The sequence below is a fragment of the Flavobacterium panici genome (assembly GCF_024499525.1).
GTDB lineage: Bacteria > Bacteroidota > Bacteroidia > Flavobacteriales > Flavobacteriaceae > Flavobacterium > Flavobacterium panici.
In genome coordinates this window covers 4,383,030-4,498,372 of record NZ_CP100437.1, presented here as the reverse complement: position 1 = coordinate 4,498,372, position 115,343 = coordinate 4,383,030, and the positions used below count along the sequence as shown (strand labels likewise).

At 32.2% G+C, this 115,343-nt stretch carries 117 protein-coding genes and 1 tRNA gene (1 of these 118 only partly in view); 40 read left to right on the top strand and 78 right to left on the bottom strand.

The window, feature by feature from the left end; translation table 11 throughout:
• The 14 genes from NLJ00_RS19025 to NLJ00_RS18960 all read right to left on the bottom strand — a co-directional run.
• Positions 1 to 366: the 5' portion of an MCP four helix bundle domain-containing protein gene (locus NLJ00_RS19025; protein ID WP_256634988.1), read on the bottom strand. It extends 264 nt beyond the left edge of the window; only the first 366 of its 630 coding nucleotides appear in the window; it begins with the start codon at positions 364 to 366; the stop codon falls past the left edge of the window.
• Positions 367 to 578: 212 nt separating this feature from the next.
• A complete protein-coding gene (locus NLJ00_RS19020) occupies positions 579 to 1,010 on the bottom strand; it encodes a hypothetical protein (RefSeq protein WP_256634987.1) in 432 nt (143 codons plus the stop codon).
• Positions 1,007 to 1,795, bottom strand: a complete 789-nt coding sequence (locus tag NLJ00_RS19015; RefSeq protein ID WP_256634986.1) for a hypothetical protein — start codon at positions 1,793 to 1,795, stop codon at positions 1,007 to 1,009. Before NLJ00_RS19015 ends, NLJ00_RS19020 begins: the two co-directional genes overlap by 4 nt.
• Before the next feature lie 19 nt (positions 1,796 to 1,814).
• Positions 1,815 to 2,261 carry a hypothetical protein gene (locus NLJ00_RS19010; protein WP_180861899.1) on the bottom strand — a complete coding sequence of 149 codons (447 nt, stop codon included), beginning with the start codon at positions 2,259 to 2,261 and terminating at the stop codon, positions 1,815 to 1,817.
• Positions 2,262 to 2,265: 4 nt separating this feature from the next.
• Positions 2,266 to 3,996: a sodium:solute symporter gene (locus NLJ00_RS19005; RefSeq protein ID WP_256634985.1), complete on the bottom strand. Its 1,731-nt coding sequence runs from the start codon at positions 3,994 to 3,996 to the stop codon at positions 2,266 to 2,268.
• Positions 3,997 to 4,117: 121 nt separating this feature from the next.
• Positions 4,118 to 6,652: a PIG-L family deacetylase gene (locus NLJ00_RS19000; protein WP_256634984.1), complete on the bottom strand. Its 2,535-nt coding sequence runs from the start codon at positions 6,650 to 6,652 to the stop codon at positions 4,118 to 4,120.
• Between the two features lie 162 nt (positions 6,653 to 6,814).
• Positions 6,815 to 7,336 carry a hypothetical protein gene (locus NLJ00_RS18995; protein WP_256634983.1) on the bottom strand — a complete coding sequence of 174 codons (522 nt, stop codon included), beginning with the start codon at positions 7,334 to 7,336 and terminating at the stop codon, positions 6,815 to 6,817.
• Positions 7,337 to 7,531: 195 nt separating this feature from the next.
• Positions 7,532 to 9,361: a BamA/TamA family outer membrane protein gene (locus tag NLJ00_RS18990; RefSeq protein WP_256634982.1), complete on the bottom strand. Its 1,830-nt coding sequence runs from the start codon at positions 9,359 to 9,361 to the stop codon at positions 7,532 to 7,534.
• A gap of 86 nt (positions 9,362 to 9,447) precedes the next feature.
• Positions 9,448 to 10,548, bottom strand: coding sequence for an AI-2E family transporter (locus NLJ00_RS18985; RefSeq protein WP_053474164.1), 1,101 nt, complete (start codon positions 10,546 to 10,548; stop codon positions 9,448 to 9,450).
• 111 nt (positions 10,549 to 10,659) lie between these two features.
• Positions 10,660 to 11,190, bottom strand: a complete 531-nt coding sequence (locus NLJ00_RS18980; protein ID WP_053474163.1) for a mechanosensitive ion channel domain-containing protein — start codon at positions 11,188 to 11,190, stop codon at positions 10,660 to 10,662.
• 10 nt (positions 11,191 to 11,200) lie between these two features.
• The gene (locus NLJ00_RS18975; RefSeq protein WP_256634981.1) at positions 11,201 to 11,785 is read right to left on the bottom strand and encodes a Maf-like protein; all 585 of its coding nucleotides are present in this window, start codon (positions 11,783 to 11,785) and stop codon (positions 11,201 to 11,203) included.
• Positions 11,778 to 12,713, bottom strand: a complete 936-nt coding sequence (locus NLJ00_RS18970) for a geranylgeranylglycerol-phosphate geranylgeranyltransferase (RefSeq protein WP_256634980.1) — start codon at positions 12,711 to 12,713, stop codon at positions 11,778 to 11,780. Before NLJ00_RS18970 ends, NLJ00_RS18975 begins: the two co-directional genes overlap by 8 nt.
• A 170-nt stretch (positions 12,714 to 12,883) precedes the next feature.
• Positions 12,884 to 13,411, bottom strand: a complete 528-nt coding sequence (locus NLJ00_RS18965) for a KdsC family phosphatase (RefSeq protein WP_180861885.1) — start codon at positions 13,409 to 13,411, stop codon at positions 12,884 to 12,886.
• Entirely contained in the window at positions 13,395 to 14,156 is a 762-nt protein-coding gene (locus tag NLJ00_RS18960; RefSeq protein WP_053474159.1) for a Rossmann-like and DUF2520 domain-containing protein, read from the bottom strand. Before NLJ00_RS18960 ends, NLJ00_RS18965 begins: the two co-directional genes overlap by 17 nt.
• A 270-nt stretch (positions 14,157 to 14,426) precedes the next feature.
• Here NLJ00_RS18960 and ccsA point away from each other — a divergent pair, with 270 nt between their 5' ends.
• The gene (gene ccsA, locus NLJ00_RS18955; RefSeq protein ID WP_256634979.1) at positions 14,427 to 17,633 is read left to right on the top strand and encodes a cytochrome c biogenesis protein CcsA; all 3,207 of its coding nucleotides are present in this window, start codon (positions 14,427 to 14,429) and stop codon (positions 17,631 to 17,633) included.
• A gap of 643 nt (positions 17,634 to 18,276) precedes the next feature.
• Here the strand turns inward: ccsA and NLJ00_RS18950 are convergent.
• The 4 genes from NLJ00_RS18950 to NLJ00_RS18935 all read right to left on the bottom strand — a co-directional run bounded on the left by NLJ00_RS18950 (position 18,277) and on the right by NLJ00_RS18935 (position 20,404).
• Positions 18,277 to 18,603, bottom strand: coding sequence for a DUF3667 domain-containing protein (locus NLJ00_RS18950; RefSeq protein ID WP_256634978.1), 327 nt, complete (start codon positions 18,601 to 18,603; stop codon positions 18,277 to 18,279).
• 21 nt (positions 18,604 to 18,624) lie between these two features.
• Positions 18,625 to 18,996, bottom strand: coding sequence for a DoxX family protein (locus NLJ00_RS18945; protein WP_256634977.1), 372 nt, complete (start codon positions 18,994 to 18,996; stop codon positions 18,625 to 18,627).
• A gap of 89 nt (positions 18,997 to 19,085) precedes the next feature.
• A complete protein-coding gene (locus NLJ00_RS18940) occupies positions 19,086 to 19,874 on the bottom strand; it encodes an anti-sigma factor (protein ID WP_256634976.1) in 789 nt (262 codons plus the stop codon).
• Positions 19,874 to 20,404, bottom strand: a complete 531-nt coding sequence (locus NLJ00_RS18935; RefSeq protein ID WP_053473258.1) for an RNA polymerase sigma factor — start codon at positions 20,402 to 20,404, stop codon at positions 19,874 to 19,876. Before NLJ00_RS18935 ends, NLJ00_RS18940 begins: the two co-directional genes overlap by 1 nt.
• 738 nt (positions 20,405 to 21,142) lie before the next feature.
• Here NLJ00_RS18935 and NLJ00_RS18930 point away from each other — a divergent pair.
• On the top strand, positions 21,143 to 21,730 hold the full coding sequence (locus tag NLJ00_RS18930; protein ID WP_256634975.1) for a glutathione peroxidase: 588 nt from the start codon (positions 21,143 to 21,145) through the stop codon (positions 21,728 to 21,730).
• Positions 21,731 to 22,094: 364 nt separating this feature from the next.
• Here NLJ00_RS18930 and NLJ00_RS18925 read toward each other — a convergent pair whose 3' ends face one another.
• Both NLJ00_RS18925 and NLJ00_RS18920 read right to left on the bottom strand, forming a co-directional pair.
• Positions 22,095 to 22,592, bottom strand: a complete 498-nt coding sequence (locus NLJ00_RS18925) for a GNAT family N-acetyltransferase (RefSeq protein ID WP_180861865.1) — start codon at positions 22,590 to 22,592, stop codon at positions 22,095 to 22,097.
• 74 nt (positions 22,593 to 22,666) lie between these two features.
• Positions 22,667 to 23,842, bottom strand: a complete 1,176-nt coding sequence (locus NLJ00_RS18920) for a thioredoxin family protein (RefSeq protein WP_256634974.1) — start codon at positions 23,840 to 23,842, stop codon at positions 22,667 to 22,669.
• A 175-nt stretch (positions 23,843 to 24,017) separates the two neighbouring features.
• Between NLJ00_RS18920 and menD the strand changes: the two genes are divergently transcribed.
• From menD to NLJ00_RS18880, 8 genes are all read left to right on the top strand, one after another.
• The gene (gene menD / locus NLJ00_RS18915) at positions 24,018 to 25,682 is read left to right on the top strand and encodes a 2-succinyl-5-enolpyruvyl-6-hydroxy-3-cyclohexene-1-carboxylic-acid synthase (RefSeq protein WP_256634973.1); all 1,665 of its coding nucleotides are present in this window, start codon (positions 24,018 to 24,020) and stop codon (positions 25,680 to 25,682) included.
• A 92-nt stretch (positions 25,683 to 25,774) separates the two neighbouring features.
• Entirely contained in the window at positions 25,775 to 26,116 is a 342-nt protein-coding gene (locus NLJ00_RS18910) for a DUF2853 family protein (RefSeq protein ID WP_256634972.1), read from the top strand.
• A 136-nt stretch (positions 26,117 to 26,252) separates the two neighbouring features.
• A complete protein-coding gene (locus NLJ00_RS18905; protein ID WP_256634971.1) occupies positions 26,253 to 27,110 on the top strand; it encodes a CvfB family protein in 858 nt (285 codons plus the stop codon).
• An 824-nt stretch (positions 27,111 to 27,934) separates the two neighbouring features.
• Positions 27,935 to 28,768, top strand: a complete 834-nt coding sequence (locus NLJ00_RS18900) for a 1,4-dihydroxy-2-naphthoyl-CoA synthase (protein WP_053473251.1) — start codon at positions 27,935 to 27,937, stop codon at positions 28,766 to 28,768.
• Positions 28,769 to 28,934: 166 nt separating this feature from the next.
• Positions 28,935 to 29,897, top strand: a complete 963-nt coding sequence (gene menA, locus NLJ00_RS18895) for a 1,4-dihydroxy-2-naphthoate octaprenyltransferase (RefSeq protein ID WP_053473250.1) — start codon at positions 28,935 to 28,937, stop codon at positions 29,895 to 29,897.
• A 28-nt stretch (positions 29,898 to 29,925) separates the two neighbouring features.
• The gene (locus NLJ00_RS18890; protein ID WP_053473249.1) at positions 29,926 to 30,603 is read left to right on the top strand and encodes a metal-dependent hydrolase; all 678 of its coding nucleotides are present in this window, start codon (positions 29,926 to 29,928) and stop codon (positions 30,601 to 30,603) included.
• 278 nt (positions 30,604 to 30,881) lie between these two features.
• On the top strand, positions 30,882 to 32,084 hold the full coding sequence (locus tag NLJ00_RS18885) for a tetratricopeptide repeat protein (RefSeq protein WP_256634970.1): 1,203 nt from the start codon (positions 30,882 to 30,884) through the stop codon (positions 32,082 to 32,084).
• Positions 32,085 to 32,168: 84 nt separating this feature from the next.
• On the top strand, positions 32,169 to 33,233 hold the full coding sequence (locus tag NLJ00_RS18880; RefSeq protein WP_256634969.1) for an o-succinylbenzoate synthase: 1,065 nt from the start codon (positions 32,169 to 32,171) through the stop codon (positions 33,231 to 33,233).
• A gap of 61 nt (positions 33,234 to 33,294) precedes the next feature.
• Here the strand turns inward: NLJ00_RS18880 and NLJ00_RS18875 are convergent, their stop codons facing one another.
• Positions 33,295 to 33,849: a hypothetical protein gene (locus NLJ00_RS18875; protein WP_256634968.1), complete on the bottom strand. Its 555-nt coding sequence runs from the start codon at positions 33,847 to 33,849 to the stop codon at positions 33,295 to 33,297.
• Between the two features lie 18 nt (positions 33,850 to 33,867).
• Positions 33,868 to 34,860, bottom strand: coding sequence for an OmpA family protein (locus NLJ00_RS18870; RefSeq protein WP_256634967.1), 993 nt, complete (start codon positions 34,858 to 34,860; stop codon positions 33,868 to 33,870).
• Positions 34,861 to 34,975: 115 nt separating this feature from the next.
• Between NLJ00_RS18870 and NLJ00_RS18865 the strand changes: the two genes are divergently transcribed.
• Both NLJ00_RS18865 and NLJ00_RS18860 read left to right on the top strand, forming a co-directional pair.
• Positions 34,976 to 35,452 (top strand): CYTH domain-containing protein, encoded by a 477-nt coding sequence (locus NLJ00_RS18865; RefSeq protein WP_256634966.1) that lies wholly within the window; start codon positions 34,976 to 34,978, stop codon positions 35,450 to 35,452.
• Positions 35,453 to 35,455: 3 nt separating this feature from the next.
• Positions 35,456 to 36,424, top strand: a complete 969-nt coding sequence (locus NLJ00_RS18860) for a YpdA family putative bacillithiol disulfide reductase (protein ID WP_256634965.1) — start codon at positions 35,456 to 35,458, stop codon at positions 36,422 to 36,424.
• Positions 36,425 to 36,540: 116 nt separating this feature from the next.
• On the opposite strand, the gene NLJ00_RS18855 is transcribed toward NLJ00_RS18860, so the two are convergent.
• Together NLJ00_RS18855 and msrA are read right to left on the bottom strand one after the other, a co-directional pair.
• Positions 36,541 to 38,115 (bottom strand): protein adenylyltransferase SelO, encoded by a 1,575-nt coding sequence (locus NLJ00_RS18855; protein WP_256634964.1) that lies wholly within the window; start codon positions 38,113 to 38,115, stop codon positions 36,541 to 36,543.
• A gap of 136 nt (positions 38,116 to 38,251) precedes the next feature.
• Complete coding sequence (gene msrA / locus NLJ00_RS18850) at positions 38,252 to 38,785, bottom strand: peptide-methionine (S)-S-oxide reductase MsrA (protein WP_256634963.1); 534 nt, start codon at positions 38,783 to 38,785, stop codon at positions 38,252 to 38,254.
• A 185-nt stretch (positions 38,786 to 38,970) separates the two neighbouring features.
• Here msrA and NLJ00_RS18845 point away from each other — a divergent pair, with 185 nt between their 5' ends.
• A complete protein-coding gene (locus NLJ00_RS18845; protein ID WP_256634962.1) occupies positions 38,971 to 40,458 on the top strand; it encodes an aminotransferase class V-fold PLP-dependent enzyme in 1,488 nt (495 codons plus the stop codon).
• Positions 40,459 to 40,797: 339 nt separating this feature from the next.
• On the opposite strand, the gene NLJ00_RS18840 is transcribed toward NLJ00_RS18845, so the two are convergent.
• The 5 genes from NLJ00_RS18840 to NLJ00_RS18820 are packed head-to-tail and all read right to left on the bottom strand — an operon-like array spanning position 40,798 to position 43,693.
• Positions 40,798 to 41,268, bottom strand: coding sequence for a nuclear transport factor 2 family protein (locus NLJ00_RS18840; protein WP_256634961.1), 471 nt, complete (start codon positions 41,266 to 41,268; stop codon positions 40,798 to 40,800).
• Positions 41,269 to 41,320: 52 nt separating this feature from the next.
• A complete protein-coding gene (locus NLJ00_RS18835) occupies positions 41,321 to 41,845 on the bottom strand; it encodes a hypothetical protein (RefSeq protein WP_256634960.1) in 525 nt (174 codons plus the stop codon).
• 11 nt (positions 41,846 to 41,856) lie between these two features.
• Complete coding sequence (locus tag NLJ00_RS18830; RefSeq protein WP_053473263.1) at positions 41,857 to 42,333, bottom strand: hypothetical protein; 477 nt, start codon at positions 42,331 to 42,333, stop codon at positions 41,857 to 41,859.
• 6 nt (positions 42,334 to 42,339) lie between these two features.
• Positions 42,340 to 43,017: a peptidoglycan DD-metalloendopeptidase family protein gene (locus NLJ00_RS18825; RefSeq protein WP_256634959.1), complete on the bottom strand. Its 678-nt coding sequence runs from the start codon at positions 43,015 to 43,017 to the stop codon at positions 42,340 to 42,342.
• A 10-nt stretch (positions 43,018 to 43,027) separates the two neighbouring features.
• On the bottom strand, positions 43,028 to 43,693 hold the full coding sequence (locus tag NLJ00_RS18820; protein WP_053473237.1) for a spermidine synthase: 666 nt from the start codon (positions 43,691 to 43,693) through the stop codon (positions 43,028 to 43,030).
• A gap of 66 nt (positions 43,694 to 43,759) precedes the next feature.
• On the opposite strand from NLJ00_RS18820, the gene NLJ00_RS18815 reads away from it, so the two are divergent.
• On the top strand, positions 43,760 to 44,311 hold the full coding sequence (locus NLJ00_RS18815; protein ID WP_256634958.1) for a 1-acyl-sn-glycerol-3-phosphate acyltransferase: 552 nt from the start codon (positions 43,760 to 43,762) through the stop codon (positions 44,309 to 44,311).
• An 83-nt stretch (positions 44,312 to 44,394) separates the two neighbouring features.
• On the opposite strand, the gene NLJ00_RS18810 is transcribed toward NLJ00_RS18815, so the two are convergent.
• A complete protein-coding gene (locus NLJ00_RS18810; protein WP_053473235.1) occupies positions 44,395 to 44,853 on the bottom strand; it encodes a helix-turn-helix domain-containing protein in 459 nt (152 codons plus the stop codon).
• Positions 44,854 to 45,165: 312 nt separating this feature from the next.
• Between NLJ00_RS18810 and NLJ00_RS18805 the strand changes: the two genes are divergently transcribed.
• The 4 genes from NLJ00_RS18805 to NLJ00_RS18790 all read left to right on the top strand — a co-directional run bounded on the left by NLJ00_RS18805 (position 45,166) and on the right by NLJ00_RS18790 (position 50,102).
• The gene (locus tag NLJ00_RS18805; protein ID WP_256634957.1) at positions 45,166 to 46,320 is read left to right on the top strand and encodes a M14 family metallopeptidase; all 1,155 of its coding nucleotides are present in this window, start codon (positions 45,166 to 45,168) and stop codon (positions 46,318 to 46,320) included.
• Between the two features lie 77 nt (positions 46,321 to 46,397).
• Complete coding sequence (locus NLJ00_RS18800; protein ID WP_008468989.1) at positions 46,398 to 46,877, top strand: Lrp/AsnC family transcriptional regulator; 480 nt, start codon at positions 46,398 to 46,400, stop codon at positions 46,875 to 46,877.
• A 93-nt stretch (positions 46,878 to 46,970) separates the two neighbouring features.
• A complete protein-coding gene (locus NLJ00_RS18795) occupies positions 46,971 to 49,556 on the top strand; it encodes a phosphoenolpyruvate carboxylase (RefSeq protein ID WP_180861840.1) in 2,586 nt (861 codons plus the stop codon).
• Positions 49,557 to 49,586: 30 nt separating this feature from the next.
• Positions 49,587 to 50,102 (top strand): DinB family protein, encoded by a 516-nt coding sequence (locus NLJ00_RS18790; protein ID WP_256634956.1) that lies wholly within the window; start codon positions 49,587 to 49,589, stop codon positions 50,100 to 50,102.
• A gap of 231 nt (positions 50,103 to 50,333) precedes the next feature.
• Here NLJ00_RS18790 and recQ read toward each other — a convergent pair whose 3' ends face one another.
• From recQ to NLJ00_RS18760, 6 genes are all read right to left on the bottom strand, one after another.
• Positions 50,334 to 52,454, bottom strand: coding sequence for a DNA helicase RecQ (recQ, locus tag NLJ00_RS18785; protein WP_256634955.1), 2,121 nt, complete (start codon positions 52,452 to 52,454; stop codon positions 50,334 to 50,336).
• A gap of 135 nt (positions 52,455 to 52,589) precedes the next feature.
• Positions 52,590 to 53,000 carry a DNA primase gene (locus tag NLJ00_RS18780; protein WP_256634954.1) on the bottom strand — a complete coding sequence of 137 codons (411 nt, stop codon included), beginning with the start codon at positions 52,998 to 53,000 and terminating at the stop codon, positions 52,590 to 52,592.
• 9 nt (positions 53,001 to 53,009) lie between these two features.
• On the bottom strand, positions 53,010 to 53,978 hold the full coding sequence (locus NLJ00_RS18775; protein WP_053473229.1) for a deoxyhypusine synthase family protein: 969 nt from the start codon (positions 53,976 to 53,978) through the stop codon (positions 53,010 to 53,012).
• Between the two features lie 109 nt (positions 53,979 to 54,087).
• Positions 54,088 to 55,491, bottom strand: coding sequence for a type III PLP-dependent enzyme domain-containing protein (locus tag NLJ00_RS18770; protein WP_053473228.1), 1,404 nt, complete (start codon positions 55,489 to 55,491; stop codon positions 54,088 to 54,090).
• A 299-nt stretch (positions 55,492 to 55,790) separates the two neighbouring features.
• A complete protein-coding gene (gene aroB / locus NLJ00_RS18765; protein WP_053473262.1) occupies positions 55,791 to 56,858 on the bottom strand; it encodes a 3-dehydroquinate synthase in 1,068 nt (355 codons plus the stop codon).
• Positions 56,859 to 56,976: 118 nt separating this feature from the next.
• The gene (locus NLJ00_RS18760) at positions 56,977 to 59,685 is read right to left on the bottom strand and encodes an O-antigen ligase family protein (RefSeq protein ID WP_256634953.1); all 2,709 of its coding nucleotides are present in this window, start codon (positions 59,683 to 59,685) and stop codon (positions 56,977 to 56,979) included.
• A 159-nt stretch (positions 59,686 to 59,844) separates the two neighbouring features.
• Between NLJ00_RS18760 and NLJ00_RS18755 the strand changes: the two genes are divergently transcribed.
• Positions 59,845 to 61,014 (top strand): proline dehydrogenase family protein, encoded by a 1,170-nt coding sequence (locus tag NLJ00_RS18755; RefSeq protein WP_053473225.1) that lies wholly within the window; start codon positions 59,845 to 59,847, stop codon positions 61,012 to 61,014.
• A 457-nt stretch (positions 61,015 to 61,471) separates the two neighbouring features.
• On the opposite strand, the gene NLJ00_RS18750 is transcribed toward NLJ00_RS18755, so the two are convergent.
• On the bottom strand, positions 61,472 to 63,256 hold the full coding sequence (locus tag NLJ00_RS18750) for an ABC transporter ATP-binding protein (protein WP_256634952.1): 1,785 nt from the start codon (positions 63,254 to 63,256) through the stop codon (positions 61,472 to 61,474).
• A 267-nt stretch (positions 63,257 to 63,523) separates the two neighbouring features.
• Between NLJ00_RS18750 and NLJ00_RS18745 the strand changes: the two genes are divergently transcribed.
• From NLJ00_RS18745 to NLJ00_RS18730, 4 genes are all read left to right on the top strand, one after another.
• Positions 63,524 to 63,601, top strand: a tRNA-Val gene (locus NLJ00_RS18745).
• Between the two features lie 240 nt (positions 63,602 to 63,841).
• Complete coding sequence (locus tag NLJ00_RS18740; RefSeq protein ID WP_408611581.1) at positions 63,842 to 64,684, top strand: helix-turn-helix domain-containing protein; 843 nt, start codon at positions 63,842 to 63,844, stop codon at positions 64,682 to 64,684.
• Between the two features lie 58 nt (positions 64,685 to 64,742).
• A complete protein-coding gene (locus NLJ00_RS18735; RefSeq protein WP_256634950.1) occupies positions 64,743 to 65,273 on the top strand; it encodes a DinB family protein in 531 nt (176 codons plus the stop codon).
• Between the two features lie 200 nt (positions 65,274 to 65,473).
• A complete protein-coding gene (locus NLJ00_RS18730; protein ID WP_256634949.1) occupies positions 65,474 to 65,869 on the top strand; it encodes a VOC family protein in 396 nt (131 codons plus the stop codon).
• A gap of 61 nt (positions 65,870 to 65,930) precedes the next feature.
• Here the strand turns inward: NLJ00_RS18730 and NLJ00_RS18725 are convergent, their stop codons facing one another.
• The 10 genes from NLJ00_RS18725 to NLJ00_RS18680 all read right to left on the bottom strand — a co-directional run bounded on the left by NLJ00_RS18725 (position 65,931) and on the right by NLJ00_RS18680 (position 74,847).
• Positions 65,931 to 66,290 (bottom strand): nuclear transport factor 2 family protein, encoded by a 360-nt coding sequence (locus tag NLJ00_RS18725; protein WP_256634948.1) that lies wholly within the window; start codon positions 66,288 to 66,290, stop codon positions 65,931 to 65,933.
• Between the two features lie 57 nt (positions 66,291 to 66,347).
• The gene (locus NLJ00_RS18720; RefSeq protein WP_256634947.1) at positions 66,348 to 67,277 is read right to left on the bottom strand and encodes a hypothetical protein; all 930 of its coding nucleotides are present in this window, start codon (positions 67,275 to 67,277) and stop codon (positions 66,348 to 66,350) included.
• A gap of 87 nt (positions 67,278 to 67,364) precedes the next feature.
• Positions 67,365 to 67,907 carry a helix-turn-helix domain-containing protein gene (locus tag NLJ00_RS18715; RefSeq protein ID WP_256634946.1) on the bottom strand — a complete coding sequence of 181 codons (543 nt, stop codon included), beginning with the start codon at positions 67,905 to 67,907 and terminating at the stop codon, positions 67,365 to 67,367.
• Positions 67,908 to 67,927: 20 nt separating this feature from the next.
• Positions 67,928 to 68,710: an alpha-ketoglutarate-dependent dioxygenase AlkB gene (locus tag NLJ00_RS18710; RefSeq protein WP_256634945.1), complete on the bottom strand. Its 783-nt coding sequence runs from the start codon at positions 68,708 to 68,710 to the stop codon at positions 67,928 to 67,930.
• 9 nt (positions 68,711 to 68,719) lie between these two features.
• Positions 68,720 to 69,949 carry a hypothetical protein gene (locus tag NLJ00_RS18705; RefSeq protein ID WP_256634944.1) on the bottom strand — a complete coding sequence of 410 codons (1,230 nt, stop codon included), beginning with the start codon at positions 69,947 to 69,949 and terminating at the stop codon, positions 68,720 to 68,722.
• A gap of 48 nt (positions 69,950 to 69,997) precedes the next feature.
• On the bottom strand, positions 69,998 to 70,411 hold the full coding sequence (locus NLJ00_RS18700; protein WP_053473215.1) for a VOC family protein: 414 nt from the start codon (positions 70,409 to 70,411) through the stop codon (positions 69,998 to 70,000).
• 74 nt (positions 70,412 to 70,485) lie between these two features.
• On the bottom strand, positions 70,486 to 71,604 hold the full coding sequence (locus NLJ00_RS18695) for an FAD-dependent oxidoreductase (protein WP_256634943.1): 1,119 nt from the start codon (positions 71,602 to 71,604) through the stop codon (positions 70,486 to 70,488).
• A gap of 61 nt (positions 71,605 to 71,665) precedes the next feature.
• Positions 71,666 to 72,430, bottom strand: coding sequence for a helix-turn-helix domain-containing protein (locus NLJ00_RS18690; RefSeq protein WP_256634942.1), 765 nt, complete (start codon positions 72,428 to 72,430; stop codon positions 71,666 to 71,668).
• Between the two features lie 38 nt (positions 72,431 to 72,468).
• The gene (locus tag NLJ00_RS18685) at positions 72,469 to 73,656 is read right to left on the bottom strand and encodes a hypothetical protein (RefSeq protein ID WP_256634941.1); all 1,188 of its coding nucleotides are present in this window, start codon (positions 73,654 to 73,656) and stop codon (positions 72,469 to 72,471) included.
• 228 nt (positions 73,657 to 73,884) lie between these two features.
• Positions 73,885 to 74,847 (bottom strand): helix-turn-helix transcriptional regulator, encoded by a 963-nt coding sequence (locus NLJ00_RS18680; protein ID WP_256634940.1) that lies wholly within the window; start codon positions 74,845 to 74,847, stop codon positions 73,885 to 73,887.
• A 95-nt stretch (positions 74,848 to 74,942) separates the two neighbouring features.
• Between NLJ00_RS18680 and NLJ00_RS18675 the strand changes: the two genes are divergently transcribed.
• On the top strand, positions 74,943 to 76,106 hold the full coding sequence (locus NLJ00_RS18675) for an FAD-dependent oxidoreductase (protein WP_256634939.1): 1,164 nt from the start codon (positions 74,943 to 74,945) through the stop codon (positions 76,104 to 76,106).
• Between the two features lie 199 nt (positions 76,107 to 76,305).
• On the opposite strand, the gene NLJ00_RS18670 is transcribed toward NLJ00_RS18675, so the two are convergent.
• The 3 genes from NLJ00_RS18670 to NLJ00_RS18660 are packed head-to-tail and all read right to left on the bottom strand — an operon-like array spanning position 76,306 to position 77,484.
• On the bottom strand, positions 76,306 to 76,680 hold the full coding sequence (locus NLJ00_RS18670) for a DoxX family protein (protein WP_256634938.1): 375 nt from the start codon (positions 76,678 to 76,680) through the stop codon (positions 76,306 to 76,308).
• Between the two features lie 6 nt (positions 76,681 to 76,686).
• Positions 76,687 to 77,154, bottom strand: a complete 468-nt coding sequence (locus NLJ00_RS18665; RefSeq protein WP_256634937.1) for an SRPBCC domain-containing protein — start codon at positions 77,152 to 77,154, stop codon at positions 76,687 to 76,689.
• 3 nt (positions 77,155 to 77,157) lie between these two features.
• Entirely contained in the window at positions 77,158 to 77,484 is a 327-nt protein-coding gene (locus NLJ00_RS18660) for an ArsR/SmtB family transcription factor (RefSeq protein ID WP_180861798.1), read from the bottom strand.
• Positions 77,485 to 77,625: 141 nt separating this feature from the next.
• On the opposite strand from NLJ00_RS18660, the gene NLJ00_RS18655 reads away from it, so the two are divergent.
• The gene (locus NLJ00_RS18655; protein ID WP_053473206.1) at positions 77,626 to 77,979 is read left to right on the top strand and encodes a DUF2200 domain-containing protein; all 354 of its coding nucleotides are present in this window, start codon (positions 77,626 to 77,628) and stop codon (positions 77,977 to 77,979) included.
• A 92-nt stretch (positions 77,980 to 78,071) separates the two neighbouring features.
• On the opposite strand, the gene NLJ00_RS18650 is transcribed toward NLJ00_RS18655, so the two are convergent.
• Positions 78,072 to 80,420, bottom strand: a complete 2,349-nt coding sequence (locus tag NLJ00_RS18650; RefSeq protein WP_256634936.1) for an outer membrane beta-barrel family protein — start codon at positions 80,418 to 80,420, stop codon at positions 78,072 to 78,074.
• A 338-nt stretch (positions 80,421 to 80,758) separates the two neighbouring features.
• On the opposite strand from NLJ00_RS18650, the gene NLJ00_RS18645 reads away from it, so the two are divergent.
• Both NLJ00_RS18645 and NLJ00_RS18640 read left to right on the top strand, forming a co-directional pair.
• Positions 80,759 to 81,847 carry a sensor histidine kinase gene (locus tag NLJ00_RS18645; protein ID WP_256634935.1) on the top strand — a complete coding sequence of 363 codons (1,089 nt, stop codon included), beginning with the start codon at positions 80,759 to 80,761 and terminating at the stop codon, positions 81,845 to 81,847.
• Between the two features lies 1 nt (position 81,848).
• On the top strand, positions 81,849 to 82,553 hold the full coding sequence (locus tag NLJ00_RS18640; RefSeq protein ID WP_256634934.1) for a LytR/AlgR family response regulator transcription factor: 705 nt from the start codon (positions 81,849 to 81,851) through the stop codon (positions 82,551 to 82,553).
• Between the two features lie 74 nt (positions 82,554 to 82,627).
• Here the strand turns inward: NLJ00_RS18640 and NLJ00_RS18635 are convergent, their stop codons facing one another.
• The 8 genes from NLJ00_RS18635 to NLJ00_RS18600 form a co-directional block, all read right to left on the bottom strand.
• Positions 82,628 to 82,993 carry a hypothetical protein gene (locus NLJ00_RS18635; RefSeq protein ID WP_180861789.1) on the bottom strand — a complete coding sequence of 122 codons (366 nt, stop codon included), beginning with the start codon at positions 82,991 to 82,993 and terminating at the stop codon, positions 82,628 to 82,630.
• A gap of 140 nt (positions 82,994 to 83,133) precedes the next feature.
• Positions 83,134 to 84,066, bottom strand: coding sequence for a transglutaminase-like domain-containing protein (locus tag NLJ00_RS18630; protein ID WP_053473201.1), 933 nt, complete (start codon positions 84,064 to 84,066; stop codon positions 83,134 to 83,136).
• 17 nt (positions 84,067 to 84,083) lie between these two features.
• On the bottom strand, positions 84,084 to 84,935 hold the full coding sequence (locus NLJ00_RS18625; RefSeq protein WP_256634933.1) for a substrate-binding domain-containing protein: 852 nt from the start codon (positions 84,933 to 84,935) through the stop codon (positions 84,084 to 84,086).
• Positions 84,936 to 84,987: 52 nt separating this feature from the next.
• Positions 84,988 to 85,461, bottom strand: a complete 474-nt coding sequence (locus NLJ00_RS18620; RefSeq protein ID WP_256634932.1) for a DUF4265 domain-containing protein — start codon at positions 85,459 to 85,461, stop codon at positions 84,988 to 84,990.
• Positions 85,461 to 85,853, bottom strand: coding sequence for a VOC family protein (locus NLJ00_RS18615; protein WP_256634931.1), 393 nt, complete (start codon positions 85,851 to 85,853; stop codon positions 85,461 to 85,463). The genes NLJ00_RS18620 and NLJ00_RS18615 overlap by 1 nt, the downstream gene beginning before the upstream one ends.
• 244 nt (positions 85,854 to 86,097) lie before the next feature.
• On the bottom strand, positions 86,098 to 86,967 hold the full coding sequence (locus tag NLJ00_RS18610; RefSeq protein ID WP_256634930.1) for a nucleoside phosphorylase: 870 nt from the start codon (positions 86,965 to 86,967) through the stop codon (positions 86,098 to 86,100).
• A gap of 230 nt (positions 86,968 to 87,197) precedes the next feature.
• Positions 87,198 to 87,530: a translation initiation factor gene (locus NLJ00_RS18605; protein WP_180861779.1), complete on the bottom strand. Its 333-nt coding sequence runs from the start codon at positions 87,528 to 87,530 to the stop codon at positions 87,198 to 87,200.
• A 111-nt stretch (positions 87,531 to 87,641) separates the two neighbouring features.
• A complete protein-coding gene (locus NLJ00_RS18600) occupies positions 87,642 to 88,592 on the bottom strand; it encodes an isopenicillin N synthase family dioxygenase (RefSeq protein ID WP_256634929.1) in 951 nt (316 codons plus the stop codon).
• A gap of 370 nt (positions 88,593 to 88,962) precedes the next feature.
• Here NLJ00_RS18600 and NLJ00_RS18595 point away from each other — a divergent pair, with 370 nt between their 5' ends.
• Positions 88,963 to 90,939, top strand: a complete 1,977-nt coding sequence (locus NLJ00_RS18595; protein ID WP_256634928.1) for an alpha-ketoacid dehydrogenase subunit alpha/beta — start codon at positions 88,963 to 88,965, stop codon at positions 90,937 to 90,939.
• Between the two features lie 97 nt (positions 90,940 to 91,036).
• Here NLJ00_RS18595 and NLJ00_RS18590 read toward each other — a convergent pair whose 3' ends face one another.
• The 4 genes from NLJ00_RS18590 to NLJ00_RS18575 all read right to left on the bottom strand — a co-directional run bounded on the left by NLJ00_RS18590 (position 91,037) and on the right by NLJ00_RS18575 (position 93,609).
• On the bottom strand, positions 91,037 to 92,008 hold the full coding sequence (locus NLJ00_RS18590; RefSeq protein WP_256634927.1) for a quinone oxidoreductase family protein: 972 nt from the start codon (positions 92,006 to 92,008) through the stop codon (positions 91,037 to 91,039).
• A 179-nt stretch (positions 92,009 to 92,187) separates the two neighbouring features.
• Complete coding sequence (locus NLJ00_RS18585) at positions 92,188 to 92,763, bottom strand: Crp/Fnr family transcriptional regulator (RefSeq protein WP_256634926.1); 576 nt, start codon at positions 92,761 to 92,763, stop codon at positions 92,188 to 92,190.
• A gap of 10 nt (positions 92,764 to 92,773) precedes the next feature.
• A complete protein-coding gene (locus NLJ00_RS18580) occupies positions 92,774 to 93,196 on the bottom strand; it encodes a hypothetical protein (RefSeq protein WP_256634925.1) in 423 nt (140 codons plus the stop codon).
• A 5-nt stretch (positions 93,197 to 93,201) separates the two neighbouring features.
• Positions 93,202 to 93,609: a glyoxalase gene (locus tag NLJ00_RS18575; protein ID WP_180861771.1), complete on the bottom strand. Its 408-nt coding sequence runs from the start codon at positions 93,607 to 93,609 to the stop codon at positions 93,202 to 93,204.
• 87 nt (positions 93,610 to 93,696) lie between these two features.
• On the opposite strand from NLJ00_RS18575, the gene NLJ00_RS18570 reads away from it, so the two are divergent.
• Both NLJ00_RS18570 and NLJ00_RS18565 read left to right on the top strand, forming a co-directional pair.
• Entirely contained in the window at positions 93,697 to 93,873 is a 177-nt protein-coding gene (locus tag NLJ00_RS18570; protein ID WP_180861770.1) for a hypothetical protein, read from the top strand.
• A 136-nt stretch (positions 93,874 to 94,009) separates the two neighbouring features.
• Positions 94,010 to 94,438, top strand: coding sequence for a hypothetical protein (locus NLJ00_RS18565; protein ID WP_256634924.1), 429 nt, complete (start codon positions 94,010 to 94,012; stop codon positions 94,436 to 94,438).
• A gap of 66 nt (positions 94,439 to 94,504) precedes the next feature.
• Here NLJ00_RS18565 and NLJ00_RS18560 read toward each other — a convergent pair whose 3' ends face one another.
• Both NLJ00_RS18560 and NLJ00_RS18555 read right to left on the bottom strand, forming a co-directional pair.
• The gene (locus NLJ00_RS18560; protein ID WP_256634923.1) at positions 94,505 to 95,764 is read right to left on the bottom strand and encodes a mechanosensitive ion channel family protein; all 1,260 of its coding nucleotides are present in this window, start codon (positions 95,762 to 95,764) and stop codon (positions 94,505 to 94,507) included.
• A complete protein-coding gene (locus NLJ00_RS18555; RefSeq protein ID WP_053473186.1) occupies positions 95,757 to 96,050 on the bottom strand; it encodes a DUF3817 domain-containing protein in 294 nt (97 codons plus the stop codon). The genes NLJ00_RS18560 and NLJ00_RS18555 overlap by 8 nt, the downstream gene beginning before the upstream one ends.
• A 103-nt stretch (positions 96,051 to 96,153) precedes the next feature.
• Between NLJ00_RS18555 and NLJ00_RS18550 the strand changes: the two genes are divergently transcribed.
• The 5 genes from NLJ00_RS18550 to NLJ00_RS18530 all read left to right on the top strand — a co-directional run bounded on the left by NLJ00_RS18550 (position 96,154) and on the right by NLJ00_RS18530 (position 101,835).
• Entirely contained in the window at positions 96,154 to 96,687 is a 534-nt protein-coding gene (locus tag NLJ00_RS18550) for a DUF6155 family protein (RefSeq protein ID WP_256634922.1), read from the top strand.
• 108 nt (positions 96,688 to 96,795) lie between these two features.
• Positions 96,796 to 98,334, top strand: a complete 1,539-nt coding sequence (locus NLJ00_RS18545) for a DEAD/DEAH box helicase (RefSeq protein WP_053473184.1) — start codon at positions 96,796 to 96,798, stop codon at positions 98,332 to 98,334.
• Positions 98,335 to 98,504: 170 nt separating this feature from the next.
• The gene (locus NLJ00_RS18540; RefSeq protein ID WP_256634921.1) at positions 98,505 to 99,839 is read left to right on the top strand and encodes a DEAD/DEAH box helicase; all 1,335 of its coding nucleotides are present in this window, start codon (positions 98,505 to 98,507) and stop codon (positions 99,837 to 99,839) included.
• Positions 99,840 to 99,917: 78 nt separating this feature from the next.
• Positions 99,918 to 100,442, top strand: a complete 525-nt coding sequence (locus tag NLJ00_RS18535) for a GNAT family N-acetyltransferase (protein ID WP_256634920.1) — start codon at positions 99,918 to 99,920, stop codon at positions 100,440 to 100,442.
• A 124-nt stretch (positions 100,443 to 100,566) separates the two neighbouring features.
• The gene (locus tag NLJ00_RS18530; RefSeq protein WP_053473182.1) at positions 100,567 to 101,835 is read left to right on the top strand and encodes an NAD(P)/FAD-dependent oxidoreductase; all 1,269 of its coding nucleotides are present in this window, start codon (positions 100,567 to 100,569) and stop codon (positions 101,833 to 101,835) included.
• A 330-nt stretch (positions 101,836 to 102,165) separates the two neighbouring features.
• Here the strand turns inward: NLJ00_RS18530 and NLJ00_RS18525 are convergent, their stop codons facing one another.
• On the bottom strand, positions 102,166 to 103,395 hold the full coding sequence (locus tag NLJ00_RS18525) for a multidrug effflux MFS transporter (RefSeq protein ID WP_256634919.1): 1,230 nt from the start codon (positions 103,393 to 103,395) through the stop codon (positions 102,166 to 102,168).
• Positions 103,396 to 103,535: 140 nt separating this feature from the next.
• On the opposite strand from NLJ00_RS18525, the gene NLJ00_RS18520 reads away from it, so the two are divergent.
• The 3 genes from NLJ00_RS18520 to NLJ00_RS18510 all read left to right on the top strand — a co-directional run bounded on the left by NLJ00_RS18520 (position 103,536) and on the right by NLJ00_RS18510 (position 104,862).
• A complete protein-coding gene (locus NLJ00_RS18520; RefSeq protein WP_180861757.1) occupies positions 103,536 to 103,955 on the top strand; it encodes a hypothetical protein in 420 nt (139 codons plus the stop codon).
• Between the two features lie 88 nt (positions 103,956 to 104,043).
• A complete protein-coding gene (locus tag NLJ00_RS18515; RefSeq protein WP_256634918.1) occupies positions 104,044 to 104,427 on the top strand; it encodes a hypothetical protein in 384 nt (127 codons plus the stop codon).
• A gap of 201 nt (positions 104,428 to 104,628) precedes the next feature.
• Positions 104,629 to 104,862 carry a hypothetical protein gene (locus NLJ00_RS18510; protein ID WP_256634917.1) on the top strand — a complete coding sequence of 78 codons (234 nt, stop codon included), beginning with the start codon at positions 104,629 to 104,631 and terminating at the stop codon, positions 104,860 to 104,862.
• 69 nt (positions 104,863 to 104,931) lie between these two features.
• Here NLJ00_RS18510 and NLJ00_RS18505 read toward each other — a convergent pair whose 3' ends face one another.
• From NLJ00_RS18505 to NLJ00_RS18450, 12 genes are all read right to left on the bottom strand, one after another.
• The gene (locus tag NLJ00_RS18505) at positions 104,932 to 105,339 is read right to left on the bottom strand and encodes a helix-turn-helix transcriptional regulator (RefSeq protein ID WP_256634916.1); all 408 of its coding nucleotides are present in this window, start codon (positions 105,337 to 105,339) and stop codon (positions 104,932 to 104,934) included.
• 1,088 nt (positions 105,340 to 106,427) lie between these two features.
• Complete coding sequence (locus NLJ00_RS18500) at positions 106,428 to 107,024, bottom strand: hypothetical protein (protein ID WP_256634915.1); 597 nt, start codon at positions 107,022 to 107,024, stop codon at positions 106,428 to 106,430.
• Positions 107,025 to 107,041: 17 nt separating this feature from the next.
• Positions 107,042 to 107,614, bottom strand: coding sequence for a hypothetical protein (locus NLJ00_RS18495; RefSeq protein ID WP_256634914.1), 573 nt, complete (start codon positions 107,612 to 107,614; stop codon positions 107,042 to 107,044).
• Between the two features lie 123 nt (positions 107,615 to 107,737).
• A complete protein-coding gene (locus tag NLJ00_RS18490) occupies positions 107,738 to 108,301 on the bottom strand; it encodes a hypothetical protein (protein ID WP_256634913.1) in 564 nt (187 codons plus the stop codon).
• Entirely contained in the window at positions 108,273 to 108,446 is a 174-nt protein-coding gene (locus NLJ00_RS18485; RefSeq protein ID WP_256634912.1) for a hypothetical protein, read from the bottom strand. Before NLJ00_RS18485 ends, NLJ00_RS18490 begins: the two co-directional genes overlap by 29 nt.
• A 25-nt stretch (positions 108,447 to 108,471) precedes the next feature.
• Positions 108,472 to 108,684 carry a hypothetical protein gene (locus NLJ00_RS18480; protein WP_256634911.1) on the bottom strand — a complete coding sequence of 71 codons (213 nt, stop codon included), beginning with the start codon at positions 108,682 to 108,684 and terminating at the stop codon, positions 108,472 to 108,474.
• A 115-nt stretch (positions 108,685 to 108,799) separates the two neighbouring features.
• Positions 108,800 to 109,342 (bottom strand): hypothetical protein, encoded by a 543-nt coding sequence (locus tag NLJ00_RS18475; protein WP_256634910.1) that lies wholly within the window; start codon positions 109,340 to 109,342, stop codon positions 108,800 to 108,802.
• A gap of 2 nt (positions 109,343 to 109,344) precedes the next feature.
• Positions 109,345 to 110,067: a hypothetical protein gene (locus NLJ00_RS18470; protein WP_256634909.1), complete on the bottom strand. Its 723-nt coding sequence runs from the start codon at positions 110,065 to 110,067 to the stop codon at positions 109,345 to 109,347.
• 119 nt (positions 110,068 to 110,186) lie between these two features.
• Complete coding sequence (locus NLJ00_RS18465) at positions 110,187 to 110,354, bottom strand: hypothetical protein (protein ID WP_256634908.1); 168 nt, start codon at positions 110,352 to 110,354, stop codon at positions 110,187 to 110,189.
• A 49-nt stretch (positions 110,355 to 110,403) separates the two neighbouring features.
• Complete coding sequence (locus tag NLJ00_RS18460; RefSeq protein WP_256634907.1) at positions 110,404 to 110,604, bottom strand: hypothetical protein; 201 nt, start codon at positions 110,602 to 110,604, stop codon at positions 110,404 to 110,406.
• A gap of 274 nt (positions 110,605 to 110,878) precedes the next feature.
• Entirely contained in the window at positions 110,879 to 111,223 is a 345-nt protein-coding gene (locus NLJ00_RS18455; protein WP_256634906.1) for a hypothetical protein, read from the bottom strand.
• A complete protein-coding gene (locus NLJ00_RS18450; protein WP_256634905.1) occupies positions 111,220 to 112,398 on the bottom strand; it encodes a protein rep in 1,179 nt (392 codons plus the stop codon). The genes NLJ00_RS18455 and NLJ00_RS18450 overlap by 4 nt, the downstream gene beginning before the upstream one ends.
• A 370-nt stretch (positions 112,399 to 112,768) precedes the next feature.
• Between NLJ00_RS18450 and NLJ00_RS18445 the strand changes: the two genes are divergently transcribed.
• Positions 112,769 to 114,682, top strand: coding sequence for a DUF294 nucleotidyltransferase-like domain-containing protein (locus NLJ00_RS18445; protein ID WP_053473176.1), 1,914 nt, complete (start codon positions 112,769 to 112,771; stop codon positions 114,680 to 114,682).
• Between the two features lie 3 nt (positions 114,683 to 114,685).
• Positions 114,686 to 115,282 carry a 3'-5' exonuclease gene (locus NLJ00_RS18440; protein ID WP_180860062.1) on the top strand — a complete coding sequence of 199 codons (597 nt, stop codon included), beginning with the start codon at positions 114,686 to 114,688 and terminating at the stop codon, positions 115,280 to 115,282.
• Positions 115,283 to 115,343: the final 61 nt, after the last annotated feature.

The window sequence follows — 115,343 nt, the reverse complement described above, 5'->3', positions numbered from 1 at the left end:
GTTGATTTCTTTACAAGAACCCAGAAAAGCATCAAAATGTCTTTTCTCGTTATTGGTTAAAACCGTTTTAGCGTACAAATCATCAATATTGTGAATGATGTCTAAAGTATGAATGATTTCATTTTTTTTAATATTATCGCTTAAATCGAGTTTTTCAGCCTCGGATTTTATAAAATGAAGTTGTTTCGAATATTGAAAAATATAATGCGCCACAACTAATCTATCTTTATAAATAGCATTTATATTGTCGTTTACATTTTTAGAATTTCGAAGTGTATTGAAATTTCCCAATAAAATTATCAGCATAACAATCAGCAAGATAAAAGCTGCTTTGGTTTTATTGCTGTATTTTTTATGGTCTTTCATAACGCTCTATTTAAGAAGTGGGTTACTCAAAGATAGAGATTTGTTTAGAATTTTTTCATTGTTTTTCTTTACGCAAAGTTTGTCATTCCGAGGAACGAGGAATCGCACTCGTAACTCGACAAAGATTGGGTCTTTTCTTTGCGTAATTTCTAGTGCGATTCCTCGTTCCTCGGAATGACAAGATTGTGCTTTTTTTTGATTTAAAAGAAAATTTATTTCAATCTAAATTTTTTACCTTCTTTATAACCAATGGGAAAAGTTGGACCTTTTACTCCAAATGGCCCTGAACCATTTTCATTATAATAATATTCTTCTTTATTATCAGTATATCTTCCGGCACATAAAAGATTGAAAGTAGTGCTTTTTCTGCTTGATTTAAGAACATTTATATCAATCCAAACAGGTATTTTATTTTTTCGATAAAGTAGTTCTACAACTTCTTTATCTGTCAAATTCAATCTTATAATTCCTTCATCTTCTGGATAAATATCAAATTGATCCATATTTCCGATGACATTTGGCGGGGTAAAAATTATATTATACTTGAAATCAGTAGTCAATTTATCTTTGACATAATTTTCGGCAAATTTCAGAGCTACAAAACTTGCACCGTTTAAATGAAATAAAAACTCCTCTTTTGTCATTTTATGTCTAGAATTTTCAAACTAACACTCTCATTTAATAATAGTTTAATTTGTTCTTGTATTTCAGGATATTGATTTGTTTTCTCTAAATCTACTATGATAGGTTTTATTTCAGTTGAATAAAGTTCTTTAGTCATATTAGCACATTTAGACGCTCCAAATCGTAAATATTGAAAAACTTTACTTAATCGGTTTTCATTATTAGATTTTAATGCTTCTTTAATGGCAGAAATTCGATTCCACTTTTTATGATTTTCTTTCCACCATTTCTCTGCGTTATTTGAAAGTATTTTTCGATATTCTATTTTCTTTTGGTCTGAAGTTTTCTCCTTCCAATCTACTTCATAATTTCCTTTCTGAATATATTCATTATAATTTCCCTTCATTAATTTCAGTAAAGTTTCATCATTAATTTCAGAATTCTTATAACCAAAATCTTGAAATGTAACCTCTTCGAGAAGCCAGCCAGATCTAACAGAAATCCAATCGAGATCATATGGAATAAAATATCCATGACCATAAAAAACGGTAGTTCCTGGGTAGATTAAATCGGCAGTATCCGTTAATTTTACAAAACTTGTGTCTTTTAAAAGCTTAATTAATTCAGGAATAATAGTTTGCTGATATTTTTTAAGTTCTTCCTTAGCTGGATTTATACTTCCGTAAAATGATTTTTTCTGAAATTCGATAAGCAAACTATCAATTTTTTTTGCTTGTGTATTTTGTGAATATGAGTTTAGGAATATAGCTCCAAAAAGTATTGTTAGATAAAATTTAAGTTTCATTTTTAAATAACGAGTTTAATTAAATAAAATCATAATCTATCCACATAATCCAACCATTTCCTAATCCCCAAACTTCTATCATTGTAGTTTTAGAATGATAACCTATTTTCGATCTATCGAAATTACAGTTGTTTTTTACTAAATACAATGTAGCATTTTTTGTCCAATTAAGTATAAATTCAACTTCTATATCTTTTTTACAATTGGCTTTATATATAGTAAAAGATTCAATACCGAGTTTTTCAAGATCATTTTTAATCTCAGGGTCAATTTTGTTTTCAGGTATACGACGACCAGTTCTTTTGGTTAATTCTTTATCAGCATAAATTTTTTCAGCTACTGTTTCAAATGCAATTTTATTGCTGTAAAATTTATCAATATAGCCCTCTGTGTCTGATTTTGAAACTTCGCAACTAAATAATGCCAAGCTGATTAAAACTGTTAATATTTTAGCAGTTATTTTCATTAACTTATTCTTCTAAAATCAAATCACTATTATCCTTTTTATCTCCTTTAAAAAACAAAAACTGTAAAATCAATGCTAAACCTATAGTCAAAATAGCACCAATAAAATTCAGCCATAAATAACCCAATTTTTCTTGTTTGTAAACCATAAAGTAATAAATGATTATAATTACAAACTGACTTATACAGGCACTAATAAACATAGATTTTGCCTGAACACGTTTTATATAAAAACCAACAAGGAAAATTCCCAAAACGGTTCCGTAAAAGATCGAACCAATAATATTTACAAGCTGAATCAAGTTTTCAAACAAAGTTCCTACGCAGGCAAAAAGGATTGCAATAACTCCCCAAAACAGTGTAAAAAATTTAGTTGCATTAAGATAATGTTTCTCTGATTTTTCGGTTTTGATATTTCTTTTATAAATATCAATCGCCGTTGTCGAAGCTAAAGCATTCAATCCTGAAGCTGTCGATGACATCGCTGCAGAAAGAATAACCGCAAGTAATAAACCAATTAAACCTTTTGGTAAATAATGCAGGATAAAATGGAAAAAAACATAATCTTTATCGTTGGTTTCGCTGTTGCTGTCGGCTCTTGAAATGATTTCTTTGGCACGGTCGCGCAAATCTTTTTCCTTATTCGATAAATTGACTAATTCTTTACGAAGAATCGGATTGTCATAATCCTGATTCAACTGATCGATATATAGTAAGTTAATTACTTTTTTATCTTCAGATAATTTGTCCAGCTTTTTTTCAAGAACATGATATTCTTCTTTATACGCTGATTTTTCAATTACAATTTTGTTATTCGGATTGAAATTTAAAGGAACGGGATTGAATTGGAAAAACACAAAAACCATAACTCCGGTTAACAGAATAAAAAATTGCATCGGCACTTTTAAAAGTCCGTTCATGATTAATCCCATTTGGCTTTCTTTTACCGATTTTCCTGATAAATATCTACCAACCTGAGATTGATCTGTACCAAAATAGGCGAGTGCTAAAAAGAATCCGCCCGTAATTCCACTCCAAATTGTATATTTTTCTTCCGGATCAAAAGAAAAATCTACAATATTCATTTTATCATTTGCTCCGGCAATATGCAGCGCGCTTGTAAAAGTCATATCATTTGGTAAGTAATGCAAAATCAGGAAAAATGTGATAAACATTCCCGACATAATCACAAACATTTGCTGTTTCTGCGTTACGTTTACGGCTTTTGTACCTCCGGAAAAAGTATAAATAATAACCAGAACTCCAATTATAATATTCATACCAGTTAAGTTCCAGCCTAAAAGTGCCGATAAAATTATGGCCGGAGCATAAATCGTTAATCCGGTTCCTAATCCTCTTTGAATTAAAAATAAAATAGCGGCAAGAGAACGGGTCTGAACATCAAATCGTTTTTCAAGGAATTCGTAAGCGGTAAAAACTTTATTTTTATGATAAAGCGGAATAAACGTCAAACAAATAACCACCATTGCAATTGGCAGTCCAAAATAGAACTGCACAAAACCCATTCCGTCATGATAAGCCTGTCCGGGAGTAGATAAAAATGTAATTGCGCTGGCCTGAGTTGCCATTACTGAAAGTCCAACGGTATACCAGGGCGTTTCGTTGTTTCCTAAAATAAAATCTTCAACGTTTTTACTTCCTTTGGTTTTCCAGGAACCGTAACCAACAATGAATAAAAGTGTTACAATAAGTACGATCCAGTCAAATAGCTGCATAGGTTATGAATAAAATTGCATGATTAAGAAAAAAATCACAATGTAAATGAGGTTAGCAACTAAAACATAGGTGTAACTTTTTTTCCATTTTTTTGTTTTTTTTGCTTCCATATTTTTGAAATTATTGCTTTAAATCCTGTTTAGGAGCTTCAAGAGGTTGTTTTAGCGAAATGATATTCGATAATAATCTGTAAGCGCCCGCAACTCCTTCCGGCAGTTCTCTAAAAAAGCTTAGACCAGTGTAAATGTAATATCCTTTTCCATACGGAGCGACTAATAAAGCACCATTTTTAGCAGACTCTCCTTTGTCGTGTGATGAAATAATAGGAGTGAAGGCAGGATCATATTCATCTGGATAATATAAACCTTGTTCTTGTGTCCAGCCTTCAAAATCTTTTGAAGTAATTTTATTTGGCGTATTTAAAACTGGGTGATTTGGTGCTAGGAAAGTGACTTTAGCGTTTTCCTCGGTCACACGGTCGTTTGATAATTTTAACGGATATGGTGCAATTTTATCGGTCACTAATTTGCTGCCGTATGTATTGTATTGCACAATCATGTTTTTACCGCTTTTTACAAAATTAAATAAGATATTTTGTTTGTTTGCCAAAGCGTTTACGGTATTGTAAGCACGAATTCCTGTAATAACAGTGCTGAAAGAATCTAATTTTTCTGGAGTAATTTCTTCTGGCTTTAAGATAGAAACTTTGTATCCCATTTGGGTTAAACTTTCCGGAACTTCGTCGCCGGCACCCATAATATAAGCGATAGCATCACCAGAAGTTTTCAAATCTATTCTAATACATTTTGATTCAGCTGGTTTTAAAACCATTTGTTTTGTAATATGATTGAAATCGATAATAGTCTGGTCTCTGTCAAAACGTTTGTTATCAACAACTGCAATACTTTTTGCTACAACTTCTTCAGGATTTACGGGCGGTGTAACTTCAAAATAAAAAATTTGTTCTGTTCCTTTTTTATCTAAAGCAAATGCAATTTGTTTTGGGGAAACATTCCAGCTTTTTGGTAAATCCAACTGCAGGTTTCCTTTTACATCATCTTTTCCGGCACGAACTTTTACCGGAATCATTTTGCTTTTTGTATCTCTAAAAATCAAAACTTTTTCTAAGATTGAAGTCGTAACTTCTGGAACAATATCCAGGAAATTGTACATTTCGCCTTTTACGCCGTCATTGTATTTGTAAACAACGGTGCGCTCAAACGGAATTTCTACATTATTGATTTTGATATTAAAAATCACTTTTACTTCTCTAATAATATCGGGAATACCAATATTTTGCTGATTTGAAACGGTGTACATTCCAACTGTTGCTTTTTCTTTTAACCAATACGGTTGTGTGTATTCAATATTATAAGGAAGCTGTAACTGCAGACTGATTTTTTGATCGTTATTGTCTTTTAAAATGCTGTTTTGAGCCGTTGTTTTATTGTCTGGCAATGTTGTAACGCTTGTTAATTGCATTTCAACAGAACATCTGTTAATAGCTTCTAAGCTCAAACGAATGCTGCTTCCCGGAGTTGCTTCTTGTTCACTAGAAACTGCTTCAAGATATAAACCGGAACATGAAGCAATGATATTTTTTATGGCCGTTGATTTTAGATTTTTCCAATGTGTATCGTCTAAAGCCTGAATCATAGTGTAAGCTTTCACTAAATCCGGAATACTTGCTGATGGATTACTGAAATTGTATTTGTCAATAATTGAAGTAATTAAATCTCCAACAGGTTTTCCGTTTTTAACACGGTTCCAGCTTGTGTCAATTCCGTCAAATAAATTGTCGCGGTCTTTTGGAGTTTCTCCATTAATAAGTTCAAGATATTCTGTTTCTAAACCACGAACTCCCGTGCTTCCAAAACCTTGTGACTGGTGACGGCTTCGGCTTAAAGCAGCGATTTCCTGATTTGATTTTCCAATTCCGGTATAATATACACCTGTTTCTAACTTGGTAAATTTAGATTTATTAGCGGCATCAAATTTTTCCTGACTTCCGTAAAACCACCAAGACGGATTAAAAAACTGACGTTTTACCTGCCAGGGCGAAACAAATTTCAACTGCTCAGGATAAATTTTTGGATCGTTTGTTAGTTTAAAACTCTCCACACTTAACATGGCAGATGATGTATGATGTCCGTGTGTAGTTCCCGGCGAACGGTGATCAAATCTATTGATAATGATATCCGGCTGAAAATTTCTTATTGTCCACACCACATCGGCTAGGACTTTATCTTTATCCCAAATTTCTAAGGTTTCGTTTGGATTTTTAGAAAAACCAAAATCATTTGCTCTTGAAAAAAATTGTTCTCCGCCGTCTATTTTTCGGGCTTCAATTAATTCCTGAGTTCTAATTACACCAAGTAATTCACGCAATTGCGGACCAATTAAGTTTTGACCGCCGTCACCGCGTGTTAAGGATAAATAACCGGTTCTCGCATTTACTTCATTTGCTAAATACGAAATCATTCGGGTATTTTCGTCATCGGGATGTGCGGCAACGTACAATACAGAACCTAAAAAGTTTAGTTTTTTGATTTGATTGTAAATTTCGACTGCGTTTGGTTTTTGCGGCTGTTGTGCAAATAAGGTTTGAAAACTTATAAAAAATAAAAGAAGTATTTGAACTTGTATTTTTCGCATGGTGTAGTGAAATGGTTTTGAAATGTGTCCCAAAAATACTAATTAAATCTTGGAACAAAATTTAAATGAAATGTTAATGGTAATTTTTGGATATTATTTAGCTGATTTTTAAAATAGAAAAAGAGCGTATTAAAACTTAATACGCTCTTAAATATTTAGATATTATCTTCTTCCGTGGCCATGACCGTGATCGTGATCATCATCGTGTCTATCATGCCCGTGGTGTTTGTCATGCTTGTCGTGTTTATCATAATGTCTGTGATCTCTGTGCTCATAACGACGCTCGTTGTAACCATAAACCGGTCTTGGTCTGTAAGGTCTTTGCGGTGCACCGTGATATCCTTTATAATATTTTACTCTGTGACGATCGAAGTATGTATAAGGAGTTCTTCCGTGATAATCTGTTAAAACAACTTTATAGCCTCCGTATAAATCATAATTTCTGTATTGTCTTGGTAAATAAGTTGCTCTAACCCATCTTCCTCCTCCAAAATAGATAAATTGTGATGCACGTACATCATAATAAGCTTCAATATCTGGAAGATAATAATATTCCATTTCAGCATATCCGGCTGGTCCCCAAGCTGGAGGTGTTCCTATATTAACGTTAACTGATACCTGAGCTTGTGTGGCATTTGCAACCAAAAGAAATAATCCGGCGATTGCTATTTTAATTGTTTTCATTTTTTCTAAAGTTTAATGTTAATCTTTGTTTAAAGATTTTCATATACCGTGCCAAAAATAAAAATACAATTGTATTTCATCGGAGAAAATATGCTTTTTAACGATTAAACTGAAGTTAAATATTCTGTAAAATATTGATTTCTAAAGTGTTTTGCAGAATGAAAAATTTCTAAAAAAAATCTAAATATTTTTTCATTATCGATAATCAACAATTCTTGGTTTGGCAAGTTCAAAACTCTGCAAACCATAATCGGTTGTTTCAAATGTATTGGTTTTGAAAACACTATCACCCTGATAAGGAATACTTGGATAATATGACAGTGACAGCTGGAAATTACTAAAAACCAAATAGTCATTGCTTATTAATAAGCCTAATGTAATTTTTGAATACGGTTTGCTGTCGAACATGGCATTTTTTGGACTTCCTAAAAATGCTATCGTATAATTAAAAAACGGATTTAAACGAAATCCCCAAAGCGCATAAGGAGAATACGTTTGTGTCTGCAGGGATAAAAGGGTTTTACTAGTTCCATATAAAGCGGCGTTGAATCCCGCGAGACCATTTCGTTCGTTTATATTAAGTTCATCGCCAATAATTCCCTCCCGATTTGCACCAATTACAACTCTTGGGTTTACGAATTGTCGCAGTTTCCAGGTTCCCAGATTAAAGAGTTTTGTAAAATAATTCGATTCAAATAAATAAGCCGTCTGATACGTTTTGGATTGATGAAAATAGGTTCCGGCTTCAAAATTCATACTTAAAAAACCTAATCGGTAATAATTTCCAAAAGAAAACTGCGCTCCGGCATAAGGTCTCCAAATTTGATTTTTATACTGATATCCAAAGGTAATTCCGTAAATACGCCCAATTGGAACGTCTTCGGTCTGACCATTTCTAAAAATATAATTGTCTTTAATAAATTTTCGTCTGTTTAATCCAATACCCATCAAAAGCAGTTTTTCATCTGAATAAAAATTAGTTGGATCATATAAGGAATCTGGAGATTCGCTGTAATTCACATTTAAAAAACGTGCCGATGTAATTAAATTGGTAATGGCTTCATTATCATCTTCATAAACTTTTGTGGCTTTACCCACCCAAAAATCCTGAAAATTATTCTTGAAACTCTGAAATGCATAACTCATATCAGGAGCCTGCAGCGAATCTTTTCTAAAGTTCTGTCCAACAAAAACACCGCCTGCCCATTTGGTTAAAGGCGAATAGAAATCCCTTTCAATATCAATACTTTTAGTATAATTATTGTCTAAATCCATGTTGTAATGGAGCGTAGTTCCTATATAGGTATTTTTTATATTGGGAACCGTATACGTAATATCATTACCATTTGCGCCATCGTCAAACCGATTGGTGAAACGATATTCGAGCTGCTGTCCTGTACCAAAAAAATCTTTTTCTTTGAAACCTACACCAACTCTGCTGCTTGATATTGAAAACCGCGGAATGGTACTCCAGGAATCTAAAACCCGAATCGTAACATCAACAGAATCAGATGCCGGACTGGCTAATTCATTAGAAATCCTAACTGCCGTAACATATCTCTGTGAACGAATTAAACGTTCTGTTTCTTGTATTTTATAAGAATCATAAGGAGTATTTCTTTTAAACAAAAGAAGATTGTAAATTGCTATTTTCTTTGTTTTTAAGTGCAGTTTATTTCCGGTTCGTTCTCCCCAGTTTTTTGGCTGCACGGTAGTATCTGTAATAGAATGCCCAAAAGGATCAAGCGTTACAATATTTATTTTTCGAATGATTTTTCCGTTGAAACTTTGAGTGTCACTAGGCTCAATAACTTCTCTTTTTTTAGCTTTTTTTGATCGAAACAGAAGTTTATGTAAGGTTTGGGTGAACTTATTTTTCTTCGAATAGTTTTTTATTTTAGTATAAATCTCTGTACTGTCCTTTTTAGGAGGGTTGTCTTTCTTAGTTTTATCTGTCTGCGCACAAATACTTTGAAAACAAAAGCATAAGAAAATAAAAATAACTATTTTTTTACTTGATAACATTCAGATGGATTTAAACTTATTTTAAAGGCTATTATTCTATGAATTTAAGATAAATAACACGATTTTTTTTAAAATCAACAGATTATTTACTCTTGTACTTTTGCTTTGCGAATTCTCCAGGCAAATTTTCTCGGAATATGATTTCCCATTAAATAACCCCAGGGTTCCAGCGATTCTATTCGGTCAAATATAATTTTCAAAATGGCTAAAAGCGGAATTGCCAGAAACATACCCGAAATTCCGGCCGCCGCACCGCCCACAATAATTCCCATAATGGAAACAAAAGCGTTTATTTCTACTTTTGAATTGATAATTAAAGGCACAAGAAGATTATTGTCAATTAACTGAACAATTACATTGACTATTAAAATCCCAACAATTACTGATGTTTCTCCTGAACCTGTCAATGAAGCCAAAACGGTAATAACTCCTGCAACTAAAATTCCGATGTAAGGAACCAGATTTAAAATTCCCGTTATCAGTCCTAATAAAATGAAATATTTAATACCAATAATCCAAAGTCCTAAACTGGTCAAGACAGAAACTATAATCATTTCCAATATCAAACTCACGATATAATTGTTTATCGAAACTTTGATTTGTGATAGAATATCTTTTAAAGCAGCATGATTTTCTTTGTTTATTAATTTGGCCAAAAACAGTTTGAAATGTTCTTTATATATCAAAAACAAAAACGTATAAATTACAATAATAGTGCTGTCTAGCAGAAGATCGCTTATAGATATTATGGCTGAGCCTAAAGTAGCATTTCCGTTTTTTACAGAGTCTTTTGTAACGGTGTCCAAATATTTTTTCTGTTCGCCAATACTTATCTGGAAATTTTCTCTGATAAACTTATGAATTTCAATTATAAAGGAGTTTGCATTTTTCTTAATTGTATCAAAATCACTTGCCATATTAGTAACCTGATAAGAGATAAAAATAAGAATCCCGCCAATGAATGCCAGAAAAATTAAAACACAAATTATAGCCGCAAGATGTCTTGGGAACTTAAATTTTGTATTTAAAAAGGTAAAAATGGGCAATAGTAAAACCGCAAATAAAAAGGCTAACAAAACGGGCGTAAGAATATCTTTGGTAATGCAAAAAATATAAGCAAATGAAATTAAACTTACTAAGATACACGCAAGTTTTGCATAAAACGGCAACTTTATGGGATGGATCATTTTTGATGAAATTTTTAGATAATGTATAATTGGTTAAGCAAATATTATAATTTCTTTAAATTATAGCGTTTTAGCTTTTTAGTTATACGTTATAAAATTCCCATTCAAAAATTAATCAAAAAATTCTTTCTCTTCGTAGTGTGCCGGCATGATTGAAATTCCCTTTTGCAAAAGCAGATTGTTAGGGAAAATAATCTTTTCGCCTTCTTTTGTTCTCAGGCTGATATGAAAGGTATTAATGTCTTCAATTTCAGCTTCAATTGGGAAATCCTTATCGTGAATTTTTATGGTGTCGCCAATTCTGAAAGGAAAGGAGAAGAACAAAATCATTCCCGAAGTAATGTTGCTCAAAATCGACCATTGTGCAAACATTGCAACGCCAATAACGGTTGCAATCGAGGAAACGGTTAAAAAAATATCCTCAGTATTAACGCCCCAAATCACAATTAAACTAAGCGTTACCAAAATATTCATAAAAATATGAGTGTATTTGATAACCAGATTGGTACGATGTTCTAATAAATGACTTGTAGAAGCAAAACGTCGAATTAATTTGGCAACAATCATTCTTAAAGCGATTAAAGCAATAATAAGAATAAAGGTGGCAAATAATTCCTGAGTATATTCTTTAAAAGAAAACATAAATAAATTTTTACACTAAAGTACTCAAATATTCGTAAACTTTAGCCGTTGGAAGCCCCATAACATTGGTATAAGAACCTTCGACTTTTGTAACTGCCATAAAACCAAACCATTCCTGAATACCGTAAGCTCCGGCTTTATCATAAGGTTTATAATTTTCGATATAATACAAAATCGCTTCATCAGATAAATCTTTGAAAGTAACTTTTGTAATATCGTGCAAAAGAGTAGAAGCAGTATTAGTTTGAAAACAAACAGAAGTAATTACTTCATGCGTTGTACCCGACATTGATTTGATCATTTCAAAAGCATCTTCAGCACTTTTTGGTTTCCCTAAAGCTTTATTTTCATGCCAAACAATAGTGTCGCTTGTTACTAATATTTCGTTTTCTTTTAATTCATCTTTAAATGCGTCCGCTTTCAGTTGTGCGAGAAAATCGGTTATTTCAACTGCTTTTAATTCTGGCGGATAAATTTCTTCGACATCTTTTAAGCGAATTTCAAAATCAAGATCTAAATCCTTAAAAAACTGTTGTCTGCGCGGCGATCCTGAAGCCAGAATGATTTTATATTTTTTAAGCTTTTCTTTAAGCATGGTTTTGAAGGTATTGATGATTTAAGCTGATAATAAGGATTGATAAAATTCCGAAGAATAAAATTAATTTCAAAACAGTACTTAAATGGTGAAAATCCTTTTTGGTTTTGGCACTAAATATTTTTACTATAAAATATAATAAAGGTGCCAGAACAAAAACGAATGTATAAAACGTAACTATCAAAAGATTGTTATCAAAGAAATATTTTTTAATGTAAAGCAGACATAAAATAAATGGAATTATAGCAAATCCCAATGCAATTTTTGCAGCACGGTTTTTTCCAATGGCAATTGGTAAAGTATTCATTCCTTGATTGTAATCGCCATCCATGTCTTCAATATCTTTAACTATCTCGCGTACAAAATTGATCATAAAAGCAAAAAGCGCATAATCTGTCAAAATAGAAAAGAAACTCGCCATTTGTGCCTTATTTTCTAAAGTCGTAGCTGGAAAAAGATCAAAAACACCAATAATTAAAACGCTTATAGCAAGTAAAGCCGCTACTACAAAATTCCCTAAAATCATAATTGATTTTAAAGTTGTAGCATAAAAATAAAGCAGTGAAGCAATCAGAATAAAAAGTGAGGCAAATGTTGGTCTTAAAATAATATTGGCCAAAATAAAACCAATTGCGACACCGGTAACATTAAGTCCGATGTAAATATTAAAAGCCGCCGTTTCAGAAATTCCTTTGCCAATTACAACATTCTGAGGTTTATTAATTGTATCTGTTGCAACATCATAAATATTATTAATTACATAACCTGCTGCAGCGAGTAAAACGGTGCTTAAAACTAAAAGTCCGTATTGCCAGTCTGCTAAAGCCAGCGGAATATCCTGCTGTTTTAAAAAAGCATAACGAAATAAAACCTGCATAAAAGCAAGCATAAGTAGATTTTTATATCGAATTAGTTTTAGGTATTTCATTTTTTTTAGAGTTTCTAAGGTTCTGAGATGCTATCCCGATAGCTATCGGGACTAAGTTTTTTTTTAAGGTTCAAAGGGGTAAAGAGACAGAGGTGCAAAGGTTTTTCTTTTGAAATTTTAAAGATTTAGAAAATAATCTAAAATCTAAAATCACAAATCTAAAATTACCTCTAGTCGTGCTGTCCATTAAAATGTTCCATCCATTTTCCCTGTACTTTCATTACTTGCTCTATAACGTCGCGTGCAGCACCTTTTCCGCCTTTTACGTGTGAAATGTAACGACAGATATTTTTGATTTCAGGGACTGCGTCTTGCGGGCAAGCTGGTAAACTTACTAATTTCATTACGTGATAATCCGGAATATCGTCGCCCATATATAAAACCTGTTCTGGTTTAATATTGTAAGTTTTAGTATATTCTTCGAACGTTTTCACTTTGTCAGGAGTTCCTAAATGAATATCTGTGATTCCTAAATTTTTAAGTCTTACGCGAACGCCTTCGTTGCTTCCGCCAGAAATAATGCAGACATGGTAACCGCTTTCTACAGCCGCTTTCATAGCGTAACCGTCACGAATATTCATCGTACGAAGAATTTCTCCTTCTGTGGTTACAAAAACCGAACTGTCTGTAAGTACGCCATCAACATCAAAAATAAATGTTGTAATGTCGTTCATCATTTCTTTATAACTTTTTGCCATTATGCTGTATAGATTGTGTTAGTATTTTATAAATGTTTTTTTGATTTTCGTTGGTAATAAAATTCAGGTGCGCATCGGTTGTGACAGAATCGTGGCGCTTTGCCGGACCGGTTTGAGCGTCAATTGGATCTAGGGTTTTTATTTTTTCGGCAGTTTCCTGAATCAAAGGTTTTAAAACTTCAAAAGGAACTTGATGTTCTTCGCAAATTTCCTGCCCAATTTGATATAAATGATTCGTAAAGTTATTGACAAAAACGGCTGCAACGTGCAAAGCTTTTCGCTGTTCTGAACTTATGGAAAAAACCGCATTTGAAATGCTTTTCGCCGTTTCTTCTAAAATTTTATAATCATCCTGATTCTCCGTTTCCAAACAAATCGGAATTACTGAAAAATCAACATCTTTAGTTTTAGAAAATGTTTGTAATGGATAAAAAACCCCTTTTCTGTTTTTTGAATCTAAAACATCGATAGAAGTTGTGCCGGAAGTATGAACAACTAATTGGTTTTCAAATGGCAATTGACTTGAAACTTCAGCAATAGCATTATCGGAAACTGAAATGATATATAAATCTGATTCTTTTAAATCTGTAAATTCGGTTACGATTTTATCTGAATCGAGAAGATGACTCAAAGCTTCTTTTTTTCTCGAAAAAGCCTGCACAATTTCAACAAGCGAACTTGCAGAAAAAGCTTTTATTAAATGCTGTGCGACGTTTCCGGAACCAATAATCGTTATTCGAATCATAATCGCAAAATTAACATTATTTTTTCTAAAGAAAATATGGTGGAAGAAAGTTTGCCCACAGATTACACAGATTAAACTGATTTGTACGGATTTATGTTTTATTTATTGGCAAAAAATAAAAGAAATCTAAAAAATAATCCGTTTAATTTGTGTAATCTGTTGCCCAAAACACAATCCTATTATTTGGTTTTTATTAACAAATAACATTTACCTCAAATCAACATTTTTAAGTATTTTTGTGCCACTTTTATACAATGTAATTCCTTAAAAATGGATAAAAAAATATTCTCTTTTTTGTTTTCTACACGATTAATGGCCGTTCTTTTTTTGACATTCGCAATTGCAATGGGTGTTGGAACTTTTATCGAAAGTAAATACAATACCGATACAGCCAGAATTTTAATATACAATACCTGGTGGTTTGAAGCCATAATGTTCATTTTCATGATTAATTTCTTCGGAAACATTAAACGTTATCAATTATTGAAAAAAGAAAAATGGGCTACTTTTTTACTGCACATTGCCTTTGTTTTTATCATTTTAGGAGCTTTTATTACACGTTATATCAGTTATGAAGGAATGATGCCAATTCGCGAAGGCGCATCAGAAAATCAGATATATTCAGATAAAACATTCATCACCATTTTTGTTGATGGTGAATATAAAGGAGAAATGAAACGCAGGGTTTTCGAAAAAAGCCTTTTACTTTCTCCCGTTACTAATAATGATTTCTCTGTTTCAGGAAAATTTGATGAGACTCCGTTTGAAGTTTCATATTCAAAATATATAATGGGAGCGAAGGAAGTGGTTAAACCAGATCCTAACGGAACTTTATATCTTAAATTAGTTGAAGCGGGTGCAGGCGGACGTGAAGAACATTTCCTGAAAGAAGGTGAAGTTCAAAATATTCACAATGTTTTATTTGCTTTAAATAAACCAACACAAGGTGCTATTAATATTAATACAACTGGCGAAAAATATACAATTCAGACTCCTTTTGAAGGTGAATTTATGCGAATGGCAGACCAGTTAAAAGGAAAAGTTACTAAAGACAACGTTCAGCCTTTAATGATGCGTTCTTTATATAGCATTGGAGATATTAGAATTGTTTTCCCGGATCCTGCAATGAAAGGAAAAGTGGATTATGAATCTAGTAATGATTTCAAAGCAAAATCTCATACAGATGCTTTAGTTGTAAAAGTTAAAGCTGAAGGACAGGAAAAAGAAGTAATGGTAATGGGCTCTAAAGGAAGTATTGGAGAACCAAAAACGGTAAAAATTGGTAAAATCGAATACTCTATATTCTACGGAAGTAAAGCCTATGTTTTACCTTTTAGAGTAAAATTGAATGACTTTATCGCAACGAAATATCCGGGAACAGAAAAAAGTTATTCTGCTTTTGAAAGTAAAGTTACCGTTCAGGATTCTACAGAAACTTTTGATGCCGATATTTATATGAACCACGTTTTAGACCATAAAGGATATCGTTTCTTTCAATCTTCATTTGATCCGGATGAAAAAGGAACTGTTTTATCTGTAAACCACGATTTTTGGGGAACTTCTATCACGTATTTAGGATATTTTATGTTATTCTTTGGCTTAATGGCAATTATGTTCACCAAACATTCTCGTTTTGCAGACTTAAAACGTAAACTGGAAAATGTGAAAAAGAAAAAAGAAAAACTAATTACGATTTTAGTTTTAATGATTAGTTTGAGTGGTTTCGCACAAAATCCTCACGTACATTCGCATGAACATGACCACAATCATACTGCAGATCCAAACGATCATGCTAATCACGTTACAGCTCCGCCAAGTCAAAAACAATTAGATTCGTTATTGACGATTTATAAAGCTCCTGAGGCGCATGCGGCAAAATTTGGACGTTTGATTATTCAGGATGCTGGCGGACGTATGAAACCTATTAATACGTTTTCATCTGAATTACTTAGAAAAGTAAGCCACAGCGATAAGTATAACGGAATGAATTCTGATCAGGTATTTTTGTCTATGACGCAATACGCTCAGGTTTGGATTCAGATTCCGCTTATTTATATTAAATCAGGAAACGACAGTATTCGTAAAATTATTGGTATTGACAAAGAAGCAAAATTTGCTCCGTTTGTAAAATTCTTCGATGAAAACGGAAATTATAAATTGTCACCTTATTTAGATGCTGCTTATAAAGCAGGAAATCCGAATCAGTTTGAGAAAGATTATATTGAAACAGATAAAAAAGTAAACTTGATGGAATCTGCTTTAAGCGGCAGTATTTTGAGAATTTTTCCTGTTCCAAATGATCCAAACCATAAATGGGTTTCTTATTTAGAGCGCAATAACAAAGGTTTTAAAGGAATGGATTCTACTTATGTAAATCAAATTCTTCCGTTATATTTTAGTGCCTTAAATAATGGTTCTATTTCTAAAAACTGGGATACGGCCGATCAATTGGTCGAAAGTATAAATGGTTTTCAAAAGAAATTTGGCGCAAAAGTTCGTCCAAGCGAACAAAAAATTGATGCCGAAATTGCTTATAATAAATATGATGTTCTTCAAAAACTACCGTATTGGTATATCACAGCAGCACTATTTATGTTTGTTTTTGTGATTGTCAATATTTTCTTTGAGAAAAAATGGCTTCGTATAACCGTAAATGCTTTTCATATTATAGTTGGATTGTTATTTGCGCTTCACACATTAGCATTAATAGCACGCTGGTATATTTCTGGTCATGCTCCATGGAGTAATGCGTACGAAGCAATTGTATATGTGGCTTGGTCAACAATGTTCTTTGGTTTGGCTTTTGACAGAAAATCAAAATTAACAGTAGCTTCATCTGCTTTCGTTACAGCTATGATTTTAATGGCGGCATACATGAACTGGATTGATCCGGAAATTGCAAACTTACAGCCCGTTCTTAATTCATATTGGTTAATGATTCACGTTGCAGTTATTGTAGCAAGTTATGGTCCAACTGCATTAGGAATGATTTTAGGTTTTGTGGCTTTACTATTGATTTTGTTTACAACTGAGAAAAACAAAGCTAAAATGGAGTTGAACATTAAAGAGATAACTTATATCAACGAAATGGCAGTAACTATTGGTTTGATCATGCTGACTATTGGTAACTTTTTAGGCGGTCAATGGGCAAACGAAAGCTGGGGTCGTTACTGGGGATGGGATCCAAAAGAAACCTGGGCTTTAATTTCGATTATGATTTATGCTTTTGTAATTCACGCTCGTTTTGTTCCTGCTTTACGCGGAAAATGGTTTTTTAATTTAATGACTATGTTTGCCTTTATTTCGATTTTATTTACATATTATGGCGTAAACTTCCATTTAGTTGGTTTACACTCTTATGCAAGCGGAGAAGCGCATTCATTAAACTGGGTTTATTATTCAATAGCAACAATTGCAGTAATTGGTGCTGTGACTTATCCGAAATATCGAAAATATTATAAAAGCAAAAAAAAGTAGTTTTTTGATATAATAAAAGAGGCTGTCCCAACTTTTGAGGCAGCCTCTTTTTTTGGATCAAAACTTTGTTTTATCATTCCATAGGAATGTTTCGTAGGTAGAAAAAAAATAAAGATCAGTAATATATTTACGTTCCTACGGAACGTAAACCCTTTGTAACAATATAATTTTTCTACCAATGAAATGTTCCTACAGAACAAGGAAACATATAAAATAAAAAAGGGACTGCCTCAACTTTTGAGATAGCCCCTTTTTTTGGACCAAAACTTTGTTTTATCATTCCATAGGAATGTTTGGTAGGTAGGAAAAAATAAAGATCAGCAATATTTACGTTCCGTAGGAACGTTTGATGGGACAGATTATTAAAAAAAATATCAAATCAAACGTTCCTACGAAACGTAAACCCTTTGTAACAATATAATTTTTCTACCAATGAAATGTTCTTACAGAACAAGGAAAAATATAAAATAAAAAAGAGGCTGTCTCAAAAGTTGAGGCAGCCTCTTTTTTTGGATCAAAACTTTGTTTTATCATTCCATAGGAATGTTTCATAGATAGAAAAAAGTAAAGATAAGCCACATTTTACGTTCCGTAGGAACGTTTGATAGGGCAGATTATTAAAAAAAATATCAAATCAAACTATTCACTTAACATCACTGGTATACGGATATAAATTGATATGAAAATAATGATACATAAAACCGTAAAGCGTTGCCAACACAACAACAAGCGAAAGCGGTTTAAAATGCCTGACACGTTTTCCTTCAATAAATTCCCGAATAGAATGTCCCGGTCTGGAAAATAACTGTTTTAAGGAATATAAAATTCCCTTGTCAAAATGCAATAATCCGTGTTGAATATCGTGCCATAAAAAATGTGCATTTATTTTATGAGTTTCGGCACTTTGCCCGCAATTATTGCAGTAATGACCTGTATAAACCTGATGACAGTTTTTGCAAGTTATTTCCATATTGATACATTATTTAGAATTTTACTTAAACCCGTTTGGATACATTATCGCCAATAAAACGCAAATCAATAAAAAGTTATATTCAACACCATTTCTTCCGCCGCCTACAACAAACCAGCCTTCCTGAAAATGAACCAGAACAATTCCCATAATCAAAATAAAAATCGTTACAAATCCTGCTGGTTTTACATATTTATTAAACAGTAAAAGTAAAGCCGCAACTATATGAGATAGTTTAATAGACCAGGCCAGAAAAACACCAAAAGGAGCAAAGCCAATCTGATTTAAGTATAAATTTCCAAAATCGTTAATTCCATTATTAAAAATTCCGAAAACCGAATGCGTCAGCAGAATCATTGCAGTGGCAATTCTTAAAAGTAAAGTTCCGTTCATGGTTTAGGATAGTTTTGTTTTTGGTTAAATAAAAAAGCGCATATTAAAAGTAATTAATATGCGCTTTAAATTTATAAGTATTTTAGGCTTTAAACTTTTCCTAAAGTATATAGTTGTTCCATTGTAGGCGTTGGGCTTCCGCCAGCTGGCTCTAAAGTAATTCCAAATGCTTCTGCCGAATCTGTCTGGCTTACAGCAAAGATTTTTTGTGAATTTCCTTCAAAATTATCCAGTAAACCAATACTTGTTGGCGTTAATACCGGACTTAGCTTTAAAGACCAAACTTGATAAACCATTCCTTTTGGAGGCGTTGGTAAACCTGCAGCATCAATATAAGTTGTTTTTGTCTGCTGGTTCCAGTAGACTTTTGCAAAAGATGTTGGAGAAACTGCCTGACCGCCAAGTGTTACGCCGGTATTTTTAATATCTCTTACAATAGTTAAGTTTTTCTCGGTTTGTTTATTCTGTTGATCTAAGAATGCATAATTTCTTTCGATTTTATTTTTCTCATTTCCAACTTTAGAGATTGTTTCTTTTGATTTAGTTAATTCTAAAGTTTGGTATCCAAAACCTAACAATAATAAAACTGCCGCTGCCCAGCCCACATATTGTGTCCAGTTTGATGCAGGTTTTATTTCGACAACTTTACCATGTTTAAGTTCTAAACGAGCTTTAATTTTTTCGAAATTCTCAACAGAGTGGAAAGGAGCGAAGCTTGATGATAGGGCCACAATAGCTCTTTCAATCGCAATTATTTCGTCGTCTACTTCCTTGTTGTTTTTTGCCAGTTCGGCAATTTCCAGATTTTCCTTTTCGGTTAATAAACCGTAAACATAAAGTTCTAGAGTTCCTGATTCAATATATTCTTGTGCTTCCATTATATTTTTAAATAATTTCTTAAATCGTTAATACAGTTTCTGTTTTGAGTTTTGATAGTTCCCAGTGGCAGTGCCAATTCTTCTGAAGCTTCTTGCTGGGTATATCCTTTGAAAAATAATAAATCAATAATCTCTATACATTTTGGTTTCAGTTTCTTTACGAACTCCTGAATTCCAATTGTATCAATTCTATTAATTAATTTATTACTGTCATCTAACAGATTTACGAAATTATCCGAGGAAAGGTTTTTTTGGCTGTTATTAAAATTTTTGGATCTCAGCTTGTCAATCGACGTATTCCTAGCTATATTAAGGATCCAGGTGTAAAATCGGCCTTTACTTTCGTTATAAGAATCGATGTTTTTCCAGATTTTTACAAAAACTTCCTGCAAAACGTCTTCGGCTTCTTCACGATTTTTGATTAAAACATTAATGACTGAAAATAAACTTTTTGAGTACATATCGTACAAGTGGGTAAAAGCTCTTTCGTCTTTTTTGTAAATTAAAACTAATAATTCTTCTTGACTCATAGATTTGGATTTAAAGCTTAAATATAATTTTATCGAAATTTTCTTATAACGTGAGATAAAGATAATTTATTTTTTTGTGAAAAAAATATTTTTTTTTGTAGTTAAAACCTTAGATAAATAAAGGCTTCAGATAAAATTTAGAAAAAAAGTGCAATTTTTTTTACTTTTTTTAAATCCAAAAATAAACCCTTTTCGTATATAACATTATAGATGGAAAAATGAAAAAGGGAAAGATTAAGCAATTACTAAAATTGTTTTTTTTTAAAGTTAAAAATTATGCGCGGGATAGAAAAATTTAAAATATTAATTGTGGGTTTAACAACCGTTTTATCGCTGATAAATTTTACCAATAAAGATTTTAAAAATGAAATCGTTCAAAATGAACTAAATAAAAATATTGAATAGTTGATGTCCTCGGACTTCCAACTGAAAATCAAAAACACTAATAGTAATCACGCATGCTAAACGAACTGAAATTTCCACTATAAACGCCATAGATAATTGAATTAGTGCGATTAAGATTAAAGATTTTCATTATAACCGGGGCATCAACTATAGTTTTAAAATATAAAAGAGACAAATAATTAATTCATGGTTTGATTTGTTTGTATGGGGGGAAGCCCGGCGTCTGATTAACGCCGGGCTTCATTTTTTATTTAACTTATTATTAATAAAAATAAAAGCGGCAAAAATATTCAGCAATACAGATTTTAATTAATTTTATGAAAAAATTATACAATGAAAAAAATACTATTTATAGCATGCAGTGCCTTACTTTTATTAAGTGCACCAACTCAGGCTCAAACAAGCACAAACAAATTATCTAAATCAGATAAAGCTATGGCAAAAGAAAATATTTATCAGTTTAAAGTGGAAGATTTATCAGGTAATACTTTTGATTTTGCTTCTTTAAAAGGCAAAAAAGTCCTAATCGTAAACACAGCTTCAAAATGCGGATTAACTCCTCAATACAAAGACCTTGAAGCGGTTTACAAACAATACAAAGACAAAGGTTTTGTAATTGTAGGTTTCCCGGCAAACAATTTTGCATCTCAGGAACCTGGAACAAACAAAGAAATCGAAACTTTCTGTCAGCAAAATTACGGTGTAACTTTCCCAATGATGGATAAAGTTTCTGTAAAAGGCGACGATATGTGTGAGGTTTATAAATTTCTGACTCAAAAATCTAAAAACGGTTTACAGGATTCTGAAGTAGAGTGGAATTTCCAAAAATACTTAATCAACGAAAAAGGAGAATTGGTAAAAGTAATTAAACCAAAAACTTTAGTTACAGATCCAGAAGTTATCAATTGGATCAAGAGTTAATTTAGAGTTTTTAGATAAAAAAATCCCCAAATTTGAATTCATTTCAAATTTGGGGATTTTTTTTTAGGTTCAAAGTGACAAAGATGCAAAGAGACAAAGGTTTTCCTCAAAGTCTTGTCATTTCGACGAACGAGAAATCGCACTAGTATTTCCTCAAAGAAAATCGCCAATCTTTGTCGAGTTTCTTGTGCGATTTCTCGTTCCTCGAAATGACAAAAAAGCGAAAAGAAAAAAATCCGTGACAATCCGCGCCTTCGCGATAGCGAACCCGTAAAATCCGCGTACTATTTACGCCAATATCCGTATTCGATTTTTCTTCCAAGTTTTCAGAATCGAAAAAAAATCCGTAAAATCCGCGTGCAATCTACGCCAATATAAGCTGCATAAAAACCAAATCCAGCCAATGATCAAACTTATATCCAACTTCACGAATCGTCCCGATTGCTACAAATCCAAATTTTTCATGAAAAGCAATACTTCCCGCATTATCCGCATCGATAGCACCAATCATAACGTGATAACCTTGTTCTTTAGCCAAACGAATTAATTCAGTTAATAATTTAGAGCCAATTCCTTTTCCAATAACATTATCAACCACATAAACAGAATGCTCAACAGTATATTGATAGCCAATTTTTTCACGAAACTGACCATAACTCCCAAAACCAACAACTTCGCCATCTAAATCTGCTACAACAATAGGAAGGTTTTTAGCTTTTTTATCTTCAAACCATTTTGTTTGTACTTCAAGAGTTTGAATATCATAACTATAATTTGCCGTGGTATGCAGGATAGAATGATTTACAATATCAAGAATTTTCCCTAAATCGTTTGTGGTTGCAGGTCTAAGAATAAGGCTCATGGTTTTAATCTTTTAAAATTTCACTTCACAAACATTAGTGTTAATTCGTGAAATTCGTGTTTATTATTTTAAGTTTATTTAGAATTTAGTTCAGCCAGTAAAGTATCAATATCTTTGGTGTTCCAGCCCATTTCTTTACCAATAGCTTTGGCATCTTTAGCATATTTTAATGCCTGTTTTTTGTCTTTTATTTTATTATAAAGTCGGGCAATGAGTAAATTTCCATCGTAAGAATCCGTTAATTCTAAAGAATGCTTTACCCAAGAAATTGATTTTTTCAAACTTTCGGCATCACTAATATGTTTTAAATAAGTTTGCCCGATATCTTTTAAGAAACTAGCATCATTCCAGACTAATTCTTCAGTATCTTCCAGAGTGACTTTTTTGTAGAAATCCCATTTTTCAGTACGTTCTGCCAGCGTTAAATCAAATTTAAAAACAAGAGAATCCGTTTTTTGCAATCGAATTGATTTTGCAATTTCTCTTTGTTTATAATAATTTATAGTATCCAAATTATCCACAAGCGGACGAAGTAATTCGTTTACAATACTTTCTACTTTTCGGTCAACACGATTTTGCGATGCTACAGCAGCAAATTCTTTTTGATGTTTTAAAACATATTGAAATTCTCTCGAATTAATATCAGTAACACCATTGGCAATTACACGCCAATTGGTTTCACTTACCAATTGAGAATCTGATTGTGTCTGCAGATATATATGAGTAGGAATCGATAATTCTGTTCTGTCTTTTCCTTTTTTTAATGTATTCAAATAAGTAAAGAATTTTGTTGAATTACTAGGATCAGCCAGAAAATCTTTTTCTAAATATGGAAGCTGTAATTTAGGATTTAAAGCATAATTGGCTTCCGCCAGAAAATCTTCTTTTTTCATTTCGCCTTTTAAAGCATACAAAAGAGTTTCATTTGCATCTAAAAATAAAAATGCCGGAAGTGAAGTCGTTTTAAACTTATTTTTAAGCGCTATTCCTTCTTCTTTTTCAATGTTTTTCCAAACGCAGATGTAATTTTTATTTAAAAAATCCATTACATTTTGATCGCTGAAAACTTCTTTTTTCATTTGGTTACAATGCGGACACCAATCTGCATATAACATTACAAAAACAGGTTTCCCTTGTGTTTTAGCATTTTCAAGGGCCGTTTTGTACGTTATTCCGTCAACAGCAAATTGATTTTGAGAGGTTACAGTTTGCAGTGAAACGAAAAGAAAAAGTAAATATAAATAACGCATAAAGGGTTAATTTTAATAAAGAAATTCTGTTTTACAAATATATTCCCTTTTTACAAAATCAGTCTTAATATCTTCCTAATATATAAGTTAAATAAAGCGCGAAGTTTGTAACTTTGTAATCGCAAAAGAAAATTTTAAGCAATATATTTTCTTTAAAAATTATACACCATTTAGAATGATTTACCCCAAAATAGCGCTTGCACAAAGCATTATCGAGATTTGTTCAGCAAAAGGAATTCATAATATTATAATTTCTCCAGGTTCACGAAATGCACCTTTGACGATTGGTTTCGCACAAAATCCAAATTTTAAATGTTACAGTATTGCCGATGAGCGCTGTGCCGCATTCTTTGCTTTAGGAATTGCAATGCAGACAAAAAAGCCTACGGCTGTTGTTTGTACGTCAGGATCGGCACTATTGAATTATTATCCGGCTGTAGCCGAGGCATTTTACAGTCAGATTCCTTTAATTGTAATTTCTGCAGATCGTCCGCAGAGTAAAATTGATATTGGCGACGGGCAAACCATTCGTCAGGAAAATGTCTACTTAAATCATTCTGTTTTTAATGCCAATTTAACCGAAGATGCTTCGGTAGAAAACGACTTAAAAATAAATAAAGCCATAGAAACAGCCATTCTTCAAAAAGGTCCGGTTCATATCAATGCACCATTTGAAGAACCATTATATGAAACGGTTTCAGAACTTTCTGTAGAGCCAAAAATCACAACTCCGGAAGAAGAAATTCCAACCAAAATTATTGATAACAGCGAAGAAATTGTTTCCATTTGGAATTCGGCAAAAAGAAAACTAATTCTTATTGGCGGAATAAATGATGTTAATTCTGTAGATAAGGAAATTCTGAAAAACTTTGCAAACGATCCATCGATTGTTGTCCTTACAGAAACGACTTCAAACATACATCATCCGAGTTTTATTAATAGTATAGATACTTTAATTACACCATTTGATGATTCTGATTTTAAAGAATTGGAAGCCCAGGTTTTAATCACTTTTGGAGGTATGATTGTATCCAAACGTATTAAAGCTTTTTTACGAAAGTATAAACCTGCACATCACTGGCATATAGATACTTTACGTGCTTATGATACATTCAATGCTTTAAGTAAACATTTTGTAATGGAACCAAATGATTTTTTCAAAGATCTGCTTCCAAAAACAGAATTTAAAGCGAGTAATTACTTTTCGAAAATCGATAAAATTTACAGTTTAAGAAATAAAAGAAAAGAAGAATATCTAAAGAAAATTCCTTTTTCAGATTTTAAAGTTTTTGAAAAAGTAATTGAATCGCTTCCTAAAAATATTCAGTTGCAAATTAGTAACAGTTCGGCAATTCGTTATGCACAGTTAATTGAAATAGATCCTTCAATTGAAGTATTTTGCAACAGAGGAACAAGCGGAATCGACGGAAGCACTTCAACTGCAGTGGGATCTGCCGTTGGGAGCGGAAAACAAACTGTTTTTATTACAGGCGATATCAGCTTTCTATACGACAGCAACGCTTTATGGAATTCTTATATTCCTAAAAACTTCAAAATCATTATAATCAATAATGGAGGAGGAGGAATTTTCAGGATTTTACCCGGACATGAAGAAAAACCTGTTTTTAATACCTATTTTGAAACTTCACATCATTTAACCGCAGAACATTTGGCAAAAATGTACGGTTGTAATTATTATAAAGCCAGTAATTTAGCTGATCTGCATGAGAATTTAGATAAACTTTATAATGAAAATGAAGCACCAGGAATATTAGAAGTTTTTACCCCAACTGCTGAAAATGATGTAATTTTAAAACAATACTTTAAAGAGCTTGTTTAATTTTTGTAAGTTAAATTGTGTTAAATATTTGTTTTAACTCATAATAATATTTAGATTTGGCTGCATAATTAGTAACCAATATTAAATTTATTATGAGTAAAAGAGAAGAATTAATTCAGAAGTATGCAGCAGATTTAAAAGAGAAATGCGGAGTAACTCCAAATATGGATTTGCTGACAAAAGTAACCATTGGATGCGGGCCTGCAATTTATAATGCTGATGCGTCTACAGTAGCTGGAAATCAAGATTCAGAGATACACACCGTTAAAAATAATTTTCTGATAAAAAAATTAGGTTTAGCAGATACTCCGGCTTTAGATGAAGCTATTCATGCAGTTTTAGAAAAATACGGTAAATCAAACAAACATAAATACAGAGCTGTGGTCTACTATCTATTGACAGTTCACTTTAAAAAAGAAAGTGTTTATAAATAACAAATAAAAGCGTCAAAATTGGCGCTTTTTTCTTTTTATATACCTTAATCCAAAACATTTTTCATTTACGATTTCAAACTTCGTACATTTGCACCTTAGAAGCTTTGATGCTTTTCAACTTAGAATCTTAAGAAAAATGCTTGAAATAGGAAAATACAATACACTAACTATATTACGTGATACAAAAGTTGGTCTTTTTTTAGGAAATCCTGAAAAAGATCCAGACGGAATTCACGATGTTTTATTACCAAATAAATATGTTCCAAATGAATTTGAAATAGGCGAAGAACTTGTCGTTTTTGTTTATTTAGATCATGAACAACGCCCTGTAGCCACTACACTTGAACCTTATATTTTATTGAATGAGTTTGCACTTTTAAGAGTAAACTACATCAATAATGTTGGTGCTTTTATGGATTGGGGAATGGAAAAAGATATTCTGGTTCCGTTTAAAGAGCAGGCGCGTCCAATGGAAAAGGGAAAACGCTACCTAGTTTACCTTTATAAAGATGAGAAAACCAATCGTTTAGTAGCTTCAAGTAAGTTGAACCAATTTTTAAATAACGATCAGCTTACAGTTGAAAAAGGAGAAGAAGTCGATTTGATCGTTTCTCACATTACAGAATTGGGAATAAATGTGATTATCAACGAACAACATAAAGGACTTTTATACAAAGATGAAGTTTATGACGATTCAATAAGAACCGGAGACAGAATGCGTGGTTATATTAAAACCATTCGTCCTGATAATAAAATTGATGTTGCCTTGCAAATTCAGGGTTACCAAAGTATTGAACCAAATGCAGAGAAGATTTTAGATGAATTAAGAGCCAACCGCGGTTTTTTACGTTTAAATGATAATTCGCATCCGGAAGACATAAAAACGGTTTTAAAAATGAGTAAAAAAACTTTTAAAAAGGCTGTAGGAGCTTTATATAAAGAGAAACTCATTGAAATTAAAGAAGATGGAATTTATCTGGTAAAGGATAATTAAATTCCAATATTTTAAATTCCAAATTCCAATGTTATACGCATACATTGGAATTTGGGATTTTTTATTTTTTGGAATTTCAACCATTGGAATTTGGAATTTTTATTTTTTGGAATTTACTTAACCCCTTATAACAAGAAAGGCTGCTCATTACAAGCAGCCTTTCCCTTTTTATTCTAGTTTTAAAAAAAATTGTAATTAAAAAAAAACAGAAATAAAATAATTCGAATTCATCTTGAAAGTAAGCACTTTACGAATTTTAGAAACTTCTTTCTTGATGGTATGTCTTTAAACAATTATTGCGTTTATCTTAAAAGCAAAAAATTAATTTCACGGCTAATCCATTTGGTTTAATAAAATAACTTATAGAAAGTTTTAGTTAGCATTTTTTTCTCTTTTCGTAATCAATTTGATACTAATTACAAAACAATTCTAGCGTTTAACCTTAGGTGTTACTATCTCCTTTTTGAAGTTTTGACAAACGAGTAAATCATTTGCTCATTCCTAACAGGTTTACTATTTAAAACCATAAAAAAATGAGCGACAAATTTTTTAAATTTTCTCAAAAAAATCATTTTTTAGGTTAATAAATCAGTGAAAGAAAATCAATCTTATGTCAACAAAATGTTTGTATCTTGTTGATTTCTAGGGTGTAAAATTACTCATTATTTTTTAATACTAATGTTAAAAAGTGTTATTTTTTGTACACAGAGTCCAATTGTTAACATTGAATGAAAAAATAGCTGTTACTTAAACAAAATTGAATAGGGAAAAATGTAAAAAATGGTTTATTTTTACACTATAATTTTTAAATAAAACAAACAGAAATGGATTGGATTACAGCCAGAGAATTTGAAGATATAACCTATAAAAAATGTAATGGAGTTGCCAGAATTGCTTTTAACAGGCCAAATGTTAGAAATGCCTTCAGACCTAAAACAACTTCAGAATTATACCAGGCTTTTTATGACGCGCAAGAAGACACTTCAATTGGAGTAGTTTTGCTTTCTGCAGAAGGGCCATCGACAAAAGACGGCGTTTACTCGTTTTGCAGCGGAGGCGATCAAAATGCGCGTGGACATCAGGGATATGTTGGAGAAGACGGTCAGCATCGTTTAAATATTCTTGAAGTACAGCGTTTAATTCGTTTTATGCCAAAAGTAGTTATTGCAGTTGTTCCGGGCTGGGCTGTTGGTGGTGGACACAGTTTACACGTAGTTTGCGATATGACTCTGGCAAGTAAAGAACACGCGATTTTTAAGCAGACAGATGCTGATGTTACCAGCTTTGACGGTGGTTACGGATCTGCTTATTTAGCTAAAATGGTCGGGCAGAAAAAAGCGCGTGAAATTTTCTTTTTAGGAAGAAATTATTCAGCTCAGGAAGCTTTTGAAATGGGAATGGTAAATGCCGTAATTCCCCATGATGAATTAGAAGCTACTGCATACGAATGGGCACAGGAAATCCTTCAAAAATCTCCAACTTCTATCAAAATGCTAAAATTCGCCATGAACTTAACCGACGACGGAATGGTTGGACAACAGGTTTTTGCAGGTGAAGCAACACGTTTAGCTTACATGACCGAAGAAGCAAAAGAAGGAAGAAATGCCTTTTTAGAAAAAAGAAAACCAAACTTTGGCGAAAATAAATGGTTACCATAAATAATTTTAGATTTTAGATTGCAGATTTTAGATTTTTTGAATCTGAAAATGGCATCTAAACTCTAGATTAAAAAACAATATTATTTAGATTACAGATTTTAGATTTTTTAAATTATAAAGAATCCAACAATCTAAAATCTAAACTCTAAAAATCTAAAATAAAAATATGAAACACTGGATTGAAGCCGCTAGACTGCGCACATTGCCTTTATCAGTTTCCGGAATTATAGTTGGAAGTATTTACGCACTTTCAAACCCAACAGAAACGATTAATACGCCAACAGAAGTTTTTAGTTGGAAAATTTTTGGTTTCGCACTTTTAACAACACTTGGTCTTCAGGTACTTTCTAATTTTGCAAATGATTACGGAGACGGAGTAAAAGGTACAGACAATGCAGATCGTGTAGGTCCGCAGCGCGCCATTCAAAGCGGTGCAATTACGCCGCAAGCCATGAAAAAAGCCATAATAATTACTTCTTTGCTGACTTTATTATCAGCAATTATTTTAATTTATTTTGCTTTTGGTCAGGACAATTTTGGGTATTCTATCTTTTTCTTATTATTAGGAATCGCAGCAATTGTTTCGGCAATTCGTTATACAGTTGGAAATTCAGCTTACGGATACAGAGGATTTGGCGATTTATTTGTTTTCATTTTCTTCGGATTAGTAAGCACATTAGGCGTTAACTTTTTGTATTCAAAAGAAGTAGATCCGCTTTTAATACTTCCGGCAGTTGCAATAGGATTATTGAGCGTTGGGGTTTTAAACCTTAACAATATGCGCGACGAAGAATCAGACAGAAAATCGGGTAAAAACACAATTGTAGTGCAAATTGGCGGTGCAAAAGCTAAAATTTATCACTTTTCAATAATCATTACAGCTATGCTTTTGGTTGTGATTTTTGCAATTTTAAGCGATTATAATTTCGACCAATATTTGTTTTTACTGGCTTACATTCCTTTAACTAAACATTTAATTACTGTTTATAAAAATCAAAACCCTAAGCTTTTAGATCCGGAATTAAAAAAAGTAGCATTAAGCACATTTTTACTTTCTATATTATTGACAATTTGTATGATTTCATTGATTTCAGACATTATTGTTAACCTTTTCCTTGGAGGAAGATAATTCAAGTTCAACTTTAAACTTTAAAAAAATGAAAATTACATTTTACGGACACGCATCTTTAGGGATCGAAGTAGGAGGAAAACACATTCTTGTTGACCCATTTATTTCTGGAAATCCACAGGCTGCAGCCATCGACATAAATACATTAAAAGCCGATTATATCTTATTAACTCACGCACACAGTGATCACGTTTTAGATGTAGATACAATTGCTAAAAATACCAATGCAGTAATTGTTTCAAATGCTGAAATTACAAGTTACTACGCAAAAAAAGGTTTTAATGCACACCCAATGAATCACGGCGGAAGCTGGAAATTTGATTTTGGAAGAGTAAAATATGTAAACGCAATTCACTCAAGTTCTTTCCCTGATGGAACTTACGGAGGAAATCCGGGCGGATTTGTAATCGAAGGCGAACACAAAAATATTTACATTGCCGGAGATACAGCACTTACATTTGATATGAAATTGATTCCGCTGCGTACAAAATTAGATTTAGCCATTCTTCCAATCGGAAACAATTTTACAATGGATGTTGAAGATGCCATAATCGCATCTGACTTTGTAGAATGCGATAAAATTCTAGGGTATCACTTTGATACTTTTGGTTATATCGAAATCAACCACGAAGAATCAATCCGCAAATTCTTTGATAAAGGAAAAGATTTGATGCTTTTAAATATCGGAGAATCTATAGAATTATAATGTCATCCTGAGCGTAGTCGAAATAAGGAGCTAATCCCGCTATCCGCTATATCTTTTGTGATCTCGTGAAAAAACGAGACCACAAAAGGATATCGCTCCTATCGGGGCTAGGACATTCGGTTTCAAAAAAATATTTTGGCATAATATATGTCAAATAATAAAGCATTGAATCACTTTAATCTGTGCAATCTGTGGCAAATAAAAAATTAGTGAAAATTTGTGCAATTGCTTCGCCTATTCGCTATTGCTCGGGTCGTGGCAAAAGATTTAAACCAAATATGAATTTTGAAAGAATATTTTTAATCCTTTTAATAACTTCTACCTACAGCGCTTTTGCTCAAAAAGACGGCTATTGGGACAAAGAACGTGCAACAACAAAAGAAATACTGGTTTCTGCAGGTGACAGAATTGTAATAAAAACAGAAGATTTACCAGTAGGAACGACTGAAATTGTATACAGAATTACACTTCTGGATAAAAATCAGCAAATGGCCAATAGTTTGGTTTCGCTGTTAAAAGCAATTCCAGATCCATACGGAATAGGACAAGGTTCTGCCGGAGCTGTTTTTTTAATGTCTAAAATTTCAGGAGATGATCAATGCACGTATTCCTTATTTACCTCAAATGAAAATGCTAAAAAATACGTTAGCGACGGAAAAATAGATTCAGCTTGTTTTTCTCAGTCAGAACCCGTTAGTAAAGACGCAAAAAGAATTTCACTAGACAAAAATTCCTGTTTAAAAGAAAATACAAAAACAATTTGGTTTGGTTTTGAAAGCAAAAATTGGTTTTTGACCCAGAAAATAGTTTTAGAAGTTGTGCCTTGGGTTGATATAAAATTAAACCGCGGCTGGAATCAGGACAATAAAAATGAGATTATTAGTTTGTGCAAAACATCAACAATGGCACAGAAAATGGCCAATTCTGATGATTTTTGTGTTTGTATTCTGGATAAAATCATGAAAGAATATCGTTATGCTGAATTTCAAAAATTACTTGCTGTAGAAAAAACAAAAGTTTACAAAGACTTTGGAAATGCCTGCTATAAAGATGCTGACATTTCTAAAAACGTTTATAACGATTTAAGAAATCAGATTGCGACTTTAATAAAACAACAAAAGTACAACGAAGCCATCCAAAAATTAAATATAATCATCAACGACGGAAAAGCTACGGCATTAGATTACAGTTCAATTGGTTATTGCTATATCCTGACAAAACAATATGCAAAAGCATTAAAGTTTTTGCAGGAAGGCGAAAAATTAGATGATACAGAGTTATTGGTGAAACTAAACTTAGCACACGTTTATTTAGTAAGCAATAATTATGGTGACGCAAAAGCAATCTATAAAAAATATCAAGATCAAAACGTTACAGACAGCCTAAGCTGGAAAGACAAAACAAAATCTGATTTTGCCCTTTTTGAAAAAGCAGGTTTACCCTCAAAAGACTTCGAAAAAATTCTAAAATTATTTAACTAAGTTACTAAGTTGCTGAGATACTAAGATTCTAAGTTTTTTAGTTTCTCAGCATCTTAGAGTCCTAGAATCTTAGCATCTAAAAAAATGAAAGCGACTTACCACAAATATATGCTCGAGTTTAAACGTCCGTCTGGGACGTCTCGCGGTGTTATGACCGAAAAAGAAACCTGGTTTATCGTTCTTGAAGAAAACGGTAAAAAAGGAATAGGTGAGTGCGGTATACTTCGTGGCTTGAGTGCTGACGATCGCGATGATTATGAAGAAAAACTAAAATGGACTTGCGAGAATATTCATTTAGGAGAAAAAGCACTTTGGGAATCTTTACTGGAATTTCCTTCGATTCAATTCGGAATTGAAATGGCTTTTTTATCACTAAAAAGCGAAAATCCATATTTGTTATTTCCTTCTGATTTTACCAACAATACAGAGTCAATTGAGATAAACGGTTTGGTTTGGATGGGCGAACCGGCTTTCATGAAACAGCAGATTGAAGAAAAATTAGCCGATGGATTCAGCTGTATCAAACTTAAAATTGGAGCAATAGATTTTCAAAAGGAATTAGAATTATTAGAATTTATCCGCAGTCATTTTTTAGCAGAAGAAATAGAAATTAGAGTTGATGCAAATGGCGCTTTTGCATTGAATGAAGCTTTAGATAAACTCAATCAATTAAATAAATTTCAATTACATAGTATCGAACAGCCTATTAAAAAAGGAAACATTCAGGCTATGGCAGATTTATGTGAAATAACTCCTTTTCCAATTGCTTTAGATGAAGAATTAATTGGCATATTTTCATTCGAAGAAAAAGAAAAATTACTGCAGGAAATCAAACCTCAATACATCATTTTAAAACCTAGTTTTATCGGCGGTTTTAGAGGAACACAGGAATGGATAACATTAGCAGATAAATACAATATTGGCTGGTGGATAACCTCTGCATTAGAAAGCAATATCGGATTAAATGCAATCGCACAATGGACATTTCTTCAAAATTCAAAAATGCCGCAAGGATTAGGCACCGGAGCACTTTACACCAATAATTTTGATTCTCCACTAGAAGTCACAAAAGGAAAATTATGGTACAATACAACTACAAACTGGGATTCGGTAATTTTAGAAAAAGTACAAAGTAACAAAGATTCATAGGGTTAAAAAGCACGATATAAAACCTCTGAACCTTTGCCACTCTGCACCTTTGAACCTATTTTTACTCTTTCCCGCCAAGTAAATTTTCCTGCCATTCTTTTAATTCCTGCCATTTACCCTGATAAGCAAATAAAGCCTGTTTCGCCCATGTACTAGGGTTATGAATTGAGTAGTTTTCTCCTCCGGAATCCAGAATGGACTGTAATCTTTCTGTTGATGTTTCCGAAAGATCTTTCCATGTTTTAATTCCGGAGTCGTTAAGTAAAGCTTCTATTTTTGGGCCAATTCCTTCAACAATTTTTAAATCGTCCTGTTTTATTTTTTTGCCTAATACATTTGTGGCCAGTGCACTATCAAACAAAGCTGATGGAACTTCTGCGGGAAATGGTTTAGATACAGATGCAGAAACTTTAGCATGAGCAGCCGCCAGATCTGCTTCCAGAGAAGCTATTTTTGTATTTAAATTTTTCGTATTTGCTTTACAGGCATCAAGATCTGCTTGTAATGATGCGGCTAAAGAATCATCTTCTTTTGAGTTCAATTTTCCTAGTAAGCAACCTAAAATTCCACAGATTATACCCACTAAAATCGGTATTAAGATACATGGTAAATTCATAATAAAGTATATTTTTGATTATTTGATGGTAACTACGGTTCTTCTATTGCTTGCTTTTCCTTCGGTTGTAGCATTATCCCCAATTGGTTCATCCGGGCCTTTTGATTCAGTAGCAATTCTGGAAGCTTCAATTCCGTTTTTGATTAAATAATTTTTAGAAAAATCGGCTCTTTTTTGTGCCAGATCTATATTTAAATCTCTATTGCCTACATTATCACTATGCCCCACAACTAAAACAGAAGTATTTTTTACATTTTTTAAATATTTAATAATATCAGTCACTTTTTGCTGTTCTTCTTCATTTAAATTAAAACTTGATTTATTGGTATTAAAATGAAAAATCAACGGATTTGTATTAATTTTTTCTTTCAGCGCAGCCCAATCATCAGTGGCTGTAGAAGCTGTATTAATCGTTTCAAACTCGTATTCAACAGGGCCAATGAGTGTATCAGCATTTGTTTTCCAGCTATTGATAATTTCTCCTTTTGTGTCTAACTGAGAAGAAGCCAAACCTTTTGAAACAAAATAATTTTTGACATCATTTGCTCGGGCTAATCCAAGATTTTCAAATTTTGTTGTATTCGTTTCGTCAGAAGTAGCATAACCCGTAATGGTAACTTTTTGTTTCGGATTTGAGACTAAAAAAGTTTTAAGTTTTTCAATTCCAATTGAAATCGAATCGCTTATGGGTTGAATTGCAGCAGGATTATTTTTTAAAAATTTAAAATTATAATTCGTTCTAAATTCAAATCCGGAACCATTTATGATAAAAGGAACAAAATTATCATTCTTAATTGCCGTAGCAGGAACTTTTTCGACAGCAGAATTTGGCTGCGCCGTATCGCAATTGCAGCAAAACTTTATATACAAAATTGTACCTAAAATTATGACCAGAGCGATCCCTAATAGATAAAGTGCTTTTTTAGACATGATTTGATGAATTAAGGTTCTATCAAAATTAACGAAAATTGATATAGCTAATATGTTAATAATCAATGAAATTGGTTTCATTTTAGACCAAAAAAAACTGGAATTTGAAACGAATTTTATAAATGGATTTTTAAAAATGAAATTCCACGACTGAATTAAAATGAGTAAATTGCAGTAAAATAAATTAAGACTCAAAATGCTCGAAATAGAAAGAAAGTTTCTTGTAAAATCAGACGATTTTAAAGAACAGGCATTTGCAAAAAATCAAATTGCACAAGGTTATTTAAGTTCAATTGCCGAGAGAACGGTTCGTGTTAGAATTAAAGGAGATAAAGCTTTTTTAACTATAAAAGGAATTGGCCACCAAGGAGGAATGTCTCGTTTTGAATGGGAAAATCAAATTCCGCTTGATGAAGCTGCAGAACTATTGAAATTATGCGAAAAAGGCAAAATTGAGAAAACGCGTTATGAAATTAAATTCGGAAATCATGTTTATGAAGTGGATGAATTTTATGGAGAAAATGAAGGATTAACAATGGCAGAAATTGAACTGCAGTCTGAAGACGAAAGTTTCGAAAAACCGGATTGGCTGGGAGAAGAAGTAACAAATAATGAAAGATATTATAATGCTTATTTGAGCAAAAATCCTTTTAAAAACTGGGGAAAAGAATAATTTATGGCAGACCAATATGATTTAATTATTGTGGGAGGCGGACCAATTGGATTGGCTTGCGCAATAGAAGCTCAAAAGAAAAACTTACGTTATTTAATTATAGAAAAAGGTGCGATTGTAAATAGTATTTTCAATTATCCGTTGTACATGACTTTTTTCTCTACTGCCGAAAGACTTGAAATTGGTGATATTCCGTTTAACTGTTTAGCACCAAAACCGGGTCGTCAGGAAGCTTTAGAATATTATCGAAATATCCACCGTTATTTTAATTTCAATATTAATTTATTTGAAAAAGTAAATAAAATTAAAAAAACTGGAAGTTCTATTTTTGAAATTTCTACAAACAAAAGTTCATACAAATCGAAAAACGTTGTTATTGCTACCGGTTTTTATGATATTCCGATTCACATGAATATTAAAGGCGAAGAATTACCAAAAGTTCGTCATTATTATAAAGAAGCACATGAATATGCTTTTAGAAATATTATAGTTGTTGGCGCAAACAATTCGTCTGTTGATGCGGCTTTAGAATGCTGGCGAAAAGGGGCAAATGTAACAATGGTAATTCGTAAAAATGAAATTAATAATAGAGTAAAATATTGGGTTAAACCCGATATCGAAAACCGAATTGCAGAAGGAAGTATCAAAGCCTATTTTGAATCGAATATTACGGAAATCCGTAATAATGAAGTCGAAATTGAAACTCCAAACGGAAAAGTGACAATCGAAAATGATTTTGTTTTGGCTTTAACAGGTTATAAACCAGATTTAAATTTTCTGGAAAATATAGGAATTGAGCTTTCAAACGATGAGTTGAAAATTCCAACGTATAATCCGGAAACGATGGAAACCAATGTTGAAGGTTTATTTCTGGCAGGCGTTGTCTGCGGAGGAATGCAGACGCATAAATGGTTTATTGAAAACTCAAGAATCCATGCTAATATGATTGTGGATTATATTGTTTCTAAGTGAATTATTGCCACAGATTACACAGATTAAAAAGGATTTCTTCTCTAATACTCATTTTTTTAATTACAAAGATTAAAAAATCATTCTAATCTGTGTAATCTGTGGCAAAAAAAAACTTTTTAAGAACTACAAGAAAGCATAGAACATCCCACTTTAGATCTCGCCCAATCTGGTCGTTTTGCGAACCATTTTTCGTATTCCGGCTGTTCATCGTATGGCTTTTGCAATAATGTATACAGCTCGTTTATCAACGAATAATCTTCTTTATCAGCAGCATCAATCGCTAATTGTGCCATATAATTTCGAAGTACATATTTCGGATTAATTAAATTCATTTTTTGAGAACGTTCTTCATCCGATAATTCTTCAGCATTCAATCTATCCAAATAAACTGCAAACCATTTTTTCCAGGCATCTAAAATATCTCCCGAAACTTCTTCAATTTTATAAAACGAATATTGAATTTTTTCAATCGCTTTTTCAACAGAATCTGATTTTTTAACGGAACTTAAATTTCTAAAAAAGATCGTCATATCGGTTTCTGTCAATTGTAAAGTCGCTTCCAGATTATCGGTTAAATCATTATCAATTTGAGCAGAAGTTGAAATAAACAATCCTAATTTATTTAGAAACATTTCTTTATAATCTAAAATAAAATCATTCATAAATGATTCTAAGATTTTTTCTAATTCTTCAGTTTCATTAATCAAAGGATAAATCGCATTCGCCAATTGATATAAATTCCAATGTGCAACTTGCGGTTGATTCCCGAATCTATATCTCTTGTTTTGACTGTCTGTAGTATTTGGAGTCCAATTAGGGTCGTAATTTTCAAGCCAGCCGTAAGGCCCGTAATCAATTGTGATTCCATGAATTGACATATTATCTGTATTCATTACGCCGTGAACAAAACCAACTCGCTGCCAATGCAAAATCATTTCGCGTGTTGTATCGGCTACTTTTTTAAAGAACTGCAAATATTGTTCTTTTGGTTCGCCTTTAATTTCAGGGAAATAATGTTTGATATTATATTCTACAAATTGCTTTAAGTTTTTAAGTTCGTTTCTGGCAGCCAGCATTTCAAAACTTCCAAAACGAATAAACGAAGGGGCAACACGACAAACAATCGCGCCTTTTTCGTAAGCAGGATTTCCATTGTATAAAACGTCACGCAAAACCTGATCTCCGGAAAGAATCAACGAAAGAGATCGGGTAGTGGGAACATCTAAATGGTACATGGCTTCGGCACATAAATATTCTCTTATTGAAGAACGTAAAACTGCCAAACCATCAGCAGTTCTGGAGTATGGCGTTTTTCCAGCTCCTTTTAATTGAAGCGTAAAAAACTGATTGTTGTTTTCAACCTCCGTTAAATTGATGGCTCGGCCGTCGCCTAATTGTCCAGCCCAATTTCCGAATTGATGTCCGGCGTAACACATTGCATAAGGCTTTGTTTCAGGAAGAATTTCTTTTCCTGAAAAAACATTCAAAAATTCTTCTGATTGAATTTCGTCTTTTGAAATCCCAACCAATTCAGCAACTTCTTCAGAAGCATGAATTAATTTTGGATTTGAAGGTTTTGTTGGATTTACATACGAAAAAGCAGTATTCCTAACTTGACGAATTTCATTTGTTAAGTCTATATCTGCGGGCAATTCAGCAGTAAATCGATTATTTATTTTTAAATTTTTCATTTGAGTTTTTTATAATTGGCCCACAGATTTTACAGATTGAACAGGTAAAACGGATTTTTTTAAATCTGTGTCCATCTTTATTTAGCATCAAAAAAAGAGAAATCATTTTAATCCGTATAATCTGTGGCCTATTTTTTTAGCCAATTAATTTATCAGCATACATTTTTTTAAGTTTTTGAACTTTTGGATCGATTACAAGCTGGCAATATCTTGCTTCCTGATTGTTGTTGTAATAATCCTGATGATAATCTTCGGCTTCATAAAACACTTCAAAAGGTTTTAACTGCGTTACGATAGGATCAGCATAAACGGGCTGCACTTCTTCAAAAACCTTTTCTGCAATTTCTTTTTGTGATTCATCATGATACAAAACTATCGAACGATATTGTGTTCCGTTGTCCCCGCCCTGACGATTTAAAGTTGTAGGATCGTGGCTTGTCATGAAAACAGTTAGTAAATCATGATATGAAATAATGTCAGAATCAAAAGTAACCTGAATAACTTCTGCGTGACCAGTTCGTCCTGTACATACTTCGCGGTATGCCGGATCCTTTATAAAACCATCTGAAAAGCCAGATTTTATTGTCTTAACTCCTTTTAAACGCTGAATTACAGCTTCTACACACCAAAAACATCCACCACCAAAAGTGGCTGTTGATAAATTTTCCATAAATGTAAAAATAGCTTAAAGTTTACATGCCCTATTAACCTGATAGAATATTGTGATAATTTATCTAAAAAACAGCTATTAAACTAAAGATATTAAAAGTTTTCTTAAAGTTTGAAGTTTAGAATTGATAAATTCTCAATTTTAGAAAAAAGCAATATATTTGCAGTTAAACACAGGCACAACAAATGAATACCAAAAATAGTACCATCAGTCTAGAAACTTATTTTCAGGATTTTAGACAGCATATTGTTGGCATAGATCAGGAATTTATGTCACCTTTTGGCAAAAAAAATATTGTTTATACCGATTGGACTGCCAGCGGAAGGCTGTACAGACCAATTGAGGAGAAACTTTTGAATCAATTTGGACCGTTTGTTGCCAATACACATACTGAAACTACCGTGTCTGGTACTGCCATGACAAAGGCATATCACCACGCAAGACATATTATTAAGCGTCATACTAATGCAAGTGAAGATGATGTTTTAATTACAGATGGAACCGGAATGACAGGTGTTATCAATAAATTCCAGCGTATTTTAGGTTTGAAAATTCCTGAAAACCTTAAAAATTTCACTACAGTTCCAGCTGAAAAAAAACCTATTGTTTTTATCTCTCATATGGAGCATCACTCTAATCAAACTTCTTGGTTAGAAACAATTGCAGACGTTGAGATTATTCCATCTTGTGAAAAAGGGTTGTTTTGTCTGGATAATTTAGAATTGTTATTACAGAAATACAGCGAAAGAACGATAAAAATTGCATCAATTACTTCTTGCTCAAATGTTACAGGTATAAAAACACCTTTTCATGACGCAGCAAAATTAATGCACCAATATAATGGAGTTTGTTTTGTAGATTTCGCCTGTTCTGGCCCTTATGTAGAAATCGATATGCATCCTGCAGATCCTGAATCTTATCTGGATGCGATTTTCTTTTCTCCCCACAAATTTCTTGGCGGCCCTGGAACTTCGGGGGTTTTGATTTTCAATAAGAAATTATACAATAATATGATTCCGGATTGTCCGGGTGGAGGAACAGTTAGCTGGACAAATCCTTGGGGCGAACATAAATATATAGATAATATTGAGGATCGCGAAGATGGCGGAACTCCGGGATTTCTTCAGGTTATTAAAACCGCTTTGGCAATTGAGCTGAAGGAAGAAATGGGAATTGAGAACATTTTGCAACGTGAACAAGAAATTGTTGATTTTGTTTTTAGCCAGTTAGATCCTGTTGAAAATATTAAAATTTTAGCGGGTCAGCATAAAAGCCGTTTGGGTGTAATATCGTTTTTTATTGAAGATCTGCATTTTAATTTGGGCGTAAAATTATTGAATGACAAATTCGGGGTTCAAACTCGCGGCGGATGCAGCTGTGCCGGAACTTACGGTCATTATTTATTGCACGTTGATCAGGAAACTTCTAATAAACTGGTTAATGAAATTACAATTGGTGATTTAATTAAAAAACCGGGATGGATTAGAATGTCGATTCACCCAACTACGACAGATGAAGAAATTGCTTTTGTTTGTAATAGTATTATAGACTTGGCTAAAAACCATAAAACCTGGGCTTTAGATTATTCTTATAATAAAGACACTAATGAATTTGTTCATAAAAACGCTACTTCATTTGAAGATGAATTGGTGAAGAGTTGGTTTAAATCGTAGTATTTTTTTTTTAACGCAAAGTTCGCTAAGGAATTTTCGCAAAGTGCGCGAAGGTTTTTCTTTGTAAAAGTTTTTTAAGGTCTCAAAGTTTCGTTTGAGAATATCAATTATAAAAATAAGCCCGAAAGTTTTAAAAACTCTCGGGCTTATTTACTTTACTTTATGCGTATATTTTAAAAACCAGCTTTGCGAACTTAAAAAAACTTGTTTTTATACTAAAAATCTTTGTGCACTTTGCGAAAATTCCTTAGCGAACTTTGCGTTAAAATTAAATCAGCAACTTCGCGCACTTTGCGAAAAAAACTTAGCGAACTTTGCGTTAAAAAAAGCTTTTCTAGATTACTTAGATTCCTGGAATTTCTTAAGGGAAAGTAAAGCTTGTTCCTGAATTTTTTTATGGAAAAATCCTGTCCAGCCTAATAAATATCCAGTTGGACCAAAGGCTTGTTTTGACCATTTCCAAACATCAAAATTATCGGTGTGTTTGATGATTAAGCCATCTTGAAAAACAAATTCGGCAGAAATTCTATTAATTACATTCCGATTTGTTTTGCTGAAATTATAAGTTGCAACCCATTTTGCAGAGCCCGTAAATTCATCGGCTTTTACATCAAAGAATTCGATTTTGAGACTTCCTTTACTTCTTATAATCAGCATTTCCCACATTTTCGAAACTTGTTCTTCTTTTAACAAACCAAAGGCCGGATCAATAAAATGTATTTTTGGATGATAACATTCAACCATTGTTTTAAAATCAGAATTGGCAAAAGCAGTATAGAACTTTGTAATTAAAGCTTCGTTGGGAGTCATAAATTTGAAAATTAGGTTATAAATATAAGATTTATTATATAAAATATTGTATTTACAAAACACTAATTTCTTTTGCGGTGTCGTAACTCTTTTTAGATTTATCGTAAACCGTTGAAAAATAATTCTTTTTGTTGTGCGCCGTAAAATATCCGGTTTCGTTTCCAAAAGTATTGGAACCTCCGTTTATGATAAATCGAACAGCGTAAATATCATTTTTTTTAAGTTTGGCAAATTCAGCAGGAGTAAAGTAGTAATACGAAGTTGTTTTTCCTTCAGACGATTCTTTTACATTTTTGTCTGTGCAGGCAATAACATCGGCATTAGCCAAATCTACGTAAAGACCTCCGGCAATTCTCGCTTTATCATTTGAAGTTGCAATTGTGATTTTTAAAATGCCGCCTTTATCTGTTTTTGCAATCTGAATGTTGGCTTCGCCCGTAAAAGCATATTTTTCGCAGATAAAAGTATATTCCTGCGTTGCCGGAAAAGGCTGAGATCCTTTTACACTCATGGTTTGCTGCGCATTTGCAAAGATTGAAATAAGCAGTAATAAAAGAAGAGGCAATTTTAATTTCATATATAGTTACTTTATTGTTCAGCTGCTTTTGCGTCAAACTTTTCATCCCAATCCATTGATTTAATGGCAGATATTAAGTTCTCTTCATTTACAAAAATGCGAAGTTCTTTATTGGCTACTTTTTTACTGTATAAAGCGTGATAACGGTAAATTACTTCATTTTTGGTTTTGTAAACGCCATCTAATTTTAAATCAATAAAACTTCCATAATATTGTCTAAATCTGGTACAGGTTTTAGTCAATCGTTCTTCGGTCGTATTTTCTCTAACAGACTGAGTAACTTCGGTTTCATTAAAAGGTTTAAACTTTGATGTATTACAGGTTTCTAAAACTCTTTTGCCTAATTCATACGCTTTTCTCTGCTGCTCTGAACTAATATCGGCGTTAGAAACTTTTTTAATTTTTAAATCTTCTGTATCTCTACTTACAGTTTTCGATTTACATCCAATTAATAACAACAAACATATAATCAATCCCGCTTTCTTCATAATCATTTAAGTTATTTTTAATAATAAGTTTGGGTCGGGGCAATTTTCTATATAAAAATTTAAATCATTTGTATTGCACACACCGGGATAATCGCCCCATTTGTCTTCTAAGTTTTTTATAATCTGAAAGTGAACATGCGGTGCGTAATCTCCGTTAACAGTTGAATTTCCTAAAGCTGCAATTTGTTCACCTTTCTTAAAAATTGCCCCAACGGTAAGGTTTTCTATACTTTCTAACGATAAATGTCCGTATAAAGTATAAAATTTCTCGTTTTCTACTTCATGTTCTAATATTATGGTTGGCCCGTAATCTCCTAAACCTTCGTTATTTTGAAAACTATGAACCTTTCCGTCAAGCGGAGCTAAAACTGGAGTATCAACTTTTGCCCATAAATCAAGGCCAATGTGAATATTTCTTTCCGGAACAGAATCATTTTTAAAAATGGTGCTCCTTTTATATAAGTTACGGCCTTCGATATAACCGCCATAGGCAACTTCTGCATTATTATCTGCCAGATAACCAAAAATAAAACGTTCAAATTCTGTAGACGTTTCAGGTTTGCTTTCGACTAAATCAGTATTGGTTATGGATAAATCTAAAGGAAGGTATTTTGAAAAATCAATTGAGGCATCGATTACTTTAGTAGGTGGTAAGGCTTTTAATATAGATACAAGGGATTTCATAAAATTAAATTTAGGCTACTTTTTCGATTATTATTAATTCATTATGAACTTCAATGCGGGGCAGCATTTTTGAAGTAAATAATTGTGCGTTTATCTCTGTAATGTATTTTCTGTTTCGAACATTATGCGCTTCATCGAGAATCATGGTGTTGAATAAAATGAAGCCCTGATCTTTGAGAAGAAAACAAACTCGTTCGCTAAAAAACTTTTCGAACAAAAAGTTTGGCATATTAGTATCTTCAAAAATATCAATAATTATTAAATCGTAGCGATCTTTTGTTTTTAAAACAAACTCAAAAGCGTCGTCAATGATAATTTCAAGCTGTTTTATCTCGTTTAAGTTAAAATACTGATTGGCAATTTGAATCATTTCAGGATCGATTTCAACTCCGGTAATTTTACCTTTATAATTAATTTCGTCAACTAGGGTTTTGATTACGCTTCCGCCGGCAACACCCAGAACCAAAATATGCTCCATTTGTAACACCTTGTCATAACCAATATTACGAAGACCGTACCTTAATATACGTTGTAAACTTCCGTAAGAATAATTTGTGTTTTCAGAATCTAAAACCAATTCTCCATTTGCCCAGGTAACTTCGATCACTTTACTTCGTGCCGATTTTTTTTTGAAGATTTTAATGGGATATAGATAACTGAACAATTTTTGAATCATTTTGTAATGCTTTTACTCAAAAATACCATTTTAAATCTTTTATTTTGCAAGAAATATTAAATTTTAATGAAGAAAAGACTATACAAATTCATCTTTTTTAAGCTAATGGGCTGGAAGATAGTAGGAATAGAAAATGCTGAAGTGAAAAAATGTATTTTAATGGTTATGCCGCATACCAGTAATCATGATTTTTATATTGGTCTTTTTACCCGCGGTATTTCCGGCTTGCAGATGAACTGGGTTGGAAAGAAAGAATTATTCAAATTTCCGTTAGGTTACTATTTTAGAAATGTTGGTGGTGAACCGCTTGACCGCACCGGAGGATTAAATAAAGTAGATTCTATTGCTGCTATTTTTGATCGTAAAGAAGTTTTTCGCTTGGCTGTCGCGCCAGAAGGAACACGAAAAGGTGTAACCGAAATTAAAACCGGATTTTATTATATAGCGCTTAAAGCGAATGTGCCAATAGTTCCCGTTGCTTTTGATTGGGGAAAGAAAGAAGTGAATCTAGGAAAGCCATTTTATCCAACAGGAAATTATGAAGCCGATTGGGAAATTTTAAAACAGCACTATAAAGGTGTTTTAGGAAAAATTCCTGAAAACGGAATTCAGATCTAATTTTTTGATATTTTTCCAGATTCGTGAGAATCCCTTAAATGAAAATTATTTTAAAAAATTTTGAAATACGCGAAATTTTCGAGCTATGGTACATATGCCTTAAAAGTTCCGTTTTTATAGAAAATTACAATTTTCTCAATTTCGTCTTCTTCAAAACTCAAATTTGATTTTTTGGTTTCGATCAAACTTTTAATCGGGGATTTATTTTCTTCTTTATTTAATGGAGTAAATAAATCTTCTCCAGAATAATTTTCATTTGATGAAGAAGGGGAGTCTGAATTTATATTTTGAAAATTTGGAACTGTTTCATTTTCTGATTTAGGAAAATTTCCTTTTCCAACTAGAATCCAATATAAGTCTACTTCCGGAAAAACATCCAAAATTTTCATGACAAAATCTAGACTTGGTTTGTTTCTGCCAGAGAGAAGGTGAGACATACTGGAACGTTGCACGCCAATTTTATCTGCAAATGAAGAAGCATTTAGTCCGTAATAATCCAATATAATTTCCAGCCTTTTTACAAAATCATCGATGTTTACCATTGTAAATTCTAATTTAAATCATACGTGTTTACAAATGTAACTAAAAAGATTTGATAATATAATTTTACAGTTGTAAATCGTTCAAATCAAGGATTTATGATGCAATTTTAACTTCATATGATACTGCATAACTCATTGAAATATAATATATTGATATTTTGTACTTAAAGTAATAACAATTGTTAACTGGATTTTGTTTAAATCCTTAAAACTCATTAATAAATCTGTTTACATTTCTAAATTCTCTTTATTTTTTCTTGTTTACAATTGTAAAAATAAAGATGTTTACTTTTGTAAACTAATCAAAACACAATGAATTTAGAAGAATTATTTAACCAATACAAAGAGCATTCTATTGAAGGAAGATACCTGACTTTGGATCATATTCAGCCTTTATTAGATAAATTAAATACTGATAATCAAGTTAAGGTTATTGGAAAATCTGTTTTAGGAGAACCTATATATAGTTACGAAATTGGAACCGGAAAAACACGTATCTATTTATGGTCTCAAATGCATGGAAATGAAAGCACAACAACTAAAGCGCTTTTTGACTTTATTAATGTATTAAACAGCAAATCTGATTTTGCCGAAAAAATGCTTTCAACATTTACATTTTATGCTATTCCAATATTAAATCCTGACGGTGCAAGACTTTATACACGTGAAAATGCGAATAAAATTGACTTAAATCGCGATTCTCAAAACCTTACACAGCCAGAAAGTAATGTTTTAAGAGAAGTTTTTGAGAGTTTTAAGCCTCATTACTGCTTTAATCTGCATGATCAGCGTACTATTTTTGGCGCTGGCGATACTGGTAAGCCTGCAACTGTCTCTTTTTTAGCTCCGTCTTATAATGAAGAAAGAGAAGTGAATGAAAACAGACAAAAAGCCATCAATTTAATTGCCGGAATTAACGATGAATTGCAAAAATATATTCCCGGACAAGTTGGAAGATTTGACGATTCATTCAATATAAACTGTATAGGAGATACTTTTCAGTTTTTAGGAGTTCCTACCATATTGTTTGAAGCAGGTCATTTTCCTAACGATTATGAAAGGGAAATTACAAGAAAATACATATTTTTCTCACTAATTTCGGGCTTTAAACTCATAAGCGAAAACGATTTAGTTGTCAATAGAAATTCTGATTATTTGAATATTTCACAAAATAAAGTCGTTTTTTATGATTTTATGTATAAAAATATCAAAATAAATTATGATGGTATCGAAATTATTACGAATTTTGTCGCACAATACAAAGAAGAATTGATTGAAAATAAGATTCATTTTAATGCTTATATAGTAGAAGCAGGCGAATTGGAAAATTATTTTGGTCATTATGAATACGACGGAAATGAAGCTGTTTATTCTGATGATTATCTTAATATTCCGAAAATGAACCAAAAAGCAGATTTTTATTTAAATAAAAATACTAAATTTGTTAACGGGTTGATAAAAAGTTAATTTTTATGTGAATTTGTTGTTTTTTATATATATTTTTATACTTTGTAATAGCAATTAGTAATATTAATTAAAGAATTATGAGTAAATTTCGTTTAGATGAAGTAGATCACCAGATTTTAGATATGTTAATAGACAATACGAGAGTTCCGTTTACTGACATTGCAAAAAAACTATTGATTTCTGCTGGTACAGTACACGTTAGAGTAAAAAAGATGGAGGATGCCGGTATCATCATGGGGTCTTCATTAGCCTTAGATTACGATAAATTAGGTTATTCATTTATTGCTTATGTTGGGGTATTCCTTAATAATACATCACAAACTAAATTTGTATTAGAGCGTATCAATCAAATTCCATTCGTAACAGTTGCTTCTGTAACGACAGGAAAATTCAACATCTTTTGTAAAATCAGAGCAAAAGATACAAAACATGCAAAAGAAGTTATCTTCATGATTGACGATATCGATGGTGTTTACAGAACTGAAACTATGATTTCATTAGAGGAAAGTATTAACGATAAGAAGCGTTTGATGCATACTATTTTCAAAAATATGTAAGAATCCCTCTTGAATGCTATATTAAAATATAACCTCAAGTTTATTCTTGGGGTTTTTTTATGACCAATTAACCAACCAACTATAAAAGAATTTATGTACACGTTGCCAAAAATAGAGCGTTTTAACAAAGACGTTCTCTCTAAATACCATATTTACAATAGTGTTTTCATAACATTACCATTTGACTCTATTGATAATACAGGTGTTTTACTGCCGTTATTTACAGAAACCTGCGAAACGGGATTTAAAAAACAGGAAACCCCAAAAGAAATTTTTGATTTCTTTTCAAATAAGTTCCTGAATAATGCTTCAGAAACGGAAAAAATCGACTTAATGTTTCGATTTATCCAATATATAGAACGTCAGATTGTATTGTTTGACGCTATTGAAGATGCTGCTTTTCCTGAAGTTAACAATATGGAAGGTCGTGGATCTTTGCGTGATATCAAAGAAAAATCAGATGCAAAAGAAAAAGACGATGAATTAGTTAATTTTTTAGAAAATTTCAATGTTCGTACGGTTTTAACAGCGCATCCAACTCAGTTTTATCCTGGCCCTGTTTTAGGAATTATAAACGATTTGACCGAAGCAATTCGTCAAAACGATTTATTGCAGATCAAACAATTATTAGCACAGCTGGGAAAAACACCTTTTATTCAGCATGAAAAACCAAACCCTTACGATGAAGCCGTTAGTTTGATTTGGTATCTTGAAAATGTATTCTATGCTACAGCGGGAGAAATTGTACATTATTTACAGAAAAATATTAATGACGGAAATCAAATTCAGAACCAATTAATAAAATTAGGATTCTGGCCGGGAGGTGACCGTGACGGAAATCCATTCGTTACAACAGAGATTACACTGAAAGTTGCAGATCGTTTACGAACTTCAATTTTGAAGTGTTATTATGTTGAAATGAGAAATTTAAAAAGAAAGCTAACTTTCTCAGGCGTAGATACTTTAGTGTCTGATCTTGAACATAAACTTTATCGTTCAGTATTTTATTCTAAAGGTGAAATTTTTATCACTTTAGATGAATTATTGACACAGCTGAATACAATTCGTACTATCATTATTGAAAAACATCAATCTTTATATTTAGACGAATTAGAAGCTCTTTTGGTAAAAATCAATTTATTCGGATTCCATTTTGCAACTTTAGATATTCGTCAGAATAGTAAAATTCACAATGCTGTATTCAAAGATGTTGTGAATTATTACTTAAACTCAGGTTCAGATACTTTTCCGAAAAATTATTATGAATTGACAGAAGATCAAAAAATCGATGTTTTATCAAAGATAAAAGGAAACTTAAATCCTGCTGATTTTGAAAACGAAATTACAAGGTCGACTTTAGAATCTGTTCAGGCAATAAAAACCATTCAGGAAAATAATGGTGAAGAAGGAGCCAATCGTTATATTATTAGTAATAACGAAAGTGCCCTAAACGTAATGGAAACTTTTGCGATGATTCGTTTGAATAATTGGGAAAATCCAACTGTTGACATTATTCCGCTTTTTGAGTCTGTAGATGATTTGCAAAATGCGCATCAAATTATGGAGCAATTGTATACCAATCCTGAATATTCTAAGCATTTAAAATCAAGAGGAAACGAACAGACCATTATGCTTGGTTTCTCTGATGGTACAAAAGACGGTGGTTATTTAATGGCTAACTGGAGTATTTATCAGGCTAAAATTTCGCTGACTGAAATTTCAAGAAAATACGGAATTAAAGCTATTTTCTTTGACGGACGCGGCGGACCTCCTGCGCGTGGTGGTGGTAAAACACACAAATTTTACGCTTCTTTAGGACCAAAAATTGAAAATAAAGAAATTCAGATTACGGTACAAGGGCAAACGATTAGTTCTAATTTTGGAACTTTAGATTCTTGCCGTTTTAATATTGAAAACCTATTAAGTGCCGGTGTAACTAATCAGGTTTTTGGTAAAGAAAAAAATGAGTTAACTCCAGAAGAAACTCAAATCCTGACGCAATTAGCTAATTTGGGTTATGATAAATATTTAAGTTTTAAAAATCACCCGAAATTTATTCCTTATTTGGAAAAAATGAGTACGTTGAAATATTATTCTAAAACTAACATTGGAAGCCGCCCTTCAAAAAGAAGCAAATCTGAATCATTAGATTTTGCAGATTTAAGAGCGATTCCGTTTGTTGGTTCCTGGAGTCAGTTAAAACAAAACGTACCAGGATTTTTTGGAGTTGGAACAGCTTTGAAACATTTTGAAGAATCAGGACAATGGGATAAAGTAAGTGATTTGTACCACAATTCATTATTCTTTAAAACATTGTTGGAGAACAGTATGATGTCATTGGCAAAATCATTTTTACCGTTAACAGCATACATGAGAAAAGATCCTGAATTTGGTGAATTCTGGCAGATTATCTATGACGAATTCTCTGAAACAAAACGTCTTTTATTGAAAATTGCAGGTCATAAAACCTTAATGGAAAATTATCCTGATGGTATAGCATCAATTCAAATAAGAGAGCGTATTGTATTGCCTTTGTTGACAATACAACAATACGCATTGTTGAAAATTAATGAATTGAACAAAGAAAATTCTGCAAATGAAGAGCTAATCAAAGTATACGAAAAAATCGTAACAAGATCTCTTTTCGGAAACACAAATGCAAGTAGAAATTCAGCTTAATCGTAATTTGTAAACTTTAAAATTATAAAAATGATTGCAAGTCAGTTACTAGAAAATGAATATTCAGGTCATTTTGGTACTTATATCAGAGAAGCCGGCGATGGAAAATTAATCGAAGAATTAGAAATTTCTCTTCATGATTTTATCCGATTTGTTCAAAATATTCCAATGGATAAATTTGATTATCGCTACGCAGAAGGGAAGTGGACAATTAAGGATATCATTCAGCATATTATAGATACTGAACGTATTTTTGCTTATCGTGCTTTGAGATTTTCAAGAAATGACAAAACGCCTTTGCCTAGTTTTGAAGAAGATGATTATGCAAATAATACAGAATCAAATAAAAGAAGTATTCAGGATTTATTAACTGAACTTTCTGCTTTAAGACATTCAACTTTATTATTTTACAAAAGTTTATCTGAAGATCAGCTTAAAAGACTTGGAACGGCTTCTGGTAATCAAATTTCTGTTCGAGCTTTGGGTTTTGTTATAATTGGACATCAAAAACATCATCAAAAAGTTTTTGAAGAAAGATATTTGTAAAAGCATAAAATTATAAATACTAAAAAAATCCTGTGAATTTACTTCACAGGATTTTTTGTTTTTGTCATTTCGAGAAACGAGAAATCGCACTAGAAACTCGACAAAGATTACGATTCACCATAAGGAAATACTTGTGCGATTTCTCCTTTCGTCGAAATGACAAAAAAATCGCATTAATCCACGCCTTCGCGATAGCGAATCCGTAAAATCCGCGTGCCATCTACGCGAATATTATTTACCAATTAAATGCTTTCTCTCTAAAAACGCCAATCCAAATCGAATTTTATCATAAGACATTTTCTCTTCAAAGTATTCGTAGTAAGGTCGTAAAGCGCTAGGATTTTCTAATTCTAATTGAGCTTTTTTAATTTCAATGATTTCTTTATCAGAAACAAACTGACTTAAATCAAAATCGTTTCCGTCAACATATAATTTAGCTAAATGAGAAACAATTGTGGTTTCTCCCAGATTTCTTTGTCCGGCGATTTCTTCAATAGAAAGTCCATTTAGAAACAACTCTAAAGTTTTAGCATACGTGCTTTCCTTTTTGTCTTTCTTAACGACAGATTTATTTCTTTGAAACTCAATAATCGCCTTAATGAATTCTGCCCCGTATTTTTCAAGTTTTGCTTTTCCAACACCTTCTACAGCAAGGAAATCCTCATCGCTCATTGGTCTTAAAATTTCCATGTGTCTTAGCGAAGCATCGCTGAAAATAACATAGGCCGGAACTTCTTCTTCCTGAGCAATTTCGTAACGTAATTTTCGAAGTGTTTCAAAAAGAGAATTTTTAGCAGCAGTTTTTGCTTTCTCTTGTTTTACTTCATTTTTATCAATTACTTTCTTAACAACCGTTGTCAGTTTTACTTTTTCACCCTCAAACAAAACTTTTTTTGCAAAAGGGGTTAATAAAATTTTATTATGCTGATGAAAAGCAATTTCACAATATCCTAGATTAATCAGCTGAATTAAATATTGATTCCAATCGTACCAGGAAATATCGGCTCCAATTCCGTACGTTTTTAGCGTTTGATAATTTTTTTCGTAGATATATGCGTTTTTTGAGCCTCTTAAAAAATCAACAATCACAGGTAAAGGTTCAGATTCCTGTAATCTGGTAATAGCCGAAAGTGCTTTTTGCGCGAGAATCGTTCCATCAAAAAATGTTGGCGGATTTTTGCAAATATCGCAATTACCGCAATTTTCTGTAACGAGTTCTCCAAAATAAGAAAGAAGAATTTTTCGCCTGCAGCTTACTGCGTCTGCATATTGCTTCATTCGTTCTAATTTGGCAAGCTGAACATCAGAATTTAATCCTTCAGAAGCAAATTTTTGAAGCTGAATCACATCTGCATAACTTTCAAATAAAACTGTTTCAGCTGGTAATCCATCGCGGCCTGCACGCCCAATTTCCTGATAATAGCCTTCAATATTTTTAGGCAAATTATAATGAATTACCCAGCGAACATTTGATTTGTCGATTCCCATTCCAAATGCAATTGTAGCACATACAACCTGACAATCATCATTTATAAACTGATCCTGAGTTTTTGCTCGTGTTGTATTATCTAAACCTGCGTGATAGGCTTTTGCAGCAATTCCGTTTTTAGATAATTTCTCTGCAAGTTCTTCTGTAGTTTTTCTGCTTAAGCAATAAATAATTCCTGATTCGTTAGGTTTATTTTCAACAAAATCAATAATTTGTTTTACACGATCTAAAGCTGGTCGCACTTCAAGGCTTAAATTTGCGCGATCAAAAGAAGCAACAAAAGTTTTTGGGTTTTTTAAATTTAGCTGTTTGGTTATATCTGCACGTGTTGCTTTATCGGCTGTTGCAGTCAAAGCTAAAACAGGAGTAGAAGGGAAGCGGTTTTTTAAATATCCTAAATTGGTATATGCCGGCCTAAAATCATGCCCCCAAGATGAAATACAATGCGCTTCGTCAATTGCAATTAAACTGATTGTTAATTTGTTAAAAACATTATCTAAGTAAGATAAACTCTCCGGAGCAATATAAACGAGTTTAAAATTATTTGATTTTAAATTATCGATATAAAACTGCTGTTCTTCAGATGATTGACTGCTGTTGATGTAACATGCGGCAATTCCGTTTGTTTTTAAACTATCAACCTGATCTTTCATCAAGGCAATTAAAGGCGAAATAACAATAGTTATTCCGGGTAATATAAGTGCTGGCAGCTGAAAACAGATAGATTTTCCACCGCCAGTAGGCATAATTGCTAAAGTATCCTGTCCGGATAAAATAGTTTTTATTATCGTTTCCTGATTTGGCCTGAATTTTTCAAATCCGAAATTTTCTTTCAGTTTGGCGTGTAGTAATTCTGATTTCATATTGGCGAATAATTTATATTTTAAATATATTTCTTAAAATATAAATATAGTAATTTTCTTATAATTTGTTTGTATGGATAAATAAAAAAGGAACTCAAAATAGAGTTCCTTTGTCTTTATTTTAAAAGTAAATGATTAATCTTCGTCGTCCTCATCTTCGTCATCATCAGCAATATCGTCTGGATCTCTGTCTTCATCGTCATCATCACCACCGTCAACGTCTGGTTTATCAAGATTGTCATCATCGTCATCATCATCTGCAGCATCATCATCAAGATCAAGACCTTTAACTGGCTCGATTGTATCAACATCAAGATCGATATCGTCATCTTCATCATAATTTTCGATTCTGTCAGCAAGTTTAGTACTGATTTTTACTAAATAAATAGTGTCTTCAGTACGAACTTCAACAGCTTCTACTAATTCGTTTTTAGCGTTTCTAAAACGGATAACATCCGAATCATCATAACCATCAGGAAATTTTTCAACCAAAAGGTTTAAAATTTCGTTTGTCAGTTTGGCGTAGTCTACTATAACTCTTTTCATAAAAATATCCTATAAATCTAATAAATATGCAAAAATTAATGGTGCAACAATTGTAGCATCCGACTCTATAATAAATTTAGGGGTTTTGATATCTAATTTACCCCATGTGATTTTTTCATTTGGAACTGCCCCTGAATAAGAACCGTAACTTGTTGTTGAATCAGAGATTTGGCAGAAATAGCTCCAGAAGGGAACATCATGCATTTCCATATCCTGGTATAACATTGGCACAACGCAAATAGGGAAATCTCCAGCGATACCACCACCAATTTGGAAGAATCCAATACCATTTTGGCTGTTTTTTGAATACCAGTCAGCAAGGAAAGTCATGTATTCGATACCAGATTTCATTGTAGATGCTTTCAAATCACCTTTAATTACATATGATGCAAAAATATTACCCATTGTACTATCTTCCCATCCCGGAACAATAATAGGTAAATTTTTCTCAGCAGCAGCATACATCCAGCTGTCTTTTAAGTCAATTTCATAATATTCTTCTAAAACGCCTGATAATAACATTTTGTACATGAATTCATGTGGAAAATAACGTTCACCTTTATCATCAGCATCTTTCCAGATTTTATAGATGTGTTTTTGCAAACGTCTAAAAGCCTCATGTTCAGGAATACAAGTATCTGTAACACGGTTTAATCCTCTTTCCAGTAAAGCCCATTCGTCTTCTGGTGTCAAATCACGGTAATTAGGAACTCTTTCGTAGTGAGAGTGAGCTACTAAATTCATGATATCTTCTTCTAGATTGGCTCCAGTACATGAAATAATTTGTACTTTATCTTGTCTAATTATTTCCGCAAAAATTTTACCAATTTCTGCTGTACTCATTGCACCAGCCATACTCACCAACATTTTAGATCCATTTGCTAATTGTTGTTCGTATTCTTTGGCTGCATCTACCAGTGAAGCAGAATTAAAGTGTAAATAATGTTTTTCAATAAACTGACTGATTGGTCCTTTCATTTTGTTTTTTGTTTTTTTGTTTTTTTTGAATTAAAAGTTTTTAACCTTTTGGATATATGCAAATTAATAATTTTCTAATTATTAACCTTAATTAATTTACAGTTTTTTTTTACAATTTTTTCTTGTAACCTAATATTTTTAATACGTCGTCTGAAGTCTGTTGTTCAGAGAAAACTTCTGTTGCAAGAATTCCATTTTCATCGCGATCTATCAAAATATGTTTAGGCTGCGGAATCAAACAGTGGTGCAAACCTCCGTAACCTCCAATAGTTTCCTGATATGCTCCAGTATTAAAGAAACCAATATATAACGGCTTTTCTTTGTTGTATTTAGGCAGATAAATGGCGTTCATATTTTGTTCTGAATTGTAATAATCATCACTATCACAAGTCAATCCACCTAACAGAACCCGCTCGTAAGTATCATTCCAGCGATTAATCGCCAGCATAATAAAACGTTTATTGATAGCCCAGGTATCTGGAAGAGTAGTAATGAAAGAAGAATCGATCATGTTCCATTTTTCTCTATCATTTTGTTGTTTTTGATACAAAATCTGATAGATTGCTCCACCGCTTTCACCTACAGTAAACGATCCAAATTCAGTAAATATGTTTGGAACATCAACTTCGGCTTCATCACAAGCTATTTTAATTTGATTGATAATTTCATCAATCATATATTGATAATCATATTCAAATGCCAGCGAGTTTTTAATTGGGAAACCGCCTCCAATGTTCAAACCATCAAGAGTAGGGCATTCCTTTTTAAGTGCAATGTATACTTTAATACATTTTACAAGCTCGTTCCAGTAATATGAAGTATCGTTTATTCCGGTATTAATGAAAAAGTGAAGCATTTTAAGCTCTAATTTATCATTTTCCTGAATTTGTTTTTTGTAAAACGATACGATGTTTTTATAACCAATTCCTAATCTTGAAGTATAAAACTCAAATTTAGGCTCTTCTTCGGCAGCAATACGGATTCCAATTTTGAATTTTCCTTTGATTTCTCCCTGAAGTAAATCAAGTTCTTCGTAATTGTCAATAATCGGAATAGTGTTTTTATGCCCGTTATTAATTAATCTCGCAATATTATTAATGTATTCGTCTCTTTTAAAACCATTACAAATTACATAAGTACTTTTGTTGATTTTACCATTTTCTAATAAATTCTCGACAATATTAACATCAAAAGCAGATGATGTTTCAATGTGAATGTTATTCTTGAAAGCTTCATTCATAATGTATTCAAAATGAGAGCTTTTTGTACAATAACAATAGTAATATTTTGCTTCGTATTTATTCTTTTCCATTGCGTTTCTGAACCAGGCTTTTGCCTTATTGATGTTTTCAGAAATTTGAGGTAAATAAGTAAACTTTAATGGAGTACCATATTGTTCAACCAATTTCATCAAATCGATGTTATGAAACTGAAGGTTGTCTTTGCTTAGTTTAAATTCTTCTTGAGGGAAGTAATAGGTTTGATTTATTAGGTCCGAATATTTTGTATTCATTTATATTTCAATATTTTAAGTAGTAATTATTAAATTTAGTGATTTTCTTCTAAATTTAAAATTCAAACTCTAATATTAGCAAATATAATTTGCAGTTTTTCGTGTTCTGCTTTCGAACATTGGAAAACATCAAAACAAAACGGGCTTTTACTATTATAAAAACGATTCAACATTCTAAGTAAAGAACTGTTGAGGCGGTTTCTGTAAGAGCTGAATTGTCTTTGTTTATTGTTTGTTTTCATTGTGGCAAATGTAAAAAATAATATATACCAAAAGCAATGCTTTTAATTAAAAAAAGTTTAAGATTTATAATCTTGAAACGCAGCTAGAATTAATTTATTTTCAACGGATTGGTTAATTTTTATCTTTCCGATTCCTTCAATTAAAGCAAATTGAATCAATCCGTATTCATTTTTTTTGTCATGAATAAGCAATTCCAGGATAGGATCGATGTCATTTTCTTCAAACTTTACATCGTCATAAATTGCTTTTATAGCCGTTTTTATTTCAGAATATTCTTCGGAAGTAATTAAATCTTTATGAAGGGAAATATAACTTTCTAAGATCATTCCCACAGCAATTGCTTCTCCATGTAATAAAGTTGTTTTAGATTCACTCTCTAAAAAGTAGCTTTCAATGGCATGACCAAGAGTATGTCCGAAATTAAGTGCTTTACGAATATTTTTTTCTGTTGGGTCCTGAATTACGATTTCGTTCTTAATTTCAACCGAACGGTAAATCAATTGATCTAATGCATTATAATCAATAGCGCCCAGATCAAGAAATTCTTTCCAGTAAGCTGCATCATAAATTAAACCGTGTTTTAGCATTTCTGCAAGTCCGGAACGCATCTCACTTTGTGGTAAAGTTTCAAGATATTCGGTATCGATTAAAACCATTTGTGGAACATTTATAACTCCAATCTGGTTTTTAAGATTTCCTAAGTCAACTCCGGTTTTTCCTCCCACAGAAGCATCAACCATAGATAATAGGGTAGTAGGAATATTTATAAAATCAACTCCTCTTTTAAAAGTTGAAGCTACAAAACCACCTAAATCTGTTACAACACCGCCTCCAAGATTAATTATAAGTGATTTTCTATCTGCCCCAAGTTCTGTTAAAACATGCCAGATTTCAATACAGGTTTCTATATTTTTATTGGCTTCTCCTGCTTCAAACTCAATAATTTCAATATTTAAATCTGTTTCAATTACAGGTAAAAGTTTTGGCAGGCAATACTCATTTGTCTCAGTATCAACAATAATAAAAATATTTGAGTATTTATTTTCTTTTAAATGTTTATTTAAAGCTTCGTATGCATATTGGTTAAAATGCACGAGATAATTGTTCGCTTGAATAGATTGCATAATTCTTCGGTTAATTTAAACCGCAAAATAAGGCATTTTTAACTAAAATATATTCAAATTTTGACCCTAATTTGTTTAAAAACGAATCATTTTAAATTAATGTTTAAAAGAACAGAAACTATTCACACATCTTAAGTAATTGTTGTGCATCAGAATAGTTTTTGCTTTTTGATATATTTAAATATTTGCACGCATTAGTTTTGTCATTTTCTTTTAAATAACAAATTGCAAGGAAATATTCTGTTTTCCCACCATTTAAGCCGGGATATTTTAAGGCATTCAGTAAGTAATTGATCGCTTTTTTTGACTGGCCAACTTTTAAATAATAGAATCCAATATTTTGTGCAGCGTAAATGTTTTTTGAATCAATTTTTAAAGCTTTTTGATAAGATTCCAAAGCTTCATCCATTTTTTTCTGTTCTTCAAAATTTTGTCCTTCCGTAATTAAATCGGCAATCAAAAGATCATTTTTGCGTTTTTTTAATGCTGCTTCATCTGCAAAATTATTATTTTGACTCGTCGCTATTAATTGTTTGGCTGCAGGATAATTTTTATCTTTTGATAAATTAAAATATTTAAGAGCATTCGTTTTATCATTTTCTTTTAAATAAGCAATACCTAAGAAAAACTCTGTTTTTCCACCATTTAAACCAGGATATTTTAATGCTTCAAGTAAAGCATTTATGGCTTTTTTGTTTTGGCCTTGCTTTAAATAATTGAATCCTATATTTTGTGATACATAAACATTTTTAGGATCAATCTTTAAAGCTTTTTCATAGGATTGGAGAGCATTATTCAAATCAGATTTATTCTCAAAATTCTGCCCTCCAGTTAGGTAACTCGTAATTAAGAGTTGATTTTTTTGAGCTGTTAAAGTACTATCCTCAGGAAATTTTTTCAATCCCTGATCAATAAACTTAAGTAAATTTTGATAATTATAACCTGAAAATTTAAGCCCGCGGGCTGCAAGATCCCATGTTTGAGGCATTGGTCTGTATTGAGAAAACAATTTATGTTGTTTTACTATTTCATTTGTATCTCTTTTTGAAATGGCAAAATTAATTGAAGTCTTAAATATGTCATAATTTCTTGGACGCAGATAAAACGCCTGCTTAGCATAAATATAGGCACTGTCAATATCGCCTTTATGTTTAGATATTACTTGTTTGTAAAATTCAATACGTCCGGCATAGCCATTAATTTTTTTAGCTTTTGCGAAACATTTTAAAGCTTTATTATATTGTTTTTCACGAACATAATAAATTCCAGCATATTCATAAAATGATTCTGAACTACTAAAAGTATTTGGGTATGCAGCCATTTTATTTACGACCTGATCTCCAGTAAGAAATCCTTTTAGGTTCACATTTATATCATCACGAGCAATTAAGTACTCTAAATTTGAGGCTTTATATATTATAAAAGCAGAATAACTTGTTAGTATTGATACCACAATTATAATTGGAGCTATAACTTTTAGTGAAAATAATTTATTTGGTAATGCGATTTGATTTATTTCGGAATTAGTTAAGGTCAAGGCTAAAATTAAACTGAAAAATATTGCCATCGTAGGTCTGTACATTGGGAAATTAAAGAATGAATCTATTCCGTATACAATTAAAAGCAATAAGGCTAACAGAGCAATTGTTTGGGATTCTTTGTTTTTTGGTTTTAGAATTCTTTTTAGATTTATAATAAAGACACCAATAAATATTGAAAGATAAATTAAGCCGTTTATTATTCCTGTTTCGGCTAAAATTTCAATAAAATCATTATGCGCGTGTAAAGAAACCGTCGAATCGTTTGAAGTTGTTTTTTCATAAGGAATTGACTCAACTTGATAATTCCCTAAACCAATTCCTATAATTGGATTTTTTTTGCTCATCTTGAGAGCATTATTCCAAAATATTAACCTTGCTTTTGAAGATTCATCTTTTGTGTTTATCTGGCTTACTCTATTTTCTAAGGAAACATATCTCCCTTTATGCTTTGATTTTTGAAATATTGAGTTTGCAAATAATATTGCAGTTAATATCGGAATTATTAAGAATAAAATTTTAGAAACCGTTGTTCTTTTAAATGAGAATTCTTTTAGGAGATAAATAATATAAATTAAATAGATCAGAAATAAGTTAATAAGCGGTGTTCTGGCTCCCGTTAAGAAAATAACTGAAGTGACCGAAAATAAGATAAAAACTAAAAACCACTTTTTGTATGTAGTAAAATGAGTTATGCCCAGCAATAAAAAAGGAACTTTAATAGTTAGACTGGCCGCCAAAATATTTATATTTCCTGTATTTCCTTTTATCCCACTTAATAAATCCATAATTGAAGCATGACGCGGAATAATAATAAAATGGCAAAGCTGTTGCCAGGATTGAATTAACGCACTAATGCTTACAATGAATATAATTTTATAAAGGAGATCTAATTTATTTTTTAAAAGAATAGAAAGGTTTATAAATAAGCAGAATACAATTACTATTTCTGTAAATTTTGTAAACACTAATGAGGTGTTTTTTGCAACAAAATAAGATATAGCACAAAAGAAAAGGAAGGCTAAATACAATTTAAAAATATAACTTCTCTTAAAAGTGGGCCAAATATCTGCAGCAATCAAAGAAGGATTACAGTAAAAATAAACAGTAATAATTACGTTAATTACTGAAAGGTATAAAAACTGTGGATTAATGATTTCTACACTTTTAAAATATGGCAAAAAGTCAATTATTAATAACGAAGAGATAAAAAGGAGAACTATAAAATTAGGAATAGAATATTTTCCTTTTACTTCACTTATAATACTATCAATTTGTTGAGTATTCATACGTTTTCATTTTTTTGCAAAATTACGTAAAAATTAAAGTAAAATCCTACTTTTAAAACAAAGAATATTTTTAAGAGGTTTAAAGATATCAAAAAATATCATACGATTTCGTAAATAATATTCAAAACAGTCTATATCTTTGCACAAAAACTAAACTTAATGGAAAAAATATTCGATAACACTCAGGTTGCTTTTTCACTTAAAAGTGATACAGAACTTGACAGGGCTTATTTTCTTTTTAAAATGATTGATAGTGAGCCTTTAGTACGTATTGGAACTGCTGTTACAAATTTTGCAATCAAAGCACATCTTCCGGTTGAAGGATTGATTCGTGCAACGGTTTTTGATCATTTTTGCGGCGGAGTAAATGAAGATGACTGTTTAACCGTAGTAGATAAAATGTTTACCAAAGGCGTTTCATCTGTATTAGATTATTCAGTAGAAGGAAAAGAAGAAGAAGCACAGTTTGATGCGGCTTTAGAAATGACCTTAAAAACTATTGAATTTGCAAAAGAACGTTTAGCGATCCCGTTTGCAGTATTTAAACCAACAGGTTTAGGGCGTTTTGAATTGTATGAGAAATTAGGAGAAAAACAAACTTTAAGTCCAGCAGAACAAGAAGAATGGAATAGAGTTGTAAATCGTTTTGATCAGGTTTGTAGTGAAGCCCATAAAAAAGACGTAGCATTATTAATTGACGGTGAAGAAAGCTGGATGCAGGATGCTGCCGATGAGTTAGTTACGGATATGATGCGTAAATACAATAAAGAAAAAGCGATTGTATTCAACACTTTACAAATGTACCGTTGGGATCGTTTGGATTATTTGAAAAAATTGCATGAAGTGGCTAAGGCCGAAGGTTTCTTTATTGGAATGAAATTGGTTCGTGGCGCTTACATGGAAAAAGAAAACAAAAGAGCAGAAGAAAAAGGATATGTTTCGCCAATTTGTGTTTCTAAAGAGGCAACAGATATTAATTATGATGCTGCTGTTCACTATATGTTAGAGCATTTAGAAACAATGTCCATTTTTGCTGGAACTCATAACGAATTGAGCTCTTATAAACTAATGGAAATGATGGCTGAAAAAGGAATTGCTAAAAACGATAAAAGAATTTGGTTTGGACAATTATACGGTATGAGCGATAATATTAGTTACAACTTAGCAGAAAACGGTTATAATGTAGCAAAATATCTTCCGTTTGGACCTGTAAAAGATGTTATGCCATATTTAATTCGCCGTGCCGAAGAAAATACTTCTGTAGCAGGACAAACAAGCCGCGAATTATCTATGATTAAAGCTGAACGTAAACGTAGAAAAGGGAAATAATAGTTTTCAGTCTCAGTTTACAGTTACACATAAAAAAAGCTCCAATTTTAATTGGAGCTTTTTTGTTTTATCTTAATTCTTTATATAAACTGGACTAAAGTCCAGCCCTACAATATGGATCGAGCCAGAGGCTCTTTTTATAGTTCCAAAGGAACAAATTATGTTGTAGAGTTGGACTTTAGTCCAGTTAACTACAATATGGATCGAGCCAAAGGCTCTTAAGTAGTTCCGAAGGAACAAATTATATTGTAGAGCTGGACTTTAGTCCAGTTTAACTACAATATGGATCGATTCAAAGGCTCTTAGGTAGTTCCGAAGGAATAAATTATATTGTAGAGCTGGACTTCAGTCCGGTTTAACATGTTCATATCCAAAAAAAAATCAAACCCGACAGGTTTTAAAAACCTGTCGGGTTTGCATTATAATTGAAATTTGAAATTTTTAAATTGAAATTTATTTAAGAATTACTAAACTGTAGATTGCTTAAGTTTTTATAAATTCCGTTTTCCAGATTTATTAATTCCTGATGCGTTCCTTCTTCTGAAATTTTTCCGTTATCCAGAACTAAAATTTTGTCTGCATTTCTAATCGTCGAAAGGCGATGAGCAATGATAATACTTGTTCTTCCTTCCATTAATACTTCTAAAGCTTCCTGAACCAGTTTTTCGCTTTCGCTGTCTAGAGATGAAGTTGCTTCGTCTAATATTAAGATACTTGGGTTTTTAAGTAAAGCTCTTGCTATTGCAATACGCTGACGCTGTCCGCCAGATAATTTAACGCCTCGTTCTCCAACCAAAGTTTCAAATTTCTCTGGGAAACCGTCTACAAAGTTGAATGCATTCGCTTGTTTTGCTGCTAATATTATTTCTTCATCAGAAGCATCTGGTTTTCCGTAAGCGATATTTTCTCTGATAGTTCCGCCAAAAAGGATAACATCCTGCGGAACAATACTCATATTTCCGCGAAGCGCTTCTAAATCATAATCATAAATGTTTTTCCCGTCAACAGTAATTTCTCCCGAAGTTATATCGTAAAAACGTAATAGGAGAGAAGAAATAGTAGACTTTCCTGCACCACTTGGACCTACAATTGCTATTTTTTGTCCAAATTCTGCAGAGAAATTCACATTTTTCAATACCTGAATTTCCTGACGTGTTGGATAGCTGAAAGCAACATTATTAAAGGTTACGTTTCCTTTTATTTTTTCCTGCGTTGTATTTGAATCTGAATTTATTTTCTCCGGACTTTCGTCTAATAATTCAAAAACACGTTCTGTAGCTCCAATTGCTTTCTGGATTTGGGCATATAACTCGGCAATTCCACCAAATGAAGCACCAACAAAAGTAGAATACAATACAAATGAAATTAATTGCCCAACGCTCATTTCGCCGGCAATACTCAATCGAACACCAAACCAAACCACGGCTACAATTGCGCCAAATAAACAGAAAATAATAAATGAAGCAAAATAACCACGGTATTTACCGCCTTTAATAGCCAGTTTTACAACATCGCTAATTTTACCTTTATAACGAGCAATTTCGTACCATTCATTAGCAAAAGCTTTTACAATGCTGATTCCCTGCATCGTTTCTTCAACAATTACCTGACTTTCTGCAACCTGATCTTGTACTTTTTTAGAATATTTTCTAATAAATCTTCCAAAAACTACTGCTGCAATAGCAACTAAAGGCACAACTGAAAGCATTAATAAAGTCAATTTTAAACTTTCTGTAGCTAATAAAATTACACCACCAATAATTAAGATAAACTGACGTAAAAACTCAGCAATTGTTGTGGTTAAAGTATCCTGAATTTGTGTAATATCGGCGCTGATACGGCTGTTTAATTCTCCAACTCGTTTTTGAGAGAAGAAAGTCATAGGCAGTTTTACCAAATTAGTATACAAAGCTAAACGCAGGTTTGCAAGTGTATTTTCGGTGAAATTTACGAACAATGATAATCTGAAGAAAGAAAAAAATGACTGTAAAAAAAGAATTACAATCAATCCTAAAGCTATTTTGTTAGCTTCGTCGTTATTTTTGTTTTTTACACAATCTACAAGCATTCCCATTAATTTAGGAAAGGCAAGGGCAGTAGCGCCAGTTAAAAGCAGAAAAATTAATCCGATGAAAAATTTCCATTTGTGGTTTCCTGCGTATGTAAATATTGTTTTTGCTTTGTTAAGAGAAGTAGCTGTAATTTTTGATTTAGGTAAATCGTTTTCTTTATATCTAGCCATTAGAATATACTGTTTTTAGGTATGCAAATGTATGACTATAGCAAAAGATTACAAAGCAATATTAATAATTAGAGATCCAGATTTCGTTTTTTAACTAAATTATAAGAAAACCGGAAATTTTATTTCTTTTTTAAGAAGCTGAAAAATAGGTTGCTAAATAAACGCATGAAAAAAATATTAGATTTTTTTTGAAATATACTTGCAAATACAAATTCTAGCTGTATATTTGCACTCGCAATCACGAAATGATAGCAGCCTAGTAAAATAGGGCGATTAGCTCAGCTGGTTCAGAGCACCTCGTTTACACCGAGGGGGTCGGGGGTTCGAACCCCTCATCGCCCACCAAGAAACTCCTTAAGAAATTAAGGAGTTTTTTTATGTCTATATTTTTAATTTATGTTTCCTCTATAGTACTAACCTCATATTTAATATCAGGCGCGTTGAAGTTCAAAATTCAAAAATATTTTCTACGGTTGAAATTTGTATATTAGCTAAACGTTTCACCTTCAAATTGCGACAGAATACAAAGTCGAAATACGTTAGTCAACAGTAGGATAAATTCACAAACAGACATGAAAATCTAAAATGGACACATTTAGCACATTCGACTATATTTCATATCAAAAAACACCCAGAAATAAAATCTTTCTTCCACAAAACCTTGTTTCATTTTTAGAACAAGGCGAGAAAGTTGTATATTATTCTGATAATAAAATATATATTACGAACAACCAATTTGTGATACTTTCTTCGGGAAATTGCTTAATGACCGAAAAACTTCCGGTGAACAATAATTATCGAAGCACTATGTTGTTTTTTAGCAATACAGCCTTAAAGAATTTTTTTGTAAAATATGCTTCTATTATTAACGAAATTTCACCTAATCCCAACAAAATAATTAAGCCATTTGCAATATTCGAAAAAGACCAGTTTATTAGAAATTTTATCACTTCACTTAAACTTATCCAATCCAAACCTGCAATATTTTCTAATAAAATGCTTGAATTGAAATTTGAAGAACTAATGCTTCATCTTCTTGAAATATATCCGAATGAAATTCTTTCATTCCACACAAAAAATCTGGAAGAATATTCTAATTTTGAAATACGAAGAGCCGTTGAACTAAATATAACAAACAATCTTACAATAGAAGAATTGGCTTTCTTGTGCCATACAAGTGTTTCTACTTTTAAGCGGAAATTTGTAAAAATCTACAATCTTGTACCAAGCCAATACTTTCTGCAACAAAAAATAGAAATGGCAAAATTGTTATTGTTGCAAAACGAAAATCCAAGTGAAGTGTTTTACAAAGTTGGCTATGAAAATCATTCAAGTTTTTCACAATCTTTTAAACGAGTTCAAGGCATTAGTCCTAAACAATTTCAGCAAAGAAATCTGAATGTTACTCAACAGCTTTTGAATGATTAGCGATAACTCTACAACATAAATGCCTTCTATTTTTGCAGTAAATTTAAACTCAAAAAAAATGAATAAAAGGTATCTTATGGAAATTGCTAACTATAGTAATTGGGTTGATAACAGCATAATTAAATGGCTCGAACAAATTAATGATGAACAATGGGATAAAGAAATTACAAGCAGTTTTAATTCTGTTGCAAAAACAGTAACACACATTGTTAGTGCTAAAAAAGTTTGGATCGATTTTTGGAAAAACACACCTAATCCTGTTTTTCTTTCAGCTAATTTCACCGGGACAAAAAAAGAATTGATTGAAATTTGGAAAAAAACAATGGATGATTATGATAATTTTATTGAGGGTTATCCAGAAGAAAATTACACACAAATAATTTCTTTCAGCGTAAGAGACGAAGAATGGAGCATGGAATTTGCTCAAACTGTACTACATCAAAATAATCATGCCACCTATCATCGAGGACAATTAATAACAATGTTGCGACAAATAGGCTTTACTAATTTTTCTAACACTGATTTGGCAACTTATTTTATCAAAAAAAAAGATATAGTAGATTATAATGATGATACTAAACAGACTTGAAAACTAATACTTTTAAGTTTTTAATCATCAAAAAATGTCAAGATTGGAATTAAGTGTTCGATTACTGTCTCAGACACTTCACAGAATTTTAAAACTCCAAAGTCATTTGATTTTGGAGTTTATTTATAAAAAGCTTTACAAATGCTGATTTTAATTCCCTAACTTTATTTTATATTAAACATTTATAAAAAACTGAAGTTATGAAAACTAGAATGATTTGGGGAAACTTGGTTACTCACGATTTACAAAAAACAATTCAATTTTATACAGCATTAGGTTTCAAGCAAAACGGGAAAGAAACAAATGAACTGGTAAGTTTTATTTTTGCAGAAAACCATTTTATAATAAACTTTTTTACTGCTAAAAGATTTGAAAATGCTCTAAGAGGCAATTTAGCTAATACTAAAATCGAAAACGAAACTATTTTTTCTTTATCTGCAGACAGCAGGGAAGAAGTAGATCTTTGGCTTGAGAAAGTTAAAAAAGCTGGCGGCACAATTTTCTCCGAAGCTGAAGATTTTGAAGTAGGTTACACCTTTGGTTTTACCGATCCTGATGGTCATAAATTCAATTTTTTATATTGGCCGGGAATGTGATTATACAGAAATGAAAAAGCTCCACTAAAAAATAATGGAACTTTTTTAATTATTCACTTGATTAATTCTCAACCAGTTCAATATCCATAGTTTTTATAAGTCCGTCCTGGAAAGTATAAACATGTTTTACCAATCCGTCGAACATTAAATTGCCTTGTAAATCTTTTACATTTTGGTGCACTTTGACTTCCAGACTTCCGTTTTCTCTTTCGGTAAAACCAACTGGATTAACTTTTGGGTTTATTTCTGTCCATTGTCTTGTCCAATATTGCTTGATTTCATCGTGTCCGCTTATGTAACCGCCTTCCCAGGCTTTTGACCACTGCACATCTTCCTGCATTGTCGATAATGCATTGTCAATATTTCTTTCGTTAAATGCAGAATATGCTTTTTCAATAACTTCTTCTAGTTGATTTGCCATTATATTGATTTTTGATTGATTTCTACTGCTAATATAAACATTCTTTAGACAAGGAGCTCACTCAACCTTAAACCTTTCATTTTTACAGTCAATAATCAATTTATGATTTAAAAAGATTTTATTTCCAATCATTCCCTGCATTCTGGAGCGTTTCATTAAAAAAGTCTGCATTTTTGAAACCCCTTCAATATATGTTACTTCTGAAATTTTTAATTGTGTGTCTCCAAACTGCATTTTTTTATTTGCAGAAGCAGAAATCACAGTCAATACATTTCCCCAGGAATTTCCTTTTTCTACTTTTAATTTACTGTTTTTGAGTTTGTATTTTTGCCATTCTTCTTTATTTATAATCAATTCATAGCCACTTGTACCAGAATCATAGAGCAATTTTAAATCTTGGTTTTCAATTTTTGCAGGAAAAAGAAGTTTACGTTTCTTAAATTCAAATTTTGTAAATCCGGTTTCAATTTCATTTTCTGTAAATGAGCATGTGTTATTTATGAAATTCAATGAAACTATTCTTTTTTCTAATAAATCGGTTCCAATTGTCCCTATAATATTGACAGAATTTGGATTGTCTAAATCAGCTTTTTTACCATAATCTAACAATTGAAATTTTTTAGAAGAAATACTTAGATTCTTTACTTTGAAGTTTAATGAAACATCTTCTTTAAAATCAATTTGTGAAGGAAATTTTTCCTGAACAGATTGTAGTGATTTTTTGTAGAAAACAGTTATTGGCGAACCAAAATCCAGCTGCATATAAAATGTTTTTTTTATGCCTTTTAATTCAACAGGCAAAAGAAGAGCGGCATATGGATTTCCTTCATCTGAAACCCATTTTACAGAAGCGTTTTCTGCATTTCCCGAAACCTTAAGATAGTTTTCCGGTGGACTAAATTTTCTGTCAAAATAAAAATAGCCGCCAATTAGTGAAAGGACAATAAGAGCTACGAAAGCCAGCACGATTTTTTTAATTATTTTCATTACAATTTTTTTTGCAATATTGAGAATTGTAATGTGATTAAATCAAAAAACGGATATGACTTTTTTACGTCAATTTAACGACGTTGATTATAAGATACTGTATTTCAGTTTTATATATAAATCTGATTTTTGAGTTAAACTCATCCCATTTTTAAAAATTATATAAATATTTATAACTTTTAACAACACTAAGAAGACAATAAACAGTGGAAAATTCAGTGAAAATGCTTTCTGAATAAACGGACTTATAAGCATCAAAGTTCCTAGAACAAAAGTGTAAATAATCTGCACTGTCAAAATACTTTTTCCTAATTCTTTTGCTTTTGGTTCTTTCGATTTATACGTCAAAATAGATGGAAAAATAATATTTCCAAATGGAATAACCAGAGAAGACAAAGCAGAAAAATTAATGAGTTTAGCCCGTTTAATTTCTGGAGTATCTTGTAAATCTGAAATTAAATCTTCGGGTTGAACTTCAAATGATTTGGCCAAAGCTTTGAGCGTAAAACCTTTTGGAATATTTCCCGCTTCAATTCTTTGTATTGTTCGCAATGAAAGCCCTGATTTTTCAGCAAGCTCAGTCTGAGTCAGATGTTTTTCTTCTCTCAATATTTGAACTTTTGTTTTCATTTAATTAATTGTTTAAACTATTATTTCGGAGGCATAGTATCACTAATACTCAGCGTATACGATAATTTTGGATAAGTAAAATCCATAGTAAAATTTTCCTGTCCTCTCAATTTATAAAATTCTGATTTTTGATCTTCATTTGCCAATTCTAATAATTCTCCGTTAGAAAATCTAGGTTTATTATCATCAAACTGAATAAAGGTTTTGGATTTTCTAAAAGTAATTCCCAGCCATTTATTTGCTTCGGATGTTTTTTGTTTTGGCACAGCTTCTAATATAATTTTATGAAGAAATGCCGTGTTTGCCGACAACGGAAATAAAACAACAGAATTATGATTTAAAACAATATCAAATTCTTCATCTGTCGCTTTATCTTTTACTTTAAGCTTTCTTAAGTTTCTTTCAGACAGTTCTTCCGGATTTTCATAACAGCTAAAAAGCCCAATACAAGAGCCTTCTTCCAGATCTAAAGCCTGATCTGAATGATATTTCATCGTAGCATAACTTGAATCGTAAACTTCAATTAATGCATTATTAAAATCAACTTTGGGTAAATTATCTATGTTATTCTTTTCAATTTCAGCATTTAAACTAGCTATTATGGATTGATGTAATGCAGAAAATTGGTTAGCCGGAATATTATAAATCGTAGTTGTTCTTACTATTGGCACACCATTATCTTTAACATCAACTAAATGATTTCCGAGTCTGCCTTTTCCTGTGATTTCAAAATCAGCAGAATGCAGCAGTTCATTAAATAAATTATTTTCGAATGGAAGGATAATCTTTTGAAAGTCTTTCATTTTAGGAAATTAATATATTGGCTTTTCATAATCACCAGCATTCATACTAAAATGAACTTTTCCGTATTCAATGTTCTTTACGGTCATATTTTCTTCATAATAAGAATCTCGCAAAGTGATCATTGTTTCTTCTGTCATTTCTTCCAGTTTGATTAACCCTCCGTTTTCTTTTATATAAGTTTGATTTTCCGTGTAAACTGCTTCCAGATTCGAGCATCGGGCAACATATCCCATTCTAATTGGGATTTGGTCAACGTTTAACGACGAAGGCCTAATTTCATGCGTATATAATCTATTTGTTGAAAGTGGGATTATAAAAGCTGAATTTGGATATAAAGTAACGCTGAATTCTTTTTCAAAAGAAGCATCAGTAACTGTATTTTTTAACTTAAAATGAAGCCTCGTTAATCCGCTTGTCTCTTTGTAACACCAATCGTATCTGTCTTTTTTAGAAAGTTTAAGCTTATCAAAGTTGCTAGTATCATAGAAAGTACAAAAAGCAATAATTCCTTCTTTTGGCATATCCTTGGTTTTATCAGAATGTGCTTTTATTTTCGATTTTACTTCCTTATAATTTTCATCTGATTTTACTTTATTTTCATAAATCTGAACCAAGACATGATTAACCTTTGTTTCTTCTTCAAAAGTCTGTTTAATAGCATCGTTTAAAGCTTTCATTACAGTATGATCTGTTTCTCTAAAATTATCTGTTGGACCTGTGAAATTGCTAGAACATCTTAAAAGATTAAAATGCAGTATTTCTTTATCTGCAGTTTTTTCTTTTAAAATTTCGCTTAAATAAATTCCGGTTCTTAATGCTTTTGATCCTTTGTTAGATTCTGTTAAATTTTGAAACAAATGCTCCGATTTGATTTTATTGAAATAACCATTTCCAATAAACATTTCCCTAAAATAAACCCCGGCGTTACTCACCAAAATAGGAACTTGTCCAAGTTCTACAAATTTGATATTTGAACTTGCAAAGCCTTCATAATTAACAGAAAACTCTTTAATTACAAAGTAAGTATCATTAACATTTTTAAGTTGGCTAATATCACCAAAGGCATAAATTGTTTTATTGTTTAAAGAAGTATTAATCTCTGAAATATCCTTAATAACTTTTCCACAGAAATTAGAAACTAAATATCCAAGTTCTGATGATGTGTCGATTGTGTCTTGTAAAACAAGAAGTATATTTTTATCTTTTGAAATACTATTTTCGGTATGCGGTTTGGTCATTTTTTATTTAAATATGATTAGGCTTAAAGAATTTATATGCAGAAAATATTAATAAACCGGTTCCCAAAGCTCAATTTTATTGCCTTCTGTATCCATTATATGCACAAATTTGCCATAATCATAGCTTTCAATTTCATCAAGAACCGTTACGCCATTTGCTTTAAGTTTTTCTACAAGACCTTCAATGTTTTGAACACGGTAATTCACCATGAAATCTTTTTTTGATGGAGAGAAATATTCATCGCCTTTCTTAAAAGGGCACCATTGTGTTGATTCTATCTGCTCTGGTTTATCAAGATTCCTGGATTCAAAACTTGCCGAACCCCAATCATTGATTTCTAATCCTAAATTTTTAGCATACCAATCTTTAGTTTCCTTCGGATTTTCAAGAAAAAAGAAAATACCGCCAATTCCAGTAACTTTTGGAGTTGTATCATCTGGTTGATTTTGTGAGTCTGACATATTTTTAGCTTTTAGTTATAAAGTTCGTTTTCTTTGACTAAGATAAAATTATTTTCATCACAAAAGGTAAAATTTCAATCAACAAATTTTAGAAAAGTAAAATCCGTTTTAAGCATTTCTATTTCATTTTCTCTGGTTTGTTGCTGCGCTTCTTTTGCATAAACAAACATTCTTTCTTCGTAATTTTCTATAGCACTCTCTATTGTTTGAAATTCTCCATTTAATAGATTTTCTGATAAAATTAATGCATCCAGAAGCCCTATATTAGCTCCTTGTCCCGCAAAAGGAGGCATTAAATGTGCAGCATCTCCAATAAGTGTAATAGGCAAGGGGCGGTTATTTTTCCATGCCTTTTCTACAGATATCTTTTTAGTAGGCAATCCGGTAAAGAAAGAAGTGGCGCGAAATAATTCTTTATACGATTCTCCCCAATCAGAAAGTTTATTTAAAAGAAATACTTTGACGTTTTCTATATTTTGAAAATCAATTTCTAACGTTTCAGGCATCTTAAAAATAACATTATAACTTAAGGCATTATTATTTTTAGGATTGGCAACCAATAAATTACCATTGTTAGAAGTCATCAAAATTTTATCACCGCACAGATCATAAAAACCGAGAGATTTTGCTTCTGATGCAGAAACTTCGCCTTGAATCATATACGTTCCCGTAAGTTCAACTTCGGCATCTGTAATATATTTTCTAATAGAAGTCATTCCGCCATTTGCACCAATAACAAAATCAGCTATTGCCGTTTTTCCGTTTTCAAAAGACAAAAACCATTTTCCGTTTTGTTCCTCAATTTCAGTTAGTTTTCTATCCCAAACAACCGTGTTTTCTTTTAAGCTGTCAATCAATAATGTTCTTAAATCATTTCGGTTTATTTCAGGAGCGTCGTATTGTTCTTCTTCAGTAGTTTCTTTACTAAACAATACATTTCCTTTATAATCAGTCATAATTCTCCCCATTGGGATCGCCATTTTATAATACGTTTCAAGTAATCCCGCTTTCTGCATTGCGTCCTGACCGGAACCTTTATGTAAATCGAGCGTTCCGCCCCAAATTCTTGCTTTTGGGTCTTTATCTCTTTCGTAAACCGTAACATCAATTCCGTTTTGCTGTAATAATCTTGCCATTGTTAAACCAACCGGGCCTGCGCCAATAATGGCTATTTTTTTATTTGTAAGTAACATAATTTTATTGTTTAATTAGGTTACAAAATTGAGAAGACTGTAGGAGATGAAATAGTAAAAATCAGTCGTTTTTGGTATTCATTTTTTTAATTGCCACGATATCCATAAAACGATTGTCTTTATTTTTACTCAATTCTTTGGGCGTAACACCAGAGTATTTCTTGATTTCTTTGATAAAATGATTTTGATCTGTAAAGTTTTGATCGGGAAAAAGTATGCCTTCGCTGATAGGTTTAAATGAAGAACCAAAGCGCAGAATATTGCAGTAAGCTTTTAACGAAATACCAAATTGCTGATTGAAGTAACGATTAATCTGGCGGGTGCTCCAAAACACGTTTTCAGATAGTTCCTTAACGCTTATCGATCCTTTTGAAGAATAAATAAGTTCAAATAGTTTCTTTTTTCGGTTATCAATATCAGGTGTTATAATGCTGTTTATTATTTGGGTTGCTTTATTACAAAAGTGCTCAAAAGTATTCAAATCCTCAGCTTCAAATTTCCATATTTCGTCTGAAATAATTTTGTCATCATTTAAAACATCTTTGATAGAATCTCCAAATAAATATTCAACGGCAAGCAATTTAAAACCAATAGAAAACATTTTTGTTCCAATAGGAATTATAATCTGACTCGGAATTGTATCTAAACCCCGAATCGTTTTTTCCCAATTATCAGCATTTGAATTCATAACCGCAAAATCAACCATTGCGTTGGGCAAAATAGTTGACGGAATTTCTTTTCCCGTATTGTTTTCAAGCATCCAAAAGCTGTGAACAAAATGCGAAATAGAATTATCCGGTAAAGCTGATTGAATTAATAAAGTCATTTTACTTTTAATAAGTAATTCAAAAGTACTATTTATTCTTAATGCTTCGTATTTACGGCATTAAAAGAATAGGAAACCATTAAATAACTCCAAAATGCAAGTTTATTTTCATCCTGAATTTTAGGAAGATACTGCATCGCATTTGTTGAACTGTACCACGAAAACGCATAATTAATTTCTAATTGTTTTATTGGAGTATATTTTAATGAAAGATCATTTTCAAATCCAAGGAACTTTTTTACGTTTTGCCCTTCATCATTTTTTAAGGGAAATTGATTGTAAAACAGATGAAAATCAGAACGAACAGAAAGTTTATCAGTTAAAGGAAATGAAGCAAATAAATACGGATTTACTAAACCTTTTCCACCAACATCTGCAGGAAAACGGGTAAATACATTCATATTTCCGTTAAATTTCCAAGTCACACCATAAAGCACATCAAAACTTTCAGATTCATCTGCGGGTAATTGCGAGCGGTTTCCGCTTATTATTTCAGCTCCTAAACGCAATATTGCTGTATTGAAAGAAAAGCGAATCTCCGGCTGAAAATAATAGGCAAACAATTTCTTGCCTTGAGATGTTCGTCCAAATTGCAAATAAGAATTTAATGTATAATACCATTTATTGCTTTTATATTCAATTCTTCCTCCAGATGTGGCGCGCCCGTACCTATTTGCAGATGCAGGATTTTCAAATAAATCGAATACATTCAATGAATTAAAAGAAAATCCATTGTCAAAATTATAATTGAAATTATTGACGGCTAAATATTTGTACTTATTAGAAGCCACGGGAGAGTAGGCCGGGTCAAATTCATTTCCGTATTTTCGGGTAAACAAAAAGAAAAAATCATTAGAGAAATGTTTTGCCGTTTTCATCAATCGTATTCCTTCATGCGCTCTGCCTTGCTGTGCCCAGGGTGCGTCAGAAAAAAGCCTTCCGTTGTCTAATAAAATACTTTGTCTTCCGAGCCGAATATTGAATGATTTGAATTTAGTTTCAAAATATAACTGATAGAAATTTATACTTCCAATTTTTGATTTTAAATTTTGTTCTTCCCAAACATGAATTTCTTGTATATCAGACTTTATTAACCATTTTTCTGCCGTATACGACATCGATATCCGGTTTCTTTGTGTTGTATAGAAATAAGGATCTATAGAATCGTTTGGCGGAAGAAAATAGTTAGAAGTATATTCAACTCTTGGCCTTAGTTCTATATTCATTAAAAACTGATTGGAAACGGGTTTTATTTCCTGAGCAGAAAATTGAATTGAAAATAAAAAAAGCAGGAAATAAATAAAGATTTTGACAAAGTTGAAAGTGCTGTTTATCATTTGAGATTATAATCAAATATCTTTATTAAAACCGTGATTTGGTTACTGATTTCTTTTTTGCTAATATAAAACTATTTCTAAAATGCCTTACATCATTTTTAACACATAAAGTATTGATTATGTTAGCGAATATTTCTTTGGTTTCAAGCCAATTTGCTGTTCAAAAACCCTTGAAAAATGGCTGAGATTGGTAAATCCTAATTGATAACCAACTTCTGAAACTGATAAATGTTTTTCCTTTAAAAGCCTGGCAGCTTCCTGTATTCTCATAAATTGATAATATTCAAAAACACCTTTACCAAAAGTCTGCTTAAACAATTTTCTAAGCTTGGGTTCGCTCATTCCGGCTTCTTTTGCCAGTGAATTAATCTCTGGTGCTTTGTCTAAATTGGATTGCAAATGGTATTTAATGGCATAAATTGCCTTAATATCTTTTATATGTATTCCGCTTGCTGGTGTATCTTCCCGCTGCAATAACAAAGCAAAAATATGGCAAAGCAGTTCTTCACATTTTAGTTTGTTATAATGATTGTCTAAACTTTCGGGAACAGATTGATGCAGCATTTCGCTTGCTGTTGTAATCATGGCGGGAGAAATTCCAATTTCATAAGCAAAAGTATCTTTAGATGAAAGTATGCTTGAAACTATTGGATGTTGTAGTTCTCCAAATCTTTCCTGTAAATATTCTCTTGATGCAGAAATGGTTACACTTCTAAAAAATGTATTTTGAGGCATGGATATTACAGAAGAAACCGACTGCATTGCGATAAAAACATTGGGTTGTTCTGCGATTATTGTTTCTTGTTTTTGGTTAGAAGAATCAAAAATACCGCTTAGAAAAAAGATCACATTTTCTTGTCCTTCAGGAATTTCATTTTTACGATCAAGAACAATTTCTTCTTTTAAATAATAATTCCTGATCATCATTCGCAAATCTTTTCTCCAATTAAATCCGGTCATATAACCTTCTCCTAAATTTTTAGGAATATCAATAAAACGACCGCGAACACGAGCTCCAATCGCATCGGCAAACTTATGCAGGATTCCTGAACCGTTTTTATCTACAACTTTAATTTTCATTTACGACTATTTTAATATCAAAATCGAATATTTTACCTATAAAGATACAGATAATTTTGTAATGAAAATTTAAACAAATTAAAAACGATATAAGTATGTTATTAGATAATAAAAAAGTAGCCATTATTGGCGGAGGCCCAGGCGGATTAACTCTTGCCAGACTACTACAGGAAAAAGGAATTGATGTAAAAGTTTATGAAAGAGACGAAAACCGAAATGTTCGTCAGCAAGGTCACACACTTGATTTACATGAAGATACAGGTTTAAAAGCGATACAGGAAGCTGGATTGATGGAAGAATTTAAAAAATACTACCGTCCTGGAGCAGATAAAATGCGAATTGCCGATAAAAATATGAATGTGGTACTTGATGATCATGCCGAAAAACCGGAAGAAGATTTCGGAAATGAACATTTTCGACCTGAAATTGATCGCGGGCCTTTACGAGATTTACTAATTGCTTCGCTTAAAGAAGAAAATGTGATTTGGAATTCTAAATTCACCCAAATGAAACCTTTAGGAGCTGGCTGGGAAATTTCTTTTGAAAATGGAACAACAACTTATGCCGATTTCGTAATTGCTTCAGACGGCGCAAATTCGCGTGTGAGAAAATATCTTACAGACATCGAGCCTATATTTTCGGGCGTTACGGCTGTTGAAATTAATATTTATAAAGCAGAAAAAAACGCGCCAAACCTTTGGAAACTTGTAAACGACGGAAAACTTTTTGCTCTGGAAGAAGGCAAAACATTCTTTTGCAGCTCAAAAGCTGATGGTACCTTAACTATTTTAATTGGAATAAAAACAGAAGATAATTGGGTTACCAATTCAGGAATTAATTTTAAGGATAAAAGCTCGGTTGCTGAATGGTTTAAAAACGAATTCAGAACCTGGAATACTGATTGGCAGGAAATTTTTGGAACCAATGAAATTTCTATTATTCCAAGACCTATGTATCATTTCCCGATTGATCAATATTGGAAACCGCTGACTAATCTTACCATAATTGGTGATGCCGCACATCGTATTCCGCCTTATGCAGGGGAAGGAGCAAACCAGGCTATGGCTGATGCTTTAGATTTTTATGAAATATTTTGTTTTGGTAATCATGAAACTATAGATGATGCTGTTTCTTTATTTGAAAATAAAATGCGCAGTCGTATGGAAGAAATAACAGAAGATACTTTAAAAATGACCGACGCGATGCATGTAGAAAGTAATTTACAGTTTTTAACTGATTTTTTTAATCAAGTTTATTAGTTTACAGTCACAGTCGCAGTTTTCAGTTTTGAAAACTGCTGTCACCCTGAGCGAAGTCGAAGGGCTTTTTACGAAACGAGGGATTCGACTTCGCTCAGCCTGACAATCTATAAACTATGACTGCAAACTGAGACTGAAAACTGAGACTGAAAACTGAAAACTGAGACTGAAAACTGAAAACTGCGACTGAAAACTGAGACTAAATAACCGTTTTTCTCGAAACAGGTCTAAAATACCATGAAGTAACAGTTAAAACCAATAATAATGTTGGTCCGAAATACGCTATTCCTAAATCACCTACGGCAAAATGAGAGATAATGGCACCGCTCATTGCAAAAAAGAATCCTGCGTAAGCCCATTCTTTTAATAAAGGAAACTTCGGAATTAAAATAGCAATTACACCTAATATTTTCCAAACGCCCAGAATGGTTAAAAAGTAAAGCGGATAGCCTAAATGTGCCATCATATCGGCTTCTTCCTTCATTTTTATAATTTGTACAATTCCTGTTGAAGTCATTCCTAATGCCAGCCAAAGAGTGGCAATCCAATAAATAATTTTGTTTCTTTTACTCATGACGATTTATTTAAGTTTATTTACTATTTCCTGTAAGCGATTGTGTGCGAAATTCAAACCTTGCGCGAAAGGCAGTTTCAATTGTTGATCTCTGTGTTCTACAGATTTGTAGATAATCTGCATGGTAAGCCTGCTGGTTTCTGCTGTAAGTTCTTCAAACTCCAAAAACTCCAATTGAGGTGCAAAATTGGCATTGTCCATTTCAAAAGTTCTCGTAATTCTTTCATTAGGAACAAAATTATGAATGACACCATTGGCACTAAATACAACATTTCCGTTTGGGTCTTTGGTTTCAAACTGCCATCCGCCGTGCTGTTTATTTTCTAATTTTACCACTTTTGTTCCCATCCATTGTTCTACAATTTCAGGTTCTGCATAAGCTTTAAAAAGTAAATCAACCGGAAGATCAAATTCTCTTGTAATTACAATTTCCTGCTGACCATTTTCGGCATTAATTTTTGTTTTGCGTTCCATAAATTAATCTTTTTTAGGTTTATAGTTTTTCATTATGCTTTCTAATTTATTAAAACGATCGTCCCACATTTGACGGAAAGGTTCAATAAAATCAGCAACTTCTTTTATTTTCTTCGGATTTATATAGTAATAAATCTCGCGTCCGTTTTGCTGTTGGTCAAGCAGTTCGCATTCCGTTAATATTTTAATATGTTTCGAAATAGTTTGTCTTGACGAATCAAAATTTTCCGCTATAGTTCCCGGCGTCATTGCTTGAATGGCTACCAAATTTAAAATTGCTCTTCGCGTTGGATCGGCAATTGCCTGAAAAACATCTCTACGTATTTCCATTGTGCAGTTATTTGACTGCAAATATAATGAAGTCATTTGACTGCACAATATTTTTTACGAAAAATTTTATATTTTTTTTGAAATTATGAGGAGTTACAGGCGTTTTTTTATAATTTTAAATTCAATAAAAAAGAAGAAAACATGAATAATAATGCTAAAGTATTTCAATATTCATTTGCGAGTATTTATCGATTATACAAGGAAAAAGTAGAGAAGAAGGGACGTACGGCAGAAGAAGTAGATACTGTTATACTTTGGCTGACGGGTTATAACGATAAACAATTTAGAGATCAAATAGAAAAGAAAGCAGATTTGCAGACCTTTTTTGCAGAAGCACCAAACCTGAATCCAAATGCATCTAAAATTACAGGCGTAATCTGCGGTTACCGAATTGAAGATATCGAAGATCCGCTAATGCAAAAGATTCGCTACATGGATAAATTAGTAGACGAATTGGCGAAAGGAAAGAAAATGGAAAAAATTCTAAGAGAATAAAAGCAAAAGCCGTTTTAGTAAATTAAAACGGCTTTCAAATTAAAATCAAGTTTTGGAATTTGGAATTTTAAAAATTTGAATTTAAACCTTTTTTACATATTATCAGGCAGCCTGTCAGCATCATTTTTACTTCTGTTAAAACGATAAATAACATTAAGATTGATATATCTTCCTTGCGATCTGGCTTCAGATTCTAAATAATAATATTGAGTTGTAATTTTTTCAGTCGTAATCTGCGAATTGAATAAGTTATTTACATTTAAAGTTACCGACATTTTATCTCCAAGAAAATCTTTGCTCAAACCTAAATTAGCCGTATACTGCGCTTCTGTAAGCGATTGAACGCCTTGATTTTTTCCTCGGTATCTAAAACTGAATTCTCCAGAAATAATTTTAGGAAACTTCACTACAGATCTAAAGTTAGAAAGCCAGGTTTGATCTTCGGCATTATAATTTACGTTTTCAAAAGTTCCCTGCTGTTTGAATTTGTAATAATTAAAATCTAAAGCCAGTCTAAGCCATTTTGTTGGATTATACGTTGTCGAAACTTCTGCACCGTAACGGTCTTCAGTATCAAGGTTTACAGGCGTGCTTACAAAATAATTTTCATCAGTACGTTTTACTATGTATTCAAAATAATTAGTTGTATGCTTGTAATAAACAGACGGATTAATGCTGAATTTTCCCGGTTTTGTTAATAATGTAAACTCAAAAGAATTAGTAAACATTGGGTTCAAATCTGGATTTCCTACGGTTAAATTTCTTAAATCTGAAACTCCCGAAAATGGATTTAACTGCCAGAATCTTGGCCTGTTGATACGTTTACTGTAGCTCAACTGTAAATCTGTTTTTTCGGTTAAATTATATACAAAATGCAGCGTAGGGAAGAGGTTAATATAGTTTTTAGCATTGTTAAACGTGTTTTTAGTATCCGCAATTTTTATATCTGATAATTCAGAACGCAGACCTAACTGGTAATTGAACTTTTTATATTTGCTTGAGAACTGAAAATAAGCACTGTATAAATTCTCATCATATTTTAATTTATTGGTAAATTGTTCTTGTAGTACATTATCCAGAATGGTGTGATAATCACTTCTCAGCGCACGAAGATCACTTCTAATTCCCATTTCAATTTTAGAATTTTCAGAAATTGGGTCTACAAAATCTGATTTTATAAAAATATCATTACTGCTTTCAATATCTCTTGAATACAAATTAGAAACCGAAGCATTAAAAGGAAATGTTTTTTGCTGTGTAATATATTGGTTTTCATCATCATTCCAAAAATCATATTGTAAACTTGTTGTCCATTTTTTATCCTTTCTGTCAAACGTTTTTACATAATTTAATTCTAATGCATTGTAAATTTGAGGTTCTTTATACTTTTCAGATCTCGAAATAATACTATCCGTAACATTATTTGCATTAGCATAATTGTAGTTGTAATGCATTTTATTGTTATTGTTGTCTTTACTGCGGTAATAACTTCCGGTTAATGTGTTTTTTGAGTTGATATAATAATCTCCGCCTACGTACATATTATACACGCTAATGCTTCGTTTCATATCATCATATTGATTTAAAATAGTCGTTGTACCGTTATCTGTATTCGTTTGAAACTGTTTGTTATAACCATAAATATCTAAATAACGATACCCTAAATTTCCAAAAAGATTCACTTTTTCTGTTTTATAACTCACATTGGCATTTACGTTATGTCTTGCAGGATTTCCAATTCCGGCTTGAAGCGAACCGTTGAAACCTTTCATCGTGTTCTTTTTCATAATAATATTAATGATTCCCGCGCCACCTTGAGCTTCATATGCCGAAGAAGGATTGGTAATAACTTCTACTTTTTCAATATTAGCTGCTGATATTTGCGATAAACCATTATTAGTGGTCAGCATAGAAGGTTTTCCATTTATTAAAACCGTAACGCTGCTGTTTCCTCTAAGGCTTACAACTCCTGCAATATCAACATTTACCGAAGGAACATTGTTTAAAATATCATTGGCAGACCCGCCGCTGGATAAAATATCTTTCCCCACATTAAAGACTTTTTTATCAATTTTCATTTCTACCGCTGATTTTTCGGCAATAACATTTACTTCGTTTAATTGATTGATGCTTTCTTCTAAAAGAATGTCTTTCATGACAATATCTTTATTTAATTGAATATTTTCAACTGTAAAAGTTTTGTACGACATATAAACGGCTTTCAATTGGTAATTTCCAGAATTACTTTTTAAAATGTAATTTCCATCAGCGTCTGTAACGGCTTCTTTTTTATTTTCTGCAGATGATAATAAAAGCGTTACATAAGGTAAGGCTTGTTTGGTTTTAGAATCTACTATTTTTCCTTTGATAGTAAATTGTGATGTTTGTGCTCCAGATGTGAAGCTGAATAGTAATACGATTAATAATGTTAACTGTTTCATTTTTTGATTGGTTTAGAATTTTAAGCAAAACTCCTTTTTAATTTCACTCAAAATTTTCACGCATGATATAAGGGCAATTATTGTGTATAAACAATCAAATAGAAACCATAAATCGTGTTTATAGCCAATTTTTATATGTTCGTATCTTTTTTTTGCATGTTCATCGACAACTATTTTGTCTTTCTAAATAAATGTTAACTTTGATTTACTTAGATTTTTAGTTGCTAAGATTCTGAGACACTAAGTTTTTTTTAAATCAGCAACTTAGAAAAGAATAATAAACCTTTAGAAAAAATCTTAGAATCTTAGACCCTTAGCAACTCAGCAACTTAACAAACATGACACCATTCGAAAAAATTATAAAATTCTCTAAAGAGCACAGAATTAGTACCCATATTATTTTTTGGACATTTATTTTTATTATGTTTTTTAGCAAAAACACTTCTTCTGAACCAGCAGAATTATGGGTTGATATAGCATACACATTATATTATGAGTTGTTTTCTATCATTGGGGCTTATTTTATGTCTTATAGAATTTTACCCCGCTTAATGATTACACAAAAGCATAATTGGGTTTGGGCAGAATTGGTTCTGGGAAGTTATGCTATCTCTGTTATTGCCAGAATTGCAATGGTGTACGGCTTGGAAACTCTTACGCGCAAACGACCTTTTAATCAGGAACCTATTGCCGAAATCCTGACTGATTTACCTACCTTATTTGGAGCTTATTTTTTGCATATTCTTTCGTTATCCATATTTTTTATTTTTATAAAATTGATAAAAGATCAATATGTCGTTCAAAAAAGATCTTTACTGCTGGAAAAACAAAAAGCAGAAACCGAATTAAAAATCCTGAAAGCACAATTAAACCCTCATTTTTTGTTTAATACGCTTAATAATATTTATTCGCTTTCCATCACAAATTCTCCAATAACCTCAAAATCAATTGCTGTTTTGTCTGAGATTTTAGATTGTATTTTATACCGATGCAGTGCGACTTATGTTCCCATTTCTCAGGAAATTTCCTTGCTTGAAAATTATATTACGCTCGAAAAACTGAGATATGACGAACATTTAAGCGTAGTATTCAATCATTCTATAGATCATAATAAATCTATTGCACCTTTGATTTTGCTTTCGTTGGTCGAAAATGCTTTTAAACATGGAGCAGGAGAGGACACGGGAAGTTCTCCTAATATTCAAATTGATTTGAAGCTGCAAGGTGATCGTTTTGAGTTTAAGATTGTAAACTCCATAAATAAAATTGACAGCGAATCTGGAAACGGAAAAATTGGATTAAATAATATTATCCAGCAGCTTGATAAAATTTATCCGGAACATTATACTTTTGATGTTACTAAAACAGAAAAGGATTTTACGGCTTATTTACAGATTAATTTAGCAACCGAATATAATTTAGCGTAATATGAAAATAAAGTGTTTATTAGTCGACGACGAGCCTTTAGCAATCAGCTTATTGCAGAATCATATTAGTAAATTAGATTATTTTGAAGTGGTAGGAACTTGTCCAAACGCTTTAAAAGCTGCCGATGTTTTGCGCACAACTCCTGTAGATTTGATGTTTTTAGATATCAAAATGCCACAGATTACGGGAATTGATTTTTTAAAAACATTAAAGAATCCGCCGGCTGTTATTTTTACTACCGCTTACCGCGAATATGCTTTAGAAAGCTACGAGCTCGATATTGTAGATTATCTTTTAAAACCGGTTACTTTCGATCGTTTTTTTAAAGCCGCAGATCGTTATTTAAGAATTAGCGGACCTGTAAACAGCAAAATAATTACGCCTTCGCAGGAAGATTATATTTATATCAAAAACGGGCCAAAATTCAATAAAGTAAACGTCGACACGATTTTATATATCGAAAGTGTGAAAGATTATATTATTATACATCAAAAAGATGGCGTAAAATTAAATGCCAAATATAAAATCAGCGATATTGAATTAGAATTACAGGATAAAAACTTCCTGAGAATTCATCGCTCTTTTATCATTAATTTAAAAAATATCACGGCATTTACGCCTTATGATGTTGAAATTGGAACTATTGAAATTCCTATTGGAGCGAGTTATAAAGAATACGTTTTTAAAATTTTAAAAAATTCATAGCAATAAAAAACTCCTTAAATGATTTACTTAAGGAGTTTTTTATTGCTTTTGTGGTTATATCAGGATAGCAAAGCTTATATTTTTTTGAGCGTAAGTTTCATTTCTTTACTGTCCAGAATTAATTCGTCACTGGTAATAGTACTTTCGCAAGGGTATGGGGTGCCAACTTCATCTTTAATTACTAAACTTTTTCCACCTTTTGTCAATGCATAAGTACCATTTGTAATTTCTCTTGTCAAGAATCCGGTAACATGCCCATCTTTTGTAAATGTTAAAGTTCCATCCGTTAAAATTACAGCTTTTAAAGAATCCGAAATGGGCATTTTCGGTTCTACCGCTGTAATTTTCCAAGAGCTTACCAGTGTATTTCTCTTAGAACATGAAATCATTAATACTGCAGCTAATGCAAGCGCGAAGATAAATAATTTAGATTTTTTCATGATTTTGTGATTAAAGATTAGAAATGAAAAGGTACGAAAAAAAATATTATCTATAACGATATAGCTACAGAAAGTGACATTGAGTCGTCTGATTTTTAATATCTTATAGAAAAACCTAGCTTTTTAAGAGTTTCAAAAAATCAATTCAGGGTCAAAGCCCCCAGAATTTCTTCATACATAAACGGGCCTCCGGGATAAGTTGCCGTATAATCCAGATTCATCCAGACCTGACCGCGTTCATCAATATGGTAATGCAGATTTTTACCATAACTTTCTCTTGGAAAAAGTACATTTTTAATTAAATAATTGACCTTTTCCAGATCAATCATAGAGCCTATTAATATTTCGGGATAAATATGGCCTTTGGTGTGTATAAGTCTTGGAGTTCCGCCAATAGAGCGAATTGCCGCCGCCATTAAAATAGAATGATCATCACAATCTCCCGAAAAATATTCTAATGATTCGCTGGCAGTAGCAATATAATCGCCTTCTTTTGGGTCGTTGACATAATTCCAGCGTCCGTTTATTTCTTTAAAAACAGCAAAACATTGAATTATAGTTCTGTAATCAGAATAGCCTTTTATTCCTTTAAAATGCTTTGAAGTAGCCATAATAGCAAAATTTCGAACTTTCGGATTTTGATATTCAATGGCACTTATAATTTTTGATTTATTGGGAAACGGCAGCAGTTTTGCCACAATTATATCCTGCGGATACGGATTGTCTGACATGGTATAAATCATCGAATTATAATCTTCAGAAATCTCACTGAAACCATAATTCCCAATAACCGATCCGTAAAATAAAACCAATAAATAAACCGCAACACATAAAATAATTATGGTTCGCAGATACATTAGCAGAAAGAAAACAACAGCAAAAACAAAAATAAATATAAAAACACGATCCAGATTGAAAGCCCATTCCAGATCGATTAAGTTTTGATGCAGAATGATAAATATTGGGATTGTAATAAAAAGACTCAACACAGAAATAATAATCCTATCCCAAGGTGATTTCACCTGTAATTTGGATTTTAACTGTGGTAGGTCAATTTTGGGAAAATTTATCATAAGAATCAAAAGCAGTTTTACAGCGCTTTCACCGTTTCAACAAAAGTACTTTTTTTATCAATAATTCCCAGATCAAATAATTGATTTTGAATTTTGATAAATGCTTTTTCACTTAAATGTTTTTGTGACCATTGTGTTAGTTTCAGCCATTCCTGAATATCTTCAACTTTTTGATTGAATAATTCGGCTAAAGTCTTGTCAATATCAGGAATCTGCGCAAAATCATGCGTTGTTTTATTAATAACTTCCAATACTTTTTCAACGATTTTTGGATTCTTTTTCAAGAATTCATCACGAACCGTTATTACAAATGAAGGCCAAGGAGTAGGGCAGTCGCCAACACGCCTGAAAATTCCCTGGTCAACCAGCGGTTTTGTCATAAAACGTTCCCACATAAAATAATCTGCAGTTTCGTTTGTCAGGGCTTCTACAGCGCCGTCAATAGTATTAATAATTTCAAATTGAAGCTTGTCGCTGTTCCAGCCTTGTTCATTTGCATTTACATAAGCCATTAATTGGGAACCTGAACCAATTCTTGAAATCGCAACTTTTTTGTTTTCTAAATCTTTTACAGTTTCGAAACCTGATTTTGCTGCAACGTGAATGCCCCAAATTAAAGGTGACTGCACATAAATCTGAACAATTTTACTTGGGTTTCCTGCCGTAATATCTTTTACAATTCCTTCTGTCAAAATAACGGCCATATCAGCTTCGCCGTCACGCAGCATCTGACACATTTTTCCGGTACCTTCAGGAACGTTTTTCCATTGTAAATCGATATTTTCTGCTTCAAATTCGCCATTTTCAATGCATAAATGCCATGGCAGATTGAAGTGTTCAGGAACACCTACAATTTTTACAGTTTTCATTATAGTTTAAGTTTAAGTTAAGTTTGGTATGCGTATTCTTAAGTTTGTAAGTTTAGTTTTTTATTAAATCAGCCCTGTGTTTGTCTGAAAGGCAAGGTTCTGCATATTGAATAATTTCCTGAGATTCGTATTCGTTTAAAATACTTCTCACAATCGAATAATCAACATCGCGAACCACTTCTACAGAAAGAAAATTTTCATTTAATCCTTCTGATAAACAATTTATTGCCTTTAGTTTTTCTCTGATAATTTCCTTGTCAAATCCTTTCTCTAAAATAATCACCTGAACAATTGAATTTCCTGAATTTTCAATTGTTTCTTTATAAACCAGGCGATCTTCCTCTTCATCAAATTCTGCATAAAATAAATCATCAGTAGCAATCAACGGCCCGAAAAATGGAATATTATCTAATTTAAAAAGTCCTTTTTCTAAATCTACAATTTCGGCCCACATCGTTTCTGAAACTGTTTCTTCTAAATAATCACTGTAATATTTAAATAATATTTTTTTATGTGTTTCCTGCATTATTCTATTTCGTTTATTATGGCTTTTAAGGATGATATTACAATGCGATAACCATCCGGATCCTGGATCATTTTTCCGTTCTCGTTCCAAAACGGATTAGCTGCAGTTATCGTTGCAATATTATGGTGTATAAGCTTATTTATTAATTCATTGTAATCTGAAATTGTTTTGGGATAAAGCACAATTACATCGTCTTCATCAAAAGAATGATTGGCTTTTTCATTGGATTGTGTAAACTCAAAATGCCAGTCTAAACCTGATTTTCCAATAAAAATTCCATCGTAATTATTGTGTTTTTCAAAACCTCCCAATTGTTCAAAACCGAGAATATCAACGTAAAAATCTTCAATTCTCTTTAAATCATTCGTATGTCTGGCTACTCTTAAAAACATTATTCAAGTATTTTAATTAGAAATATAAAAATTATGAACAAAATTATTCCTGCCATATAGTTTTTCTGAATCGCTGTAAATCCATTTTTATCTACAGTTGTATCGTCATTAAACCAATAGTAATCCAATTCTTTAGGAAACTTTTCTTCAATTAAAATATTTAACAATTGAAAAAAGCACCATCTAAATATGCCTCCAATTCCGCATATAAACCTACCTAATGTCCTTGAGAATATGTGATCCATTAATTCCCAGCCAGTTTATTCAATGTATAAGTAATCAATTCATCAACAGCTTTATAAGGATCTTCACTAAAAGTTCCCGAAGCACGGTTGGCAATAATTGCATTTAAAGATAAGGCATTATGTCCTAAAAGAGAAGAAAGCCCATAAATTGCTGCTGTTTCCATCTCAAGATTAGTAATACGATTGTCATTAAAATCAAAATTATCCATTTTATTGTTTAATTCTTCATCCTGAATATTCAATCTCAAAACACGACCCTGCGGACCATAAAATCCTCCGGCTGTAGCGGTTATTCCTTTAAAAATTTTATCAGACTCGATAATTTTTTCCAGTTTCTCTGAACACGGAATCACATAAGGTCTTCCTTTTCTAATATCCCAGTTGGTGTGAAGAATAAAAGCATCTTCAAGAGCCGTATTCGAAACTTCGTCAATTAAATAGGAGCGAAGCATGTTATCTAATCCAAGTCCGAATTTTGACATTACAAAACTGTCAACAGGAATATCAGCCTGCAAAGAACCAGAAGTTCCAATTCTAACAATATTTAAAGAAGTCAATTTTTCTTTTGGCTGACGTGTTTTTAAATCGATGTTTACCAAAGCATCTAATTCGTTTAAAACAATATCAATATTATCAGGCCCAATTCCGGTTGACATTACAGAGATTCTTTTTCCTTTGTAAATTCCCGTTTGGGTTTTAAATTCTCTTTTTTGTGTCGAATATTCAATCGAATCAAAAAACTGAGTAATTTTTTCAACTCTATTTTGGTCTCCAACAAAAATAATATCGTTGGCAATATGTTCAGGACGAAGGTTTAAGTGGTAAACACTTCCGTCTGGATTAAGTATTAATTCTGATGCTTTTATCATTTCTTTTTTAGGTTCTAAGGTTCTGAGGTGCAAAGGGACAAAGGTTTTCTGTAGAGGCGCACAGCTGTGCATCTATAAAATTCCATAATTTAAATTCCAAATTCCAATTACTCAAATTTACACAAAGCTTTGCGAACTTTGCATTTTACAAAAATCCAAATTATAAAAATTCTTAGCGAGCTTTGCGTTAAAATAAAAAATTGGAATTTGGAATTTAAATTTTGGAATTTTTATCCCCCAACACGCTTCGTTTTAAATCCTTTTTCTTTTAAAATTGCCATAATTTTGTCGCGGTAATCGCCCTGAATGATGATCGAATCATCTTTAAAAGTACCGCCAACGCTCAATTTTGTTTTGATTTCTTTGGCTAATACTTTAAAATCTTCATCGCTTCCTTCATAACCTTCAATTATAGTAGTTGGTTTTCCTTTGCGTTTTTCAAATTTACAGATCATAGGTTCTTTCTGTACATACAAAACATGATCCTGCTCCTGAATTTCCTCAGGTTCATTTGATTCTTCGTGATCTGGAAATAAGTTTTTTAACTGATCTTTTAAGTCCATATTTTTTTATTCTAAAAATAAATTTCAACCATAAAGGTATTTAAAAATTAAATTCCAAACTCCAAGAAAAGCTTGGAATTTGGAATTTTAATATTAGAATTTATTTAATTTTTATTTCTTGATTAAACCTAATTCTACCAAACGTTCGTGTAAAAACTCGCCCGCTGAAATATCTTCATATTTCTTAGGATGTTCTGCATCAATACATTTATCTAAACAATCCAAACGCATATCGCTTACCGGATGCATAAAAAACGGAACTGAATAACGAGAAGTTCCCCATAATTCTCTAGGCGGATTTACAACCTGGTGAATTGTAGATTTAAGTTTATTATTAGTATGTCTTGACAACATATCGCCCACATTAATCACTAATTCGTCGTCTGCTGCAATAGCGTCAATCCATTCGCCATCATGGTTTTGAACCTGAAGTCCTTTACCTTGCGCTCCCATTAACAAAGTGATTAAATTAATATCACCGTGAGCCGCTGCACGAATTGCATTTTCTGGTTCAGAAGTAATTGGAGGATAATGAATTGGTCTTAAAATAGAGTTTCCTTCTTTTGCATAATCATCAAAATAAAACTCATCAAGTCCAAGGTGTAAAGCCAAAGCTCTTAAAACATAAATTCCTGTTTTTTCAAGCATTTGGTAAGCCTCTTTACCAACTTCATTAAAACGAGGCAATTCTTTAACTTCTACATTTTCAGGATATTCTGAAGCCCATTTAGAGTCTTGGTCAACATACTGGCCAAAATGCCAGAATTCCTTCAAATCTCCCTCTTTACGTCCTTTAGCATGTTCTTTTCCAAAAGAAACATAACCTCTTTGACCGCCAATTCCGGGAATTTCATAATTATGCTTAGTTTCTACTGGCAAGGCGAAAAATTTTCTAATTTCACCATAAAGTTCGTCTACCAATTTGTCATCTAAGAAATGACCTTTTAAGGCAACGAAGCCAATGTTTTCAAATGCACTGCCGATTTCATTTACAAATTTTTGTTTACGTTTCGGGTCGTCCGAAAGGAAATCACGTAAGTCTACACTAGGAATGTTTTGCATACTTTACATTTTTATTTAAGAAAAAAAGGCGCATTAAGCCTTTCAATAACAAAGGTAGAGAATATTTTATATTTGAATTTTATAAATTACCATAAAATTTAGTTTTATATCCAATTTTTAATACAAATTCTGAATTAAAATTTTAAAAACTGAAAAATTAATGCATTTATTTTTTGTAGCTAAAATATTATAAAAAATACTGGTCTGACGAAAAAATCCGATTATATTTGTGTTCGCTTTTTTTAAACCGAAAACTGCAAATTATTTTCTATTTTTATAGAATTAATGATATGCGTTTTTAAATTATTTAACAATTAGATGTAAAATTGTTATATTTTTTTATATTTGAAAAACTAAACTTACTACAAAAATGATCTTTTACAGAGAAAACCTGACTGACGAAAAATTACTAGATTTATATAAAAAAATCCTGAAACCGCGCTTGATCGAAGAGAAAATGCTTATTTTAATTCGACAAGGAAAAGTTTCAAAATGGTTTTCAGGAATAGGCCAGGAAGCTATTGCAGTAGGTGTTACATCTGTTTTAGACGAATCTGAATATGTATTGCCAATGCACCGAAACCTTGGTGTGTTTACAACCCGAAATATTCCATTGCACCGACTTTTTTCGCAATGGCAGGGAAAAGCAAACGGTTTTACAAAAGGCCGTGACAGAAGTTTTCACTTTGGAACTCAGGAATACAATATTATAGGTATGATTTCGCATTTGGGTCCGCAATTAGGAATTGCTGACGGAATTGCGCTGGCCAATAAACTTCAGGACAATAAAAAAATCACAGCGGTTTTTACCGGAGAAGGCGCAACAAGCGAAGGAGATTTTCACGAAGCATTGAATATTGCAGCAGTTTGGAAACTTCCGGTTATGTTTGTTATCGAAAACAACGGCTACGGACTTTCTACACCAACAAACGAACAATATTTATGCGAAAACCTTGCCGATAAAGGAATTGGTTACGGTATTGAAAGCTGGATTATTGACGGAAATAATATTATTGAAGTCTACAACAAACTATCGAAGTTAAAACAGGAAATGATCGATAACCCGCATCCGGTTTTATTAGAATTTAAAACATTCAGAATGCGCGGGCACGAAGAGGCGAGTGGAACAAAATACGTTCCGCAAGAATTGATGGATGAATGGGAAGCTAAAGATCCGGTTACCAATTATAGAAAATATCTAACAGAAATTGGAGTTCTTACCGAAAAACTGGACGAACAATTGCGTGCTGAAATCAAGCTGGAAATTGATGAAAACTGGGCAATGGCAAATGCCGAACCTGAAATAGAACCAACTTACAGCGGAGAATTAGATGATGTTTATAAAGATTTTGAATATGAGGAATATACTCATGGCGAAGAAGTAAAAAATATTCGTTTTATAGATGCTATCCGAAATGGTTTAGAACAATCTATGTGGCGTAATAAAAACTTAGTCATAATGGGGCAGGACATTGCTGAATATGGTGGAGCTTTTAAAATTACAGATGGATTTGTTGATGCTTTTGGAAAAGATCGCGTTCGAAATACACCAATTTGCGAAAGTGCCGTAGTTTCGGCTGCAATGGGATTATCCATCAATAATTACAAAGCCATTGTCGAAATGCAGTTTGCTGATTTTGTTTCGACAGGTTTTAATCCAATTGTCAATTTATTAGCAAAGTCACATTATCGCTGGGGCGAAAAAGCCGATGTTGTCGTTAGAATGCCTTGCGGCGGCGGAACACAAGCTGGGCCGTTTCATTCGCAGACAAATGAAGCCTGGTTTACTAAAACTCCGGGTTTAAAAGTTGTTTATCCGGCATTTCCTTATGATGCAAAAGGTTTATTAAATACCGCCATTAACGATCCAAATCCGGTTTTGTTTTTTGAACACAAACAATTATACAGAAGTATTTATCAGGACGTTCCAACAGATTATTATACTATTCCGTTTGGGAAAGCGGCTTTATTAAAAGAAGGAAATGCGGTAACCATTATTGCTTTTGGAGCTCCGGTTCACTGGACTTTAGAAACTTTAGCCAATAATCCTGAAATCCATGCTGATTTAATTGACTTAAGAACTTTACAGCCGCTTGATACCGAAACTATTTTTGCTTCGGTTAAAAAGACTGGAAAAGCTATTATTTATCAGGAAGATACTATGTTTGGCGGAATTGCCAGCGATCTTTCGGCTTTAATTATGGAAGAATGTTTCGAATATTTAGACGGCCCTGTAAAAAGAGTAGCTAGTTTAGATTCACCAATTCCGTTTACAAAAGCTTTAGAAGATCAATTTTTAGCTAAAAATCGTTTCGAAGAAGTTTTATTCGAGTTACTGAGATACTAAGATTCTAAGTTGCTAAGATATTGAGGTTCTAAGATGCTAATATTAGATCTGAGTTTAAAAAAACTTAGAATCTCAGCATCTTAGAACCTTAGCAGCTTTAAATAAGAACTACTAATCTTTTCCCATCAGAAACTTCTGCGTTCCACATTTTTTCAATATCGACTAAATTCACTTTCTCGATATTTACTTTTAGTTTGTTTTGAGAAGCCAGAAGAAACATTTCAGGAAGAATTTCTAAAAACAACAATTTGACTTCGTCTCTTGTCCAGCTTCCTAAACCTGAACCCGACAATTGCAAATCAACGCTTCGTAAAATTTGAGCAGATAATTGAATGGTGTCGCCAGACATTGAACCTACAGAAACATATCTCGTTTTAGGAGTAAAATTTCCGTTTCCTTTTAAAACCGAAAGAATCAATTCTGCCGAATGTCCCCACAAATAATCCAAAACAATATCAATTGGTGTATTTTGATGAATTTCTTTAAGCTTCGACACAAAACTTTTATCATCCTGTTTTAAAGAAACAATTTCGTCAGCACCCAATTCTAAAAGACTTTGAAGCGTTTTTTCGCTTCTTCCCGTAACAATTATTTTTTTTGCTCCATAATGTTTCGCAATCTGAATAGCCATCTGACCCGTAAAACCAGTTGCGCCATTAATTAAAACCGTTTCTCCTGGTTTTATTCCGGCTCTAAATCGAAGCGCCATTGCCGAACCTGCAACTGCGTTAGGCATTGCTGCGGCTATTGCATCTTCAATTCCGTCTGGCAATGCGACCATTCTGTTTTTCTCGACTAAAGCTTTTTCGGCTATTGTACCGGAAATCCCTCGAGCATAAACTCTCGTTCCGTTTTCGAGTAAACCAACGGCGTCACTGCCAATTACAAATCCGTTTTGATTTTCATTTTCAGAAGAATAATGTTCTCCACTTGCAATTCCTTTATCGAGATTGGTAATCGCTACAGCTTTAACCGAAATTAAAACTTCATTTTCATTTGCTGAGACTGGTTCTTGGAATTCTGCATATTTTGGCAATTCGCCTTTTTTATAAACTACTGCTGCTTTCATAATTTTAAATATTAAATTTTATGAAGCAAAATTATAGGGCTGTTTATGGACAAACGATAACATTTGTTATCAAATGAAATAAGAAACAATTATCAAGTTTTTTTTAAACCATATAAGTTATATAAGTTAATTTAAGTCTAGCTTATATTTCTTATATAACTTATATGGTGAAATTTTAATTATTTTTTGTGAACCAGTTTACTTTTGATTCGGCTTAAATGAACTGTGCTTACGCCAAGATAAGAAGCAATGTAATGTTGCGGAACTCGCTGCACAATTTGAGGTTTTTCTTCAATTAAACTGAGATAACGTTGAGTAGGGGAGTCTTTTATGAAAGAAAAAAAGTGTTTCATATAATCAAATGTTCTTTGAAAAAGCATATTGATTAACCGATCCCGAAGTTCCGGGATTTCTTTTATTTCTTCCAAAATTGTATCGACATCATTTTTAGAAATCCACCATAAAACAGAAGGTTCGATTGTTTCCACTACAACCGGACTTGGAAATTTTTTAATGAAACTTTCGATAGAAGCAACACTTTGATTTTCGAAAAAAAACTGCGAAGTCAAATCTTTTCCGTTATTATTAAACCAAACCCTGATACAGCCTTTTTCGATTATAAAAAGCTTTTTAGAAACTTCGCCTTCTTCAATCAAAACCGTTTTAGCAGGAACTTCAATACGATTGAAATAACTCGTGTATTCGTTCCATTTTTCATCAGTTAAGGGGAATTTATTTCGGAATTGGTCGAACATTTTTTTTTAATTATAATTCCCAAAAATAGCTTACTGCTTTTATTAAAATTACTATTCCAATATAATAAAGAATCACACTATAACCCGTATCAAGGAAAATAAACAAAAGTAAAAAAGACAGATGTGGATATGCATCAACAAGTATTTTATATACCCTTTTTATTTTTACATCTTTAAATTCATAAAGAATAGATTTGTGTCTAGCATCATTAAAATACATAAAATTTAGAGTTAATACAACTATCCCAAAAGCACAACAACTGTAAAAAGCAATATTATTAAATGACCTAAAAAGTAAAGAATAGACACTTAAGATATTTATAAAAATAATAAGAGACAGCAATCCTGCGGATGAATATTCTGCAGATGTTTTATTTGTTTTTGAAATAGTTTCATAAGTACGAAAGTACAGGTAATGGTATGCTTTAATCATTAGTATTATTTAGAATCAGATTCAACCTCAAACAACTGCACCTGACTTTTCAATCTGTCAATTAATAAATTCATCATTCGTTTGTTTAAACTCGATGAATTCTGAATATAAGTTTCATATTCTTCAATAGTAAAAAGTGCCATTACAATTCCTTTTAGGGAATTACGGAACTTAATATCTTTTTGAATGGAATTTTCTATAGTCTGCAGTTTCTTCTCAACAGAATACGAATAAAAATCAGCTTTGTTTTTATTGACATAATTAATAAAAACCGCAATAAACAAATCGTTCTGAAGTTTTAAAATAGGCCTAATCGTCTGATTTTGAAAGATCTCATCTGGAGAAGACTGAGCACTTACAGTTCCTAAAGTTTCGCCTCTTAATTCTCTTAAAAAAGTGTCTCTATCTGCCATGTTTTTTCTTTAAATTTAGAAAAAATCTTTTAATAAATTATATTTAATACATTTATTAAATATTAATTTCACTTAAAAATCAGCATCATGAAAAACAAGTCAATTATACTGACCGTAATTCTTTTGATCATTGCATCAGGAAATTATTTTAGAAGTAATTCTTTATCAAATATTCGTAATGTAGATTTCCTTTCTATTTTTGCCATTGGAGTATTATTTGGTGTTCTCTTAGTTCAAATTTTTCAATTAATAAAAAAGAATTAACTGTTTAAAAAGTTAACCATATAAGTTATATAAGAAAATTTAAGTTTTATTCTAACGAACTGAATAATTGTATGGTCAAAATTAAGCTTTAATTTAAATGAACTTATATAACTTATATGGTTCAAAAAAAATACTTATGAATATAAAATCTTTTCTTTTTTTCCTGTTGATATTGGCTGGTATAGTTTCCTGCAATTCAAAAGAAGATAAAAATGGTTATCAGGAAGTTTTGTATCGCGCCGTAAATAATAAAGACACCGCAATTTTGGCACTTAATATAAGTGACAAACGCTTTTTCGGTCGTTATGAAATATCTTATTATAAAGTAGGGAAGGATTCCGGCGATGTAAGAGGGGATATAAACGGAAATACTTTAAGAGGTGATTTTCATTATATATCAAACGGTGGAACCTGGAAAAGAGTGCCTTTAGCTTTGCTTAAAAAAGAAAATAAACTGATTCTTGGAAATGGAGTAGTGGGAACTTACTTTAATCTTCCGTGCTTTATTGACGGAACTTTGAATTATAAAGACCCTAAGTTTGTTTTTGAAGAAATTAAAAGATAGTATTCAGTCGCAGTCTCAGTTTTCAGTTTTTTACTGAGACTGTGACTGAGTACTGCGACTGAAAACTTACCTATTCAAAACCCCAATCTGCGAAGGAAGTTCAAATATTTCAAGATCGAAATAAATAACCGACGCCATAATGTGATCGAAAATATCAGACATTATATATTCGTAATTTGCCCAGCGTTTATCGCTTGAAAAAACATAAATTTCTAATGGAACTCCGTGTGCAGTTGACTGCAGCTGTCGACACATAATATGCATATTTTTATTTAACCCAGGATGGTCTAATAAATACTGCATAATGTATTTTCTAAACAAACCTAAATTGGTCATATTACGACCGTTAAGAGACAATGATTTATCGATTCCCCGATGAGCATTGTACTTTTCAATTTCAGCTTGTCTGGTTTCAATGTAAGAGGTAATAAGCTGAATTCCTTTCATATGATTCAGGTCATCATTATTCAGAAAACGAATACTGCTGCTTTTAATCAAAATATGTCTTTTAATACGTCTTCCTTCAGAATTCTGCATGCCGCGCCAGTTCTGGAAAGAATCAGAACTTAAAGCATACGTTGGAATCGTGGTAATGGTATTATCAAAATTTCGAACTTTTACGGTCGTTAAATTGATTTCAATTACATCGCCATCGGCACCAAATTTATCCATTGTAATCCAGTCGCCAATACGAACCATATCGTTTATGGCAACCTGAACACTCGAAACAAATCCTAAAATTGTATCTCTGAAAATCAAGATGATAATAGCAGAAAGAGTTCCCAGAATGGTTAATAATTCGCCTCTTTTGATTCCGAATAAAGTCGAAATAATCATCGCGACACCAAAAATCCAAAGCACAATCATAATAACCTGAATGAAACTGTCGATAGGTTTGTCGCTATATTCCGGTTTTTGCTTTAAATAATCACGAAGCGCATTAAAAATCGTTCTGATAATCCATAAACTGATCAAAACGATATAAATACCAACGATTTTTCCAAAAAGCGATTCCCAATATTCGTATTTGTCCAGAATAATAGGTACAGCTTTATAAATAAAGAAAAATGGGATTAAATACGCGGTGTATTTTGTGGTTTTATTGTGAACTAGATAGTCGTCAAACTTTGTTTTGGTGCGCTGGGCAAAAATGGCCGTCAACGTTACCAAAACAAATTTTGCGACATAATAAATGGCATAAGCCAAAGCCACCATAATGGCAATATTAAAAATCAGACTAATATAAGACGCAAAATTGCGGCTCATTCCCCAATGCCTGAAAAGAGGGTATAAAAAATTGAATATTTTATCCAAAAGGTTAAGCATTTGCTTTAGTTTCTAAATATTTTTTCTCGATGTAGAAAGTTCCAAACGGAATAAGAGAAGCGATTAGTATAATTGCAAATGTTTTTAAATCCCAGTTTTGAGATTTTTTCAATAAAAAAGCCAAAACAATATAACCTATAAATAACACACCGTGTGTCATTCCTAAAGGTCTTAATAAAGTATGGTAAAGTTCTGGATTGTTAGTTTTAATAATAAGCATATTGGCAAATAAAACTAAATATGAAATTCCTTCTAAAATAGCGGTAACTTTAAAAATCTTAAGCATGTAGATATATTTTGAGATTATAGCAGCAAAATTAAGTATTAGGATTGGTTTTTAAGTTATGTCTCAGGAAAGTAATTTACTTTTGTAATCTTAAACTTTGATAATGAGCAAGCGCGATTTAAAAAAATATTTAACCGAACTGAGCAAAGAGCAACTCGAAGAACAGCTTATTGAGCTGTATGAAAAATTTGCTCCGGTAAAAGTGTATTACGATTTTGTTTTTAACCCAAAAGAAGATAAACTTTTGCAGGAATCTAAGGTTAAAATTTCCCATGAATATTTTCCCGTAAAAAAGCCCAATGCAAAATGGCGCCCAAGAGCAAAAATGCGTCGTTCTGTGGCACAAAAAATCATCAAACATTTTATAATGTTAGGCGTTGATCCATTTATTATTGCCGATTTGATGTTTTACAATATCGAAATTGCCCAAACTTATTCTGCCAACAACTACATTAAGCAGGAATTATTTTACAAAAGCATTTTTAATTCGTTTGAACAAGCAGTAAATTTTGTCATTTCTAACGGAATCATCGCTGAATTTAAAGCAAGGATTGACGCAATTCACCAGCAGACTTTGCAGCAAAAATGGAAAAATAAGTATGATTTTGAAGCAATTCTGGATAAAATCGACTTTTAAAAACACTTCCTATAAAAAATCTTATTTAAAAAAATCATTTATTTTAGGTTAAAATAAGATGAATAACTGTTTTTTAGATGTATTTTTGCAAAAATCCAAAAATAAACAATGTCTCAAAACACTTTAGAAATAGAAAGAGAAGAGAAAAAAGAACTTTATGCATACCAAAAAGGCGATATTGATGCCATTTTTGACCGCTTAGACAATGCTCCTCCAAAACATCATTTATTGTATCAACTGCCTACCGGAGGCGGAAAAACAGTAATTTTCTCTGAAATTGTACGTCGTTATTTATCTAATAATGACAAAAAAGTGGTTGTTTTAACACACAGAATCGAGCTTTGCAAACAAACTTCAAAAATGTTGAAGGGCTTTGGCGTAAGCAATAAAATAATCAATAGTAAAGTAAAAGAATTACCGGACCAAAATGATTATTCTTGTTTCGTGGCGATGGTTGAAACTTTAAAAAACCGTATCAACGACGAGAAACTGCACCTTGACAATATTGGTTTGGTAATTATTGACGAGGCACATTACAATTCATTTAGAAAACTATTAAACTCATTTAAAAATGCTTTTATTCTTGGAGTAACAGCAACACCTTTGAGTTCAAACATAAAATTACCAATGCACCAAAGCTACGACGAACTTATCGTTGGGGACACAATTGGTTCATTGATCGACAAAGGATTTTTGGCGAGAGCAACAACCTATAGTTATGATGTTGGTTTGACTTCATTAAAAGTGGGTATCAACGGAGATTATACCGTAAAATCATCTGATGATTTGTATACCAATTCTTTAATGCAGGAAAAATTGCTTCATGCTTATACAGAGCGTTCTTTAGGCAAGAAAACTTTAATTTTCAATAACGGTATTCATACATCATTATATGTATACGATACTTTTAGAGAAGCGGGTTACGATATTCGTCACCTTGATAATACAAGCAGTTCTGAGGAGCGTAAAGATATTTTGGCTTGGTTTAAGAAAACTCCGGATGCGATTTTGACTTCTGTCGGAATTTTGACAACTGGTTTTGATGAACCAACTGTTGAGACTATTATCTTAAACAGAGCAACAAAATCATTGACATTATATTTCCAGATGATTGGTCGTGGATCTCGTAAATTACCTGGTAAAGATGAATTTACAGTAATCGACTTAGGAAACAATGCCGCTCGTTTCGGTTTATGGAGCGAACCGGTAAACTGGCAGCACATTTTTAAATCTCCAGAATTTTATTTGGAGAATCTTAGAGACGATACTGAGATTGAAATGTTCTTTAAATACAGTATGCCTCCAGAATTAAGAGCAAAATTCAGCAAAACTGCTGATGTTACTTTTGATGTTGAAGAGGAACACAAACTGGCGATTAAGCAAAATTTACGTTCGAAAATTGTTTTAGATAAATCGCTTGAACAGCACGCCGCAATGTGTGTTGACAATACAGAAACGCTTCAGGAAGCAAAAGCTTTATCAAGAGAATTAGAAGACGATATCGAATGCCGAATTAAACGTTACGCAAAATGTTTAAGTCAGTGTAGTAAAAACTACCGCGAATGGCTTCTGGACGATTACAAGCAAAGATTGACCTTATTAGTAGGTAAAAAATACCGCGAAAAAATCATGAACGAACCAGATTGATTTTAGAATTGTTTCAAGTTTTAGGTTTCATGTTTCAAGTTGTTGGAATCTAAACATAATATAATTTAGAAAGGAGAAATTGCGATTTAATGTGATTTCTCCTTTTGTCAAACTTATCAGGCTTCTGTGCAACTTGAAACATGAAACCTGAAACAAAAAAAACTAAAAATATGTCTAAACAATTCTCAACATTAGGACTTTCAGCGCCAATTTTAAAAGCTTTAGGCGAATTAAACATTGTTGAACCTACTGAAATTCAACAAAAAACAATTCCGCTTTTATTATCTGAAAACCACGATGTTGTTGGTTTAGCCAAAACCGGAACCGGAAAAACTGCGGCTTTTGGACTTCCTTTATTACAATTAATTGATACGGAATCTCCTGTAGTTCAGGCTGTAATTTTAGTTCCAACAAGAGAATTAGGGTATCAGATCTTTAGAAATTTAGAAGATTTTTCAAAATATATTCCAAATATTTCAATCGCGGCAACTTGCGGTGGAATCCCGATAAAGCCTCAAATTGAGCGCCTTACATCGCCAACACACATTATAGTGGCGACTCCGGGACGTTTAATCGATTTGATTCAAAGAAAAGCAGTTGATTTAAAACAAACGAAATTTTTAGTTTTAGATGAAGCCGATGAAATGGTTTCGATTTTAAAAGAAAGCCTTGACGAAATTCTGGCTGAAATCCCTAAAAAACACCGCACTTTATTATTCTCGGCAACTTTACCGGGAACAATTAAGCAATTGGTTCAGAATTACTTAAACAAAAATGTAGTTCAGGTAAGCGCCAATATGGAAACTGTTGGTAACCAAGGAATAGATCACGAATATATTGTAGTTGATCCAATTGAAAAATTAGATGTATTAATGCATTTTTTAAATTCAAAAGATGGAGAACGCGGTATTATTTTCTGTAAAACAAAAGCTGCCGTTAATAAACTGGCTAAAAATTTGGCGATAAACCGTTTTTCTTCGGGAGCGATTCACGGAAGTTTATCACAGGGAATTCGTGACAGAATCATGGAACAATTCCGCGAAGGACATATTAATACTTTAGTTGCCACCGATTTAGCAGCGAGAGGAATCGACGTAAAAGAAATCTCTTATGTTGTAAATTACCATTTACCGGATGCTTACGAAACGTATGTTCACCGAAGCGGAAGAACTGCCAGAGCAGGAGCAAAGGGACTTTCTTTAACTGTTTTACAAGAAGAGGAAGTGGCAGAAATTGCTGATTTTGAAAGAGAACTGGGACTTAAATTTACTAAATTCCAAAAACCGTCTGCCTTAAGTATTGAAGAAAACAATACACTTTTATGGGCAAAACAAATCTTCAAAACGAAACCTAATCACGATATTTCGACTGATTTAAAAACGAAAGTAAAAACCGTTTTTCATCATCTTACAAAAGAGGAACTGATTGAGAAATTGTTAGCCAATTACGTATTGCAAAACAAAATTGAAGTAACAGAAAAGCCTGTTAAAAAATTCAAAAAGTAAGACTTAAAGCTTCTAAATCTGCTGATTTATGTTGTATTTTTATAAGGAATTTAAACCCTGAAATACAGCAAAATTAGAATGGAAGATATTCAAATAAATAAGATTACACTTGACGGTATTGACCAATTACAAAAAATTGGCCGACAAACTTTTTATGAAACTTTTTCAGAATATAATTCTGAAGAAAACATGCAAACTTATCTTGATGAAAAGTTTTCTAAAGAAAAATTAACGGAAGAACTAACGAATAAAAAGTCTGAATTTTATTTTGCTGTTCTCGACAATAACGCAATTGGTTATTTAAAAATAAACTTCGGAGAATCGCAGACTGAACTGCAGGACGAAAAATCCCTTGAAATCGAACGTATTTATGTTTCAAAAGAATTTCACGGAAAAAAAGTCGGACAGTTGCTTTATGAAAAAGCGATTCAAATTGCCAAAGAAAAGAACGCTGACTATGTTTGGTTAGGAGTCTGGGAAGAAAATCATCGCGCTTTAAGTTTTTATAAAAAGAATGGTTTTGTCGAATTTGACAAACACATTTTTAGACTTGGAAACGATGAACAGACTGATATTATGATGAAACTTAAATTGACTGAATAATTCTCAAAAAAGGAAAAGAAAACTTAAGTTTGAGTTTCATATTTGGAATTAAAATGTTAAATTTATGGAACTGCTAAGGCAAAAACAGTTTTACTCATAAATCCTACATAATAAAACAATACGTATGAATATAGTCATTATAGGAGGTGGTTTTGCAGGAATAAATCTCGCAAAAGAACTTGTAAATCATCCTCAAATACAAGTAACCCTTGTCGATAAAAACAATTATAATTTTTTTCCTCCGCTTATATATCAGGTTGCAACCGCTTTTTTAGAACCATCAAGTATTAGTTATCCTTTTAGAAAATTTTTCGCTGGTAAAAAGAACCTTCAGTTTCGTTTAGGTGAGTTGCTTTCTGTAGTTCCCGCCGAAAATAAAATCATTTTGAGCAACGGCGAATTATCATACGATTATTTAGTTTTTGCAACAGGTGCCGAAACGAGTTATTTTGGCATGGAAAACGTAATGAAAAACGCAATCCCGATGAAAACCTTAAATGATGCCATCGAAATGCGAAATGCATTGCTTAAAAACCTTGAAAAAGCCGCTATTACCAAAGATATTCGTAAACGACGTAAATTATTAACGATCGTTGTTGCCGGAGGCGGACCAACTGGAGTTGAAGTTTCTGGAATGTTTGCCGAAATGAGAAAAAATATTCTGTTGAAGGAATATCCGGAATTAGAAACATCTGCGAGTAATGTTTATTTGGTAGATGGAGGAGATGCTCTTTTAGCACCAATGAGCAAGGAATCTCAAAAAGATACTCTCGAAGCGCTTACAAAACTTGGCGTTGTTGTAAAACTGCATACTCGTGTTGTTGATTATGTTGATGATACGGTGCATTTTGAAAATGGAGAAACAATCAAAACCAAAAACCTAATTTGGGCGGCTGGAGTTTCTGCGAAGCTTTTTGATGGAATTCCAAAGGAAAGTTACGGCCGCGGCCGACGTATGGCTACAGATCAATATAGTAAGGTAAATGGTTTAGATAACATTTATGCTATTGGTGATACTGCAATTTCTGCAGGTGATAAAAATTTTCCAGACGGACATCCGCAAGTTGCACAAGTTGCAATTCAGCAAGGATTAAATTTGGCTAAAAACTTTAAGGCAATGACTCAAAATAAACCTTTGAAACCATTTGCTTATAATGATAAAGGTTCAATGGCGATTATTGGGAAAAACAAAGCCGTAGTTGATTTACCAAGTCCAAAATGGCATTTTAAAGGATTCTTTGCATGGGTTATCTGGTTGTTTATTCACCTGATCTCCTTAATTACATATAGAAACAGGATTAATACATTTTGGAATTGGATGGTTGCGTATTTCGCCAGAGATCAATCTCTTAGAATGATTATTAGACCTGATAAGAAACAACAATTGGAATAAAGTTTTAAATTCCAAAATTTTTAAATTCCAAATTCCAATTATCGGAGTTTGGATTTTTTTTTGAGTGAGCTAAACCGGACAGGTTTTAAAAACCTGTCCGGTTTCTTGTAGAAGATCCACAAAGTATTGTCATTTCGACTGAAAGAAGAAATCGCACACGAAACTCCGCAATCTAAATCTCCAATCTTTGTCGATATTCTAGTGCGATTTCTCCTTTCAGTCGAAATGACAAACTGTTAAACATAAAAAAGCCAGAATCAAAGATTCTGGCTTTTTTTTATTTTATAATCCAATTGGAATTTGGAATTTTAAAAATTGGAATTTAAGTATTTAGTGTCCCACAACCACATCATCACTTTCAGCAATCTCAACTTTATTTTTAATAAAACGTTTTCCGATATTTAAAACTACAAAAGCAATAATTGTAGTAACGGTCATAATAAGAACCATTGGCGCTACAGAATCTTTAACAAAAATTCCGACAGCAAATGAAGCTAAAGCTCCCAATCCTAATTGAATAGCGCCCATTAAAGCGGAAGCACTTCCGGCATTTTTAGCAAATGGAGCCATTGTAAGTCCTGCAGTATTTGGATTTGAAATTCCTAAACAACCCAGGAATAAAAACAACATTACGATTGTTGAATACAAACTTAATAGATTGTTTACCGAAAGGATCAGGAATACAATTGTAATTAAAGATTGCAAAATTAAAGCAGCAAAAATCATTTGTTCGCTGGAAAATCTTTTCAATAAAACCGAATTCAACTGACTCGAACCAATAAAACTAACCGACATAAAAGCAAAAATCCATCCGTATGTTTTAGCGTCAACATGGTAAATATCCATAAAAATGATAGGTGAGGCCGCTACATAAGTAAATAATCCCGAAAAAGCGATTGCTCCCGTAAATGCATACGTATAAAACTGAGGCTCTTTAAGGACTTTTAAAAAGTTAGAAATTATAGGTTTTGGTTTTAAAGAAATAGAATGATCTGGTTTATAACTATTTGGCAAACCAACTTGAGCAGCAATTAAAATAGTAATTCCCATACAAAATAGTATAAGAAATACAATATGCCAGCCAAAATCCTGAGTTACATAACCGCCAATTGTGGGCGCCAGCATCGGCGAAAGCCCTAAAACAAGCATCAATAAAGAGAATACTTTAGGAATATCTTTTACAGGAAATAAATCACGAACCATCGCAACCGAAGCAACTGTTGCAGCACAACTGCCAATAGCCTGAATAAAACGTAAAAAGATAAATGAGTCAATATCAGCAACGTATACACAGCCTAAAGAAGCTAAAATATAAACCATTAAACCCACAAATAAAGGTTTTTTACGTCCGAAACGGTCTAATAAAGGTCCGTAAAGTAATTGTCCTGCTGAAATTCCGATAAAATAACTCGACAAACTCATCGAAACTTTTGCTACAGATGTATTTAAATCCTTAGCAATATCAGAGAAACCAGGCAGATACATATCAATTGAAAAAGGGCCAAGTGCAGTTAAAGAACCTAAAATAAGTATAAGTTGAATATATTTTTTTGTTGTCATTTTCTTAAAATATTGCTTTTAATTTCGTGCAAAGATAAATATTAACTATCTTGTTGTAAATAATAATTACTTTAATTCAAAAATGGTTATTATATAACGTTTCGAAAATGTTTTGAAACATTAACTATAAAATTTAGATTATGAAAAAATTCACTTTACTATTAGCACTTATTTTTACAACAATTTCTTTTGCTCAAACTATTTCATCAAAACAGGAAGATGCAAATGTGGAGCAATATGCATTACTAACAAAAGTAAATCAATATTATCCGGATATTACTTTAAGCAAAACGATCACAAATTTTTATGCTGATGGAAAAATTATTGATTCACAGCAGCAATTTGATTTAAAAGGAACAAAATTTTCAAGTTATAAACTTGGAATTGAACCAGACAATAAAAAACTATTGTTTGAATATGTTTCTGATGAAACTGGAAAAGTTTACGGGGACGTTTCACTTTTTAACGGAAATGTGCTGAGAACAACATTTACTGAAAAGACAAATCAAATTGAAGTTTCACTTAACGGAAAATCGGTTTATTTGAAAAAATTAAATTAAATTTTCAAATACGCGAAATATAAAGCATCACAATTCTGTGATGCTTTTTTCGTTTATATTTGAATCAAATTCTGCATATTTAAAATTTATGAAAAAAATTATTTTATTTCTGATTCTTATAAGCTTTCAATCATATTCACAAACCAATAAATTTACCGGCACATGGGGATCAGAAAAATGCAAAGACTGTAAAAAACAATATGTTTTTACCATAACAATGGCACAGTCAAATTATATGATTTCAGGAACTGCAGAAGTTACAAGCGATTCTAAAGAATTAAATTCGGGAGTTTTGGATATTACGGGATATGTTTATCCATTGGGCGACACGGCTCAAATAAAACTGATAAACAAAGACGGATCAAGTTCAAGTGCAGTTTTAGTAGTAGAAGATAATGTCATTCAATTTAGAAAACGAGGCGGAAATGATTTAGTTCCTAAAGAATTAATTATGAAGAAATTATACGAATAATGTCGTAGTAATTTATTTTTTTACTTTCCCTGTATCAACTTTTCTAACTTATCTTGAAGCATTGCATATACATGATGTATAGTGCAAATAATTTAATTTCACTTTGTCAATTGCTATAAAAGAATAAATAATTATACTTTAATTAGGTTATGTCGCTTTCCTTATTTATATTCGTTATAAATAACATAAAAACATATAAAGATGGGCTTTGAAAAATTTACAAGTAACAGAAAAATATGTTACATTAAAAAAGATGAAGTAGTGCATTTTGGCGAAAAACCAAATGAAGAATGTGTAATCACTTTAAGAGGAGGTATTCAAATTGATGTTCAAGAGAATATAGAATTTTGCGAAAAAGTTTTTAGGGTTAATCAACCAAAACCTGAACCAATAAAGCAAACAAAGAGTACAAGAGAATTAGGTATCAACTATTAAATTAAATAAGCCTTTGTAAATTAATACAAAGGCTTATCTATTATATAATGTCTATAGTAAACAATTTCTTTACTTTCCCTGAATCAACTTTTCTAACTTATCAATCATTTCTTTTTGCTGCTGCAGCATACGCTCGTAAAGCTCAACCATTTTATCTAAAGGATTGAATGTGCAATTGAAGTTTGCCTGTGCGCCATCTGTAAAAGTATTCGCAACAGCGCTATCGTGGAAAGTACTTGCTATAATATTAATTGCAGAATCTTCATCAAAATTCTCGATAGCTTCAACAGGCACTTTAAGAATTTTAGCCACTTGATCTAAAATATTATTTTCAATCAATTCTTTTTGCTCCAAAAGAGAAATTTTCTTTTGATTCCATTCTTCGCCCAATTCAAAGGCAAGTGCTTCCTGTTTAATACCTAACATTTCACGGAAACGTTTTATATTTCTACCTTGATGTATTATTTTATCTGTCATGTTGCGATCTGTCATAAATGTCAAATATAGGATTTTTACTTAAAATAATTAAGACATATAAAGGTTTAAATTAAAAATAGAAATTGTGACGTATCGAGAGCTTTAAAAGTTAAACAAGGAATTGAGAAATTTCTATTATAGAAATTGAAATTTCACTCAACGGAAAATCCGTTTATTTGAAAAAAATAAAATAATTTTCCAAATATGGAAAATTTGAAGCATTACATATACATGATGCTTTTTTATTTGAACGCGTATAAATTCCTTATTTGAAATTTGAAAATTTTATTTTTCAAATATGAGAAATTTTAAGGCAATAAAATGATACGAATTCAAATCAATATAAATCTCATATTTGGAATAAGATAAATTATTTTTTGAGATATGAGATTCTGAAACAAGAGATAAGTCTATGAATAGAAAGAGAATACAAATAATAAAGCCTTGCCAGCCGCTAATTAGACATATATACTTTTGAACTATAATTTATAGTATGACTTGTTTTATTCGAATTATTTTTTATCTTTGTCATAGATTTATATCAATGAGAGGCGAGCTGTTCCACCAGCGTTTGAGCCTCTTTTTTTTATGCGTTAATTTTTAGAAATCTCCGGCGATTTTATCCGTTTACAAACGGATAGCTTCAGGTGTAAATTACCAACCTTGTTTTGTTCTTCCTCGATTTGTAAAATTCGGTTTAGAATCTATAAAGTCGCCATTCTTATAATAACACAGCACAGCCCTGCTACGTCTTACATAAACCAAAATATAATCCCAAATAATACCCTTTTTATTGAGCCATTGAGTGTAAGCATAGATTGAGTGTACATATTCAGTAAATAGCCGTTTTTCATTATTCAGATACACCTGTACTGAATAATCGTTTTTATTATTAAACTCTGACATGCCAATTATGGGTTAGAGATAAAAAAAAATAAAAACAAAAAAGATAGTACCGAAAAGACGGCACTATCTATAATATAGTTGGTTAAATGTGTCATGATACTTGATTTATATCGCCGAGAGAGGTATTCCACTACCTATAATCTCTCCTTGAAGTTTTGCCAAATATACATATTATTTTGAATTTAAGGTATTTCGAGTTGAAAAACTTTTGTTCGCTTCCCGTTTAGTGCATTTTCAAAGAAAACATACGTAGGTATATCGTCACTAGAAACCAAGTTTTTATTTGTAAATACAAGGGTCTGAATAGTAGCATAATAAAGCCTTTGTACATCATTCCAGTAAAAACCGTCACCGTCGACCTCGCTTCCAATTTTCTCATAATTAACACCATCATAACTCAAATAAACGTTAGTTAATGTATTCGGTAAATCTTCATGCTGCGGAAAAACCAAAACATTACCTTCATCATTGTAATAAAAAACATCTTCATCATAAATGATAATGTCAGGAACATCAATAGGACACAAAGGAGTTAAATAAGTGTTTTGTTTCCTGAAATCATGATCTTTTAAAGTACTCATGTCCGTAAATTCGGAAGCCATGATTAAACGTTCAGTATCAGTAAAATCGATGCATCTGTGTGGCTCTTTTATAAAATTGATTCCTTTTCTTAAATTACAAAAAACCAAGTCTTCTGGAATCCTGATCGGAGTATCTAAAATAGCAGTCTTTATCGTTCTTATCTGATAATTTCTATTTAAATAGTATAATGTGTACATAATTGTTTTTGTTTAAATTAAAGCCAGTTATAGCCCTTAGATTTATAATATTTTGCCATTTCCTTATACTGAGAATCAGAAAGATATTTAATAATATCATTTCTTAAATTCTTAGATTTAGTAGCAGTTTTAAAATACATTTCTTCCAAAATTGGAAATGTACCAGTATGCTTCTTAAGATAAGACATTGCGGTCTTTTCATCCTCAGTCATAGCACTAATGTTATATAAGTCGATCATTCCGCCTAATAAAACATGGTTATCGTCAACGTTTGTTCCAAATGCTTCGGCAATTTTAAAAGATGACGCCAAAATATCGTCCATTGTCTTTTTAGGTAACGTCGGATATTTCTTTTTTATAGCTTCAAATTTAGACTTTGTTATAACAGGGTCTGCCTTAGAATTTTCATTTGCGTTTTTTACCTTTTCAGCTTCAAGATTCGTATTTCTAACACTCTCAATCAGGTTTTTAATATACTTGTAAGCAAAGGGAAATACAAGAAAAAGAGCAATTAAAAAAATCCCGTACTTCTTAAAGAACGGGATTACAGCAGTATCTAAGAAGCTACGTTTTTTCGTAGTATATCTCATTATTTCTGATTTTGTTTAATTTTTGTGTAAATAAAATAAGCAGCTAAAAGTCCTGCTACGATAAGAATCGCTTTTGTATTGTTCTGATAAAATTCTTTCAATTTTTCCATTTTGATTTATTTTTTAAATTGTTACGGTTACGCAGGTATAAAAAAAAAGCCCAATTGTAATAACAGCAGGAATAATGTACTGTTTTGCTAGTGCCAGTTTATCTATTGTAACCTTTAAATTGATTGTTGATACATCACCAAGCATTGTAATTGCTTTTACGATATCAGTATCAGTTACTAACTTGTGATCTTTTCCTAATTCGACCTGCAAAATTGCTCTTACAAGCTTTAAGAGAAACTTTGTATTAATTTCTGTAAGTTTTTGCGTAGGAGTGACCCCCAGTGTTTTAGCAACAGAATTAATATAAGAATCTGTATCGTTGTTATCGCTTTTAGGTGCATATTCTGAAATTAAGAGTTTGACAGTATTTTTACCTTTGTTAATGTCATGGATTAAATCCTTAAGCATTGCTCTAAGACCCCAATAAACATTTTCAAATTGTTCGAAACCTTTTCCCGTATTTTGTGACAGCGGAATTTTACCCTGCCAAGCAATATTTGTAGTTCTTAAGTTACCCGGATTATTATTACGTAATCCGAGTGCAACTTTAGGATTGTTCAGAAATGACTTCGACATCTTTTACGTCTTTTTTAGGTTCGTCAAAATTCAATTTCGAAAACTCATCATGTGCGAATTGAATTACTTTGACAGCTACCGCAATGACAGCACCATATTTAACAATAATTTTAAGAACGTTTGTAATCGTACTAATACCTTTCATATTTTTTAGTTTTTAAATTTTACAATTACATTGAAGTAGAACGACTTTGTTTTTTAACAGCAGTCACCTTGATCCACATTTCAACACCCTCTTTATTAGCTGGACTTGGTTCAAGCTTATAAAGCTTACCGCCTAATTCAACATAACCAAAAGCAAATCCATTACCTTTTTTGTCTCTACAACCTACCACTTGATATGGATTTCCGAATCTGTCTGTTCTAATATTTTTTTGTGCCATTTTTTAATGTATTATTTGTTTTACAATTGCGATCAAATCGCCTAATTTCTTTAAAATAAGTATTACCGTGTCTATCAGGAAAATCAAACCGTAGAGACGGTAATACTTGGGTTTATTATCTTCGAGCATATCCCTGACTTTGGAAGCCCGGTCTTGGTTTTTTCATCTGCCTAGACCAACGGGAACGATCAATTTGTTTTTTTATTAGAATAACAACTCCAATAACACCGACACCAATTAGAATATGCTTCCAATGTTTTTTAAACCATGCTGTGATTGTCATATCTGCCATATCAGCACCAACATTTGCAACACCTTCTTTTACACTTTTAGAAGTACCTCCATAAGCACCTTGTAAAACTGCATCTGCAAAAACTCCAGTTGCAGAACCTGCGACAGCACCAACAGTTGCACCCGCATTTTGTTCTAATGCTTTTGTCTGTGCATTCCAGTAGTCAGCCTCTGCCTGTTTTCCTTCCGCTTCCGCTCGTTTAGCTTGTTTTTTAGCCTCCACAGCATCGGTAACTTTACCGATAACCTGTTGTGCAACACCACCAACGCCCGGAACAAAACCTACCGCAGTTGTAGCAAGTTTTACGACATTTTTGAAAGAAACATTTTTCTTAATAGCTTGACCAATTTTTTTAAAGAATCCCATACTTACAAATGATTTCTAAGAGTTAAATTAAGTACAGTACCTTGCGACTTTCTAATATTGATACTAGATACAGCCAAAAGAGGTAACTGTATTTTTCCGTCATAAGCACTACGAACCTGACCGCTCGTTTCAACGTATGCGACTGGGTCAATAGATTTACTCATAGATTCCAATTCGTAAAGGGTGTATTTTACTACCTGACCGTTATCGAACGTGTAGTTGATTTCTTCGATTGTATCAGACTTATCTAATACAACAATGTCATAACCTGACACATTGAAATCTTTGTTTGTGTCTTCTGCACTCATAGATTTATGCTCGAAAGAATAAACCTCTGTGCTCGTTTGTGGCTCTTCGATACCGTTTACAACATAAGTATTTGCAGGAACTAACCCTCTTAATTCAATCTTGATTACGTCCTTTTCATATAAATGAATAGAACCATCATTACAAATTTCACAAACAGCAACTAAATCGTAACCTCTCGGACCATCTGAAACGATAGCATCACTACCGTATGTATTTGCCAAGATGAAATCTTTTAGAAACATGTTTCCTTTTGTAATTTCGAAGTTTGAACCGTTCGCACGTTCAACCTCTACACGGATTGTTTCAGTTGTTAATTCTGAAAATCTTAAATCAGAAGCGATAATTAAAGTAGAAATACTTTTAGTAAGTAAGATTGTACCTGTACTAGTTGCCCCCGTAGCTTTCCAAATTTCCATAGTTTAAAAATGTTAGGTCGGTTTTTATCCGACAATTATTAATTATTTACATGACAAATTTGGGCACAAAAAAACCCTGAAATTCAGGGTTGAAACTTTTTGGTACTTTTTGGTACTTTTTAGGTATTTTTGGTACCAATTTTGAAATACTTTTTTACATGTTCACCTAAAACATGTTTAATCTGATATTCCTGTTTGATATCCTTTAGATATCTTTTAGCGGATGTTTCACTAACACCCAAAGCAATAGATAGTTGCTTAGCGGTAACGAATTTTAGGGTTTCCATAGTTTTCAAGATTTAGGTTTTTTTTAAAGAGGGGAGTGGAGTCCCCTCTTTAATTATAATAGATAGTTATCGCAGAATCATAATTTCTTGTAGTCCAAATAAAATCTGCATTTGAATTTGTGTTGTAATATTTAACGCTGAAATCTCCGTTACGATTTCCTGAGTAAACAATATCTTGGACATGATATACAGTTTTTTCTCCCGAGAAAGAAAAATAAGCGCCTTTATACAAGTCTGACATTTTTTTCATAATTTATTTTGTTTTAGTTATAGCAATTAACCACATAACGAAGTAAACTGCTGAAAAGATTAAAGGTTTCATGGCTTCATATTTAAAATAATAGTTAGTACTACAATAATGATAGCGAATAGGACTGAATTAAATTTTTGATTTTTCATAGGATAAATAGTTATTAAATTATTTGACTTAAATTTTGAAAGCGAATAATGATAAGGCTTAATTAATTTCGATTGATTTCGAACCGAAATGATTTCTTTGACAACAGTTGCATGATAATTCATAATTAAAAAAGTGTTGGTTGATCTAATTCAATTTTTAATTTTTTTGCTCTTTTGTTCCTGATGTGCTGATCTTTTAGCTTTTCAGAATTTCCAAGTTTTGTTAAATCCTCTAAATAAGTATGAGGTTTAGAAGTCCAGCAAGCGACGTTTTTTTCCTCTAATGGTACATTTTGAAAAAACTTAACACAAAAACCGTTATCGATATTCGAAGCTTCGTCTTTATGATAATTTCGTTCACAATTCCCACAGCTTGCACAAATGAACTGAGGTAAAAAACGTTGTTCTACCTTTGGTTTAGGTAATTGAGCCTGTAAAATTTTAGCTAATTGTTCGTAGTCTTGATTCATATTAAAACAGGATATTGGTTTTTATCTACTTCTATTTCTAAATCATTAAAGTCTCTGAAGTATGTGAGTAGATTGTAAACACCCTCGAGACCATTTTCTTTATATTTATTCAGCACTAAAGGCTGTAGATCATTTTTACATATCTTTTTCCAGATAGGAAGTGAAACCTTTAAAAGAATTTCGTCTATAGTAACTTCGTTTACGATATCGTCGTCCGTCTTATTAAACTCATCCATAAATTCGCTGTATTCTTTACGAAGTGAATTTGAAATATTTACAAAGTGTTTTCCCTGAGTTTGCTCAACATAGCAAGTATAAATACCGTATAATTTTCTTTTTTCTGTGTAGTCAGAATAGTCACCGCAGGCAATTTTTGCAAGTGCTGTGAATGGTGTCAATCCTTTAGAACTTTTAATTTGTCCTTTAGTCATTTCCATAGTGATATCGTACTTTGCTAAATAATCACTGTTATCGGAAGACAACATTTTTTGGTTTTGTCCTTTGATTAAGCTGTCATTGTCACGAAAAGAAACCCATCTTTTAAGAACTTCTTTTTGAAATTTTTCTATTTCCTGATCATTTGCATTATCATAGAAGTACAAAATATGCAAATGAGGATGCCAACCGTTACCATCGGAGTAAGTGATTTCAAGAGTTTTTACCTGTCCGATGATACCGTGATTTTGTCGGAAAAATCTTGATTGTTGAAATTTTCTATAATTATCAGAGATTTTTTCAAGTGTTTTCTTTAAAGTATCAAACTTTGCATGCCTAACAGTTAGTGTAAGAAATCCAATCGAAAGGTTTTTCGATTGGTGAGCGCCAATAAGCCCGCTTAAAAGTTCTTTTTTGTGTTCTGAAATTTTAAGCGCGCAGACTGGGCAACGCCAATAACCGCCACAATTGGCAACGCCATTAAAAAACAATCCGCCTTTGTCATTTCTGCATAGATTAATCGGCTGATTGATATTTGCGTTTACAGCGTAGCCACAAAATTGAATTCTCGGTTTGCGTTGTTCCTTAGTTTCTTTCAAAGTGTAATTTTTTTTTGCAATATTTCTCATACGATGTAATAGTGTTTTATAAACCGAAGATATATCTGTTTGATGCCTTAAGCGGACAACCAAATCCGTATTATTATCGAGGCGGTCTGCGACCTTGTAGCGGTCACTCATAAAGTACTGATTATCAAATATTTGAGCAAGCTGTTCTGCACTATAATTTATATTATGTAAAATAGAAAATTATAAGAATCTTATACTAAATCATTCGCTATTATAAATCTGAATAATCTAAACAAGTACCTCTTTCCCTAAACAACATAAATTGAATAATTAAGTTTATAAGCTTATAAAACTGTAAATTTATAACAATGAAAATCAATCAATTATTTAAAATTGATTCTCAAAAAACTATTTTAAAGCCTTGAATTCAGTAATTCTTAACATTTCTTTAAAATAATTAGATTCTGAGCAAGATGGTTTCATTCTAAGAGTTTATTTTATTATTTTTACATTCAATATTTTAAAAGATATTATACCATATATGAATACAATTGCTGAGCATATTGCAGATTTTTTAAAAGAATACCCGCCGTTTGATAACTTAACTTTTCAGGAATTATCAGATATCGCAACAAATATTCGTGTCATTAATTTAGAAAAACATGCAGTATTGTTTCAAAATAATGATCCGCTTCACGACAGCTTTTATGTTGTAGCTTCTGGAGTCATTAATTTAACAACGATTGCTGATGCCGAGGAAACTCTTATAAACAAATGTCACGAAGGAGATATTTTTGGTTTACGCCCGTTTTTTGCCAAAAATAACTATATGATGACGGCAAAAGCACGTGAAGAAAGTATTGTTTATGCAATTCCTATTGCTGTTTTCCGTCCGTTTGTAGCTAATAATTCAGATGTTTTAAATTTTTTACTGGAAAGTTTTGCAGTAAATTCAAGACATACACGAGATAATTCCCGTTCTAACGGAAAATTAGATCCGGACAGTAATTTCATGGATCAGCAGAATGAGATGCAGTATATTCAGTCTCTTTCTTATAATAATTCTCCGTTAACAACAGAATCTCACCATATTGTAAAAGATGTTGCCATTTTAATGACAGAATCTATGGTGGATAATATTGTGATTTGCGAAAAGAATAATCCAATTGGTATTGTAACCCACGCCGATTTATCTTCAAAAATTGCAACCGGACGTTATCCTATCACTGAGACGATTGACAAAATAATGTCTTCGCCGGTTGTTACGGTAATCGAAAATGTTTCTTTGGCCGAAGCCCAGCTTTTAATGTTGAAGCATAATGTTTCTCACCTTTGCGTTACTAAAGACGGTACAAGTAAATCTGCTGTGAAAGGAATTATTTCTGAGCACGATTTAATTGTGGCTCAAGCTAGTAACCCTGGTGTTTTAATTAAAGAAATTAAGCGTTCGCAGCTTCCAAAAGATTTAAAACAAATTCGTGATCGTTTATCAGATTTGATTCAGAATTCGATTCAGAAAAATATACCAATTTCTCACGTTAGTAATATTGCAAGCGAAATTAACCTTGCCATCATTAAACGTGCGGTAGAATTATCTATTTTAGATTTAGGCTCCCCTCCTGCCAGATTTGCATGGTTAAGCATTGGTAGTCAAGGGCGTAAGGAACAGCTTTTATTGACAGATCAGGATAGTATTTTGATTTTTGAAGATGTTGCTCCGGAGAAATATCGCGAGGTAAAAGATTACTTTTTAAGACTGGCAAAAAGAACAACTGCCATCCTTGAAAAAGTAGGTTACGAATATTGTCCAAATGGTCACATGGGAAGTAATATGTTATGGTGTAAGTCATTGAGCGACTGGACAAAACAATACAACAGCTGGATGAATACTCCAGGTGAAAATAGTAATGATTTGAGCAGTATTTTCTTTGATTATGAGATTGTAATTGGTGAAGCAAAAATTGAAGAAGTTATCGAAAATGTGGTATTTAAAAATGCCGTAAACAATACTTTATTCTTTGACTTTTTAGGAAACGATGCTTTAAAAAGAAATTCTCCTCTAAGCTTTTTCAAGAAATTCATTGTTGAAGAAGAAGGTCCGCAAAAAGGAAAATTCGATATTAAAACCCGTGCTTTAATGCCGCTTATTGACAGTGCACGTTTATTAATTTTGAGCGCGAATATAAAAGGAATCAAAAATACGTATTTAAGATTCAAACAATTAGCGATTACCGATTCTAAAAATGCTGAAATATATTTAAGTTGTGCCGAAGCTTTTTTAACACTTTCAAAATTCAGAACTGTTGAAGGCTTAAAAAATGACGATTCCGGGCAATATATTAATTTAAGAGAAATGTCTAAATCAGACAAAGAGAAGTTAAAAAATGCTTTAACCCCGATGAAGGATCTTGAGGAACTTATTAAGAGTAAATTTCAACTGACACAATTCTCATAAAATATGCTAGACTGGATTAAAAATATCAATAAGGAATATCCGGAATTCTGGAAGGAATACTTAACAAAATTAGAAGCAAAACCCACTAAATATGTGGTTTTGTCGACGGAAACTTCTGGCTTAAACCCTAATAAAGATGTTATATTATCTTTAGGGGCTTTTTCTGTAATTGACGACAGTATTGTAATTAAAGAGAATTTTGAAGCGGTTTTACTTCAGTATAAATTTCTAGAAGAACACGGAATTTCTAATGAATTCATTATTGAAAGCAAAATGAATAAAATGCCTGAAGCTGAGGCTTTAGAGGCATTTATAAATTTTATTGGAAATGCAGTTCTAGTTGGTCATCATATTAATTTTGATATTGAAATGCTTAACGCTGCTCTGGAAAGATTAGATTGCGGAAGATTAAAAAATGAAGCTCTCGATATTGATGTTATGTATCGAAAATTAACCGATATCAACGACAAGCAGTTTTCTTTAAACGATTTATGCGAAATTTATAAAATCCCAAAAAGCGACAGAAATTCTTCTGCGGAGGATGCTTATAAAATTGGACTTTTGTTTTTGAAATTGAAATCTCGTTTGGGGATACGATAAATTTTTCACCATATAAGTTATATAAGAAATTTAAGTTTTGATTCCTTATTAAAGCATTCCA

Bases quoted from the DNA above. Each gene is read 5' to 3' on its own strand.
- NLJ00_RS19020 (WP_256634987.1), bottom strand. From the start codon at position 1,010: ATGACAAAAGAGGAGTTTTTATTTCATTTAAACGGTGCAAGTTTTGTA.
- NLJ00_RS19015 (WP_256634986.1), bottom strand. From the start codon at position 1,795: ATGAAACTTAAATTTTATCTAACAATACTTTTTGGAGCTATATTCCTA.
- NLJ00_RS19010 (WP_180861899.1), bottom strand. From the start codon at position 2,261: ATGAAAATAACTGCTAAAATATTAACAGTTTTAATCAGCTTGGCATTA.
- NLJ00_RS19005 (WP_256634985.1), bottom strand. From the start codon at position 3,996: ATGCAGCTATTTGACTGGATCGTACTTATTGTAACACTTTTATTCATT.
- NLJ00_RS19000 (WP_256634984.1), bottom strand. From the start codon at position 6,652: ATGCGAAAAATACAAGTTCAAATACTTCTTTTATTTTTTATAAGTTTT.
- NLJ00_RS18995 (WP_256634983.1), bottom strand. From the start codon at position 7,336: ATGAAAACAATTAAAATAGCAATCGCCGGATTATTTCTTTTGGTTGCA.
- NLJ00_RS18990 (WP_256634982.1), bottom strand. From the start codon at position 9,361: ATGTTATCAAGTAAAAAAATAGTTATTTTTATTTTCTTATGCTTTTGT.
- NLJ00_RS18985 (WP_053474164.1), bottom strand. From the start codon at position 10,548: ATGATCCATCCCATAAAGTTGCCGTTTTATGCAAAACTTGCGTGTATC.
- NLJ00_RS18980 (WP_053474163.1), bottom strand. From the start codon at position 11,190: ATGTTTTCTTTTAAAGAATATACTCAGGAATTATTTGCCACCTTTATT.
- NLJ00_RS18975 (WP_256634981.1), bottom strand. From the start codon at position 11,785: ATGCTTAAAGAAAAGCTTAAAAAATATAAAATCATTCTGGCTTCAGGA.
- NLJ00_RS18970 (WP_256634980.1), bottom strand. From the start codon at position 12,713: ATGAAATACCTAAAACTAATTCGATATAAAAATCTACTTATGCTTGCT.
- NLJ00_RS18965 (WP_180861885.1), bottom strand. From the start codon at position 13,411: ATGGCAAAAAGTTATAAAGAAATGATGAACGACATTACAACATTTATT.
- NLJ00_RS18960 (WP_053474159.1), bottom strand. From the start codon at position 14,156: ATGATTCGAATAACGATTATTGGTTCCGGAAACGTCGCACAGCATTTA.
- ccsA (WP_256634979.1), top strand. From the start codon at position 14,427: ATGGATAAAAAAATATTCTCTTTTTTGTTTTCTACACGATTAATGGCC.
- NLJ00_RS18950 (WP_256634978.1), bottom strand. From the start codon at position 18,603: ATGGAAATAACTTGCAAAAACTGTCATCAGGTTTATACAGGTCATTAC.
- NLJ00_RS18945 (WP_256634977.1), bottom strand. From the start codon at position 18,996: ATGAACGGAACTTTACTTTTAAGAATTGCCACTGCAATGATTCTGCTG.
- NLJ00_RS18940 (WP_256634976.1), bottom strand. From the start codon at position 19,874: ATGGAAGCACAAGAATATATTGAATCAGGAACTCTAGAACTTTATGTT.
- NLJ00_RS18935 (WP_053473258.1), bottom strand. From the start codon at position 20,404: ATGAGTCAAGAAGAATTATTAGTTTTAATTTACAAAAAAGACGAAAGA.
- NLJ00_RS18930 (WP_256634975.1), top strand. From the start codon at position 21,143: ATGAAAAAAATACTATTTATAGCATGCAGTGCCTTACTTTTATTAAGT.
- NLJ00_RS18925 (WP_180861865.1), bottom strand. From the start codon at position 22,592: ATGAGCCTTATTCTTAGACCTGCAACCACAAACGATTTAGGGAAAATT.
- NLJ00_RS18920 (WP_256634974.1), bottom strand. From the start codon at position 23,842: ATGCGTTATTTATATTTACTTTTTCTTTTCGTTTCACTGCAAACTGTA.
- menD (WP_256634973.1), top strand. From the start codon at position 24,018: ATGATTTACCCCAAAATAGCGCTTGCACAAAGCATTATCGAGATTTGT.
- NLJ00_RS18910 (WP_256634972.1), top strand. From the start codon at position 25,775: ATGAGTAAAAGAGAAGAATTAATTCAGAAGTATGCAGCAGATTTAAAA.
- NLJ00_RS18905 (WP_256634971.1), top strand. From the start codon at position 26,253: ATGCTTGAAATAGGAAAATACAATACACTAACTATATTACGTGATACA.
- NLJ00_RS18900 (WP_053473251.1), top strand. From the start codon at position 27,935: ATGGATTGGATTACAGCCAGAGAATTTGAAGATATAACCTATAAAAAA.
- menA (WP_053473250.1), top strand. From the start codon at position 28,935: ATGAAACACTGGATTGAAGCCGCTAGACTGCGCACATTGCCTTTATCA.
- NLJ00_RS18890 (WP_053473249.1), top strand. From the start codon at position 29,926: ATGAAAATTACATTTTACGGACACGCATCTTTAGGGATCGAAGTAGGA.
- NLJ00_RS18885 (WP_256634970.1), top strand. From the start codon at position 30,882: ATGAATTTTGAAAGAATATTTTTAATCCTTTTAATAACTTCTACCTAC.
- NLJ00_RS18880 (WP_256634969.1), top strand. From the start codon at position 32,169: ATGAAAGCGACTTACCACAAATATATGCTCGAGTTTAAACGTCCGTCT.
- NLJ00_RS18875 (WP_256634968.1), bottom strand. From the start codon at position 33,849: ATGAATTTACCATGTATCTTAATACCGATTTTAGTGGGTATAATCTGT.
- NLJ00_RS18870 (WP_256634967.1), bottom strand. From the start codon at position 34,860: ATGAAACCAATTTCATTGATTATTAACATATTAGCTATATCAATTTTC.
- NLJ00_RS18865 (WP_256634966.1), top strand. From the start codon at position 34,976: ATGCTCGAAATAGAAAGAAAGTTTCTTGTAAAATCAGACGATTTTAAA.
- NLJ00_RS18860 (WP_256634965.1), top strand. From the start codon at position 35,456: ATGGCAGACCAATATGATTTAATTATTGTGGGAGGCGGACCAATTGGA.
- NLJ00_RS18855 (WP_256634964.1), bottom strand. From the start codon at position 38,115: ATGAAAAATTTAAAAATAAATAATCGATTTACTGCTGAATTGCCCGCA.
- msrA (WP_256634963.1), bottom strand. From the start codon at position 38,785: ATGGAAAATTTATCAACAGCCACTTTTGGTGGTGGATGTTTTTGGTGT.
- NLJ00_RS18845 (WP_256634962.1), top strand. From the start codon at position 38,971: ATGAATACCAAAAATAGTACCATCAGTCTAGAAACTTATTTTCAGGAT.
- NLJ00_RS18840 (WP_256634961.1), bottom strand. From the start codon at position 41,268: ATGACTCCCAACGAAGCTTTAATTACAAAGTTCTATACTGCTTTTGCC.
- NLJ00_RS18835 (WP_256634960.1), bottom strand. From the start codon at position 41,845: ATGAAATTAAAATTGCCTCTTCTTTTATTACTGCTTATTTCAATCTTT.
- NLJ00_RS18830 (WP_053473263.1), bottom strand. From the start codon at position 42,333: ATGAAGAAAGCGGGATTGATTATATGTTTGTTGTTATTAATTGGATGT.
- NLJ00_RS18825 (WP_256634959.1), bottom strand. From the start codon at position 43,017: ATGAAATCCCTTGTATCTATATTAAAAGCCTTACCACCTACTAAAGTA.
- NLJ00_RS18820 (WP_053473237.1), bottom strand. From the start codon at position 43,693: ATGATTCAAAAATTGTTCAGTTATCTATATCCCATTAAAATCTTCAAA.
- NLJ00_RS18815 (WP_256634958.1), top strand. From the start codon at position 43,760: ATGAAGAAAAGACTATACAAATTCATCTTTTTTAAGCTAATGGGCTGG.
- NLJ00_RS18810 (WP_053473235.1), bottom strand. From the start codon at position 44,853: ATGGTAAACATCGATGATTTTGTAAAAAGGCTGGAAATTATATTGGAT.
- NLJ00_RS18805 (WP_256634957.1), top strand. From the start codon at position 45,166: ATGAATTTAGAAGAATTATTTAACCAATACAAAGAGCATTCTATTGAA.
- NLJ00_RS18800 (WP_008468989.1), top strand. From the start codon at position 46,398: ATGAGTAAATTTCGTTTAGATGAAGTAGATCACCAGATTTTAGATATG.
- NLJ00_RS18795 (WP_180861840.1), top strand. From the start codon at position 46,971: ATGTACACGTTGCCAAAAATAGAGCGTTTTAACAAAGACGTTCTCTCT.
- NLJ00_RS18790 (WP_256634956.1), top strand. From the start codon at position 49,587: ATGATTGCAAGTCAGTTACTAGAAAATGAATATTCAGGTCATTTTGGT.
- recQ (WP_256634955.1), bottom strand. From the start codon at position 52,454: ATGAAATCAGAATTACTACACGCCAAACTGAAAGAAAATTTCGGATTT.
- NLJ00_RS18780 (WP_256634954.1), bottom strand. From the start codon at position 53,000: ATGAAAAGAGTTATAGTAGACTACGCCAAACTGACAAACGAAATTTTA.
- NLJ00_RS18775 (WP_053473229.1), bottom strand. From the start codon at position 53,978: ATGAAAGGACCAATCAGTCAGTTTATTGAAAAACATTATTTACACTTT.
- NLJ00_RS18770 (WP_053473228.1), bottom strand. From the start codon at position 55,491: ATGAATACAAAATATTCGGACCTAATAAATCAAACCTATTACTTCCCT.
- aroB (WP_053473262.1), bottom strand. From the start codon at position 56,858: ATGCAATCTATTCAAGCGAACAATTATCTCGTGCATTTTAACCAATAT.
- NLJ00_RS18760 (WP_256634953.1), bottom strand. From the start codon at position 59,685: ATGAATACTCAACAAATTGATAGTATTATAAGTGAAGTAAAAGGAAAA.
- NLJ00_RS18755 (WP_053473225.1), top strand. From the start codon at position 59,845: ATGGAAAAAATATTCGATAACACTCAGGTTGCTTTTTCACTTAAAAGT.
- NLJ00_RS18750 (WP_256634952.1), bottom strand. From the start codon at position 63,256: ATGGCTAGATATAAAGAAAACGATTTACCTAAATCAAAAATTACAGCT.
- NLJ00_RS18740 (WP_408611581.1), top strand. From the start codon at position 63,842: ATGGACACATTTAGCACATTCGACTATATTTCATATCAAAAAACACCC.
- NLJ00_RS18735 (WP_256634950.1), top strand. From the start codon at position 64,743: ATGAATAAAAGGTATCTTATGGAAATTGCTAACTATAGTAATTGGGTT.
- NLJ00_RS18730 (WP_256634949.1), top strand. From the start codon at position 65,474: ATGAAAACTAGAATGATTTGGGGAAACTTGGTTACTCACGATTTACAA.
- NLJ00_RS18725 (WP_256634948.1), bottom strand. From the start codon at position 66,290: ATGGCAAATCAACTAGAAGAAGTTATTGAAAAAGCATATTCTGCATTT.
- NLJ00_RS18720 (WP_256634947.1), bottom strand. From the start codon at position 67,277: ATGAAAATAATTAAAAAAATCGTGCTGGCTTTCGTAGCTCTTATTGTC.
- NLJ00_RS18715 (WP_256634946.1), bottom strand. From the start codon at position 67,907: ATGAAAACAAAAGTTCAAATATTGAGAGAAGAAAAACATCTGACTCAG.
- NLJ00_RS18710 (WP_256634945.1), bottom strand. From the start codon at position 68,710: ATGAAAGACTTTCAAAAGATTATCCTTCCATTCGAAAATAATTTATTT.
- NLJ00_RS18705 (WP_256634944.1), bottom strand. From the start codon at position 69,949: ATGACCAAACCGCATACCGAAAATAGTATTTCAAAAGATAAAAATATA.
- NLJ00_RS18700 (WP_053473215.1), bottom strand. From the start codon at position 70,411: ATGTCAGACTCACAAAATCAACCAGATGATACAACTCCAAAAGTTACT.
- NLJ00_RS18695 (WP_256634943.1), bottom strand. From the start codon at position 71,604: ATGTTACTTACAAATAAAAAAATAGCCATTATTGGCGCAGGCCCGGTT.
- NLJ00_RS18690 (WP_256634942.1), bottom strand. From the start codon at position 72,430: ATGACTTTATTAATTCAATCAGCTTTACCGGATAATTCTATTTCGCAT.
- NLJ00_RS18685 (WP_256634941.1), bottom strand. From the start codon at position 73,656: ATGAATATAGAACTAAGGCCAAGAGTTGAATATACTTCTAACTATTTT.
- NLJ00_RS18680 (WP_256634940.1), bottom strand. From the start codon at position 74,847: ATGAAAATTAAAGTTGTAGATAAAAACGGTTCAGGAATCCTGCATAAG.
- NLJ00_RS18675 (WP_256634939.1), top strand. From the start codon at position 74,943: ATGTTATTAGATAATAAAAAAGTAGCCATTATTGGCGGAGGCCCAGGC.
- NLJ00_RS18670 (WP_256634938.1), bottom strand. From the start codon at position 76,680: ATGAGTAAAAGAAACAAAATTATTTATTGGATTGCCACTCTTTGGCTG.
- NLJ00_RS18665 (WP_256634937.1), bottom strand. From the start codon at position 77,154: ATGGAACGCAAAACAAAAATTAATGCCGAAAATGGTCAGCAGGAAATT.
- NLJ00_RS18660 (WP_180861798.1), bottom strand. From the start codon at position 77,484: ATGGAAATACGTAGAGATGTTTTTCAGGCAATTGCCGATCCAACGCGA.
- NLJ00_RS18655 (WP_053473206.1), top strand. From the start codon at position 77,626: ATGAATAATAATGCTAAAGTATTTCAATATTCATTTGCGAGTATTTAT.
- NLJ00_RS18650 (WP_256634936.1), bottom strand. From the start codon at position 80,420: ATGAAACAGTTAACATTATTAATCGTATTACTATTCAGCTTCACATCT.
- NLJ00_RS18645 (WP_256634935.1), top strand. From the start codon at position 80,759: ATGACACCATTCGAAAAAATTATAAAATTCTCTAAAGAGCACAGAATT.
- NLJ00_RS18640 (WP_256634934.1), top strand. From the start codon at position 81,849: ATGAAAATAAAGTGTTTATTAGTCGACGACGAGCCTTTAGCAATCAGC.
- NLJ00_RS18635 (WP_180861789.1), bottom strand. From the start codon at position 82,993: ATGAAAAAATCTAAATTATTTATCTTCGCGCTTGCATTAGCTGCAGTA.
- NLJ00_RS18630 (WP_053473201.1), bottom strand. From the start codon at position 84,066: ATGATAAATTTTCCCAAAATTGACCTACCACAGTTAAAATCCAAATTA.
- NLJ00_RS18625 (WP_256634933.1), bottom strand. From the start codon at position 84,935: ATGAAAACTGTAAAAATTGTAGGTGTTCCTGAACACTTCAATCTGCCA.
- NLJ00_RS18620 (WP_256634932.1), bottom strand. From the start codon at position 85,461: ATGCAGGAAACACATAAAAAAATATTATTTAAATATTACAGTGATTAT.
- NLJ00_RS18615 (WP_256634931.1), bottom strand. From the start codon at position 85,853: ATGTTTTTAAGAGTAGCCAGACATACGAATGATTTAAAGAGAATTGAA.
- NLJ00_RS18610 (WP_256634930.1), bottom strand. From the start codon at position 86,967: ATGATAAAAGCATCAGAATTAATACTTAATCCAGACGGAAGTGTTTAC.
- NLJ00_RS18605 (WP_180861779.1), bottom strand. From the start codon at position 87,530: ATGGACTTAAAAGATCAGTTAAAAAACTTATTTCCAGATCACGAAGAA.
- NLJ00_RS18600 (WP_256634929.1), bottom strand. From the start codon at position 88,592: ATGCAAAACATTCCTAGTGTAGACTTACGTGATTTCCTTTCGGACGAC.
- NLJ00_RS18595 (WP_256634928.1), top strand. From the start codon at position 88,963: ATGATCTTTTACAGAGAAAACCTGACTGACGAAAAATTACTAGATTTA.
- NLJ00_RS18590 (WP_256634927.1), bottom strand. From the start codon at position 92,008: ATGAAAGCAGCAGTAGTTTATAAAAAAGGCGAATTGCCAAAATATGCA.
- NLJ00_RS18585 (WP_256634926.1), bottom strand. From the start codon at position 92,763: ATGTTCGACCAATTCCGAAATAAATTCCCCTTAACTGATGAAAAATGG.
- NLJ00_RS18580 (WP_256634925.1), bottom strand. From the start codon at position 93,196: ATGATTAAAGCATACCATTACCTGTACTTTCGTACTTATGAAACTATT.
- NLJ00_RS18575 (WP_180861771.1), bottom strand. From the start codon at position 93,609: ATGGCAGATAGAGACACTTTTTTAAGAGAATTAAGAGGCGAAACTTTA.
- NLJ00_RS18570 (WP_180861770.1), top strand. From the start codon at position 93,697: ATGAAAAACAAGTCAATTATACTGACCGTAATTCTTTTGATCATTGCA.
- NLJ00_RS18565 (WP_256634924.1), top strand. From the start codon at position 94,010: ATGAATATAAAATCTTTTCTTTTTTTCCTGTTGATATTGGCTGGTATA.
- NLJ00_RS18560 (WP_256634923.1), bottom strand. From the start codon at position 95,764: ATGCTTAACCTTTTGGATAAAATATTCAATTTTTTATACCCTCTTTTC.
- NLJ00_RS18555 (WP_053473186.1), bottom strand. From the start codon at position 96,050: ATGCTTAAGATTTTTAAAGTTACCGCTATTTTAGAAGGAATTTCATAT.
- NLJ00_RS18550 (WP_256634922.1), top strand. From the start codon at position 96,154: ATGAGCAAGCGCGATTTAAAAAAATATTTAACCGAACTGAGCAAAGAG.
- NLJ00_RS18545 (WP_053473184.1), top strand. From the start codon at position 96,796: ATGTCTCAAAACACTTTAGAAATAGAAAGAGAAGAGAAAAAAGAACTT.
- NLJ00_RS18540 (WP_256634921.1), top strand. From the start codon at position 98,505: ATGTCTAAACAATTCTCAACATTAGGACTTTCAGCGCCAATTTTAAAA.
- NLJ00_RS18535 (WP_256634920.1), top strand. From the start codon at position 99,918: ATGGAAGATATTCAAATAAATAAGATTACACTTGACGGTATTGACCAA.
- NLJ00_RS18530 (WP_053473182.1), top strand. From the start codon at position 100,567: ATGAATATAGTCATTATAGGAGGTGGTTTTGCAGGAATAAATCTCGCA.
- NLJ00_RS18525 (WP_256634919.1), bottom strand. From the start codon at position 103,395: ATGACAACAAAAAAATATATTCAACTTATACTTATTTTAGGTTCTTTA.
- NLJ00_RS18520 (WP_180861757.1), top strand. From the start codon at position 103,536: ATGAAAAAATTCACTTTACTATTAGCACTTATTTTTACAACAATTTCT.
- NLJ00_RS18515 (WP_256634918.1), top strand. From the start codon at position 104,044: ATGAAAAAAATTATTTTATTTCTGATTCTTATAAGCTTTCAATCATAT.
- NLJ00_RS18510 (WP_256634917.1), top strand. From the start codon at position 104,629: ATGGGCTTTGAAAAATTTACAAGTAACAGAAAAATATGTTACATTAAA.
- NLJ00_RS18505 (WP_256634916.1), bottom strand. From the start codon at position 105,339: ATGACAGATAAAATAATACATCAAGGTAGAAATATAAAACGTTTCCGT.
- NLJ00_RS18500 (WP_256634915.1), bottom strand. From the start codon at position 107,024: ATGTACACATTATACTATTTAAATAGAAATTATCAGATAAGAACGATA.
- NLJ00_RS18495 (WP_256634914.1), bottom strand. From the start codon at position 107,614: ATGAGATATACTACGAAAAAACGTAGCTTCTTAGATACTGCTGTAATC.
- NLJ00_RS18490 (WP_256634913.1), bottom strand. From the start codon at position 108,301: ATGTCGAAGTCATTTCTGAACAATCCTAAAGTTGCACTCGGATTACGT.
- NLJ00_RS18485 (WP_256634912.1), bottom strand. From the start codon at position 108,446: ATGAAAGGTATTAGTACGATTACAAACGTTCTTAAAATTATTGTTAAA.
- NLJ00_RS18480 (WP_256634911.1), bottom strand. From the start codon at position 108,684: ATGGCACAAAAAAATATTAGAACAGACAGATTCGGAAATCCATATCAA.
- NLJ00_RS18475 (WP_256634910.1), bottom strand. From the start codon at position 109,342: ATGGGATTCTTTAAAAAAATTGGTCAAGCTATTAAGAAAAATGTTTCT.
- NLJ00_RS18470 (WP_256634909.1), bottom strand. From the start codon at position 110,067: ATGGAAATTTGGAAAGCTACGGGGGCAACTAGTACAGGTACAATCTTA.
- NLJ00_RS18465 (WP_256634908.1), bottom strand. From the start codon at position 110,354: ATGGAAACCCTAAAATTCGTTACCGCTAAGCAACTATCTATTGCTTTG.
- NLJ00_RS18460 (WP_256634907.1), bottom strand. From the start codon at position 110,604: ATGAAAAAAATGTCAGACTTGTATAAAGGCGCTTATTTTTCTTTCTCG.
- NLJ00_RS18455 (WP_256634906.1), bottom strand. From the start codon at position 111,223: ATGAATCAAGACTACGAACAATTAGCTAAAATTTTACAGGCTCAATTA.
- NLJ00_RS18450 (WP_256634905.1), bottom strand. From the start codon at position 112,398: ATGAGTGACCGCTACAAGGTCGCAGACCGCCTCGATAATAATACGGAT.
- NLJ00_RS18445 (WP_053473176.1), top strand. From the start codon at position 112,769: ATGAATACAATTGCTGAGCATATTGCAGATTTTTTAAAAGAATACCCG.
- NLJ00_RS18440 (WP_180860062.1), top strand. From the start codon at position 114,686: ATGCTAGACTGGATTAAAAATATCAATAAGGAATATCCGGAATTCTGG.